This is a genomic window from Rhizobium sp. PRIMUS64, assembly GCF_023006465.1.
GTDB lineage: Bacteria > Pseudomonadota > Alphaproteobacteria > Rhizobiales > Rhizobiaceae > Rhizobium > Rhizobium leguminosarum.
The window spans coordinates 1-105,624 of record NZ_JALBGX010000010.1; the positions used below are offsets into that span (position 1 = coordinate 1).

General features: G+C 61.2%; 98 protein-coding genes and 2 pseudogenes. 33 read left to right on the forward strand and 67 right to left on the reverse strand.

All coding sequences use genetic code 11. From position 1 onward, the window contains the following. Positions 1–173, reverse strand: a pseudogene (locus tag MOV76_RS06295) (acetyl-CoA C-acetyltransferase); the annotation flags it as partial. Between the two features lie 23 nt (positions 174–196). Continuing rightward, positions 197–964: a 3-hydroxyacyl-CoA dehydrogenase gene (locus MOV76_RS06300; RefSeq protein WP_047620464.1), complete on the reverse strand. Its 768-nt coding sequence runs from the start codon at positions 962–964 to the stop codon at positions 197–199. An 81-nt stretch (positions 965–1,045) separates the two neighbouring features. Between MOV76_RS06300 and MOV76_RS06305 the strand changes: the two genes are divergently transcribed. The 6 genes from MOV76_RS06305 to MOV76_RS06330 are packed head-to-tail and all read left to right on the forward strand — an operon-like array spanning position 1,046 to position 8,088. Continuing rightward, positions 1,046–2,131, forward strand: coding sequence for an AraC family transcriptional regulator (locus MOV76_RS06305; protein WP_047620572.1), 1,086 nt, complete (start codon positions 1,046–1,048; stop codon positions 2,129–2,131). A 43-nt stretch (positions 2,132–2,174) separates the two neighbouring features. Next, positions 2,175–3,320, forward strand: a complete 1,146-nt coding sequence (locus MOV76_RS06310) for an isovaleryl-CoA dehydrogenase (RefSeq protein ID WP_047620463.1) — start codon at positions 2,175–2,177, stop codon at positions 3,318–3,320. Next, positions 3,317–4,927, forward strand: coding sequence for a carboxyl transferase domain-containing protein (locus tag MOV76_RS06315; RefSeq protein WP_047620462.1), 1,611 nt, complete (start codon positions 3,317–3,319; stop codon positions 4,925–4,927). The genes MOV76_RS06310 and MOV76_RS06315 overlap by 4 nt, the downstream gene beginning before the upstream one ends. A 7-nt stretch (positions 4,928–4,934) precedes the next feature. Beyond that, positions 4,935–6,803 (forward strand): acetyl/propionyl/methylcrotonyl-CoA carboxylase subunit alpha, encoded by a 1,869-nt coding sequence (locus MOV76_RS06320; protein WP_047620461.1) that lies wholly within the window; start codon positions 4,935–4,937, stop codon positions 6,801–6,803. Continuing rightward, positions 6,803–7,255, forward strand: coding sequence for a MaoC family dehydratase (locus MOV76_RS06325; protein WP_018246756.1), 453 nt, complete (start codon positions 6,803–6,805; stop codon positions 7,253–7,255). Before MOV76_RS06320 ends, MOV76_RS06325 begins: the two co-directional genes overlap by 1 nt. Then, the gene (locus MOV76_RS06330; RefSeq protein WP_047620460.1) at positions 7,252–8,088 is read left to right on the forward strand and encodes a CoA ester lyase; all 837 of its coding nucleotides are present in this window, start codon (positions 7,252–7,254) and stop codon (positions 8,086–8,088) included. Before MOV76_RS06325 ends, MOV76_RS06330 begins: the two co-directional genes overlap by 4 nt. A gap of 17 nt (positions 8,089–8,105) precedes the next feature. Here MOV76_RS06330 and MOV76_RS06335 read toward each other — a convergent pair whose 3' ends face one another. From MOV76_RS06335 to MOV76_RS06345, 3 genes are all read right to left on the reverse strand, one after another. Next, positions 8,106–9,560, reverse strand: coding sequence for an efflux transporter outer membrane subunit (locus MOV76_RS06335; RefSeq protein WP_047620459.1), 1,455 nt, complete (start codon positions 9,558–9,560; stop codon positions 8,106–8,108). Positions 9,561–9,699: 139 nt separating this feature from the next. Next, a complete protein-coding gene (locus MOV76_RS06340; protein WP_047620458.1) occupies positions 9,700–10,998 on the reverse strand; it encodes an ATP-binding protein in 1,299 nt (432 codons plus the stop codon). Positions 10,999–11,000: 2 nt separating this feature from the next. Beyond that, complete coding sequence (locus MOV76_RS06345; protein WP_047620457.1) at positions 11,001–11,687, reverse strand: response regulator; 687 nt, start codon at positions 11,685–11,687, stop codon at positions 11,001–11,003. Between the two features lie 208 nt (positions 11,688–11,895). On the opposite strand from MOV76_RS06345, the gene MOV76_RS06350 reads away from it, so the two are divergent. Together MOV76_RS06350 and MOV76_RS06355 are read left to right on the forward strand one after the other, a co-directional pair. Further along, positions 11,896–12,996, forward strand: a complete 1,101-nt coding sequence (locus MOV76_RS06350; protein WP_247264090.1) for an efflux RND transporter periplasmic adaptor subunit — start codon at positions 11,896–11,898, stop codon at positions 12,994–12,996. Then, positions 12,996–16,142, forward strand: coding sequence for an efflux RND transporter permease subunit (locus MOV76_RS06355; RefSeq protein ID WP_247264091.1), 3,147 nt, complete (start codon positions 12,996–12,998; stop codon positions 16,140–16,142). The genes MOV76_RS06350 and MOV76_RS06355 overlap by 1 nt, the downstream gene beginning before the upstream one ends. Positions 16,143–16,737: 595 nt before the next feature. On the opposite strand, the gene MOV76_RS06360 is transcribed toward MOV76_RS06355, so the two are convergent. The 10 genes from MOV76_RS06360 to MOV76_RS06405 all read right to left on the reverse strand — a co-directional run bounded on the left by MOV76_RS06360 (position 16,738) and on the right by MOV76_RS06405 (position 29,053). Then, the gene (locus MOV76_RS06360) at positions 16,738–18,159 is read right to left on the reverse strand and encodes a mandelate racemase (protein ID WP_247264092.1); all 1,422 of its coding nucleotides are present in this window, start codon (positions 18,157–18,159) and stop codon (positions 16,738–16,740) included. Then, a complete protein-coding gene (locus MOV76_RS06365; protein WP_018246748.1) occupies positions 18,156–19,172 on the reverse strand; it encodes a hydroxyacid dehydrogenase in 1,017 nt (338 codons plus the stop codon). The genes MOV76_RS06360 and MOV76_RS06365 overlap by 4 nt, the downstream gene beginning before the upstream one ends. Positions 19,173–19,176: 4 nt before the next feature. After that, positions 19,177–19,995 carry a sugar phosphate isomerase/epimerase gene (locus tag MOV76_RS06370; protein WP_247264093.1) on the reverse strand — a complete coding sequence of 273 codons (819 nt, stop codon included), beginning with the start codon at positions 19,993–19,995 and terminating at the stop codon, positions 19,177–19,179. 29 nt (positions 19,996–20,024) lie between these two features. Further along, complete coding sequence (locus MOV76_RS06375) at positions 20,025–21,890, reverse strand: GH39 family glycosyl hydrolase (protein ID WP_247264094.1); 1,866 nt, start codon at positions 21,888–21,890, stop codon at positions 20,025–20,027. A gap of 68 nt (positions 21,891–21,958) precedes the next feature. Then, the gene (locus MOV76_RS06380; RefSeq protein WP_018449181.1) at positions 21,959–22,792 is read right to left on the reverse strand and encodes a 5-deoxy-glucuronate isomerase; all 834 of its coding nucleotides are present in this window, start codon (positions 22,790–22,792) and stop codon (positions 21,959–21,961) included. Further along, positions 22,792–23,850 carry an ABC transporter ATP-binding protein gene (locus MOV76_RS06385; RefSeq protein ID WP_247264095.1) on the reverse strand — a complete coding sequence of 353 codons (1,059 nt, stop codon included), beginning with the start codon at positions 23,848–23,850 and terminating at the stop codon, positions 22,792–22,794. The genes MOV76_RS06380 and MOV76_RS06385 overlap by 1 nt, the downstream gene beginning before the upstream one ends. Continuing rightward, positions 23,850–24,899, reverse strand: coding sequence for an ABC transporter ATP-binding protein (locus MOV76_RS06390; protein ID WP_018246743.1), 1,050 nt, complete (start codon positions 24,897–24,899; stop codon positions 23,850–23,852). Before MOV76_RS06390 ends, MOV76_RS06385 begins: the two co-directional genes overlap by 1 nt. Then, positions 24,889–26,022, reverse strand: a complete 1,134-nt coding sequence (locus MOV76_RS06395; protein ID WP_028732352.1) for an ABC transporter permease — start codon at positions 26,020–26,022, stop codon at positions 24,889–24,891. The genes MOV76_RS06390 and MOV76_RS06395 overlap by 11 nt, the downstream gene beginning before the upstream one ends. 12 nt (positions 26,023–26,034) lie before the next feature. Beyond that, a complete protein-coding gene (locus MOV76_RS06400) occupies positions 26,035–27,021 on the reverse strand; it encodes an ABC transporter permease (protein ID WP_018246741.1) in 987 nt (328 codons plus the stop codon). A gap of 106 nt (positions 27,022–27,127) precedes the next feature. Continuing rightward, positions 27,128–29,053: an ABC transporter substrate-binding protein gene (locus tag MOV76_RS06405; protein WP_028732351.1), complete on the reverse strand. Its 1,926-nt coding sequence runs from the start codon at positions 29,051–29,053 to the stop codon at positions 27,128–27,130. A gap of 193 nt (positions 29,054–29,246) precedes the next feature. On the opposite strand from MOV76_RS06405, the gene MOV76_RS06410 reads away from it, so the two are divergent. Continuing rightward, positions 29,247–30,254, forward strand: coding sequence for a LacI family DNA-binding transcriptional regulator (locus tag MOV76_RS06410; protein WP_080671757.1), 1,008 nt, complete (start codon positions 29,247–29,249; stop codon positions 30,252–30,254). A gap of 15 nt (positions 30,255–30,269) precedes the next feature. Next, positions 30,270–31,682, forward strand: a complete 1,413-nt coding sequence (locus tag MOV76_RS06415; RefSeq protein ID WP_164903190.1) for an alpha-L-fucosidase — start codon at positions 30,270–30,272, stop codon at positions 31,680–31,682. A 361-nt stretch (positions 31,683–32,043) separates the two neighbouring features. On the opposite strand, the gene MOV76_RS06420 is transcribed toward MOV76_RS06415, so the two are convergent. Beyond that, the gene (locus MOV76_RS06420; protein ID WP_018246736.1) at positions 32,044–32,784 is read right to left on the reverse strand and encodes a DUF4231 domain-containing protein; all 741 of its coding nucleotides are present in this window, start codon (positions 32,782–32,784) and stop codon (positions 32,044–32,046) included. Between the two features lie 294 nt (positions 32,785–33,078). After that, positions 33,079–34,221, reverse strand: coding sequence for a Xaa-Pro peptidase family protein (locus tag MOV76_RS06425; protein ID WP_028732348.1), 1,143 nt, complete (start codon positions 34,219–34,221; stop codon positions 33,079–33,081). Positions 34,222–34,343: 122 nt separating this feature from the next. On the opposite strand from MOV76_RS06425, the gene MOV76_RS06430 reads away from it, so the two are divergent. Further along, complete coding sequence (locus MOV76_RS06430; protein ID WP_028732347.1) at positions 34,344–35,642, forward strand: alpha/beta fold hydrolase; 1,299 nt, start codon at positions 34,344–34,346, stop codon at positions 35,640–35,642. Between the two features lie 29 nt (positions 35,643–35,671). Here MOV76_RS06430 and MOV76_RS06435 read toward each other — a convergent pair whose 3' ends face one another. Then, positions 35,672–36,376: a GntR family transcriptional regulator gene (locus MOV76_RS06435; RefSeq protein WP_018446087.1), complete on the reverse strand. Its 705-nt coding sequence runs from the start codon at positions 36,374–36,376 to the stop codon at positions 35,672–35,674. A gap of 150 nt (positions 36,377–36,526) precedes the next feature. On the opposite strand from MOV76_RS06435, the gene MOV76_RS06440 reads away from it, so the two are divergent. After that, complete coding sequence (locus MOV76_RS06440; protein WP_018446088.1) at positions 36,527–37,438, forward strand: dihydrodipicolinate synthase family protein; 912 nt, start codon at positions 36,527–36,529, stop codon at positions 37,436–37,438. Between the two features lie 49 nt (positions 37,439–37,487). Here MOV76_RS06440 and MOV76_RS06445 read toward each other — a convergent pair whose 3' ends face one another. The 5 genes from MOV76_RS06445 to MOV76_RS06465 all read right to left on the reverse strand — a co-directional run bounded on the left by MOV76_RS06445 (position 37,488) and on the right by MOV76_RS06465 (position 43,691). After that, positions 37,488–38,588 (reverse strand): ABC transporter ATP-binding protein, encoded by a 1,101-nt coding sequence (locus tag MOV76_RS06445; RefSeq protein ID WP_247264096.1) that lies wholly within the window; start codon positions 38,586–38,588, stop codon positions 37,488–37,490. 9 nt (positions 38,589–38,597) lie between these two features. Beyond that, positions 38,598–40,541, reverse strand: a complete 1,944-nt coding sequence (locus MOV76_RS06450) for a glycoside hydrolase family 127 protein (RefSeq protein WP_247264097.1) — start codon at positions 40,539–40,541, stop codon at positions 38,598–38,600. Between the two features lie 27 nt (positions 40,542–40,568). Next, a complete protein-coding gene (locus MOV76_RS06455; RefSeq protein ID WP_247264098.1) occupies positions 40,569–41,438 on the reverse strand; it encodes a carbohydrate ABC transporter permease in 870 nt (289 codons plus the stop codon). Then, entirely contained in the window at positions 41,438–42,361 is a 924-nt protein-coding gene (locus MOV76_RS06460; RefSeq protein WP_247264099.1) for a carbohydrate ABC transporter permease, read from the reverse strand. The genes MOV76_RS06455 and MOV76_RS06460 overlap by 1 nt, the downstream gene beginning before the upstream one ends. A gap of 82 nt (positions 42,362–42,443) precedes the next feature. Then, positions 42,444–43,691, reverse strand: coding sequence for a sugar ABC transporter substrate-binding protein (locus MOV76_RS06465; protein ID WP_247264100.1), 1,248 nt, complete (start codon positions 43,689–43,691; stop codon positions 42,444–42,446). Between the two features lie 179 nt (positions 43,692–43,870). On the opposite strand from MOV76_RS06465, the gene MOV76_RS06470 reads away from it, so the two are divergent. After that, positions 43,871–44,887, forward strand: coding sequence for a LacI family DNA-binding transcriptional regulator (locus MOV76_RS06470; RefSeq protein WP_247264101.1), 1,017 nt, complete (start codon positions 43,871–43,873; stop codon positions 44,885–44,887). A 41-nt stretch (positions 44,888–44,928) separates the two neighbouring features. On the opposite strand, the gene MOV76_RS06475 is transcribed toward MOV76_RS06470, so the two are convergent. Next, positions 44,929–45,987 (reverse strand): LacI family DNA-binding transcriptional regulator, encoded by a 1,059-nt coding sequence (locus MOV76_RS06475; RefSeq protein ID WP_247264102.1) that lies wholly within the window; start codon positions 45,985–45,987, stop codon positions 44,929–44,931. A gap of 140 nt (positions 45,988–46,127) precedes the next feature. Here MOV76_RS06475 and MOV76_RS06480 point away from each other — a divergent pair, with 140 nt between their 5' ends. From MOV76_RS06480 to MOV76_RS06500, 5 genes are all read left to right on the forward strand, one after another. Further along, positions 46,128–48,449 carry an alpha-L-rhamnosidase gene (locus tag MOV76_RS06480; protein WP_247264103.1) on the forward strand — a complete coding sequence of 774 codons (2,322 nt, stop codon included), beginning with the start codon at positions 46,128–46,130 and terminating at the stop codon, positions 48,447–48,449. A gap of 37 nt (positions 48,450–48,486) precedes the next feature. Continuing rightward, on the forward strand, positions 48,487–49,770 hold the full coding sequence (locus MOV76_RS06485; RefSeq protein ID WP_018446097.1) for an ABC transporter substrate-binding protein: 1,284 nt from the start codon (positions 48,487–48,489) through the stop codon (positions 49,768–49,770). A 66-nt stretch (positions 49,771–49,836) separates the two neighbouring features. Continuing rightward, positions 49,837–50,715 (forward strand): carbohydrate ABC transporter permease, encoded by an 879-nt coding sequence (locus tag MOV76_RS06490; RefSeq protein WP_247264104.1) that lies wholly within the window; start codon positions 49,837–49,839, stop codon positions 50,713–50,715. After that, on the forward strand, positions 50,712–51,539 hold the full coding sequence (locus MOV76_RS06495) for a carbohydrate ABC transporter permease (protein ID WP_018446099.1): 828 nt from the start codon (positions 50,712–50,714) through the stop codon (positions 51,537–51,539). Before MOV76_RS06490 ends, MOV76_RS06495 begins: the two co-directional genes overlap by 4 nt. A gap of 4 nt (positions 51,540–51,543) precedes the next feature. Then, the gene (locus tag MOV76_RS06500; RefSeq protein WP_247264105.1) at positions 51,544–52,521 is read left to right on the forward strand and encodes an ABC transporter ATP-binding protein; all 978 of its coding nucleotides are present in this window, start codon (positions 51,544–51,546) and stop codon (positions 52,519–52,521) included. A gap of 43 nt (positions 52,522–52,564) precedes the next feature. On the opposite strand, the gene MOV76_RS06505 is transcribed toward MOV76_RS06500, so the two are convergent. From MOV76_RS06505 to MOV76_RS06580, 16 genes are all read right to left on the reverse strand, one after another. Beyond that, positions 52,565–52,963 carry a type II toxin-antitoxin system VapC family toxin gene (locus MOV76_RS06505; RefSeq protein ID WP_247264106.1) on the reverse strand — a complete coding sequence of 133 codons (399 nt, stop codon included), beginning with the start codon at positions 52,961–52,963 and terminating at the stop codon, positions 52,565–52,567. After that, the gene (locus MOV76_RS06510; RefSeq protein WP_247264107.1) at positions 52,960–53,211 is read right to left on the reverse strand and encodes an AbrB/MazE/SpoVT family DNA-binding domain-containing protein; all 252 of its coding nucleotides are present in this window, start codon (positions 53,209–53,211) and stop codon (positions 52,960–52,962) included. The genes MOV76_RS06505 and MOV76_RS06510 overlap by 4 nt, the downstream gene beginning before the upstream one ends. Before the next feature lie 148 nt (positions 53,212–53,359). Further along, positions 53,360–54,160: a phosphate/phosphite/phosphonate ABC transporter substrate-binding protein gene (locus tag MOV76_RS06515; RefSeq protein WP_247264108.1), complete on the reverse strand. Its 801-nt coding sequence runs from the start codon at positions 54,158–54,160 to the stop codon at positions 53,360–53,362. Positions 54,161–54,197: 37 nt separating this feature from the next. Further along, positions 54,198–55,652, reverse strand: a complete 1,455-nt coding sequence (locus MOV76_RS06520; protein WP_247264109.1) for an NAD-dependent succinate-semialdehyde dehydrogenase — start codon at positions 55,650–55,652, stop codon at positions 54,198–54,200. Positions 55,653–55,662: 10 nt separating this feature from the next. Beyond that, complete coding sequence (locus MOV76_RS06525) at positions 55,663–56,742, reverse strand: ABC transporter ATP-binding protein (protein WP_247264110.1); 1,080 nt, start codon at positions 56,740–56,742, stop codon at positions 55,663–55,665. Beyond that, complete coding sequence (locus MOV76_RS06530; RefSeq protein ID WP_210068440.1) at positions 56,739–57,539, reverse strand: ABC transporter permease; 801 nt, start codon at positions 57,537–57,539, stop codon at positions 56,739–56,741. Before MOV76_RS06530 ends, MOV76_RS06525 begins: the two co-directional genes overlap by 4 nt. Before the next feature lies 1 nt (position 57,540). Next, positions 57,541–58,413, reverse strand: coding sequence for an ABC transporter permease (locus tag MOV76_RS06535; protein ID WP_247264111.1), 873 nt, complete (start codon positions 58,411–58,413; stop codon positions 57,541–57,543). A gap of 113 nt (positions 58,414–58,526) precedes the next feature. After that, the gene (locus MOV76_RS06540) at positions 58,527–59,537 is read right to left on the reverse strand and encodes an ABC transporter substrate-binding protein (RefSeq protein WP_018446105.1); all 1,011 of its coding nucleotides are present in this window, start codon (positions 59,535–59,537) and stop codon (positions 58,527–58,529) included. Between the two features lie 44 nt (positions 59,538–59,581). Beyond that, entirely contained in the window at positions 59,582–59,905 is a 324-nt protein-coding gene (locus tag MOV76_RS06545; protein WP_003538302.1) for an NIPSNAP family protein, read from the reverse strand. Between the two features lie 5 nt (positions 59,906–59,910). Beyond that, complete coding sequence (locus tag MOV76_RS06550; protein ID WP_247264112.1) at positions 59,911–61,374, reverse strand: aldehyde dehydrogenase; 1,464 nt, start codon at positions 61,372–61,374, stop codon at positions 59,911–59,913. 4 nt (positions 61,375–61,378) lie between these two features. Continuing rightward, positions 61,379–62,419 carry an LLM class flavin-dependent oxidoreductase gene (locus MOV76_RS06555; RefSeq protein WP_247264113.1) on the reverse strand — a complete coding sequence of 347 codons (1,041 nt, stop codon included), beginning with the start codon at positions 62,417–62,419 and terminating at the stop codon, positions 61,379–61,381. Next, positions 62,416–63,351 (reverse strand): flavin reductase, encoded by a 936-nt coding sequence (locus MOV76_RS06560; RefSeq protein ID WP_018246710.1) that lies wholly within the window; start codon positions 63,349–63,351, stop codon positions 62,416–62,418. Before MOV76_RS06560 ends, MOV76_RS06555 begins: the two co-directional genes overlap by 4 nt. Further along, on the reverse strand, positions 63,348–64,193 hold the full coding sequence (locus MOV76_RS06565; protein ID WP_247264114.1) for an alpha/beta fold hydrolase: 846 nt from the start codon (positions 64,191–64,193) through the stop codon (positions 63,348–63,350). The genes MOV76_RS06560 and MOV76_RS06565 overlap by 4 nt, the downstream gene beginning before the upstream one ends. A 15-nt stretch (positions 64,194–64,208) precedes the next feature. After that, a complete protein-coding gene (locus MOV76_RS06570) occupies positions 64,209–64,811 on the reverse strand; it encodes an amino acid synthesis family protein (RefSeq protein WP_003538313.1) in 603 nt (200 codons plus the stop codon). Between the two features lie 424 nt (positions 64,812–65,235). Further along, complete coding sequence (locus MOV76_RS06575) at positions 65,236–65,928, reverse strand: GntR family transcriptional regulator (protein WP_028732331.1); 693 nt, start codon at positions 65,926–65,928, stop codon at positions 65,236–65,238. Positions 65,929–66,129: 201 nt separating this feature from the next. Beyond that, complete coding sequence (locus tag MOV76_RS06580; RefSeq protein WP_247264115.1) at positions 66,130–67,491, reverse strand: FAD/NAD(P)-binding protein; 1,362 nt, start codon at positions 67,489–67,491, stop codon at positions 66,130–66,132. A gap of 217 nt (positions 67,492–67,708) precedes the next feature. Between MOV76_RS06580 and tauA the strand changes: the two genes are divergently transcribed. From tauA to MOV76_RS06595, 3 genes are read left to right on the forward strand one after another with little or no spacing between them, the layout of a single operon-like run. Next, on the forward strand, positions 67,709–68,722 hold the full coding sequence (gene tauA / locus MOV76_RS06585; protein WP_210068444.1) for a taurine ABC transporter substrate-binding protein: 1,014 nt from the start codon (positions 67,709–67,711) through the stop codon (positions 68,720–68,722). Positions 68,723–68,778: 56 nt separating this feature from the next. Further along, the gene (locus MOV76_RS06590) at positions 68,779–69,567 is read left to right on the forward strand and encodes a taurine ABC transporter ATP-binding protein (RefSeq protein ID WP_168278218.1); all 789 of its coding nucleotides are present in this window, start codon (positions 68,779–68,781) and stop codon (positions 69,565–69,567) included. Beyond that, on the forward strand, positions 69,564–70,418 hold the full coding sequence (locus tag MOV76_RS06595) for an ABC transporter permease subunit (RefSeq protein WP_247264116.1): 855 nt from the start codon (positions 69,564–69,566) through the stop codon (positions 70,416–70,418). The genes MOV76_RS06590 and MOV76_RS06595 overlap by 4 nt, the downstream gene beginning before the upstream one ends. Positions 70,419–70,442: 24 nt before the next feature. Here the strand turns inward: MOV76_RS06595 and MOV76_RS06600 are convergent, their stop codons facing one another. The 7 genes from MOV76_RS06600 to msuE all read right to left on the reverse strand — a co-directional run bounded on the left by MOV76_RS06600 (position 70,443) and on the right by msuE (position 73,424). Further along, a complete protein-coding gene (locus MOV76_RS06600) occupies positions 70,443–71,210 on the reverse strand; it encodes a gamma-glutamylcyclotransferase (protein WP_247264117.1) in 768 nt (255 codons plus the stop codon). Between the two features lie 3 nt (positions 71,211–71,213). Beyond that, entirely contained in the window at positions 71,214–71,522 is a 309-nt protein-coding gene (locus MOV76_RS06605) for a hypothetical protein (RefSeq protein WP_247264118.1), read from the reverse strand. Positions 71,523–71,533: 11 nt separating this feature from the next. Then, a complete protein-coding gene (locus MOV76_RS06610) occupies positions 71,534–72,115 on the reverse strand; it encodes an alpha/beta hydrolase (protein WP_018246701.1) in 582 nt (193 codons plus the stop codon). 70 nt (positions 72,116–72,185) lie between these two features. Further along, positions 72,186–72,335, reverse strand: coding sequence for a hypothetical protein (locus MOV76_RS06615; protein ID WP_018246700.1), 150 nt, complete (start codon positions 72,333–72,335; stop codon positions 72,186–72,188). Positions 72,336–72,348: 13 nt separating this feature from the next. Continuing rightward, positions 72,349–72,525, reverse strand: a complete 177-nt coding sequence (locus MOV76_RS06620) for a hypothetical protein (RefSeq protein ID WP_018246699.1) — start codon at positions 72,523–72,525, stop codon at positions 72,349–72,351. Between the two features lie 129 nt (positions 72,526–72,654). After that, positions 72,655–72,852 carry a hypothetical protein gene (locus MOV76_RS06625; protein WP_027667287.1) on the reverse strand — a complete coding sequence of 66 codons (198 nt, stop codon included), beginning with the start codon at positions 72,850–72,852 and terminating at the stop codon, positions 72,655–72,657. An 11-nt stretch (positions 72,853–72,863) separates the two neighbouring features. After that, positions 72,864–73,424: an FMN reductase gene (msuE, locus tag MOV76_RS06630; protein WP_247264119.1), complete on the reverse strand. Its 561-nt coding sequence runs from the start codon at positions 73,422–73,424 to the stop codon at positions 72,864–72,866. A gap of 421 nt (positions 73,425–73,845) precedes the next feature. Between msuE and MOV76_RS06635 the strand changes: the two genes are divergently transcribed. From MOV76_RS06635 to MOV76_RS06645, 3 genes are read left to right on the forward strand one after another with little or no spacing between them, the layout of a single operon-like run. Next, positions 73,846–74,031, forward strand: a complete 186-nt coding sequence (locus tag MOV76_RS06635; RefSeq protein WP_247264120.1) for a hypothetical protein — start codon at positions 73,846–73,848, stop codon at positions 74,029–74,031. After that, entirely contained in the window at positions 74,021–74,641 is a 621-nt protein-coding gene (locus MOV76_RS06640; protein WP_018446120.1) for a helix-turn-helix domain-containing protein, read from the forward strand. Before MOV76_RS06635 ends, MOV76_RS06640 begins: the two co-directional genes overlap by 11 nt. 53 nt (positions 74,642–74,694) lie before the next feature. Continuing rightward, on the forward strand, positions 74,695–75,048 hold the full coding sequence (locus MOV76_RS06645; RefSeq protein ID WP_247264121.1) for a hypothetical protein: 354 nt from the start codon (positions 74,695–74,697) through the stop codon (positions 75,046–75,048). 239 nt (positions 75,049–75,287) lie between these two features. Here MOV76_RS06645 and MOV76_RS06650 read toward each other — a convergent pair whose 3' ends face one another. Then, positions 75,288–76,331: a trans-acting enoyl reductase family protein gene (locus tag MOV76_RS06650; protein WP_247264122.1), complete on the reverse strand. Its 1,044-nt coding sequence runs from the start codon at positions 76,329–76,331 to the stop codon at positions 75,288–75,290. A gap of 103 nt (positions 76,332–76,434) precedes the next feature. Between MOV76_RS06650 and MOV76_RS06655 the strand changes: the two genes are divergently transcribed. After that, positions 76,435–77,031: a TetR/AcrR family transcriptional regulator gene (locus MOV76_RS06655; protein WP_028732321.1), complete on the forward strand. Its 597-nt coding sequence runs from the start codon at positions 76,435–76,437 to the stop codon at positions 77,029–77,031. Positions 77,032–77,171: 140 nt separating this feature from the next. Here MOV76_RS06655 and MOV76_RS06660 read toward each other — a convergent pair whose 3' ends face one another. The 10 genes from MOV76_RS06660 to MOV76_RS06710 all read right to left on the reverse strand — a co-directional run bounded on the left by MOV76_RS06660 (position 77,172) and on the right by MOV76_RS06710 (position 87,905). After that, entirely contained in the window at positions 77,172–78,086 is a 915-nt protein-coding gene (locus tag MOV76_RS06660) for a fatty acid desaturase (protein WP_247264123.1), read from the reverse strand. A 129-nt stretch (positions 78,087–78,215) separates the two neighbouring features. Then, entirely contained in the window at positions 78,216–78,812 is a 597-nt protein-coding gene (locus MOV76_RS06665; RefSeq protein WP_247264124.1) for a 2-hydroxychromene-2-carboxylate isomerase, read from the reverse strand. 55 nt (positions 78,813–78,867) lie between these two features. After that, positions 78,868–79,905, reverse strand: a complete 1,038-nt coding sequence (locus MOV76_RS06670) for an LLM class flavin-dependent oxidoreductase (protein WP_247264125.1) — start codon at positions 79,903–79,905, stop codon at positions 78,868–78,870. 7 nt (positions 79,906–79,912) lie between these two features. Then, entirely contained in the window at positions 79,913–80,848 is a 936-nt protein-coding gene (locus tag MOV76_RS06675; protein WP_115157807.1) for an ABC transporter substrate-binding protein, read from the reverse strand. Positions 80,849–80,917: 69 nt separating this feature from the next. After that, positions 80,918–81,862, reverse strand: a complete 945-nt coding sequence (locus MOV76_RS06680; protein ID WP_247264126.1) for an ABC transporter substrate-binding protein — start codon at positions 81,860–81,862, stop codon at positions 80,918–80,920. A gap of 92 nt (positions 81,863–81,954) precedes the next feature. After that, positions 81,955–83,730, reverse strand: a complete 1,776-nt coding sequence (locus MOV76_RS40035; protein ID WP_309506091.1) for an amino acid ABC transporter permease/ATP-binding protein — start codon at positions 83,728–83,730, stop codon at positions 81,955–81,957. A 37-nt stretch (positions 83,731–83,767) separates the two neighbouring features. Further along, the gene (locus MOV76_RS06695; protein ID WP_131702961.1) at positions 83,768–84,325 is read right to left on the reverse strand and encodes a GNAT family N-acetyltransferase; all 558 of its coding nucleotides are present in this window, start codon (positions 84,323–84,325) and stop codon (positions 83,768–83,770) included. Beyond that, positions 84,322–85,521: a M20 aminoacylase family protein gene (locus MOV76_RS06700; RefSeq protein ID WP_131702962.1), complete on the reverse strand. Its 1,200-nt coding sequence runs from the start codon at positions 85,519–85,521 to the stop codon at positions 84,322–84,324. The genes MOV76_RS06695 and MOV76_RS06700 overlap by 4 nt, the downstream gene beginning before the upstream one ends. Before the next feature lie 17 nt (positions 85,522–85,538). Next, positions 85,539–86,888 (reverse strand): LLM class flavin-dependent oxidoreductase, encoded by a 1,350-nt coding sequence (locus tag MOV76_RS06705; protein WP_247264127.1) that lies wholly within the window; start codon positions 86,886–86,888, stop codon positions 85,539–85,541. Positions 86,889–86,912: 24 nt separating this feature from the next. Then, the gene (locus MOV76_RS06710) at positions 86,913–87,905 is read right to left on the reverse strand and encodes an LLM class flavin-dependent oxidoreductase (protein WP_247264128.1); all 993 of its coding nucleotides are present in this window, start codon (positions 87,903–87,905) and stop codon (positions 86,913–86,915) included. Between the two features lie 221 nt (positions 87,906–88,126). Here MOV76_RS06710 and MOV76_RS06715 point away from each other — a divergent pair, with 221 nt between their 5' ends. Together MOV76_RS06715 and MOV76_RS06720 are read left to right on the forward strand one after the other, a co-directional pair. Continuing rightward, positions 88,127–88,408 (forward strand): type II toxin-antitoxin system Phd/YefM family antitoxin, encoded by a 282-nt coding sequence (locus tag MOV76_RS06715; RefSeq protein ID WP_003591561.1) that lies wholly within the window; start codon positions 88,127–88,129, stop codon positions 88,406–88,408. Beyond that, complete coding sequence (locus MOV76_RS06720; protein WP_028732312.1) at positions 88,408–88,734, forward strand: type II toxin-antitoxin system RelE/ParE family toxin; 327 nt, start codon at positions 88,408–88,410, stop codon at positions 88,732–88,734. Before MOV76_RS06715 ends, MOV76_RS06720 begins: the two co-directional genes overlap by 1 nt. 82 nt (positions 88,735–88,816) lie before the next feature. Here MOV76_RS06720 and MOV76_RS06725 read toward each other — a convergent pair whose 3' ends face one another. Together MOV76_RS06725 and MOV76_RS06730 are read right to left on the reverse strand one after the other, a co-directional pair. Next, on the reverse strand, positions 88,817–89,728 hold the full coding sequence (locus MOV76_RS06725; protein WP_247264129.1) for an alpha/beta hydrolase: 912 nt from the start codon (positions 89,726–89,728) through the stop codon (positions 88,817–88,819). A gap of 474 nt (positions 89,729–90,202) precedes the next feature. Then, a complete protein-coding gene (locus MOV76_RS06730; protein WP_113542954.1) occupies positions 90,203–91,966 on the reverse strand; it encodes an adenylate/guanylate cyclase domain-containing protein in 1,764 nt (587 codons plus the stop codon). 225 nt (positions 91,967–92,191) lie between these two features. Between MOV76_RS06730 and MOV76_RS06735 the strand changes: the two genes are divergently transcribed. Together MOV76_RS06735 and MOV76_RS06740 are read left to right on the forward strand one after the other, a co-directional pair. Further along, positions 92,192–93,424: a protein-L-isoaspartate(D-aspartate) O-methyltransferase gene (locus tag MOV76_RS06735; RefSeq protein WP_113542955.1), complete on the forward strand. Its 1,233-nt coding sequence runs from the start codon at positions 92,192–92,194 to the stop codon at positions 93,422–93,424. A gap of 10 nt (positions 93,425–93,434) precedes the next feature. Then, positions 93,435–93,887, forward strand: coding sequence for a DUF421 domain-containing protein (locus MOV76_RS06740; protein WP_047620416.1), 453 nt, complete (start codon positions 93,435–93,437; stop codon positions 93,885–93,887). A gap of 82 nt (positions 93,888–93,969) precedes the next feature. Here the strand turns inward: MOV76_RS06740 and MOV76_RS06745 are convergent, their stop codons facing one another. The 7 genes from MOV76_RS06745 to MOV76_RS06775 form a co-directional block, all read right to left on the reverse strand. Next, positions 93,970–94,734 (reverse strand): FadR/GntR family transcriptional regulator, encoded by a 765-nt coding sequence (locus tag MOV76_RS06745; RefSeq protein WP_003549481.1) that lies wholly within the window; start codon positions 94,732–94,734, stop codon positions 93,970–93,972. A gap of 24 nt (positions 94,735–94,758) precedes the next feature. Continuing rightward, positions 94,759–95,823, reverse strand: a complete 1,065-nt coding sequence (locus tag MOV76_RS06750; protein WP_247264130.1) for a four-carbon acid sugar kinase family protein — start codon at positions 95,821–95,823, stop codon at positions 94,759–94,761. After that, complete coding sequence (locus MOV76_RS06755; protein WP_309506094.1) at positions 95,820–96,812, reverse strand: oligopeptide/dipeptide ABC transporter ATP-binding protein; 993 nt, start codon at positions 96,810–96,812, stop codon at positions 95,820–95,822. The genes MOV76_RS06750 and MOV76_RS06755 overlap by 4 nt, the downstream gene beginning before the upstream one ends. Continuing rightward, complete coding sequence (locus MOV76_RS06760; protein ID WP_018246675.1) at positions 96,812–97,819, reverse strand: ABC transporter ATP-binding protein; 1,008 nt, start codon at positions 97,817–97,819, stop codon at positions 96,812–96,814. Before MOV76_RS06760 ends, MOV76_RS06755 begins: the two co-directional genes overlap by 1 nt. Further along, complete coding sequence (locus tag MOV76_RS06765) at positions 97,816–98,772, reverse strand: ABC transporter permease (protein WP_247264132.1); 957 nt, start codon at positions 98,770–98,772, stop codon at positions 97,816–97,818. Before MOV76_RS06765 ends, MOV76_RS06760 begins: the two co-directional genes overlap by 4 nt. 2 nt (positions 98,773–98,774) lie before the next feature. Next, entirely contained in the window at positions 98,775–99,731 is a 957-nt protein-coding gene (locus tag MOV76_RS06770) for an ABC transporter permease (RefSeq protein WP_003552254.1), read from the reverse strand. A 129-nt stretch (positions 99,732–99,860) separates the two neighbouring features. Further along, entirely contained in the window at positions 99,861–101,495 is a 1,635-nt protein-coding gene (locus MOV76_RS06775) for an ABC transporter substrate-binding protein (RefSeq protein WP_247264133.1), read from the reverse strand. A 326-nt stretch (positions 101,496–101,821) separates the two neighbouring features. Between MOV76_RS06775 and MOV76_RS06780 the strand changes: the two genes are divergently transcribed. From MOV76_RS06780 to MOV76_RS06795, 4 genes and pseudogenes are all read left to right on the forward strand, one after another. Next, positions 101,822–102,727, forward strand: a complete 906-nt coding sequence (locus MOV76_RS06780; RefSeq protein ID WP_247264134.1) for a dihydrodipicolinate synthase family protein — start codon at positions 101,822–101,824, stop codon at positions 102,725–102,727. A gap of 11 nt (positions 102,728–102,738) precedes the next feature. Continuing rightward, positions 102,739–103,923: an exo-alpha-sialidase gene (locus MOV76_RS06785; protein ID WP_247264135.1), complete on the forward strand. Its 1,185-nt coding sequence runs from the start codon at positions 102,739–102,741 to the stop codon at positions 103,921–103,923. Between the two features lie 359 nt (positions 103,924–104,282). Continuing rightward, a complete protein-coding gene (locus tag MOV76_RS06790; RefSeq protein WP_247264136.1) occupies positions 104,283–105,416 on the forward strand; it encodes an iron-containing alcohol dehydrogenase in 1,134 nt (377 codons plus the stop codon). 31 nt (positions 105,417–105,447) lie between these two features. Then, positions 105,448–105,624, forward strand: a pseudogene (locus tag MOV76_RS06795) (4-hydroxythreonine-4-phosphate dehydrogenase PdxA); the annotation flags it as partial.

Genomic DNA, 105,624 nt, shown 5'->3' on the forward strand with positions numbered 1-105,624 from the left:
CAGCCGAAGACGACCTCCTCAATCGCCTCGGCCGCGATGCGGCTGCGCTGCAGCGCTGCGCGGATCGCCGTCGCTCCGAGCTCCGGCGCTGTCGCCTCTTTCAGCTCTCCCTGAAAGCCGCCGATCGGGGTGCGCGCTGCACCGACGATGACGATGGGATCCTCCAAAACCATCTTTCCTCCTTGGGGCGAAGCGTTCACCGCGCGCCCATCCGCAATGCGCCGTCGAGGCGGATGACCTCGCCGTTCAGCATGTTGTTTTCCAAGATATGGCGTACCAGCCCGGCAAATTCCGCCGGCCGACCAAGCCGCGGTGGAAAGGGCACGCTCTTGCCGAGCGCTGCCTGAACCTCGGCCGGCATATCAGCCATCATCGGTGTCTCGAAAATGCCGGGCGCGATCGACACGACGCGAATGCCGTGACGAGCAAGCTCGCGGGCGATCGGCAAGGTCATCGCCGCCACCCCGCCCTTGGAGGCGGCGTAAGCTGCCTGGCCGATCTGGCCGTCGAAGGCGGCAACCGAGGCCGTATTGACGATGACGCCGCGTTCGCCTTCCGCATCCGGCTCGGTAGTCTGGATCGCCGCCGCTGCCAGCCGGATCATGTTGAATGTGCCAATGAGATTGATGCTCACCGTGCGGGCAAAACTCTCCAGCCGGTGCGGCCCTTCGCGGCCGATCACCTTTTCGGCCGGAGCGACGCCCGCGCAATTCACCAATCCGCGCAAGCCGCCGAAGGCTTCGATGGCAGCGGCAACCGCCGCCGCCCCTTCCTCGCCATCGGTCACGTCGGCCCTGACGAAACGGGCATCGCTTCCGAATTCCCGGACGATTTCCTGTCCGGCTTCCGCGTTGAGATCGGCGATAGTCACCCGTCCGCCCGCCTCCACAAGCATGCGCACTGTTGCCGCGCCGAGGCCGGAGCCGCCGCCGGTCACGATGAAACTTGCACCTCGGATCAGCATGGACCTGTTCCTCCTGCCGGCCACGCCTCCTCCAGGCTCAGCCGAATGACAGGATTCTATTCCGTCGGCCTATTGCAAGCGATGACAGAACTGCTCCATTATTTCGGACAGTTTTGCCATAGAGAGGGCGCGATGGCCGAAATCGAGCGACGCATGATTGCACCGGCCTTTGTCGAGGAGGCCCTCGACAGCCTGCGGCGTCTGGATAAGCCGACAGAGCCTATTCTTGCGCGTGTGGGACTGCCGCCGCTGGTCGATCAACCAGTGTCGGCCGAGACCTATGGCGCTCTTTGGCTGGCAATCGCCGCCGAGCTCGACGACGAATTCTTCGGTATGGGCGGCCGACCGATGCGCGGCGGCAGCTTCACGCTGCTCTGCCACTCTGTGCTGCATGCGCCGACACTGGGTCACGCCCTGCGCCGGGCGCTGCGCTTCCTCGATGTCGTGCTCGACGATCCCAGGGGACGGCTCGTCATCCGCGACGGCCTGGCCGAGGTCGAGCTCACGGATGCCGGCGGCCCGCGTTCAGCCTTCGCTTATCGCACCTATTGGATCATCCTGCACGGCATCACCTGCTGGCTGGTCGGTCGGCGCATTCCGATCCGGCTCGTCGATTTCCGTTGCGCGGAGCCCAAACAAGGCGCCGACTATCGGCTCTTCTTCGGCGCGCCAGTGCGTTTCTCGCAAACCATCAGCCGGCTCGGCTTCGACAGCGCCTTGCTCGACCTGCCGGTGGCGCGCAGCGAACACGCGCTCAAACAGTTCCTGCGCGGCGCGCCCGCCAATATTCTGGTGCGCTATCGCTATGATGCCGGTATCGCCGCCGCCGTCCGCCGGCGCCTGAATCTGGCTACGCCGGCTGCCTGGTCGCGCTTTACCGAGCTTGCCGCCGATATGCGAATGCCGCCCTCCACGCTCCGCCACCGTCTGCACGACGAGGGACAAAGCTATGCCGCCATCAAGGACGACATCCGCCGGGATCTCGCCGTCGAACTGCTGCTGAACACGTCGATGTCCATCGGTGAGATTGCCGTGCAGCTCGGCTATTCCGAGCCGAGCGCCTTCTTCCGGGCCTTCCGGAAATGGATGGGCAAGAGCCCCGAGGTCTTTCGCCGGGAGGAAGCTCTCTCGCAATTGGATGAGCCATTGCAATCAAGGACACTTTGACCCGGCCGCAACCCGCGCTACATATTTCAGCGGGAGGAGTGCCATGTTTGATTTTTCGCTCGGCGAAACCGCGGACGCGATCCGTGAAACGACGGCGCGCTTTGCCGCCGATCATATTGCTCCGCTGGCTGCGGAGATCGACGAAAGCAACACATTTCCACGCCAGCTCTGGCCTGAGATGGGCGTGCTCGGCCTGCATGGAATCACCGTCGAAGAAGAATTCGGCGGCGCCGGTCTTGGTTATCTCGATCATGTCGTCGCCATGGAAGAGATTTCGCGCGCCTCGGCCTCCGTGGGGCTCAGTTACGGCGCCCATTCCAATCTCTGCGTCAACCAGATCCGCCGCTGGGCCTCGCCGGAACAAAAGCGCCGCCACCTGCCGAAGCTGATCTCCGGCGAACATGTCGGTTCGCTCGCCATGTCGGAGGTCGGCGCTGGTTCCGATGTCGTCTCCATGCGGTTGCGTGCCGAGAAAAAAGGCGACCGCTATATGCTGAACGGCACCAAGTTCTGGATCACCAACGCGCCGCATGCCGATGTGCTTGTTGTCTATGCCAAGACCGATCCCGCAGCCGGCCCGAAAGGCATTTCCGCCTTCATCATCGAAAAGGGCCTGCCCGGTTTCAGCGTCTCCAAGAAGCTCTCCAAGCTCGGCATGCGCGGCAGCGACACGGCCGAACTGGTCTTCGAGGATTGCGCGGTGCCGGCCGAGACGCTGATGGGCCGGGAAGGAGAAGGCGTGAAGATCCTGATGTCCGGCCTCGATTACGAGCGCGCCGTGCTTGCCGCCGGACCGCTCGGCATCATGCAGGCCTGCCTCGACGTCGTGCTGCCCTATGTGCGCGATCGCAAACAGTTCGGCAAAGCGATCGGCGATTTCCAGCTGATGCAGGGCAAGATCGCCGATATGTATGTCGCGCTGAATTCGGCGCGCGCCTATGTCTATTCCGTCGCCCGGGCCTGCGATGCCGGCCGCGCGACGCGCACGGATGCAGCCGCTGCGATCCTCTTTGCTAGCGAGAATGCCGTCAAGGTCTCGCTGGAAGCGATCCAGGCGCTCGGCGGCGCCGGCTATACGAAGGAATGGCCGGTCGAACGCTTTTTGCGCGACGCCAAGCTTTACGATATCGGCGCCGGTACCAACGAGATCCGCCGTTACCTCATCGGCCGGGAGCTCATCGCATCATGACGGTGATTACGACTGCGATCGACCGCGACAGTGACAGCTTCAAGGCCAATGCCAGCAAGAACAAGGCGCTTATCGACGAACTCTACGACCGTTCGGCGAAAGCGCGCGAGGGTGGATCGCAGACAGCACGCGAGCGCCACACCGGCAAGGGCAAGCTGCTGCCGCGCGATCGCATCCAGCTGCTCATCGATGCCGGCAGCCCGTTCCTGGAGATCGGCGCTCTGGTGGCTAACGGCATGTATGATGACGAGGCGCCGGGCGCCGGTATCATCACCGGCATCGGCCGCGTTTCCGGCCGCGAGGTAATGATCGTCGCCAATGACGCGACGGTGAAGGGCGGCGCCTATTACCCCCTGACGGTGAAGAAACATCTGCGGGCCCAGGAGATCGCCATGCAGAACCGGTTGCCCTGCCTCTATCTGGTCGATAGCGGCGGTGCCAATCTTCCGCATCAGGCCGAAGTCTTTCCCGACCGCGACCATTTCGGCGCGATCTTCTACAACCAGGCCCAGATGTCGGCCGAAGGCATTCCGCAGATCGCCTGCGTCTTGGGAAGCTGCACCGCCGGCGGCGCCTATGTGCCCGCCATGTCCGACGAAACGGTCATCGTGCGCAATCAGGGCACGATCTTCCTGGCCGGCCCGCCGTTGGTGAAAGCCGCGACCGGCGAGATCATCTCGGCCGAAGAGCTTGGCGGCGCCGAGACCCATGGGCGGCGCTCCGGCGTCGTCGATCATGTCGCCGAGAACGATGAACACGCGCTGCTGCTCGTTCGTGATATCGCAGGCACACTCAACAGTGTGAAATCAGTCGATATCGACCTCAAGCAGCCACAGCCGCCGAAACTCGATGCCGAGGATCTCTGCGGCCTCATCCCGGATGATGTGCGCTCGCCCTATGATGTGCGCGAGGTCATCGGCCGGATCGTCGATGGTTCGGAACTGCATGAGTTCAAGCCGCTCTACGGCACCACGCTGGTCTGCGGCTTCGCCCGCATCTGGGGCATGCCCGTCGCCGTCATCGCCAACAACGGCGTTCTCTTCTCCGAAAGCGCGCTGAAGGGCGCGCATTTCATCGAGCTCGCCTGCCAGCGCCGCATACCTTTGCTGTTTTTGCAGAACATCTCCGGTTTCATGGTCGGCGGCCGCTATGAGGCCGGCGGCATCGCCAAGGATGGGGCCAAGCTGGTGACGGCGGTCGCGACATCAACTGTTCCGAAAGTGACCGTCATCATCGGCGGCAGCTTCGGCGCCGGCAATTACGGCATGTGCGGCCGCGCCTATCGCCCCCGTTTCCTCTTCACCTGGCCGAACAGCCGCATCAGTGTGATGGGCGGCGAACAGGCGGCCTCCGTGCTTGCCACCATACGCCGAGACTCCATGGAGGCGCGCGGTGAGAATTGGCCTATTGAAGAGGAGGAAGCCTTCAAGGCGCCGATCCGCGCCGGCTACGAGGCCGAGGGAAATCCCTATTATGCCACCGCCCGCCTCTGGGACGACGGCATCATCGATCCACGCCAGACGCGGGATGTGCTGGGCCTTGCCTTTTCCGCCTGCCTGAATGCGCCGATCCCGAAAGGGCCGCGCTTCGGCCTGTTCAGGATGTGAGGCGCCGATGATGGAAAGCCTTCTCATTGCCAACAGGGGCGAAATCGCCCGCCGCATCATCCGCACGGCCAAGATGCTCGGCATCCGCACCATCGCCGTCTATTCCGAGGCCGATGCCGGCCTGCCCTTCGTAAGGGAGGCGGACGAGGCGATCGCCATCGGCCCCTCGCCGGCCCGGGAAAGCTATCTCTCGCAGGAACGCATCCTGGAGGCCGCCCGGCAAACAGGCGCTGCGGCGATCCATCCCGGTTACGGCTTCCTCTCGGAAAACGCCGGGTTTGCCGAAGCGGTGGAAAAGGCCGGGATCATCTGGGTCGGCGCGCCGCCTGCCGCCATCCGTGCGATGGGACTCAAGGATGCCGCGAAAGAATTGATGCAGGCGGCCGGCGTGCCTGTGACCCCTGGTTATCTCGGGCCGGACCAGAGCGAAGAGAGGCTGGCGGCTGAGGCGGACACTATCGGTTATCCCGTGCTCATCAAGGCCGTCGCCGGCGGCGGCGGCAAGGGCATGCGCCGCGTCGAGCGCGCGCAAGATTTCGCAGAACTTCTCGCCTCCTGCCGCCGGGAGGCGGCCGCCTCCTTCGGCGACGACCGCGTTCTGATCGAACGTTATATCGCCAATCCGCGCCATATCGAGGTGCAGGTTTTCGCCGACATGTTCGGCAATTGCGTTCATCTGTTCGAACGTGACTGCTCGCTGCAGCGCCGTCACCAGAAAGTCATTGAGGAGGCCCCTGCTCCCGGCCTCGACACCGCTACCCGGGCAGTGATCTGCGATGCGGCGGTAAAGGCCGCAAGAGCGGTGAATTATGTAGGCGCCGGCACCATCGAATTCATCGCCGATGCCTCGGAGGGCCTTCGCGAAGATCGCATTTGGTTCATGGAGATGAACACCCGCCTGCAGGTAGAGCATCCCGTCACCGAGGCAATTACTGGCGAGGATCTGGTGCTCTGGCAGTTGACGGTCGCTAGCGGCGAGCCCTTGCCGAAAATGCAGGACGAGATCGCCATGAACGGCTGGGCGTTCGAAGCCCGGCTCTATGCCGAAAATCCTGCCGCCGGCTATCTGCCCTCGACCGGCCGACTTGAACATCTCAGCCTGCCGGAGTCCGTCCGCGTCGATAGCGGTGTCGAGCAAGGGAATGACATCACCGCCTTCTATGACCCGATGATCGCCAAGATCATTGCCCATGGGCCGAACCGCGAGGCAGCACTTTCGAAGCTCGCAGCCGCCTGCGCAAGTATCGAGGTCTGGCCGGTCAAATCCAATGCCGGCCTGCTCGCCCGCATCGCCGTCGATCCGGATTTTCGCGCAGCTCGGATCGATACCGGCTTTCTCGACCGCCATGGCGATAGCCTTGTGGCGACGGAGCCGAGCGAAATCGCGATCGACACCGCAGCCACCGTGCTGCTTTCAAAAGATACCGATGGCGATCCCTGGTCCGCGCTCACTGGGTTCCGCATCGCCGGCGCGGATGACAAGAGGGTGCGTATCCGTATCGGCGATCATCTCCATTGGGGGCAATCGCGTCGGGAGCTTGAGGCAAAGACCGTCACGATCGGTGAAACGACGGTGCTTTTCGACGCCGGCAATGCCTGGCCGATCCGCCTGCCCGTTGCCAGCGAAGTCGAGGCAAGTCAGGGCGCCGGCGATGGCGCGATCCTTTCGCCCATGCCCGGCCTCGTCATTTCGGTGGATGTCGCCGAAGGCGATCGTGTCGCCAAGGGGGACCGCCTGCTGACGGTTGAAGCGATGAAAATGGAACATTCGCTGCGCGCACCCTTCGATGGAATCGTCGAAAAACTGCAGGTTTCCTCGGGTATCAGGGTCTCGGAAAACCAACTCGTCGTCAGCGTTGTGAAGGAGCAGGATTGATGGCCGGCCGTTATTTCGACGAGTGGACGGTCGGCGACCGCATCGCCCACGACATCCGCCGCACGGTCACCGAGACCGACAACCTGCTCTTCACGACGCTCTCCCACAATCCGCAGCCGCTGCATCTCGATGCCGATTATGCGGCCGGCACCGAATTCGGCCGGATCGTCGTCAACGGCACCTTCACCTTTGCGCTCACCGTCGGCCTTTCGGTCGGCGACACCACGCTCGGCACGCTCGTCGCCAATCTCGGCTATGACAAGGTGACGATGCCAAAGCCGGTTTTCATTGGCGATACGCTGCGGGTGGAAACCGAGGTGATGGAACTGCGTCGCTCGAACTCCCGCCCCGATGCCGGCATCGTCACCTTCCGGCATATCACTCTGAACCAGCGCGGCGAAACCGTCTGCCAATGCCTGCGCACGGCAATGCTGAAGGTGAAGCCGTCATGAGGCTGCGCTCGCTGCTCTTTGCGCCCGGTGACCGGCCGGAGCGTTTCGAAAAGGCGCTCGCCTCAGGCGCCGATGCCGTCATTCTCGACCTGGAAGACTCGGTTGCGCCCTTAAACAAGCCGAAAGCGCGCGAGAACGTGCACGAGTTCGTCCTGCATCATGCCGGCGAGACCGCTCTCCTGATCCGCATCAATCCCCTCACCTCGCCAGAATTCGAAGACGACCTTGCCGCTTTGAGCGGCCTTCATCCTTTCGCAATCGTGCTGCCGAAGGCCGAGGGTGCCGCTTCGGTGCTGAAGCTCGCAGGCTCTCTTGCATCTGCAATTCCCATCTTGCCGATCGCAACCGAAACGCCATCGGCGATCTTCGAGATCGGCAGCTACCGGGATGTCTCGACCAGCCTCTGCGGCCTGACATGGGGTGCGGAGGATCTGCCCGCCGCGATGGGGGCTACGACCGCGCGCAGGACGGATGGCCGCTATACGCCACCTTACGAGCTTGCCCGTTCGCTCACGCTATTCGCAGCCCATGCCGCCGCCGTTCCGGCAATCGACACCGTCTATCCCGATTTCCGTGATCTCAACGGTCTCAGGGCCTATGTCGGCCGCGCCCGGCGCGACGGCTTTTCCGGTATGATGGCCATCCATCCAAGCCAGGTCGAAGTGATCAATCACGCCTTCACGCCGGATGCATCCGAAATCGCCTGGGCGGAGAAAGTCGCCGCCGCCTTCGCCGCCAGGCCCGACGCAGGCGTCATTCAGCTCGACGGACGCATGCTGGACCTGCCGCATCTAAAGCTCGCGATCCGCATTCTCGATGTGGCTGGGCGATAGAGCAAATGCTCCGCCAATTAGTCTGACTTCGCCGTTCGCTCGGGAGCGTTCTGCGCTTGTTGCGTCAGGTAGCCGGCGCCAATGGCGACGTAGAGGTCCACATAGTCCTTGGCAACCTGCTGTACGGTGGCTGCAAGGCTTGCCTGGGCATCGGAGACCGAACGTTGAGCGTCCAGCACATCGAGCAGAGATGAAGCTCCATCCTTGTAGCTCGTGGTCGAAAGTGCGAGCGATTCCTGGGCCGTTTCCACCTGCCTGCGCAGCGGTCCCAACGTCTGCCTGTCGCGGCGGACTGCAGACAGGGCGTTTTCCACCTCTTCGACCCCGTTCAGCACCGCCTCTTTCCAGGCGAGATACTGGGTCTTGGCATCGGATTTTTCGATATCGACATTCGCACGCAATTTGCCGCCATCGAAGATCGGCAGGTTGAGCGTCGGTCCGAAAGACCAGCTGGTCAGGGTTCCGCCGCTCGCACCGGATGATTTGACCCAGCTCGGCGAGATCGAACCGGAGAGCGAGATCGACGGGTAGAGCTGGGCTTCGGCAGCGCCGATGTCGGCAACGGCTGCAGCCAGATCGCGTTCAGCCTTGTGGATATCGGGACGGTTGCGGATGAGATCGGCCGGAATGCCGGCGCGAATGTCGCCGCGGAAAACCGGCTGGCCGGCGCTTTTCTGCAGCTCACCCATCAGCGAGGCCGCCGGCATCCCGAGCAGAGTGGCAATGTGATGGGCTGACTCGGTGAAGCTCTGTTCGAGGCCGGGAATGTCGGACTTTGTCGACTGTACCAGGCCCTCGGCCTGAACGACGTCGAGGCGGGAGGCCGCACCTGCCTTGAGCTGCAGCTGTGTCAGTTCGTAAGTCTGTTGGCGGGATTTCAAGCTCGCCTGTGAAAGCGCGATTCGCTCCTGGTAATAACGGGCGTCGATATAGCTCTCGATCAGGTCTTTCAGGAAGGTGAGCTTTGTGTTGTCGGCCGTTGCATAGGCGGCCCCCAGCGAGGCGATGGCACTCTCCTTCGAGCGACGGTATTGGCCGAAGAAGTCGAGCAGCCAGGAAAGGCTGGCCTGGCCGCCTGTGGTATTCTCGGTGCCGACCGTCGTGCGGAGCCGCCCCCTCTCGCCGGATACCGTGTGCGATGCGTCGACACTGAGGCTCGGCAGGCCGCCGGCGCCGGCAACCGTGACATTGGCGGAAGCCGAGTTGATGCTCTCGAGCGCCTGCAGCACATCGAGGTTCTCGCTGAGGCCATGGGCCACCAGGCCGTCGAGCCGCTTGTCGCGATAGGCCGTCCACCACTGTGCCGTCACGACATCGCCGTTGCTCTTGGTCCCGCCCTCTTGGAATTTAGCAGGAAGCGGCATCTGTGGGAGAGCGTGATCCGGGCCGCTGACGCAGCCTGCCACCAAAAGCGTGAGTGCCGATGTGGCGTAGCGGAGGGATGATATTCTTGTGCAGAGCGACGGACTCACTGGCGAGCTTTCTGAACCGGGATCGTAGGTTCAGGCTTAGCGGCGCCAACGTTAATGGCGGTAAAGACACTGTAAAGTTAGGTAAAGTCTGGGTTGCGGGGCCTCATCCACCACCGCCTCGAGCTTCGTCGATTGGTCCTCAGGCGTGTTCGTCCGCCAAGCCATAGGGTACCGGCTTCCTGGGAAGCTCCAGGGTGACCGCCAGGCCTCCGGCATCCGGCAATGACGCATGTACACGCCCGCCGTGGCGTTCGATCGCCTGCCGGGTGATGGCCAGACCCAGGCCGTATCCGCCTCTTGGCACTGCCTCTTTACCACGTGAGAACGGCTGGAAGATCCGTTCGAGTTCGTCTCGCCGGACACCCGGCCCCTGATCCGTGACGCAGATTTTGAGGCGGCCGGTCGTCGCCTCGCAAGCCACTGATACGTGCGAATGCTCGGCCGTGTATTTGACGGCGTTGCGGACAACGTTTTCGAGCGCCCTGTAGATCAGCTCACCTTCGACCTCGGCGCGGAAGGTGCCCTCGACACTGGTTGTGATCGAGACCTCCCGTGCCTGGGCTTCGAATGCCGCGTCGCCGAGGATTTCGTTGAGGAGCTCGATGACATCCAGGGCCTGGGTCTTCAGCGGCAGGCCGGAGCCCGCGGTCAGCCTGGCTAGCGTCAGAACTTCGCCGACCAGCGCGTCGAGCCGTTCGACCTCCCGGTCCATCCGATCCAGCATGGCGCCGAGTTTGGCCGGGCTTTGCCGAAGGACGCCGACGGCGGCCTGCAGACGAGACAGGGGCGAACGCAATTCATGGGAGACGTCATGAAATAGCCTCTGCTGCGCATCCTGGAGCTCCTGAAGCCGCGCGGCAGTGGAATCGAAGTCGTGCGCCAGTGCGGTGACTTCATCCTTTCGGCCGGCCATCTGGTTGCCGATACGGAAGTCGAAGCGGCCATGGGCGAGCGCGCTCAGGCCGTCGCGCAGATGTACGACGGGTCGAATGAGATAGCGGGCGAGTGCGGCGGCAGCGACCGTACTCGAAACGAAAATCGAAAGCCAAGGCACCAGCAGCGCCAGGTTGTCCGCAATGTTGAGAAGGAAGTTCGCTTCTGGCGCCACGGAGATCCGGTAGCAAATTCCGTCCTTCAGAATGGACTTCGTCTCTGCCCTGCCCTCGTCTCCGCACGCAGGCGACTCCATGGTTTTCGAAAGCGTCAGACCTAGTGGCACCGTATATTCACTTGTGCGGATGAAGCGCGCTGCGGCGTCCTCCCCATCCCTTGCGAGCACGTTCGCCGTCAGCTTCAGAATGATCGCTCGCTCCTGGTATTCGCGATCGCGGCCAGGCGGCGGGATCTGAAAGAGGTTGACGATCACGATGATGACCGTGAGCGTCGTTGCAAGCGTCAACCAGATCGTCGCGAAAAATTTCCAGAAAAGCCGGGGCATGGTCAGTCCACAAGTAGTTGATAGCCCTGGCCGCGAACGGACTGGATCCAGGATTGTCCGTCCTCCCTCAGTCCGAGCTTCTGACGAACGCTGCTGATATGGACGTCGATGCGGCGATCGAACGGGGTCAGCGGCTTGCCGAAGGCCCGCTTCGAAATTTCCTGCTTCGACACGAGCTGGCCGGCGCTGCGGGCAAGCACCTCGATCAGGCTGAACTCGGTGCCGGTCAGATCCAAGGTTTCTCCACGCCATTCGGCGATCCTGCTGCTCGGATGAATCACGAGTTTTCCCGCCCTGATCGTGTCGGTCGTCGCGCCGGCCGCAGGCTGACCTGCCCGACGGAGGATGGCGCGCAACCTCGCCGCAAGTTCGCCCGGCGAGCAAGGCTTCGGCACATAGTCGTCCGCGCCGAGATTGAGACCCGATATCCTGTCGACGTCATCGCCCCTTGCGGTCAGCATCAGGACCGGGACCTGGCTGAGCTTCCTGATCCTCTGCAGAACCTCGATCCCGTTCATCCGAGGCATCATGATGTCGAGCACGATAATATCGACCGTGTTGCCGGCAGCAGCGGCAATCGCGGCGCGACCGTCCGTATCCGTGACCACCTCATATCCTTCTTCGACCAGATATTCCTGCAGAAGCGTCGTCAGCTCGGCATCGTCGTCGATGAGGAGAACCTTGTTCATTCACTTCGTCCGTCATTGATCCGGGTAAGCCATACTGCACAAACACAGTCGCATGAGCGAGTTTTACCTAACTTAACACTAACTTGACCGCACTTAACGTTCACCCCGTTACTTATCCTTCCATGACATCACCGCGAGCCAGGATCGGGTTGCCTCAACATGAGCCGCAATCCTTCATCGAGTTGGCACGGATCGGGAAAAGGCACCCATGCCTTTGACCACAAGGAGTGCATCGTTGAGAAAACCGCCCAGAATATTCGCTGCTGCTCTTGTTGCGGCAGCGCTCCTGCTTCCCCTGCGCAATACCATGGCGGATCAATCCGCCGCACCCGCCCTTACCGTCTCGCTGGTAACGCCAGCTGAGCGGGACTGGCCGGAAACCGTTCCCGCAAGCGGTTGGCTGAAGCCTTGGCAGGAAGCCATCATCGCTTCCGAGACGAGCGGTCTGCGCGTAACCGAAATCCTGGCCGACGTCGGTTCCGTGGTTAAGAAGGGGCAGACCCTCGTGCGGCTGTCGCAGGACAGCGTGCAGGCCGACCTTCGCAAGCAGGAAGCGGCTGTCGTGACCGCTAAGGCAAACCTGACAAAGGCGAAGGCCAATGCCGATCGGGCTCGGCAGCTACGCTCTTCGGGCGCCCTTTCGGATGAGAAGATTGTCGAATATTTCGCCGACGAACAGACCGCGACGGCAAGTCTTGCGTCTGAAGAGGCGGCGCTCGACAGCCAGAAGATCAAGCTCGACCAGACAACCGTCACGGCCGTCGACGACGGCCTGATAACCTCGCGATCGGCCGAACTCGGCGCGGTCGTCTCGTCGGGCACCGAACTGTTTCGCCTCGTCCGTCAGCAGCGGGTCGAATGGCAGGCCGAGGTTTCGGCCCGTTACCTCTCACGCATCTCGGAAGGATTGAGCGTCGACATCGACGGGCCGGACGGACGTCCCCTTCAGGGCAAGGTAAGGCTCGTCGGACCTTCGATCGACACCAATACAAGCCGGGCGATCGTCTATGTCGCGCTTCCCCAGGACGTTCAGCCGCGCACCGGTCTTTATGTCACGGGCACTATCGAACTGAGGACCACGCCGGCGCTGACGGTTCCGGAGACCGCGATCGTTTTCCGTGACGGCATAAACTACGTCTTTGCCGCCGGCGAGAACAAGCGGGTAAGGCGGGTGCGGGTGGAGACCGGCCGTCGCACCGACGGCGAAGTCGAGATCGTCTCCGGCATAGATAAGTCGGCGAGAGTGGTGACGTCGGGCGGAGCGTTTCTGTCGGACAACGATCTCGTGAAGATTGCGGGAGAAGGTTGATGAACTTTTCCGCATTTTCAATCCGCAATCCCGTACCGGCAATCCTGCTCTTTGCGATGCTTGCCGTCGGCGGTTTGCTGGCCTTCAAGCATCTGCCGGTCCAGAATTTCCCCGATATGGACCTCCCGACCATCAAAATTACCGCGACGCTCGATGGCGCCGCGCCGGCGCAGCTCGAGACGGAGGTCGCCCGCACGATCGAGGACAATCTTGCCTCGCTGAGCTATCTCGACCACGTCACCACGACGATCACCGACGGCACGGTGTCGATCAGTGTCTCCTTCAAACTGGAGAAGGACAGCGAAACGGCCCTGAATGAGGTTCGCAACGCCGTCGACAGCGCACAAGCCGATCTGCCGGCGCAGATGCAGACACCAAGCGTCACCAAAGTCACCGTGCAGAGTTCGGCGCTGGTCACCTATGCCATCCGGTCTACGGCCCTCAATGAAACCGAGCTCTCCTGGTTCATCGACAACGATCTGACCAAGGCGCTCCTGTCGGTACCGGGCGTCGGACAGGTCAACCGCATCGGCGGTGTCGACCGCGAGGTTCACGTCGACCTCGATCCGACAACGATGGCTGCATTCGGCGTCACCGCGACCACTGTGTCGGCGCAATTGAAGTCGGTTCAGGCCGATACTTCGGGTGGCCTTGGGGAGATTGGCGGCACCCGTCAGACATTGCGCACGCTCGGCGCCGTGGCATCGGTCGACGCTCTGAAGGAGCTTAGAATTCCCCTGGCCAACGGGCAGCAGGTTCGCCTCGATGACGTCGCATCCGTCACGGACAGCTTCGCGGAGCGTTCTTCGATGGCCTATCTCGACGGTAAACCGGTGGTCGCGGTCGAGATCAAGCGCTCGAACGGGTTTTCGGACAGCGGTGTCGCGGACGATGTCGACAAGGCTATGAAACAGTTCGCAGCCAAACATTCCAACGTGCAGATCGAGGAGGCCTACAGCACGATCGGGCCGATCATCGACAACTACGATGGTTCGATGCACATGCTGTACGAAGGGGCGATCCTGGCGATCATCGTCGTCTGGCTCTTCCTTCGGGACTGGCGTGCGACCATCCTGTCGGCCGTGGCGCTGCCATTATCGGTCATACCGACCTTCCTTGTGATGTACCTGGCCGGCTTCAGCCTGAATATCGTCACCTTGCTGGCGCTGTCGCTCGTGGTCGGCATCCTCGTCGATGATGCCATCGTCGAGGTCGAGAACATCGCCCGCCACCTGCAAATGGGCAAGCGACCGATCGACGCCGCCATGGAAGCGGCCAACGAGATCGGGCTCGCCGTCATTGCAACCACCTTCACGCTGGTCGCGGTCTTCCTGCCGACGGCCTTCATGAGCGGCATACCGGGACTTATATTCCGCCAGTTCGGTATCACCGCCGCGGTGGCGGTCCTCGTCTCGCTCGTCGTCGCACGCCTGCTGACGCCGATGATGGCCGCCTATTTCATGAAGGCCCATCCGACGGAGGAAAAGGATGGCCGCGTCATGCGCGCCTATCTGGCAATCGTGAAAGCCGCCATGAACCGCAGGAAGACCACGGTGGCAGTGACTGCCGTCGTCGTCGCGCTTTCGCTTGCCACCATCCCACTCCTGAAATCCGGCTTCCTGCCCGCTTCCGACGACGCACGAGCCCAGATCACGCTCACCATGCAGCCGGGTGCCACTATCGAGCAGACGGACGCCACCACCACGAAGGCCGCCGATATCGTCGGCAAGCTCCAGGACGTGACACATGTCTTTTCCTCGGTCGGTTCCGCATCCTCGGGCGGTGGCCCCGACTCGAGCACCACGAGCAGCGTCGGATCCGCGACGATCGTCGCTGTACTGTCGCCCATCGGCGAGCGCGATCGCAAACAGTCGGAAATCGAAAACGACATCCGGCAGGCTCTCTCGGTGCTTCCCGGTGTGCGGGTCGCGGTCGGCGGCGGTGGCAACGGCACGAAGCTGGAGATCACCCTTGCCAGTGACGATGCCAACGCGCTTGACAGTGCAAGCACGGCGCTCGAGGAACAGCTCCGCACGCTGCAGGGCATCGGCGCGGTGACATCAACAGCGGCCAGGCAAGCGCCCGAGATCCAGATCACGCCCGACGTTGCGCGCGCTGCAGCGCTCGGGGTGACCTCGAGCGCCATCGCCGAGGCGGTGCGCGTGGCGACGAATGGGGAATATTCCGCCGATCTGCCGAAGCTCAACCTGCCACAGCGCCAGGTTCCCATCGTCGTCCGCTTCAGCCCCGAGACACGCACCAAGCTCGACGATATCAAGAACATGCGGGTAGCCGGAACGAACGGCAATGTCGATCTCGGATCGATTGCCGATATCCGGATCGGCGGCAGCCCGTCGGAGATCGACCGCATCGATCGGATGCGCAATGTCACCCTTTCCGTCGAGCTCAACGGCCGCATCCTGGGCGATGTCAACCGCGAGGCGCAGGCTCTGCCGGCACTCAGGCGCCTGCCGCCGGGGGTCACCCTTGTCGAACAGGGCGAACTTCAGCGCAGTTCGGAGCTGTTCCAGAGCTTTGGCCTTGCAATGGCGATCGGCGTGTTCTGCATCTACGCAGTCCTCGTCCTGCTCTTCCACGACTTCCTGCAGCCACTCACCCTTCTGATGGCTCTGCCGCTCTCGCTCGGCGGTGCGCTGGTGCCGCTGGTGGTGACCGGAACCAGCTTCTCGATGTCGGCGGTCATCGGGTTGCTCATGCTCATGGGCGTGGTGACGAAGAACTCCATCCTTCTCATCGAATACGCGATCATGTCGCGTCGCCAGGGCATGTCGCGGTTCGATGCCCTTGTGGATGCCTGCCACAAGCGCGCGCGACCGATCATCATGACCACCATCGCCATGGCATTCGGCATGCTTCCGGTCGCTCTCAGCCTGACAGGCGGCGATTCCAGCTTCCGGCAGCCGATGGCGATCGTGGTGATCGGCGGGGTCATGATGTCGACGCTGCTCAGCCTCATCGTCATCCCCGTCATCTTCACCTTCGTCGACGACCTCAACGAGGCGCTCAAGCGCCTTGTGCGCCGGACCGGGCCTGATACCGCCGACTCGGAACCACAGGCATCCAACGATCGCGCGGCGATCACCTTCAAGCCCGAGCTTTCGAAGCGAGGGCAAGGTCAGAGATGACTGCTTTTGGCAAGCTATTCGCAAGATGGTCCAGCGCCCGATACCGGCGACGCCCGGCGACCTTCATGGCAACCTCTTCGGTCGAATTCCCTCCCCCGGAACGAGACCGCGGGACGTGTTCCCCCGCAGGCGGCCTCGCGCCGCCTGCGCGTCCTGCATCTTCCCTGCCAACAGCGTACCTCGCTGTGTCACAGAAAGAACCTTTACCAAACTTTACACTTCCTTAACCGCGCTTAACATCCGCACAGCTATTAGAGTTCGACCTCAGCTCAATCCGGAGTGTCGTGTGTCCAAGGCACATCGAAATATTCTGCGTTGCCGCCTCGCGGAGCGGAAAATCATACTTGCCGAGATTTGGCCGTGGTTGCTGAAGCTTAATTCAAAGAATTATATCTCAATTTCTGCTTTCTTAAGTCCCTGGATCCAATCAGGCCGAGCAGAAAACGTTCGAATAGAGCGTGATGCTCTACTGGAAGACATTTCAATTGGAGGAACGGGGTGATTGATGCTCCGGGTGATCAGCACGCGTTTGCTGGACAGATCGAACAGCTCAACAGGGCAGCACGCCCTATCTCATGCTGAATATTGCCGGGCGTCATGACAATGGCGTCATCGCTTCGAAATCTGGCAAGGCGCCGCTGGCGTAGCCGACCGCCTCGAGTGAAGTGATAGTGATCCGGCCGTCGCGGATCGACAGCAGCGGTCCGTCGGCTCCCTGCTCGTAGAGATCGGGATGGGCCGCAGCAAAGCGCGCCTTCTCCGCCTGCGACGCTCCCTGCATGCCGGCCACATAGTGATGAGCGTTGCGTTCGACATGGGAGAGGCCGAGCAGCGAGACCAGCGCCAGATCCTGCTGCACGGCGAGCCCGGCTTGGCAGGTCAGATCCTCGCCCGAGAGGAACAGTCCCGGCACCGTTCCGGTTCTGATGCGGATCGCCTTCAGTAACGAACGGTAAATGCCCTTGCAGGTTTTCGAGGAGACGCCGGTATAGCCGAGCCGTCTGGCGGAGGCGAAGGCGCCATCGCCGTCGTCGCTCTCATCGATCAGGAAGGGCAATTGCGCCGCCAGATCTCCCAGCGACGTGTCCATGGTGATTGCGCGCGAGAACGGCTGTTCGACAAAGGCAATGGCCGTGCGCAACCTCGCCAGCTGCGGCATCGCCTCGATTTGCGCCAGCAGGGCGGCGAGCTGTTCGGCGGCGCCAAACTGTTCGTTGCCGTCAACCGTCACCCGATAGTCGGGCATGCGGTCCAGCACGGCGGCGATCCGCATCAGGCGGTCGATATCGACATCGATCGCGCCCGAAAGCTTAATCTTGAACCAGCGGTTGCCATAGCGCGTTATCACCGACTCGAGGCTTTCCGGCAGGCCGTCACCGACGGGATAGACGACATCGCCCTCGCTGATCGGATCGAGAAGCCCGATCGTATGCCGGGCCGAGATCGAGCCAGCAGGACGAAGATCGGAAAGCACCACCAGCGCTGCATCCGCGTCGATATCGTCGGGCAGCATGGGGCCGCCGATGCCGACGAGATTGCCCTGCACCGCCTCGAAGAAGGAAATGCCGGCAAGGCGGCAGTAGGCATCGAGCGCGGCGCGGGCGATGAGCGAAGGGCCGAAACCGGCGGCCAACGGATTTCCAGGCAAACGCCGCACGGTTTCCATCTCGTTCAGGCGGGCGGCGGCAAACAATGTCGTCGGCGCCGACGGCTCGAGCGAAGCGGCAGCAGCAGTGCGGATCGAAGTGCGCAACTGATCGACATTCTGCGCCGGCGTCAGCGCCGGGTTCTTGTCGAACCATTTCGGCACCATCATCTCGGCGGCGGCGCCAAGGGCGGTTCGCCCCTCTTCATCCTCGATACGGACCCTGAGAAAGGCTTGCGGCGCCTTTTCGAGAGTTGCCGCGCCAAAGCGGAACGGCAGGCGCAGCTTGATATCGCGCTCGAAGGCGTCGATCTCGATGATTCTGATACGCGGCGCGGTCACGGAACCTCCAATGCTTCTGTCCATGGTCATGCCATGCGGTCGAGCATGGCGCGCGAGACTTCATGATGGAGCGGTTCGCGGCGAAGCAGCCGGCCGATCTCATCCACCATGGCCTGTCCTTGGGCGAGATGCGCCTCTTCGGTGTGACCGGCGGCGTGCGGCGAAATGGTGACATTGGCCAATGCGGGATCGCGGAAGGGACTATCCGGAGGCAACGGCTCGTCGTCAAAGACATCGAGAGCCGCCTCGATGCGGCCGGAGCGGATCTCGGCGAGCAGAGCCGCCTCGTCGACCAGCTGCGAGCGCGCCGTGTTGATGAACAGCGCGCCGGGGTGTAGCAGCGCCAGTTCGGGGGCGCCGATCATGCGGTGCGTTTCGGGCAGGACAGGCGCATGCAGCGAGATCACGTCGCTCTGAGCCAGCATATCGTTCAATTCAGCGCTGAAAACGCCGAGCGCAGCAGCCTCGCTATCGTGGAGAAAGGGATCGACAACCAGCACGCGGCAGCCGAAGGGAACGAGCAGCCGCATGACCGCCCGGCCGACATATCCAGCGCCGACGATGCCGACCGTTCTGGCGCCCAGCAATCTCTGTGGCACGGCTGCGCGGACGTCGAGCCATTCACCGCCGTTGCGCAATTGATGATGCAGCCGATGAATGCCGCGCATGGCGAGCAGCGCTTCGGCGACGACGAACTCGGCAACCGAGGCGGCAATTTTCGAGGCGGCATGGGTGACGCGAATGCCATCGTCGAACAGACGCGCCGGGACCAATGTGCGGACGCTGCCTGCCGAATGGGCAACAAGAGCGAGTTGCGGATGGCGCTGGCGCGCGGCAGGATCGAAGGGCGGCGTGCCCCATCCGGTGAGACATGCCGTGGCGCCTTGCAGCAGGTGGTCGACATCGGTGGCGTCGATGGTGGCGCCGGTCGGCCAACGCACCTCGCCAAGGGCGTTCAACTGGGCAATCGCTGCGTCGTCCAGCATCATCCGGCGAGTTTTTTCGGTCAGCAGTACGGCGATAACGGGAGCCTGTTCGTTCATGGTTCTACTCTTTCGCTGCGGCGACCAGGCGCCTGAGATGGGTAAGATCGGCGCGGACCTTGTCGAGCGCCTGCTCTCGAGAGACGCGGTATTGGGAATGCATCGAGAGCACCCCGGCAAATCCAGTGGCCACCAGATGCGGGACGATTTCGTTCCAGGGCACCATGCCTTCGTCGAGCCCGTACCAATCCGAATGCCATGCGCGCTGGCCGTGAGCTCCGTATGCGCCGGGGAACCAACCGCTGTTCTTGACGCCCATGCAGCAGAACCACGGTTCGAGAATATCGAGGGTCAGACGCCAGTCCTCGCTTCCCTCCCGAATGATCTGATTGGCAGGATCGGGATAGGCGCCGATCCTGACGGGATCACGCCCGGCCAGCAATTGCACCGCCAGAGCGCCCGAGCTGTGCAGGGTGCCGCCGTGAAGCTGGATTGTCAGCTTGACGGCGAAGCGTTCGGCCAGGCGCTCGAAGCCGTCGAGATCGCGCCGCGCCTCATCAAGCTGGGCCTGCCAGCGCCGCGACGGGTCGTAGCGCCAGAAGCCAAGCCGGACCTGCCCGATGCCAGCCTCGCCGCAACAGCCGAGAAGCCGGGATACGGCATCGTCGGGCCGGGTGGAATCGATGGTCGCCATCGGGGTGCGCAGGCCGGCCGCGGCAAAGAGCTTTACGGCCTTGACGATTTCCTCCGGCCTGTCAGGGGAAACGGCGTGGCCATCGCGAATGAGAAGATCGGCACAGTCGAATCCCAAACCGGCGGTGAACCCGGCCGCCTCCTCGAGCGGCAGACCCTCCAGGGTCTTGGTGAAATAAGCGATATCCATCGATCAGATCCCAGGCAGAAAGGCATTGTTCATGAGCGGGAAACACAAAGCTCGCTGCGGCGGCCAAATGCATCGCGGGCGCAGACCGCATAACGCACGCCCTCGGGCGGCGACATGTGCAGGAATGCCGTCGAGATCAGCGGCGCGGGACTGACTTTTTCAAAAGTCCCGCCATTGGTGCTGACCAAGACATCGTAGAAGATGGCAGGCCGGATATCGCCGGAAGCCCAGAAGAGCATGCGCTCTTCCCGACCGCCAAGACCAAGGTAACGTTCGACGACAAGGCCGGTCGGTGCCGCCGGAGGCGCGCCGACATCGGGAACGACAAGCACCTGCGTCAGCGACGGCAATGGCACATCGAGGTCGACGCTGATCCGGCCGTCATCGCAGTCGACGATGCTGATCGGATGCAGCAAGGCGGGCTCCTGCGCCCGGCGCAGTTCGGCAAACTGCGCCTCGGTCGGTGCGGGCGGTGCGCCGACCGGCTCGAAGGGGCCGCGCGGATTGCTTTCGTCGCGCTGGGCCTGCCAGACCTCCATCGGATTGGTGAATTCCTCATCGATGCGCAGCAGGCAAAGCGCGTGGCGGCCGGGAACCAAACCGCTCACCTCGAGGCGGACGGCGGTCCGGCCCGAACGGTTGATGGCGTCGACGCTATGGATGAGGCTGATGGAAACACCGCCGCCCGGCAGCCGTGTCGGCAGGATCGCCAGGCCATCCTGGTCGGGCGCAAGCGGCGGTTCGGCCCTCACCTTGCAAACGCTATCGCCCAGCGTTGCCAGCAGTTCCATCGATGTGAGGCCGGGCTTCTTGATGATGTCGAAGGGCGGCGCCCTGTCGACGTCCGTGACCAGCATATCCAGATTGGTCTTGTGCTCCCACTGCGCCTTGGTGAAATTGCGCGAACCGAAATAGGCAAAGATCGTGCGCTGGCTCCAGCCGCCGATAAAGGCGTGGTCATTGCTGAGGAAGGTGAAATTCGCCGCTTTCGGGGCGATGATGCGCCGGTCGTGCTGTTCGATGATGCGGGCGATGATGCCGGCGTAATAGGCCTTGCCATGCCAGCTATGGTGATCGCTCCACCCAAGCTGCGGATCGCATTCGTCGTTGATGATGGGCAGGCCCGCCAGGCGCGGGTGGTGCTCCTTGAGATAGTCGACGACGAGCAAGGTGCGGTCGACGATACCGTTGGTTTTCGGAGTCAGGTCTTCCTTGCTGCCGTTGACGCCCTTTTCATGGATCGAGATGTAGTCGATGCGCGGCGGACCACCGCCGGTCAGGCAGCTCATGCCGCTGTCGCAATGGGCCATGAGGGCGCGAAAGATCGGCGACAGCGTGCGGGCGGTGCCAGGCCCGCCCATCGGCAGGTTGGGATCGATGGCATCGAGCCCCGCGACGCAGGCGTCGTAATAGTTGGTGTAACCCTTGATCCCGTAGGTCCACCAGCCGGAATCGGCCTCGTTCGTCGTTTCGAAATACCATGTGCGCAATTCGTCCATGCCGTAACGCGCGCCATAACGGTCGACTGTTGCCGTCACGAGATCCCGCCAGCGCCTGACCTGATCCATGTCTTCATAGTCGGTGAACAGGCCGGATGGGTTGCCCATCAGCTCGAAGAACGGCTTCAGCCGGTGTTCGATCATCACGTCCAGCGCGCGATCGAGCAGGGACCAGTCATAACCGGCCCCGCCCTTCGCGCTCAGCAGATTGTAGAGATAGTGCACCCGCAGGAACTTGATGCCCTCATTCGGCAGGCCGCCGATATAGGCAAGCATCTGGCGCATCTCAGGTTCGAGAAGCAGCTCGGCGGGCGAAAAGCCGGTGCCGCGCCAGAACCGGTTGAACGGGCGTACCGCTTCGCTGGCATCAACGTTTATTCGCGTACGTTCACGCATGGGTCGTCTCTCCTTGGGCGGAAGTTGGCGGTGCGCCGCAATGCCGGCACACGAGGCCACGAGCCGGATTATTTGAACTTGTCGCGCATCGCATCGATGCCGGGGATGGTTTTGGTCAGATGCTGATGGGCGGGATCGAAGCGCTGGATCAGCCCCCGGCGATGCTTGCCGACGAGAATGGTAAAGATATAGCCCCGGTGCCCCGGCGAGGTGACCGTCGGGTGGTAACCCCGGTCAACCAGGACTGTGTCGCCGTTGCGGGTCATGAGGATCTTGACCGGACCGTCTTCGTCATAGGTGATCTGGCTGCCGAAGCCGGTCTCTGGCTGGAAGCGGTAGTGATAGAGTTCTTCGTGCCGGGTCTCGACGTCACCGTCTTCGGTATCGTGCTTGTGGGGGGGATAGCCGGACCAGCAGCCCTCGCCGGCATAGAGTTCACTCACCAGCAGGTTGCCGCAGCGTCCGTTCTGTCTTTGTCCGAGCAGGTGGACGATCCGCCGCTGGCTGTGCGTGTCCGACGAGCCGACATTGACCGCGTCGACCTCATCCGGCGTGATGCGAAATGCGGCGTAACGCGTGTCGCAGAGGCCGCCGGCAATGGCGACTTCCGCCGCCGCGCCACGAGCCGATATCCGGACATTGGCGCCGACGGGCGCGTAAACCGAGTCCGCATCGCCTCCCCAGATATCGGCTCGCCGGCCCACCGCTTCGAACATGATGTCATCGACCTCGATATCCACCTGCCCCGACAGCACGACGTAGAGGCTTTCGTGCATGGGCAGCCGCCGCGTGTCCTGGCCGTTGGCCGGAAGCGTGACGAGGTCGAAGTAGATGAGATCGAGCGTCGTGGAGGAGGTATCCACAATGGGACGCTGCTCGGAGCGTGGAATGAATTCGGGCATCAATTGAACTCCGGAACGGTACGGTCGGCGAAGGGATTAAGCGACAAGGATTCGGCGTAGTGACAGGCCACTGCGTGCCCATCGGCTGTGACGGTACGCAGCGCCGGCACCTCCTGCTTGCAAAGCTCGGTGGCGTAGCGGCAGCGAGGATGAAATGCACAGCCGGGAGGCGGATGGGCAGGATCGGCGACCTCGCCAGCCAGCCGAATGCGCTGGCCATGGCGGCGCATCCTCGGATCGGCGATCGGCACGGCCGAGAGCAGCGCTTCGGTATAGGGGTGGAGCGGGCGCGAAAAGATCTGCTCCGTCGGCGCCTTTTCGACCACCCGACCGACATACATGACGGCAATGTTATCCGAGATGTGCCGGACGACCGAGAGGTCGTGGGCCACGAAGAGATAGGTCAGACCGAACTGCTCCTGCAGGTCCTGCAGGAGGTTGATGGTTTGTGCCTGCACACTGACATCGAGCGCCGAAACGGCCTCATCGGCGATCACCAGCCGCGGATTGGAGGCCAGCGCCCGGGCGATGCCGATGCGCTGACGCTCGCCGCCAGAAAACGCGTGCGGATAGCGGTGCATGTATTCGGGCCGCAGGCCGACGCTCTGCATGAGGTCGGCGACCCGGTGCTCGAGCTCCCGGCCCTTGGCGATACCGTTGACGCCAAGCACCTCTCCGATGATGTCGATGACAGGAAGGCGCGGATTGAGCGAAGATTGGGGGTCCTGAAACACGATGCGCAGGTCGCGATGGACTTCGTCGAGGGCAGAACCCGACAACGCCGCGAGATCGACCGTGCCGCCACTGCGGCTGCGATAGCGGATTTCGCCGCTCGTCGGCTGATAGATGCGCAGCACCGTGCGGGCAAGCGTGGACTTGCCGCAGCCGGACTCCCCGACAATACCAAGTGTTTCGCCATCCTGGACGCGAAGCGAAACGCCGTCGACCGCCTTGACGTGTCCGACCACACGCCGGAATGCGCCCTTGCGAATGGGGAAATGCATCCTGAGATCGTTGAGTTCGAGCAGTGGGCTTGGTTGCTTCATGAGATCGGCCATCATTGTCTTCCTTCGTAAAGCAGACAGCTGGCGACATGCCCGTCGCCGATGGCGATGGGCTGCGGATCCTTTTGGTCGCAGAGGCCCGCCCTCGCCTCTTTGCATCGGGGATGAAAGCTGCAGCCCTGGGGCCGGTTGAAACGCGAGGGCACCATGCCATCGATGATCGCGAGCCGTTCGGTGGGTTGCCCATGCATGCGTGGCACCGATTGCAGCAGCGCCTTGGTGTACGGATGCGCCGGTGCGTGGAAGATCGTGTCAACATTGCCTGCTTCCACGACCCGGCCGACATACATGACGACGACCTCGTCGGCGATCTCGGCCACCACGCCGAGATCATGGGTCACGAACAGCACCGAGAGCCCGAATTCGGCCTGCAGCGAGGCCAGGAGATCGAGGATATTGGCCTGGGTGGTCACATCGAGTGCCGTGGTCGGCTCGTCGGCGATCAGCAGTCTGGGGCGGCAGGCGAGCGCCAAGGCGATGCAGACGCGCTGGCGCATGCCGCCGGAAAACTGGAAGGCATAACTTTCCATGCGCTCGGCCGGCCGCGGAATGCCGACCAGCGCCAATGTCTCGATGGCATGTTCGCGCGCCTCCTTCTTTCCCATCTTCAGATGCAGGCGGATCACTTCCACCATCTGGTTGCCGATCGTATGAACGGGGGAAAGGGCGGCCATCGGCTCCTGGCTGATCAGGCCGATCTGGGCGCCGCGGATCGCCCGCATGTCGTGGCCGCGCGGATCGAGCGCCGCGAGGTCGATCGAGGGTGCTGCCGGATCGGGCCGGTAGCGGATTGCGCCCGAGACGATCCGCCCTCCCCGCGGAACCTGGTTGAGGATCGAGCGGCCGGTGATGCTCTTGCCCGAACCGGATTCGCCGACGACGCAGACCGTCTTGCCGCGTGGGATGGAAAAGGAGACGCCGTCGACCGCCTTGATCGTGCCCGCACCACCGAAGAAATGGGTCCTGAGATCAACGACCTCGATCAGCGGGTCACGATCCCCGTGCCGGCCGCCGGCTGCGGCAAAATTGGGATCAGTATTCATAGGGATCTGCAGCATCGCGTAATCCATCACCGAGGAAATTGAGGGCGAGCACGGTGACGATCACCGCGAGACCGGGAAGAAAGAGCCAGGGTGCGCTCGAGACGGCGAGAATGTTCTGTGCCTCCTGAAGCAGCACGCCCCAGCTCACCACCGGCGGGCGCAGGCCGATGCCGAGGAAGGAGAGCGCGGTTTCTGCGAGGATCATCGTCGGGATGGCGAGCGTCACCGAGGCGATGATGTGGCTCATGAAGGACGGGACCATGTGCCGCCAGATGATGCGCATCTGCGAGCAGCCATCGAGACGGGCGGCGATCACGAAGTCTTCCGTCTTGAGCGACAGGAAGCGCCCGCGCACCACCCGCGCCAGGTCGGTCCAGCCGATCAGCGACAGGATGATGGTGATCCAGAGATAGACCAGAATCGGATCGGCGCTGATCGGAACGGCAGCCGCAAGGCCCATCCACAACGGAATGGTCGGGATAGAGTTGATGAGCTCGATGGAGCGCTGAATCACATCGTCCACCCAGCCGCCGTAGAGCCCCGAAATGCCGCCCAGGATGATGCCTAGGATGAGGCTGATTGCGACGCCGATCAGTCCGACGGACATAGACACGCGCGTGCCGTGGACCGTCCGGCTGAAGACGTCGCGACCCAGCCGGTCGGCGCCGAACAGGTAGAATGGTTTGCCCATCTCGATCGGGCCGATCAGGTGCCGGTCGAAATCGAACAGCCCCCAGAGCCGGTAGGGTTCGCCCTTGACGAAGAAGCCGAGGGGGATGATGACGGCCGGATCGGGCACGTAATTGCGGCTGAGCGCGATCGGGTCAACCTTCATCGAATAACCGTTGACGTAGAGCGGATGAAACTGCCCGGCCGCGTCGTAGCCGGCGAACTTGATCTGCTGCGGCGGCGCATAGGTGTAGCGGGAATCGTAGGTCTGCGATGAAACCGGGGCGAGAACCTCGGCAAACAGGGCGACCAGGTAGATCAAAAAGATGACGACGCCTGCCGCCAGCGCCAGGCGATGGCGACGGAAGCGCCGCCAGATAAGCTTCCACTGGCCGGCGACCGCGTCGGAATTCTGGATCAGTTCAGGCTGTAGCGCGATGGCTTGATCGGTCATTGGTCTCGTCCTTCAGCCGTTGCGAATGCGTGGATCAAGCCAGGCAAGCAGCAGATCCGAAATCAGTGTGCCGATCAGCGTCAGCATGCTCATCAGCAGGATGAATGTGCCGGCCAGATACATGTCCTGGGCAAAGAGGGCGTTGAGCAGCAGTGGCCCGGTGATCGGCAGGCTGAGAACGATGGAGACCACCACCGAGCCGGAGACGAGGTGCGGCAGCACCCAGCCGACGGTCGAGACAAAGGGGTTGAGCGCCACCCGCACCGGATATTTCAACAGCAGCCGGATTTCGCTCAAGCCCCGGGCGCGAGCCATGTCGACATAGGGCTTGTTGAGCTCGTCGAGCAGGTTGGCGCGCATAATTCGGATCAGCGCTGCCGTGGCGCCGGTGCCGAGAACGACGACCGGGATCCACATATGCGAAATGAGATCGCCGAGCTTGGCCCAGCTCCAGACAGCATTGATATAGGCGGGCGAAAACAGCCCGCCGGTACTTTGGCCGAAATATTGTGCCGAAACATACATCAGCACCAGCGCCAGCAGGAAATTCGGGATGGCTAGGCCGAGAAAGCCGAAGAAGGTGGCGAAGTAATCTCCCACCGAATATTGCCGTACGGCCGAATAGATGCCGATCGGAAAGGCCACCGCCCAGACGAAGAGCAGCGTGGTGACCGAGACCACCATCGTCAGGCCCATGCGAGCCCAGATCAGTTCGCTGACCGGCTTGTTCCAATCGAGGGACTGGCCGAAATCGCCGCGCAGCAGGATGCCGCTGATCCATTTCCAGTATTGGACCGCCCAGGGCTGATCGAGGCCGTAGCGTTCACGCAGGCCGGCAATGACGCCGGGATCGATCGTTTCGTTCTGGGAGGCCAGGCGCGCGGTCATCGCGGTCAGGAAGTCGCCGGGCGGCAGCTGGATGATGATGAAGGTCACGACGGAGATCGCGAACATCATCGGGATCATGTAAAGCAGACGTCTGATGATGAAGCCGGCCATGTCAAGCTCCTTCAATCGGCAACCGCCGATCGGATTGGATGATTGGGACTGGGCTGGTGTTGATGGGGCGGCGCCCGCGGACGCCATCCCTGTCGGTCGCGTGCCGTTACTGTTGGTAGTAGAAGGTCTCCGGTTTGGCCGGTCCCGGTGTCATGTAGAACGATGTGCTGGGAATGACCTTCGGGACATTGCGCATATTGGTCTTGACGATGCCGACGCGGTCCGGCTCCAGGTTGGTGCCGATGACGTAGAATTCGTCACGGGTAATCGCCAGCAGCTCCTTCATCGCGGCCAACTGCTTTTCGAGCGTCGGCGCTTCTTGCACCTGCCGGTACAGATCCATCTGCTTCTTGGCAGCGGGGCTCGGTTCTTGCGCGTTCGGATCCTTGGGGTTCTGGTAATAGAGGCCCCAGGCCGTCGCGAAGCTCGATTCATATTCGTGCGGGAAATACCATTTGGGATCGAGCAGGCCGAGGAAGTCGTAGCCACCGCCGCCAACCCATCCAAGGCCGTCATTCTCATTGTTTTGCAGGCGGGAGAAGATCAGCGAACGTTCGGCCGGGCGGGGTTGCATGTCGATGCCGACGGCCCGCCAGTAGCGCTGAATCATCTCGAGGGCGTCCACCTGGATCGGGCTTCCGGTCAAGGCGTCGATCGCAAAGGTAATCCGCTTGCCGTCCTGGCCGAGGCGATAGCCTTCGGCGTCATGTTTGGTAAGGCCGGCCTTATCGAGATACTGATTGGCGAGATCGACATTATACTCCAGATACTGGGTCGCCATCTTCTCGTCGTAGAGCGCGGTGCCTTCACGCGGTGCTGCCTGATAAGGCTTGGCCTGTCCGGCATAGATCAGCTGGTTGAGCTCTTCGCGGTTGATGGCGTAGCTAAGGCCGATGCGGAAATCCTTGTTGGAAAAGACAGCGCGCAAGGCCGGATTCTTGTGGGTCTGGTTGAGGGTGATCAGCAGGGCGTTCGACCAGGCCGGCCGGGCGATGAACAGGCCGTAGCCGCCTTTCTCCTGGTTCTGCACGATCACCGTACGGGCGTCCGTCGTCTCGATGAAGCGGTTCTGCATGTCGATTTCGCCGCTGATCGCCTTCAGGATGATCGCCTGGGTATCCTGCATCACATCGATGGTGATCCGATCGAAGTAAGGCAGCTGGTTTCCTGCGGTATCCACCTTGGCATAGTAAGGATTGCGTTCAGCGACGACCTGGGTGGTGCCATTATAGGGCGCGGTCAACACCCAGGCATCAAGCGTTGGACGACCGAGATCGCGCCAGCGGCCGGGAAAGCCGATCTTGTTGTTGAAGAGCTGGACCCAGTCGGTTGCGCCGGCTGCCTTCACCAGGGCGTCGACGCCATCGGGATTGAAATCCTTGTGGAATTGCTTGAGGTAGTGGGCCGGTGCGGCCGCCAGAATATCGGAGCCGCGCACGGTGGCCATGTTCATCAGGAACAGGCCGTTCGGCGCGGCAAATTTGAAGACGACCTTGTCGTCGGCAAGCTTTTCGACCTTGACGGTCTCTCCGCCGGCGGTCAGCCAGTCGGGTGCTGCAGGCGTGATCTTGGTGTTGCGCAGCACGTTCTCGTTCCACCACACCAGATCGTCCGCGGTAAAGGGCTCCCCGTCCGACCAGCGCGTGCCTTCACGCAATGTGAACGTATATTCGGTGGCATTGTCATTGACCTCGACGCTCTTGGCGATATCGGGGATCACCTCGGTCCATTCCGGATTCCAGCGGACCAGTCTCGTATAGCCGATCGAACGCTCGATCTCGCTGTCACCACCGCCAAAGGTGGCCGTGCGCCAGGTGCCGCCATAGGTACCGATCGATTCAAGCGGAGTGAGCACCAGCGGCTCCTTGGGCAAGCGCTTTTCGACCGGCGGCAGCTTGCCGGCATCGACCAGCGCCTTCAGTTCCGGCGACTCCTCAAAGCCGAATGCGGCACCGGCCCAGCCGGCACCCATGAGGATCGCCGCGGCAACGGTCGAGACAACCTGCCGTCTTAAGATTCTGACGTGTTGCATTCTTTCCTCCCGATATTCTGCTCTAGGTTATCGTTAACGTATTCTCCTCTTTCTCGAACGTTATCGTTACCGTTAAATCTTGTCAAAGAGATTCTCGACACCTTATACTTTGTCAGAGCAGCCTTGGCTTTCCCGGAAATTATGTTAGTTATCGTTATCGTAAATTCCTGCCCCTTCTGAAGAGACAATCCAGTTGAGCCGCCCTAAAGAGCCAGAACCCAAAATTACCATCGCCGATGTCGCCCGCGCCGCAGGGGTGTCGCCGATGACGGTATCGCGCGTGCTCAACGATCGGGGCGGAGCCAGTGCGGAGACAAGTCAACGGATTATTTTAGCGGCGAGCGAACTCAATTACCGGCCCAATCCCTTTGCGCGCGGATTGCGGTCCGATCGATCGAAGGCCATCGGCCTTCTCGTTCCCGACATCACCAATCCGTTCTTTCCCGAAGTCATCAGGGGAGCCGAGGATGCGGCAAGCGCTGCCGGCTACAACCTGCTTCTGTCCAATGTCGTCGAGAACAGCAAGCGAGAGGAAGAACTCATCGAAACGCTGCTGCGGCACCGGGTCGACGGAATCATCGTCTGCAGCCCGCGGCTGCCGGATGCCGCGCTGCATAAGGCGCTTGCGCCCCACCGTGCGGTGGTGCTCATCAATCGCGAGGCGCCCAACGAGGTCGCCGGGACGATTGTCACCGACTACGAGACGGGAGCGTCGCGTGCCATCGACCATCTGGTCGAGCGCGGGCGCCGCAGGATCGCGATTATCGCCGGGCCGCGCAGTTCGTTTGGCGGCAAGAGCCGTCTTGTCGGCTTTCGCAAGACCCTGGCGGCCCACGGGCTCAAGGCGCAAGGCATCGTTTATTGCGATCCGACCGCGGCGGGCGGCCAAACGGCGGCCGCGCAATTGCTGGCGGAGGCGCCCGGCGTCGATGCCCTTGTCTGCTACAACGACCTCAATGCGATCGGCGCGATGAAGGCCTGCCGGGCCGCCGGCATTTCGATCCCCGGGCAAATCGCCCTGATCGGTTTCGACGATATTCCGACTGCCGAACTGCTGTCTCCGGCACTCACCACCTTGCGGGTGCAAAAACGCGAAATGGGGGAGGAAGCCGTGCGTCTGCTGCTCAGCCGCATCGCCACCAGAAACCGTCAGCACGGCATCGTCATCGTGCCCGAGCTTATTATCCGCGAAACAACCTGAACTCCCCGGAGCATGATGCCGAAAAGTGTGAGCGGTTTTCGGACGACATCGTGCTCCAACTCTCAAAGTTTGGAACAGGAGGAATATCCGATGGATATCAACAATCTGCAGTCACTGGCCCTGCCTGAGGAGAAGAAGGCCTGGTTCGTTCACGACCGGTTCGGCATGTTCGTGCACTGGGGGCTTTATGCACTGCCGGCACGCCATGAATGGGTCAAGAGCCGCGAAGAACTGAACGACGCCGACTACCAGAAATATTTCGACCATTTCGATCCCGATCTCTACGACCCCAGTGAATGGGCCAGACGTGCAAAGGCTGCCGGCATGAAATATGTCGTGCTGACCACCAAGCACCATGAAGGCTTCTGCCTCTGGGATACCAAGGCGACCGACTTCAAAGTGACCAACACGCCTTATGGACGAGATCTCCTGGGTCCGTTCGTCGACGCCTTCCGCGCAGAGGGCCTGAGGATCGGATTCTACTATTCGCTGATCGATTGGCATCATCCCGACTTCACCGTCGATCCGCGCCATCCGCAACGCAACCATCCCGATGCGCTGAAAATCAACGAAGGCCGGGACATGCAGCGCTATGCCGCCTTCATGCGCGAGCAGGTCCGCGAGTTGCTGACTGAGTTCGGCCAGATCGACATCCTGTGGTTCGATTTCAGCTATCCGCAATGGAAGCTCGGGGAGCTGGTCGGAAAGGGCCATCAGGATTGGGAAAGCGAGAAACTCGTGCGTCTGGTGCGCGAACTCGCCCCTGACATCATCATCAACAACCGGCTCGATCTCGCCGGCCTGCAGCCCGACATCGTCACGCCGGAGCAATATATGCCGCGCGCCCGTCCGCTCCGCGATGGCAGACGCGTTGTCTGGGAAGCCTGCCACACGCTCAGCGGTTCCTGGGGCTATCACCGCGACGAGGACACCTGGAAGAGCACGGAACAACTGGTGCAGATGCTGGTCGGCACCGTTGCCATGGGCGGCAATCTGCTGATGAATGTCGGGCCGACGGCGCGCGGCACGCTCGACCACCGCGCGATTGCAGCCCTTGCCGCTTATGAGGAGTGGATGGCACTGCACCAGCGCAGCATCGTCGGCTGCACCCAGTCCGACTTCACCGCTCCGGCCGACTGCCGCCTGACCCAGAATGGCGATCGTCTCTACATCCACCTCTTCAACTGGCCTTATCGCCATCTGCATTTCGATGCGCTGGCAGGCAAGATTGAATATGCGCAATTCCTGCATGATGGCAGCGAGGTCACCTGGTTGCGCCCATCCGCCAATACGCTGTGGGCGAACACGCAGTTCCCCGTCGGCGAAGATCAACTGACATTCGTCCTGCCGGTGCGTCGACCTCAGATCGTGGTCCCGGTCATCGAGGTCAAGCTCAAGCCAGGGAGCGCGGCTGGCATTCAGGACTAGAGCCTTTCCGGGTTAGATTGAAACATTCTGTTGGCTCAAACGGAGTCGGATGGTCGACCGGCCGGCGCGCGTCGTAGCCCAGTTCTACGGCCAAGCCGGCCGGTCGATCAGCTGGCCCGTTTCAGCCAACCCGAAGGGCCGGGCATCTTTCCGCCAGGATCAAAGGCGATCGGCTCGGACGTACCGGGAGGTATGCCCGTCGCCAATCGCCTCTGCCCTGACGAAAATCTGCTCCGGCAGAATGCTTCAATCTAACCCGGAAAGGCTCTAGCGCGGGTGAGCTGGCTTACCTGAGCGGGCAAGATGGCGCCCGCTCAGGAGAACGGCTCGGTCGATCCCGCCGCCGAATGCCGACAAGGGCTCAGGGATTGGCTGCGGTGGTCCCTACAAAGAACTGGTTGAGTTGCTTCATCTCCAGCGCATGAGCGCGCTTTCTAAGAGCGACGGCCTGTTTGAGCGTCGCTAGCTCATCCGTTATGTCAATGAGATGAGCCTCGGCGACCAGCATCTCCGCTTCGACCCTTCCCTGCTCTCTCAATTGCCAGACGTCCCGGATGCGGAATTGAACAATGATCGTGCCGAAAAGCGCCACGAGCGCGGAGGTCGCCATTGGGAGCCATTGGGGGATAATCGTGCCATAAGCCGAAAATAATGAAGAGAGGCCGCTCAGAACGATGATCCCCAATGTGAGAAAATTCCAGAGATACTGATTCACCCTGGAGGATCGCGCATACCAGTTTCGATGCGTCCGCAGGTCACGCAAAGCCTGCCTTTTGATCTCGACCATATCCGATGGAAGCATCTTTTCTGCTCTCTCTTGATCGATCTCCCGTCTTGCTGCCAAAATCACGTTGATGACAACGATAGTTATCCCGAAGGTAATCATGAACCAGGCGATGTAGTGCAAAGGGACGTCATCGAGAATGACGTTTGGAAAAAACTCAGGTTGAAAAAATTCGATTAAAGCGCCAAGCGATATCAAGAATACAGAAAAGACAACCACTGCTACCGAAAGCATCGCTGCTATATTTCTATATCTACCATTCAGTGTCATTTTCTGCAATTGCGCGGAGTCATCCTCATCCTTTCTGAACAAGTCCATCATCCTATCCTCAACACTGCAGGTTTAACCGCAGTCAACCTTGTACTACGTCAGAAAGCAAGTAACGTTTGCGAAGAAATACTTTATCGATCGAATTGCAGGCAGCCCTGGGTCCCGTCGATATGTCCGATGCCGCGAGAACCAACCGCCATATCGCCAACGTTCAGGCTGGGATAGCCTCCGCCTCTTGAATCCTGTCGCTTCAGGATAGGCTGATCGCCAGCGGTCGGTCGAGATCGCGGGCAATATATTGCTGGATCTGCCGGACGAGAGCGGGCAGGAGATGGTGCCCGCTCAGGAGAATGGCTCGGTCGGTCCTGCCGCTGGATTGGTGAGCCAGCACGGTCCCTCGTCGGTCATGTACATATGGTCTTCCAGCCGGATCCCGAATTCCCCGGGGAAGACGATCATCGGTTCGTTGGAAAAACACATGCCGGCGGCAAGCGGCGCGTCGTTGCCGCGAACGATGTAGGGTTCCTCGTGGATCTCGAGCCCGAGGCCATGACCGGCGCGATGCGGCAAACCTGGCAGGCGATAGTCGGGGCCGAGGGAGTGTTTGGCAAGCACCTTGCGGGCCGCATCGTCGAGGCTCGAGCAGGCGGCGCCGATCCGGGCCGCGTCGAAGACGGCCTGTTGCGCCTCGCGCTCGATCCACCAAGCCCGTTCGAACGCGCTGTTGCCGCCCTCTAGCATATAGGTCCTGGTGATATCGGAATGATAACCGTCGATCCGGCAGCCGGTATCGACGAGAATGACGTCGTCGCGACCAAGGACCTGATCGCCGTCGGCGCCATGCGGAAGCGAGGTCGCCGCGCCGAAGGAGACGATGCAGAATGTCGAGCCGGCATCGGCGCCGGCCTGGCGATGCTGCCGGTCGATGAAATCCACCACTTCGGATGATTTGATGCCCGGCTTCAAAAGCCCATGCACTTGCCTGTGGACGTCAAGTGTCAGGTCCATCGCATACTGAATGAGGGCAATCTCCGCGGCCGATTTTATGCAACGCAGGTCGCGGATCAGTCGCCCGCCATCGGCAAGCCTCGCCTCGCCCATCTCCGCTGCCAATGCATGATAGAAGAAAAGCGGCAAACCATCGTCGAGGGCAAGTCTGCCGCCCTGGGCAACAAGGCGGGCGATGAGAGCGGCGCTGCTCTCCTCCTCTTCCCAGACCAGGATTTCCCCCGGCAGATGCGGCAGCGTTTCGACACGGCTGCGCTCGAACCCCGGCACGATGTAGGAAATGGTCGCTTGCGTGACGAGCGCGCCGAGGAACCTCTCGCTCGGATGCCAGACCAGCCCCGTGAAGTAACGCAGGCTTTCGGTCGGTCCAAGAAGCACGGCAGCCAAGCCTCCGGCTTCGATCATTTTGCGAAGCCTGGCGAGGCGGTTCTGCCGTTCGTCCTCAGTTATGCGGGGTACCGTATGCTGCCATGACATGTTGTCTTCCTGCTTTTCCTGCGCTTCCAGATCGATGAAGCCCTCGCCTTGCAGCGGGGATCTTGAACCGACACTAATGCCGCTGTAGGCAATATGTCGACATGAAAAATGAGGAGATGGCGATGGCGGTCGAATACACCATACCGGGCATGCTGATACGCGATCATATGGTCGACGTTCCCCTGGATTGGTCGAAGCCGGAGGGGGAGACGATCCGGGTTTTCGCACGCGAAGTATGCGATCCCGCCCGCCGTCGCGAAACATTGCCGTTGCTGGCTTTCCTGCAAGGCGGCCCTGGCGGAAAATCGCCGCGGCCGAGCAATGGCGGGCCGCCATGGCTTGCCGAAGCCCTGAAGACGCACCGCGTTATCCTGATCGACCAGCGCGGCACTGGGCGCAGCAGCCGGATCGAAAGTGCGACGATGGAGCACTTTGCCGACGGCAGGGCCGCAGCCGACTATCTCACCCTCTTTCGTGCCGACAGCATCGTTGCCGATTGCGAACATCTGAGGAAAACCGTCTTCGGCGGCGGACGCTGGCAGACGCTCGGCCAGAGCTATGGCGGCTTCCTGACGCTTACCTATCTCTCGAAGGCGCCGGAGGGACTTTCCGCCTGTTATGTCACCGGCGGCCTTGCCGGCCTTGGGGCGACGGCCGATGATGTCTATCGGCGCACCTACCCGCGCGTCGCCGAAAAGAACGCCGCCTATTACCGCCGCTACCCCGGGGATGCCGAGCGCATCAGCCGGATCGCCGACTATATCGAGGCCAACGAGGTGCGGCTGCCCGATGGCGATCGCCTATCCGTTCGCCGCTTTCAGACTATCGGCATCGATTTCGGCATGGCGCCGGGTTACGAGAACATCCATTGGCTGGTCGACGAGGCTTTCTCCGGTCCCAATGAAGACCGTCTCTCTGATCGCTTCCTCGCGTCCGTGATGTCGCTGACCTCCTATGACGACAATCCGCTCTTCGCCGTTTTGCAGGAAAGCATCTATGGCCAGGCCGGGACGCCGACTGCCTGGGCGGCCGAACGCATCCGCGCCGAGCATCCGGCCTTTGCCGGCGACCGGCGGCCGCTGCTGTTGACGGGGGAGATGATGTATCCCTGGATGTTCGAGGAAATTCGCTCGCTCAGGGCTTTCAGGGCGGGTGTCGAGGCGCTGGCCACGCATGAGCGCTACGTGCCGCTCTATGCCCCGGCACGTCTCGCTGTAAATGAGGTGCCGGTCGCCGCCGTCATCTATCATGACGACATGTATGTCGATGCCGGGCTTTCGCTCGAAACAGCGCGCCACGTCGCCAACGTGCAGGCATGGGTGACCAACGAATTCGAGCACGACGGTGTCCGCCAATCGGCGGCTGTCCTGCGCAGGCTGATGACCTTGGTCAGGGAGCAGAGCGGCCCCCTCGCCCCCTGAGGCTCGAACGGTTCATTGCTCTCGTCGCATCAGGACATGCTGATCGCCACCGGCCGATCCAGGTCGCGGGCGATATATTCCTGGATCTGGCGAACGATCTGCCCGGCGTGGGCGATCGCCAGGCGGTCGGCCCGCTCGACGTCACCGGCCTCGATCGCGGCGATGATCTCCTCGTGTTCGTCGACATACTGGCGCGGCAGACGGTCGTCGAATGTCGAGTAGTAAAGGCGCAGGATGCGGCGGCCCTCGTCGAGCAGCCTGGCGAAGAAGGCGGTGTAATAGGAATTGCCGGCAAGTTCGGCAATCGCGACGTGAAATTCGCGGTTCGCCTCGATCATCGCATAGGCATCGCGCGCGGCAACGGCATCGGCGAAGTCCTTCTGATGCCGGCGGACGGTCTTCATGATGTCGCCGTTTCGCCGTTGCGCCGCGCCACGGGTCGTCACCCGGTACATCAGCGTCAACGCTTCGAAATAGGTGGGCAGGCTTGCGAAATCGATTGTCGCAACGATCGTGTTCCTGTTCGGGAGCGTCGTGACGAGCCCGTCGGCGGCGAGTCGCAACAGCGCCTCGCGAATGGGAGTCCGCGACATCCGGAAACGTTCCGACAGGCGCACCTCGTCGAGCGGACTGCCGGGTTCCAGCGCCATCGACAGGATTTCCCGCCTGAGCGTCACATAGACGCTCTGCGTGCCAGAGCCGCGCACCCGCACATTTTCCGCGTCGTTCCGCATTCGTCCGCCCTCTTTCGTTAGAGCCTTGTATTTCGTTTCGGCCGATTCCCGCAATGTCGGTCTTCGGGGGCCTCAAATTTGTAAGCTCACATCATTGAATCTTGTCGACAGTTTGTATATAAGGCAACTAATTTCAACGAGGCTCGATCAATGACCACAGGATGGAAGGGCGTATTTCCCGCCGTAACGACACAGTTCAACGAAGATCTTTCCGTTGATTTGCCCTCGACCCAGCGCGTCCAGGACGCGCTTGTAAACGATGGCGTCAATGGACTGATCGTCATGGGCACATGTGGCGAGAACAACTCGCTGGACCCCGAGGAGAAGCGCACGATCTTGAAAGCTGCCGTCGAGGTCGTCAACGGCCGCGTTCCCGTGGTGACGGGCGTGTCCGAATTCGACACGCGCCGTGCCGTCGCCTATGCTCGCGACGCCGAAAAGCTCGGCGCCGACGGACTTATGCTGCTGCCGGCCATGGTTTATGTGCCGAAGCCCGAAGAGCTGATTGCACATTTCCGCACCGTCGCCGAAGCGACCTCGCTGCCGATCATGCTGTACAACAACCCGCCGGCATACCGCGTCAATATCGGCGCCGATGTGCTGAAGGTGCTTGCCGACGTGCCGAACATCAAGGCGGTCAAGGAAAGTGCGCCGGATCCGCGCCGCTTCACCGATCTCATCAATGAATTCGGCGATCGTTTCGATATCTTCGCAGGTCTCGACGACGTAGCGCTTGAAGGCCTGATGCTCGGCGCCAAGGGCTGGGTCTCGGGCTTGACCAGCGCCTTCCCGGAGGAATCCGTGCAGCTCGTTGCCGCCGCCGAACGCGGCGACTGGGAAGAGGCCCGCAAGATCTATCGCTGGTTCATGCCGCTTCTGCACCTCGATGCCGAACACGATCTCGTGCAGTCGATCAAGCTTGCCGAGCAGATCATGGGCCGCGGCTCCGAGCGCGTCCGCCTGCCGCGCCTGCCGCTTTCGGGTGCCCGCCGCGCCGAAGTCACCGCCATGGTCGAGAAGGCCGCTGCCACGCGTCCTTCGAAGATCCGCCAGGCTGCCTGATCAACGAGGCCGGCGACCCCGCGGTTGCCGGCCTTTCCGTGTTTGCAGTTCAGGCAAGCGCCAGCGACCGGCCGGTCGCCGGATCGAACAGATGCATCTGGTTCATGTTGAACGAGAGCGGCACAGTCGACATCGGCCTGGGCCCGCTCTCGGGATCGATGCAGGCGCAAAGACTTGTCTCGCCGATGCCGAAATAGACCATGGTCTCCGGCCCGAGTGGCTCCACAAGATCAATCTTAGCTTCGATGTCGGCATAACCAGGACGGGCCTGGCGGTCGGTGATCGATTCCGGCCTGATCCCGAACACGACTGATTTGCCGACATGGCTGGCATAGTCGCCGGCGCGCGCCTCAGGCACCGGAAGCTCGCTACCGTCAGTCAGTTTGACGACGAGACCCTTCTCTCCTGATAGCAGCGTCGCGGACAGGAAATTCATCGACGGTGAGCCAATGAAGCCGGCGACGAACTGGCTGACGGGCCGATGATAGAGCGCCTGCGGCGGTCCCGCCTGTTCGATGATGCCACCATTCATCACCACGACACGATCCGCCATGGTCATCGCCTCGACCTGGTCGTGTGTGACGTAGACGGTCGTCGTCGGCAACAGCTGGTGCAGCCGCTTGATCTCCGTGCGCATCTGCACGCGAAGCTTGGCATCGAGGTTAGACAGCGGCTCGTCGAAGAGAAAGACTTTCGGGTTCCGCACGATCGCACGCCCCATCGCGACGCGCTGGCGCTGGCCGCCCGAAAGCTGGCCCGGGCGCCGGCCGAGCAGCTCGCTGATATGCAGGGTTTCCGCCGCCCTGATGATACGCGCGTCGATCTCGCTCTTGGCGAGCTTCTGCTGCTCCAGGCAGAACGAAATATTCTCCCGCACCGTCATGTGCGGATAGAGCGCGTAGTTCTGAAAGACCATGGCGATATCGCGTTTGCCCGGGCCGAGCCGGTTGACGACCTGGTCGCCGATCACGATCTCACCGCCGGTAATGTGTTCGAGACCCGCAATCATGCGCAATGTCGTCGATTTTCCGCATCCCGACGGGCCCACGAAAACGACGAATTCATTGTCTTCGATGTCAAGGCTGATGCCGCGCACGGCCTCGTAGATGCCATAGGATTTGACGATGCTCTTGAGTTCCAGCCGTGCCATGGTTTTCTCCTAGACCTCCTGCAACCAGATCGCCATCGCTCCGGGCTCGCGATTGGCCCAGAGGTGATAGGGGATCGCCGTGAAGGGCCGCTCCTTTAGCGAGGGAGGCGCGGTGCGATAGAGCACATTCTGCCAATCGGCTATATCGGCTTCGAGCGCAGTGCCTTCGAGGACGGTCGCTCCGCCGAGAAGCGCGGCATCGTAACGGGCAGAAATTTCCTCAGATGCCGGCAGGCGGAGCCGCTGCGGCTCGCCGCCGAGGTCGGTCTCCTCGATGCAATAGACGACAGGCCCGCGCCGCAGTGCGACGCGTCCGCCGTCTTCGGAGACGGCAGGATGCGCGTAGATGCGCTCGACCGGCATCGAGAAGCCGATGCGGACCTCGTCACCATTGCGCCATTCCCTTGATATTGCGGCATAACCCTTCGTCACGCATTGATCGAGATCGACGGCAGCACCGTTGACCGAGACCTGCGCCTGCCTGCACCATCCGGGGATGCGAAGACGAAGCTGAAACCGGCTTGGCCGCTCGACGGCCAACCGCAGGCTGATGTCGCCATCCCAGGGATATTGCGTCTCCTGGATCAGGCGCACGAAGCTGTCGCCGACTGTCAGCTCGGCGGAATTGGTGCCGTAGAGATGGACGGCGAGCTCATGATCACCCGTGGAATAGAAATATTGGCCGAGCGACGTGATGAAACGGGCAATGTTGGTCGGGCAGCAGGGGCAGTAATGCCATTTCCACCGGCGGTGCTGCCCGTGGCTTTCAAGGACGTTCTCATAGAAATAATGCTCGCCGTCGCGCGAGATGCCGGAAAGCGCGCCGTTGTAGAGCACCGTTTCCAGCCTGTCGGTGAACTTGCTATCGAGATCGACCTGCGCCATGCGATGGCTCCAGAAGCCGAGCGCGACGGCTGCGCATGTCTCGGCATAGGCTGTCTCGTTCGGCAGGTCGAATTCCCGGGTAAACCCTTCATTGGATGCCGACGGGCCAAGGCCGCCGGTCACGTAGAGCTGGCGGCTGACCAGATTGTCGAAAAGCCGGTCGCAGGCTTCCTTCAATGTCGGATCGTCATTTTCATGGGAGAGATCCGCCATCGCAGAAAACAGGTACATGGCGCGGACCGCATGGCCGACGACCTGGTGCTGGTCGCGCACCGGCATATGGGCCTGGCTATAGGCATATGTCTTGTAGACGTAATCATCAGGGCTCTCGCCGCGCTTGCGAGCCTCCTCGTCGTAATATGAGGGCATCCGGCCACGTTCGTCGACGAAGTAGGTCGCAAGCTTCAGATGCCGCGGATCGCGCGTCACGCGATAGAGCTTGACCAGCGCCAGCTCGATTTCCTCATGGGCATCGTAACCTCTGAGCTTTCCGGGCTCCGCGCCGAAGGTGGCGATGATATGGTCGACGGCGCGGATCATTACATCGAGGAAACGACGCTTTCCCGTCGCCTCGTAGTAGGCGACAGCGCCTTCCAGCAGGTGGCCCATCGAATACATCTCGTGCAGGTCGCGCAGGTTGGTCCAGCGCCTGTCCGGCGCGCGGCGAATGAACCAGCTGTTGAGGTAGCCATCCGCCATCTGCCCTTTTTCGAGCTTTGCGACGATATCATCGATCTTCGTTTCGAGCGCAGCATTCGGGTGAGCCTTCAGCGTGTAACTTGCGGCCTCGATCCATTTACCGAAATCGGAATCGAAGAAATGCTGCATCGACAGTCCGCTCGGCTGGATCGGGCGCACCAGCGGCCCGGCCGGCTTGTCAAAATCGAGCACCTCGAGGAAGCCCTCTTCTTCCAGCCGCTTGTGCTGCGTCGGGATGGTGACGTTGCGGACCGTCTCCGTCCAGCTCTGCCAGAAACCGCCATGGAATACGACGCTGGAATGGTCGGCGGGCCTGTATCGCTGCCGTCCCGCAGCGCGTGCCGGTTGAAAACGAGGTGAGCTGGTCATGAGGACTCCTGAGCGGAACGAGCGCCGTTACTTCACGGCGCCGGCCGTTAGGCCGCGCACGTAATATCGTTGCAAGAGAAGGAAAAGCAGGATGCACGGGACCATGGTCACGGCTATGCCGGCCTGAAGTGCGCCCCAGTCGATGATGCCGTAGATGCCCGACGAAACATTCACCAGCATGATCGGCAGCGTGAACTTGTTCTGGTCGGACAGAAAGATGAGGGCGGCGAGGAATTCGTTCCAGGAATTCAGGAAGGCGAACATCGCAACGGTGGCAACACCGGGAAGCGCGATCGGCAGCATGATCCGGCGCAGGATCGTCGCCTGCGACGCGCCATCTATCCGCGCCGCTTCAATCAGCGCCTTCGGCACCGCATCGAAGGCGTTGCGCATCATGAAAACGGAAAAGGGAAGCTGGAAGGTCACATAGATCAGCACCAGGCCGAAAAGGCTATTTTGCAGCCGGAAGACTTTCAGGATCAGGAAAAGCGGCGTCAGGATCGACTGGAACGGGATCATCATCGTCGCCATGATCAGCACGAAGAGCAGTGACTGACCGGGAAAACGGAATTTCGAAAAGCCGTATCCCGCCGGCACCGAGACGAGCACCGTCAGGATCACCGTTCCGGCAGCGATCAGCACCGAATTGCCGGCATAGACGTACCAGCCGGCGCCGACATGTTCGAGACGGCGGTAGTTTTCGAGCGAGAAGGCTTTCGAGAAGAGCGCTGCCGGATCGGCAAGTGCTGCGGCCGCGGGCTTGAAGGAATTGGCAAAGGACCAGACGATCGGCATCACGAAGAAGACGGCAAAGACGCATGCCGTCAGAACGAAGGCGAGATAACCGAGCCGCTCGCTCGCCGGCTTCGCTGCGAGCTTGTGGTTGAGCCGTTCCATCAACCCTCCTCCGGCCGCTGGCGCAGCAGGACGAACTGTATCGCACTGATCGCCACCAGCACGACGAGCAGGGCAAAGGAGATCGCCGAGCCATAACCGAGACGGTAGGATGAGAACGAGGCGAGATAGATCGAGAAGACCGCGGAGATCGTGCTGTTCTCGGGGCCGCCCTGGGTGATGATGAAGAACTGGTCGAAGGCCAGCATCGATGAGGTGACGTTGAGGACAAGCGCCAGGACGACCGAATTCCTCATCAAAGGCAGCGTGATGCGGCGAAACCGGCTCCAGACGCTGGCGCCGTCGATCCTGGCCGCTTCGATGACATCGTTCGAGATGCCCTGAAGGCCGGTCAGAAGGATGATCATCGTGAAGCCCGCTGTTTTCCAGACGACCATCAGGATGACGACGCCGAGTGCCGGCCAGAAACTTTCGAGCGGCCTCGGCGCGCTGTCGATGATGCCCGCTCCGCGCAGCAGCTGCGCAAAGACACCGCTATCGGGATTGAGCAGCCACATCCACAATGTCGAGGCCGCCCCGAAGCCGATGACGACGGGCATGAAATAGATCGTGCGGAAAAAGCCGGCGATCCGCAGCGGCCGGTCGACGAGCAGCGCCAGAGGAAAGGCCACCAGGAAGATCGCAGCCGTGACCAGCACCGTGTAGAGCAGCGTGAAACCCAGGGAATGCCAGAGCTGGGTATCGCCGATCAGCTCGGCATAGTTGGAAAGGCCGATGAATTTGGTCCGGCCGAGAAGCGGCCAGTTGTAGAAGCTCATCCAGACCGTCATGACAAGCGGCACGAGGAAAAGCACGACGATGAACAGCAGGCCCGGCAGGATGAAGGCAAGGCCAAGCCAACCCTTTGGCTCCGGTTCTCCGGTCGCGACTGCGCGCCTCCGGCTGCGAAGTGTCGAGGATATCACCGCAACTCCTCCTTCCGCTTGAAAGTCGAGATGTGAAAGGGACGGCAGGGCATCCGCGGACACCCTGCCGAAACGTGTCAGCTTAGTTCGGATTGGTGCGTTCGAGGATACGGGTGAAGTCGGCCTGCGTCTTGGCGATCGTTCCGTCGACGTCGTCACCGAAGATCGTGCCCTGGATCAGATTGAGGAAGGGCCCGGTGCGGCTGACGAAGAGTTCGTCGGACGAAAATGTGTAGGGCGTGCGCGCCTTGGCGAGGATATTGTAGGCGACGAGATTGCGCTGGTCGAACTTCGCATAGGCTTCCGCTGCGAGGTCGGTGCGCGACGGCATCCCCGATTCCTGGGTGATGTAGACCTGCTGCTCGGGCTGCATGTAGAAATTGACGAAGTCGAGCGCGACTTTCTTCTTCTCTTCGCTGATGCCCTTGATCAGGGAAAGCGTATCACCGCCGGCAAAGCTCGATTCACCGCCCTTCGGCCCGGGGATCGGTGCGACGGCGAATTTCACGTCGGGATATTTGCTGGTCAGCAGATTGACGATGTAGGAGCCGGTCATCAGGATGCCGACCTTGCCCGAGGCGAAGGCCTCGACGGCATTGTTGCCGTTGCCGGAACGCGAGGTCGGATGGATCGCACCGGCCTTCCACATATCGCGATAGGCAGCGATGGTCTCACGCAGCGCCGGCGTATCGACCGTGGCGCTGCGGCCGTCATCGCTCAGCACATCGGCATTGGCGGCCCACAGATGCGGCAGGAAGTCGTAGATCAGCCAGCTTCCCGAATTGGCGACGAAATAGAAGCCATAGGTCTCGTTGCCGAGCGCGGCGATCTTCTTAGCGTCGGCGGCAATCTCCTCCATCGATGCCGGCGCCTTGTTCGGATCAAGGCCGGCCTTGGTGAACAGATCGGTATTATAAGCAATGATCGAGGCATCCGGCAGGGCCGGCACGCCGTAGATCTTGCCGTCATAGGTGGCAAGACGGATGTGCGACGGGCTCATGGCCGCGGAATACGGCAGGCCCTTCACGAAGTCGGAGATATCCTCGAGACCGTCCGCGGCGGCAAAGGTCGGGAGATATATCAGGTCGAGCACGGCACCGTCAGGAGCCGCGCTGCCGGCAATCGCCGCACCCAGTTTCGGCACCATCTGCTCGGCCGTGATCTGGGTGACATTGACCTTGTCGGAGTGCGAGGCGTTGTATTTGTCGGCCAACCCCTGAAGGACGGCGCCGGACGACGTGCGCACCCATAGGGTGATTTCTTCGGCGCTGGCGAGAGAAGAGCTTGCCAGCAGTGCAAGAGCGGTGATCGTCGTTTTCAGTCGAAGCATGCTTGTTCCCCTTTTTCTCGTTCAGGCCCAAGGCCATCGGACGAAATGAACGTTAGATCAGAAATTTTTTGATGTCGACAGTCTGTGTGCATAAATCTGATGTGCGGTTGATAAAACCTTTTAACAGCTCATTCTTTTCTGCTAAAAGCTTTTATCATGGATCGAACACGAGGCAGATCTTGAAGAATACGGGCGATCGCAGACGGACGATTTATGACGTGGCAAAGGCTGCGGGCGTCAGCATTTCGACGGCGTCAAACGCACTGAACGGCACCGGCCGGACGAATGCCGAGACGCGCGAGCGGGTTCGGCGCGTGGCGGAGGAGATCGGATTTCGGCCTAATGCACTCGCTCGTGGGTTGCTGAGCAAGCGAAGCCATGCGATCGGCATGCTGACGAACGACACCTATGGGCGACTGACGCTGCCGATGGCGGCAGGGGTATCGGAGGTACTGGTCGATCACGGCGTCTCCGTCTTCCTCTGCGCCACCAACAATGATCCACGGCTCGCCCAGTTGCACCTGGAGGCGCTTCTCGACCGGCAGGTCGACGGCATCATATTCACCGCGACGCGCCTCGACCTCACGCCGCCAGTCCAGTTGTCCCGCCTGCCGATACCCGTCGTCTACGTCTTTGCCGAGGGGCCGGCTGACAGCGTCACCTTCTTTCCGGATGACGAACAGGGCGCCCGCCTCGCCGTCGATCACCTGAAAGAGCTCGGTCGATCGCGGATCCTCCACATCACCGGGCCGCGGGATTATCTGGCCGCTCGCATCCGTGCCCAATCCTATCTCGACGCCTGCGGCGACGGTGCCGAAGCGATGTTCGGCGACTGGTCGGAGGAATGGGGTCACGAAGCCGTTCAGACGGTGTTTGCCCGGCCCGGCGCAAAGCCCGACGCCATCTTCTGCGGCAGCGACGAGATCGCCCGCGGGGTCATCGACGCGCTGCGCGACCTTAATGTGGAGATTCCCACGGATGTCGCCGTGGTCGGCTTCGACAATTGGGAGGTCGTCGCACGGCAGACGCGACCGCCGCTGACCACCATCGACATGGAGTTGAAGGAACTGGGCCATCGCGCCGGCCTGGCAATCCTCGGCCTCTCCAAGGGTGAACCGGTCCCTGCCGGCATCACCAGATTGCCGTGCCGTCTGGTCGTGCGGCAGTCTTGCGGCAGCCCCCTTCAATCCGACTGAAAACGACGGCAACGAACAGAGACACCGCGGCGCCGTCGCTATTATCTATCCGTGGAATTGCCGGAACGGGTCAGGCTGTTGCGGCTGACCAGCGACGGTATCTGGAAAATATGCTCGGAAGCGGTGCGGCCTTCTATTCTGGAAATGAGGGCCCGGGTTGCGACCTGACCGAGTTCCCTGCCCGACTGATCGATGCTTGCGAGATTGACGAGGCCGAGTGCTGCGGTCGGGGAATTGTCGTATCCGATGACGGCCAGATCTTCGGGCACGCGCACGCCCATCTCCATAGCCAGGCTCAGAAGGGTGATCGCGTCGAGATCGCTCCAGCAGAATACGGCGCGCGGCCTGTCCTTCCTCGACAGGAATTTTCGCATCGTCTCTTCCCGCTTCGGCGAAGCAATGGGAATTTTGCCGATCGCTGGCGAGGAGCCGAGCCCGCCACGCTGCATCGCCCGGCGAAACCCGATCTCACGCTGGCGTACGACGGAGACCGCGTGCCCCTGGCGCTCGCCAAGGCTCAGCATTTCGATGTCGCGATAGCCGCAGGCAAGAAGCGCTTCGACGGCGATCTCCGCTCCGCGCTGATCGTCGGCATTGACGGTATCGAAGGCCGTAGCGCTGGCATCATGGTAACCGACCGCGACGATCGGTATCTGGACTGCGAACTTTGCGAGGATCTCCGAGGGCAGACGCGGCGCAACGAGGATAAGGCCGTCCATCTTGTAGTCGATCATCGATTCGATCAGCGACGTCTCCAGCTGCACGCGCGCATCGCTGACGCCGATCATCGCCTGGTAATGCGAAGGCGCCAGCACCCCGTTCACGCCGGCAATCACCTCCGGAAGGAAAGGATTGCGGATATCGATCAGGAGCACTCCGATGGTGAAACTCCGGCCACGCAGCCCTCTAGCTGCCCGCGAGGGGCGATATGCGAGTGCCTCGATGGCATCAGTCACCCTTGCGCGCAGCGCATCACTGACGCCGTAGGCATTTCGCATCACCTTGGAAACCGCTGCGACCGATACGCCTGCGTGAGTTGCCACCGTCCGGATCGTCACGCGATCGTTTCGTTGCAGCTTTTGTTTTTCTTCGATTGACATGAAATCTCTGGCTTGCTGCGGATCGTCGACATCGCCCGCAGAACCACCATGGCAGACTGGCAACGAAAATTCTATTGCGCTTCCGAAGAAAATGTAGAACGTTATATGGAGAACGTTCTACAACTCGTCGGGAGGACTTGATGAACTTTCAGCCGGCAGCCATCAGCGGCAACCTCGTTTCGCGTGCCTGGTCCGGGGATATGATCGCGCCACTATCGGATGGCGGTCAGGGAACGGCCGCAAGCTTCGTCTCCAAGACTTTCGAACATGATGGCGCCAAGCTTCCCGTCGAGCTCTTTATATCAGCACTTGGCCTCTACCGCTGCTTCATCAACGGCGTTCGCGTCGGTGACGACCTGTTGACCCCAGGTTGGACGAACTACGACGATCGCCTTGCCTATCAGCGATACGACGTCTCCAACCTGCTCAAGCCGGGTCTCAACCGGATCGAGATCTGGCTTGCCGACGGATGGTATCGGTCGCCTTTGATGTGGGGCGCCCAGGCGATCCCGAATTGCTGGGGCGACAGGATCGGCGCTATTGCGGATCTGATCGGACCGGATGGCACTGTTCTTTCCACCGACACCTCATGGCGAAGCGGCCTTCTGCCGATCCTGAAATCCGGAATCTACTTCGGCGAAATCTACGATGCCCGCCAGGAAAACTACTTGGAGAGCCATGGCACCGAGAGATTGCCCTTCGACAGGGCGCTGCTTGTCGCGCACGAAACGGCTGCGGTGCGCGAGTTGCCGCCACTTGCCGCTGTCGAAAGCTGGACCGACGATGAGGACAGGACCGTCTACGATTTCGGCCAGAATGCCGGCGGCTATGTCAGATACAAGGTGCGCGGCGCTGCCGGCGCCGAAGTCCGGGTGGAGCATTCGGAGGTACTCGGCCCCGATCGTCATTTTGACAATCGCAACTATCGCACGGCCGAGGCACATACCGTCTACACGCTGCGGGGAGACGGCGATGAGACCTTCGCACCGCATTTCACCTTCCACGGCTTCCGTTATGCCCGGGTGACGATCAAGGGCGATGCGAAGATCCTCGCAATCGCGTCCATCCCGATCTCGTCGGTGCCTGAGCCCGCCGCCGGTTTCACCTCCGGCAATGCGCTGGTCAATCGCCTCGTCGAGAATACCATCTGGTCGCAGCGTGCAAATTTCGTCGAAGTACCAACCGATTGCCCGCAGCGCGATGAACGCTTGGGCTGGACGGGCGACGCCCAGGTATTTGCCGCAACCGCATGCTGGCTGAGCGACAGCCAATCGTTTCTCAGGAAGTATCTGCGCGATGTGATGGCTGATCAGCGCGAGGATGGCGCCGTCTCGCACTTTTCACCGGATCCGACCCGCTTGCATCCGGCCAATTTCCCGGGCTATGCCGGCTCGACCGGCTGGGGCGACGCGATCATCGTCATCCCCTGGGTACTCTACACCCATTACGGCGACCGGGCCGTCCTGTCGGAGTGCCTGGATTCCATGGTGCGCTGGGTCGATTTCGTCTGGTCGATCTCGGATGGTCCGCTTGTGCGTCCGCCCTCGCGTTGGGGCGACCGCGGCTTCACCTTCGGCGACTGGCTGCAGCCGGTCGGCGACAATCGAAAACCTCGCCCGACGATTGCTGACGACTGCGCGGCCACGCTTTACCACTTCATCTCGACCGACCTTCTGGCAAAGATCGCAGCCACCCTCGGCGAGCATGCGCTTGAAGAGAAGATGAACCAGCGCGCAAACGAGATCCGGCGGACATTCGCCAACGAGTTCATCACGCCGGCAGGACGGCTCGCACACAACGACCAGACGTCCTATGCCCTGGCCTTCCTCCACGACCTGATACCGGCGGAGCACACGCAAGCCGCACAGCAGCATTTCCGGCAGGTGATCATCGATGCAGACTACAAGATCGGCACCGGTTTCATCGGCACGCCCGCCCTGCTGCCGGCGCTGACGAAGCTCGGCATGGACGATCTGGCCGAAAAGGTCTTCCTGCAGGAGGATGTGCCGGGCTGGCTCTACCAGGTGTCAAAAGGGGCGACGACGATCTGGGAGCGCTGGGATTCCATGGCGCCTGACGGCACCATCTACGAACCTGATATGAACAGCTACAACCACTATGCCTATGGCGCGGTCTGCCAGTGGCTGTTCGAGAGCGTCGCCGGAATTTCGCCGAGCCCAAGCGCCCCCGGATTTGCCGAGGTGATTGTCGATCCGGCGCCGATTCCGTCCCTTTCGCCGGTTTCGGCCTATCATGATATCAGCCAGGGACGCATCGAGGCCGGCTGGCAGTGCGACGGCAACAAGGTCACCTATGTGCTGACCCTTCCGGAGGGCTGCATCGGCCGGTTCCGGCCCGGAAAACGGCATCAAAACCCGTCGCTCGACGGAGAGCCTGTCGTCGAGGAAGCCAGTCTTCCCTCCGGGACGCACCAGCTGGTCTTTTCCCTACCCAATTCTTGAGGAGCATACACGTCACACCGTTCAGAGGAGGAACGTCATGACACATCGGATAAAACTCATTCTTGCGGGCGCGTCCGCGCTTTTGGCACTGGTCGCGGCTGGCCCGTCGCATGCAGACACCACGCTGTCATTCCTGATCGACAACAACCCGGACACCGTCGCGGCAGCCGAGGCACTCGTTGCCGCCTATCAGGCAAAGGCACCCGACGTGACGATCGAAATCGAGCCGCGAGCCGGTGGCGGCGAAGGCGACAACATCATCAAGACGCGCCTGGCGACGGGGGAGATGTCCGATGTGTTTCTCTACAATTCCGGCTCGCTGCTACAGGCGCTGAAGCCGACACAGACGCTTGTCGATCTGAGCGGACTGTCGTCGCAAGCGAAAGTCGACGAAAGTTTCAAATCGGTCGTCCGTGCCGATGGCAAGATCTATGGCGTTCCCTTCGGCACGGCGATGGCGGGAGGGATCCTCTACAACAGGAAAATCTACCAGGACCTCGGCCTCTCCGTCCCGAAGACATGGGCGGACTTCATGGCGAACAACGCGAAGGTCAAAGCATCAGGAAAAGTCGCCGTGGCGCAGACCTATCGCGATACCTGGACCTCGCAGCTGTTCGTTCTGGCTGACTATTACAATCTGCACGCGGCCGTGCCGAACTTCGCCGCAGACTATACCGCCAACAAGGCAAAATACGCAGAGACGCCTGCAGCCCTGAAGGGCTTCGAACGGCTGAAGGACGTTCACGACGCCGGTCTGATGAACGAAGATTTTGGCGCGGCAAGCTACGATGATGGCCTGAGAATGGTGGCAACCGGCGAGGCAGCGCATTATCCGATGCTGAGCTTCGCGGTCGGCGCGCTCAAACAGAATTATCCCGAAAACCTCAACGATGTCGGCTTTTTCGCGCAGCCAAGCGACGACGCCGCAACCAACGGCTTGACGGTCTGGATGCCGCCAGCCCTCTACATTCCCGTGACCAGCCAGCACGCCGAGGAAGCGCGGAAATTCGTCGATTTCGCCGGAAGCGTCGAGGCCTGCAAGATCATGGTGGAAACCAATGCCGTTCAGGGACCTTCCCTGATCAACGGCTGCGACCTGCCAGCTAGCGTACCGCCTGCGATAAAGGACATGCTCCCCTATTTCGAGGCCAAGGACAAAACGACCCCGGCGCTGGAATTCGTGTCGCCGATCAAGGGACCGGCTCTTGAGCAGATCACCGTCGAAGTCGGCTCCGGCATTCGCCAGCCGGCCGACGCGGCAAAGCTCTATGACGATGATGTGCGCAAGCAGGCCAAGCAGCTCGGTCTTCCCAACTGGTAGCGGTCTTTCGGGTCAATTAACCTCGCTCCTAAAGGGGCGAGGCTCCACCCGATCGAAGAGGTAGTCATGACCGAGACACGCCCCCGCTCGCGCAAATCGCCCTACCCGCTGTGGTTTTTCATTCCGGCCGCAATCATCTACGGCGTGCTGTTTCTGGTTCCCACGGTATCCTCTCTCTGGTTCAGCCTCACACGCTGGGATCTTTCGACCGCCGAATTCATCGGGCTCGAAAACTTTCAGCAGTTCTTTTCCGAACCATTCCTGGTCAAGGGACTGGTCAACACGCTGATCTATGCCGTGACGACATGCGGCCTGAAGACGGTCTGCGGGTTGCTGCTTGCCGTGCTGCTGACCAGCAATATCTTCGCCCGCGGCTTCCTGCGCACGCTGGTCTTCTTTCCCGTCCTGGTCTCGACGATCGGCATCGGCATCACCTTCACCGTGATGATGCATCCGACCAAGGGCATCATCAATGTCACGCTCGAGACGCTCGGCATTCCCGGCCCAGGATGGCTCACCAATCCGGCGCTGGCGCTTTTTTCGGTGGCTTTGGTCGATGTCTGGAAGGGTGTCGGCCTTGCAACCCTGATCTTCATCGCCGGGCTTGCCGCGATCAGCCCCGATTATTATGAGGCCGCGAGGATCGACGGCGCCACGCGTCTCCAGCAATTTTTCCGGATCACCCTACCGCTCGTGCGTCCCGCCACCGTCATCGTGGTGACATTGTCGTTGATCGGCGGGCTTCGATCCTTCGATCTGATATGGGCCATGACCCGCGGCGGGCCCGGTTTCTCCTCCGATGTGATCGCCTCGGTCATCTATAAGCAGTACCAGGCGGGTTTCTACGGCCTGTCGACGGCCGGAAACGTCATCCTGTTCGCGCTGATCGCCATAATCATCCTGCCATTCACCCTGTGGTTCAACCGGCGCGAGGTCGAGGAATGAGAAGCGTCCGCCCTTACGTGACCGGCGCGATAGCCCTTGCGGTGACGGCCGTCATCTTCGTGATGCCCTTCGTTTTCGTCGCTCTCCAGGCGGTCAAATCGAAATCCGAAGCCTCTCGCCTCGATTTCGAATTGCCCGAACATTGGCTGTTCTGGGATAATCTGGCCGCCGTGTTCAAGGCGCGCGACTACCAGCTCGCGCTCGCCTATTTCAACTCCACGCTGATCACCGTGGTCTCCGTCACGATCCTGATCCTGCTGTCGGCAATGGTCGGATATGTGATGCAGCGCCGCAAGACCGTCTGGAACAAGGTGGCCTCCATTGCCCTGTTCATGGGTCTGATGATGCCGCCGGCTGTCGTGCCCACCATCGGCCTCTTGCAGGAGATCGGTCTCTTCAAGACCATGACCGGGATGATTCTGATCCAGGTCGCCTATAATCTCTCGTTCTCGACATTGCTCTACCGGTCATTCATTTCGACCATACCGCGTGACCTCGACGAGGCGGCGCTGATCGATGGCGCCAAGCCCCGACAGATTTTCTTCAGAGTAATCCTGCCGTTGCTGAAGCCGGTGACCGTCACCAACATCGTCGTCCAGTCGATCGCGATCTTCAACGATTTTACCAACCCGCTCTACTACCTTCCCGGCAAGGAGAACGTAACCGTGCAGCTGACGCTCTATAATTTCCAGAGCATGTATACGAGCCAGTACAATCTCCTCTTCATGAATATCCTCCTCGTGACGATCCCGCCGCTGATCGTCTTCATCTTCTTCAACCGGCAGATCGTCGCCGGCATGACGGCCGGCGCAGTAAAAGGGTAACCGAATGGCTGAGCTCACTCTCAAGCAAGTTCGCAAGAGCTTTGGCGCCCTTGAAGTCATCAAGGGAATCGATCTGGAGGTTGCCTCCGGCGAGTTCGTCGTTTTCGTCGGCCCGTCGGGATGCGGAAAGTCGACGCTGCTGCGGATCATCGCCGGCTTGGAGGAAACGACATCAGGCACGCTGACCATCGGCGGCAAGGAGGTGACCTATGCCGAACCCTCCGAGCGCGGTATTGCCATGGTGTTCCAGAGCTACGCGCTCTACCCGCATATGACCGTGGCCGAGAATATCGGCTTCGGCCTTTCACTCGCCCGCCGCCCAAAGGCCGAAATCGCCGCCAAGGTCGCGGCGACGGCCGAAACGCTGCAGCTCACCCAGCTGCTGGAGAGAAAGCCGAAAGCACTCTCCGGCGGCCAGAGGCAGCGCGTTGCCATCGGCCGCGCGATTATCCGCGATCCCAAGGTCTTCCTGTTCGACGAGCCGCTCTCCAATCTCGACGCTTCGCTCAGAGCCCAGATGCGTCTTGAGATCGCCGATCTGCACGCCCGCCTGAAATCGACGATGATCTACGTTACCCACGACCAGGTCGAAGCCATGACGATGGCAGACAAGATCGTCGTCCTGAACGGCGGTGCGGTCGAGCAGATCGGCAGTCCGATGGAACTCTACCGCAATCCCGCGACACCCTTCGTCGCCGGCTTCATCGGCAGCCCGAAGATGAACCTCTATGGCGGCGAGACCGCGCGGCGAATGAACTGCGCAACCTACGGCATTCGCCCGGAACATATCAGGCTTTCGGAAGGTGCCGGGCAGTGGAAGGGCAGGATCCGGCATCTCGAGCGGCTTGGCGCGGACGCGATCCTCTACCTCGACGTCCCCGAACTCGGTGAGATGGTGGTGCGCGCCGAAGGCGAGACGCCATTTGCGCCTGGAATGACAGTCTGGGCAAATCCGGTCGAAGGAGCGGAACATCGGTTCTGAGGCTAACGCCTGCCCGCCGTCTCGCTCATGAGCCTGCGGAATTTCAGGCGAGAAGACGCGCGGGTTGGCCTTGGCGGATTACCAGCTCGACCGCCTGCTTGTCGAAAGATACGAAGCTCTCGCCGCCAAGCCATGCTCCTTCATGGGCGATCACGCCATCTGCAAAATCGCCACCCGCCTCCAGCATGGCCAGTCCTGCTTCGACCGCAGGACGGTTCATTGCTACATTGCCCGCGTTGAGCAGGTCGTGGATCGTCTGTGAAACATCTTCCTTTGATAGCCTGGCTCCTCGACGCAGTATCCAGACCAGTTCACATAAGCTCGGCAGGGAAACCGCGATCAGTGATGCTTCCCTGAGGAGCTTTGCCGCTGCCCTTCCCTGCTCGGCGTCATCCTGCAAGACGGCTCGAGCAAGAATGTTGGTATCGACTGAAACTTTCATTCCTCGCCGGCCCAGCCCGAAGCCGCGATTTCGTTCATCTCTTCGATGGTCAACGGCTTTTTCATCTTGCCAGCATGCCGACCGATAAAATCGTCGATTGTCCCCGCTGGACGAGCAGCCCTTACCCGCAGCTCGCCCCCAGGCAGCTTGTCGAATTCGATCCGCTCCCCCGGTTTGACCCCAAGATGCGTCAGCAAATCCCGTCTCAGCGTGATTTGCCCTTTCATTGTGACCGCAAGGGAAGCCATGGAAAATCTCCGAACTTTAAACCCATACAAAAGTAATGGAATTTTTCCTTACATTCAAGGTTCGAGTGATACGGACTTGCCTTCACCTGCCTAGTTCGTGTGGCTCACTCCCAACCGAAGAAAAAGTCGGGAAAAATTCGTCTGCCGCTCAAGCTCTCAATTGCGGTAATGCATCGCCGGCAAGCGATAAGAGCGGTTCGTAGTCGGCTTCGGAAAGCACTGAAAAATCAACGAGGCCGAGTGTGGCGCGCATGGCGGAGAGCGATGGCTCCTTGATCGCGGCGTCAAGCGCATTTCGCAGGAGAAGGATTCTGTCGTCCGATGCATCGCCTGAGGTGATGAATGGCAGGCCGGGGCCCTTGGGCGTTTCGGCGATGATGCGGACCGCTTGGAGATGGCCGGGATCGAAGCGGCGAATATTCGCATAAGTGACGCAATCGATGGAGGCACTCTCCGCCCTGCCCTCGGCAACGGCGGCGATGCTGCCGCGGTGGCTGCCGGTTTCGATAATCCGACCGAAGAAGCGGCCGCTGTCGGCAAGCGGAGCGACCGCCGCGCGAAAGAAATTGCTGCCGGAATTGCTGTCAGGACTATTGATCGCAGCCGTGGTGCCACGCAAATCCGCCAGCGAGCAAACGGGAGAATCCTTGCGGACGACAATGAAGCTGCGCATCAGCGGGCCGTCGCAGCCGGGATGACCATAAATCGGCGTCGCCACCAGGCGGGCCCCGCCACGCAGGCTCCTGGCAAAGGGATAGCCGCATGCCTGCGAGAGAAGAAGATCCGGCCTCAGCCAGGCTTCATCATAGGGAACCGCCTGATCGAGCTTTTCAGGCAAGCCCTTGAGGCCGGCATCCAAGAGATAATGCCGGAGGAACGACCAGAGCTCGGCTGTCGCATCCGCGAGCGGCTCCGATGTGACATACATGGCGATGCTGACGAGAGACATTCTGGTCCTTTGCGGCGAAGCGCAAGCATCGACCAAGTCAGGCAATGCCGCCGAGGCATACATATTTAAGCTCGGTGTATTCGTCCAATCCGTGCCTCGACCCTTCGCGACCGAGACCCGACATTTTCACGCCGCCGAACGGAGCCTCGGCCGTGGAGACAAGACCGGTATTGACGCCGACCATCCCATATTCGAGCGCTTCGGCGACGCGAAACACTCGCGACAGATCGCGGGCGTAAAAATACGAAGCAAGGCCGAACTCGGTGTCGTTTGCCTGTTCGATGACGTCCTGCTCGTCGCGGAAACGAAAAAGCGGGGCAAGCGGCCCGAAGGTTTCCTCGCGCGCGACCTGCATGCCGGCAGCGACATCGCGCAGGATTGTCGGCTCGAAGAAATGGCCGCCAAGCGCGTGGCGCTTGCCGCCTAAGACGATCCCGGCCCCCTTTGCAACGGCATCGCTGATATGGCTTTCGACCTTGGCGACGGCGTTGTCATCGATCAGCGGGCCAAGCACGACGTCGCGGTCGAGACCGTTGCCGACCTTCAAGCCCGAAACCGCCGCGGCGAGCTTGGCGGCAAACGCCTCGTAGACGCCGTCCTGGACATAAAGCCGGTTGGCGCAGACGCAGGTCTGGCCGTTGTTGCGGAACTTGGCGATGAGCGCGCCTTCGACGGCAGCGTCGAGATCGGCATCGTCGAACACGATGAAGGGTGCATTGCCGCCAAGCTCGAGGCCGAGCTTTTTGATTGTCGGCGCACATTGCCGGTAAAGCAGCTCGCCCGTCCGGGTGGAGCCCGTGAATGTCAGAACCCGAACGTCACGGCTTGCCGTCAGCGCCCCGCCAATTGCCGCTGCGTCACCCGTAACGATGTTGAGAAGCCCCGGCGGCAGGCCGGCACGCTCACCGAGAACGGCGATGGCGATGGCGGAGAATGGCGTCTGCAGCGCCGGCTTGAGAACGACGGCACAGCCGGCGGCAAGCGCAGGGCCAATCTTGCGGGTGATCATCGCGTTCGGAAAATTCCAGGGCGTGATCGCCGCCACTACGCCTGCCGGCTGGCGCAGGACGAGGATCCGCTTGTCGGCCTGATGTCCCGGGATGGTCTCGCCGTTGATGCGTCTCGCCTCTTCGGCGAACCATTCGATGAAGCTCGCACCATAGGTGATCTCCCTCTTGGCCTCGGCCAGGGGTTTTCCCTGTTCCAGCGTCAGGATCATCGCCAGATCGTCGCGGTTTTCGATCATCAGCCGATGCCAAGCCTTCAGAACGGCGGCGCGCTCCCCGGCGGTCTTCTTCGCCCAAAGCTTCTGGGCAATGACGGCGGCGCGGATGGCGTCCTCCGTTTCCGCGGCACCGAGATCAGGGACCACCCCCAGCGGTTCGCCTGTCGCCGGATTGCGGATCGTCGCCGCCTTGCGGCCTTCCGCTTCGATCCAGCGATCGGCAATGGGGCATGCCTGACGGAACAGCGAGGGATCATTGAGCTTCATATGACAACTTTCAACAGAACACGTGAGCGGCACCGGGATCGAAATCCAGATGGACTATATCTCCGCGGCTGAGCCCCGCGATAGCCTCATGACCGAACGGCAGGCGAACCGCCAGCGCCTCGCCTGTTGCCGTCTCGGTGGAGACATGAATATTGTTGCCGAGAAAGGTAATGTCGCTGACTGTTGCGGCAAGGCCCGCTCCCGCCGCTTGGGCGCGCGACAATCGAATGCGTTCAGGCCTCAGCATCAGGGCTGCCCTCGTCCCGGAGGTTCCTTTTCCATGCACCGGAATATGATTGAAGACGCTCCCGCCGCCAAGCGAAATGGTGGCCTGCCCATCGGAGGATGACAGCAGGTCGCATGCAATGAAGTCGCTGTCGCCGATGAATTCGGCAACGAAGCGGGTCCGCGGATTGGCGTAGAGTTCCGGCCCCGTGCCGATCTGGTCGATGACGCCTTTGGAAAAGACGGCGATGCGGTCGGAGAGCCGCAACGCCTCCTCCTGGTCGTGCGTGACATAGAGGATCGTCACTTCGGTCTGCTGGTGGATCCGACGTATCTCATGCTGGATTTCCTCGCGCAGCTTCTTGTCGAGCGCCGACAGCGGCTCGTCCATCAGAAGCACCGGCGGATCATAGGCAAGGGCTCTGGCAAGGGCGACGCGCTGCTGCTGGCCGCCGGACATTTGCGCCGGCTTGCGATCCTCGAAGCCTTCGAGCCTGACGAGGCGCAGCATCTCCTTCACCTTGCTAGCGACCTCGGCCTTGGACTTGCGCCGGACCTTCAGCGGGAATGCGATGTTTTCGCCTACCGTCAGGTGCGGAAACAGGGTGTAGCGCTGGAACACCATGCCGATGTTGCGCTTGTGCGACGGCGTGGCGAGCAGGGTCTTGCCCTCCAGCGTGATGTCGCCTTTCGTCGGAGTTTCAAAACCGGCCAGGATGTAGAGGGTCGTGCTTTTCCCGGATCCGGACGGTCCGAGAAAGGTCAGGAACTCCCCGCGCCGAACGTCGAGATTGACGTCGTGGACGGCAACCACCGGGCCGTATTCCTTGCGTATTCCGCGGATCTGAAGGAATGGTTCTTTCATTGTTTCAGTACCTTACGCACGACGGCAACCAGCGCCATCAAGATGATCGTCAAAAGGATGAGAAGGGTCGACGCCGCAGCGACAACCGGCGTCAGGTCTTGCCGCAGCGTCGCCCATACCTTTACCGGCAGCGTCTGCAGGGTCGGGCTGGACATGAAGATCGCCACCACCACCTCGTCCCAGGATGTCAGGAACGAGAAGACGGCCGCCGAAAACAGCCCATGGCTGATCGCAGGCAGGGTCACCCTGATCTTTGCTTCCAGAGGCGAGGCGCCGCACAGAACCGCCGCGTCCTCGATCGACTTGTCGAAGCCCTCCAGCGCACTTGAGATGGACAGGATCGAGAAGGGCAGCGCCAGAACGAGGTGCGAGATGACAAAGCCTACCAACGTGCCGCCAAGGCCGATCCTTAGAAAGAAGGCATAAAGGGCGACTGCAAGAACCACGACGGGAAGGATCATCGGCGTCAGGAACAGCGCTTTCAGCGCATCGCGGAACAAGAACGAACCGCGCACCAGCCCGAAGGAGGTCACGAGCCCGAGCAGCACCGACAGGATCGTCACGATGACCGCGATCTTGAAGCTCGTCCAGGCCGATTCCAGCCAGCGCGGATCGGCAAAGAGCTCGCTGTACCATTGAAACGTCCAGCCGGGCGGCGGAAAGATCAGCCACTGCGAGGAGCCGAAGGACAGGGCGGCGATAAAGACGATCGGCAGCAGCAGAAAGGCCGCAGTCAGAAGCGTTATCGTCAGCAGCATGTATTTCCACCAGCCGAGGCGGTCGAAATTGAGCAACATATCAACGCCCTCCCGGGTTCTGGTTGCCGACGAAGCGCAGCTGCACGGCATAGAGCGACAGGGTCACCACGAGGAGAACCAGCGCCGCAGCACCTCCCATGCCCCAGTTGACCAACGACTGCACGAATTGCGCGATCAGCTCTGCGAGCATCATGTTCGCGGTGCCGCCAAGAAGTGACGGCGTGACGAAATAACCAAGCGACATGACGAAGACCATGAGGGCACCGGCCGCCATGCCAGGCATGGCCAAGGGCAGCAGGACACGGGTCAGGCACTGCCACCGGTTGGCGCCGCAAAGTGCTGCCGCCTGCAGGGTCGACGGGTCGATCTTCTTGATCACGCCGTAGAGCGGCAGGATGATGAAGGGCAGCATGATATAGGTCATGCCGATCGTCACCCCGGTCAGGTTGTTGACGAGCGCCAAGGGCTTGTCGATCAGCCCCATTCCGATCAGCATCTTGTTGATCAGCCCCGTCCGCTGCAAAAGCACCATCCAGGCATAGGTGCGGGCAAGCAGGTTGGTCCACATCGACAGGAGCAGGATCGCAAAGATCACCGACGTCAGGCGGCCGGGCATGATCGCCAGTGCCCAGGCGACGGGAAATCCGATCAGCAGCGAAATCACCGTGACGAGACCGGAGACGATGAAGGTGTTGGCGAAAATCTTGAGATAGGTCACGGACCCGATCAGCTGGGCATAGTTTCCAAAGCCCGGAACCGGTTCCAGCACGCTGCGCAACAAGAGCACCGCCACCGGCGCGATGAAAAAGATCGCCACGAAGGCGAGAGCCGGAACGACTCCGCCAAAACCCGTTGCCCTGCGCGCCTTTGGCAGGGGCGCAATTGCGCCGGAGGCATCGCTATACGTCGACATGACAGTCCTTCCCACCCGCCAATTTCCACAGGCGCCGAGGTCCAACAAACGGGCACCGACGCTGCGGGAGGCACGGCGAACATTCGCCGTGCCTGATCATCTCAAGTTTCAGGCTATTTTGCCTGCCATGCGTACCATTTCTCGCCGATGGCATCGCGATTATCAGCCCAATAGTTCATGTCGGCATTCACCTGGCTTGCCGTCTGCTGATCCGGCAGGGTCTTGGCCGTCTCCGGATCCATCAGCTTGGCCGAGTCAACATTGATTGGTGCATATCCGGTGGCCTTTGCAAGGGCGGCCTGCGGTTCGGCCGAGGTCGCCATTGCAATGAACTTCATCGCGGCTTCCGCGTTCGGCGAACCCTTCGGCACGACGAGCGAATCCGCAGCGGTGATGTTCTGTTCCCATGAGGTCTCGGTCTTGATACCGCTCGCCGCAAGCGCGGTCATGCGGCCATTCCAGACACTGCCGAAGGGAGCCTCGGCGGATGCCAGAAGCTGCTGCGACTGTGCGCCGCCCGACCACCAGACGATATCCGATTTGATCGTATCGAGCTTCTTGAAGGCGCGGTCGAGATCAAGCGGATAGAGCTTGTCGGCAGCCACGCCGTCGGCAAGCAGCGCCGCTTCGATCACGCCGGGAGCCGACCATTTGTAAAATGTGCGCTTTCCCGGAAACTTTGCCGTGTCAAACAGGTCCGCCCATGTCTTTGGGCAGGCGCTGACGGCATCGGCATTGCAGCCGATCACGAAGGAATAATAGAAGCTGCCGACCGAATAATCGGTTACGAAGCGCGGATCGAGCTTGGATTTATCGATGACGGAGAAATCGAGTTTCTCGAGCTGGCCATTCTTGCCGGCCTGAGCGGCATAGTCGCCTTCGACGTCGACAACGTCCCAGGTGACCTGGCCAGCCTCGACCATCGCCTTGAGCTTGCCGTAATCCGTCGGCCCGTCCTGTACGACGGTGATGCCGGTCTTCTCGGTGAATGGGCTGGCCCATGCAGCCTTCTGCGCGTCCTGGGTCGTTCCTCCCCAGCTCGAGAAGACCATGTTGTCGGCGTGCGCCGGTCCGGACACAGCCACGAATGCGGCAACCGCCGCGAAAGCAAATGTTGTTTTCATGTTCCCTTATCCTTGTTCTGGTTTGTCCTGTATGCCTTATGCCGTCAGTGCGCCTCGCTCCTGGGAGAAAAGTTAGCTGGCTTCATAATCTTGTTTTCCGCCACCTCGATGAGATCGCGGATCTTGGGCAGGAAGGCCTGCCACCGGGGATCGGCCAAAAGCCTCTGGCGCCTCGCTTCCCGGTCGTCCAGGCTCGCAAAGGCCCAGATGTGGACGATTTCGTTGATCGTCCCGATCTCCGAAAAGAAGTAACCGACGAGCGTGCCGAGATGGCTCTTCTGGATCTCGATCCCCTCTTCCTCGACGACCTTGAGATATTGCGGGATCGTGCCGTTCTTCAGTCGATAGGTGCGGATCTCGTAAAACATCGGCGCTACCTCATCACGAAGGGATCGGGGATCGGATCGTCCGATGTCCTGAGCCAGATCGTCTTGGTGCGGGTATAGTCGAGCGCCGCGGCCATGCCGCCTTCCCTGCCATGGCCAGACAGGCCGAAACCGCCGAACGGCGCGATCGGTGATACCACGCGGTAGGTGTTGACCCAGACGATCCCGGCACGGAGCCCCTTCATCAGCCGGTGCGCCCGGGTGAGGTTCTGGGTGAAGACGCCGGAAGCCAGGCCATAACGGGTATCGTTGGCGAGCCGCAGCGCCTCGGCCTCCGTCTCGAACGACACGACGGACAGGACCGGTCCGAAGAATTCCTCGATCAGGGACGGCGAGGCGACATCGTCGCAATCGAGAATCGTCGGCGGGAAATAATAGCCGTCGCCGTCGATCTTGCTTCCGCCCGTGACGAGGCGGGCGCCGCTTTCAATCGACTTGGCGACGAGGGCGCCGATATTGTCCTGCTGGCGCTTGGTGGCAAGCGGGCCGACTTCTGTCGCCATATCGAGCGGAGCACCGATCCGGATCGCCTCCGCCTTCTCACGCAGCATGGCGACGAACTTGTCCTTGATGCTGCGTTCGACGATCAGCCGCGATCCGGCAACGCAGCTCTGCCCTGTCGCGGCGAAGATGCCCGCGACCTGAGCATTGGCAGCGCTCTCGAGATCCGCGTCGGCAAAGACGATGAATGGCGACTTGCCGCCAAGTTCAAGCGAGGTGGAGGCGAGGTTTTCGGCCGAGTTGCGAACGACGTGCCGGGCGGTTTCTGGACCGCCGGTAAAAGCGACGTGCGCGACCTTCGGATGGCGGCCGAGGGCGGCGCCGCAGGAGGCGCCGAAACCCGTGATGATGTTGACGACGCCGGCGGGAAAGCCTGCCTCGTGCACGAGCCGCGCAAATTCGAGAAGCGGCGCCGGCCCATCTTCCGAGGCCTTGACCACCATCGTGCAGCCGGCCGCAAGCGCCGGGCCGATCTTCACAGCCGACAGGAAGAGCTGGCTGTTCCACGGCACGACCATCGCAACGACGCCGATCGGCTCGCGGCGAAGCCAGACATCCATGTCGGGCTTGTCGATCGGCAGGTAGGCGCCTTCGATCTTGTCGGCGATACCGGCATAGTAGCGATAGTATTCGGCGACATAAGCGATCTGCGCCGATGTCTCGCGGATGATCTTGCCGGTGTCGCGTGTCTCCAGTTCTGCGAGGATCTGCGCGTTGGCGGCAACCAGGTCGGCCAGCTTGTAGAGCAGCTTGCCGCGTTGCGTGGCCGTCAGTTTCGGCCAGGCGCCTTCGCAAAGCGCCCTGTCGGCCGCGTTGACAGCCCGATCGACATCCCCTTCGCGCGCTTCGGGCATATCAGCCCAGACCGCGCCGGAGGCTGGATCGATGCTCGGATAGCTGGCCTCGCCATCCGAGAATTCGCCGTCGATGTAGTGCTGGAAACGCCGCATGGTCTTACTCCTGAAATGCTGGCATGACCTCGGTGATGAAGCGCTCGAGCGACGCCTTCTTGCGCTCGAAGCTCATGCCGGTGTCGATCCAGAAGGAATATTCGTCATAACCGAGCGCTTCATAGGCCTTGAGCCGGTCGATGACGGTCTCAGCGTCGCCAACGACATTGTTGGTGCGCATGACCTGATCCGACAGCATCGCGTTTGCCCTGACCTGTTCGTCCGGGATCCGTTCAATCAGACCCTGGGTAACCGGCTTCTTATTCTTGAACCAGGCGAAGAAATAATTGTAGTAGACGCTGAGTTCATGGGCGGCTTGCGCGACATCGTCCTCTGACGAGCCGACATAGGTGTGACGCAGCAACATGACCTTGGGCCGCTCGATCTCGGGATTCTTCGCGCAGGCATCGTTGAAGCGCTCCATCAACGACTGAACCTCGTCGTCGCCCTGCCAGAGCGGCGTCACCTGAACGTTGCAGCCGTTGGCGACCGCAAATTCGTGCGAGTTCGGATCGCGCGCTGCCACCCATATGGGCGGGTTCGGCTTCTGCAGTGGTTTCGGCGCCGACGTGGTCGACGGAAACTTGAAGAATTCCCCGTCATGCGCGTAGTCGCCGGCCCATATGCCTTTGACCGCCGGGATGAGTTCGCGCATGCGCTGGCCAGCACCCCAGGCATCGAGACCGGGCAGCAGACGCTCGTATTCGAAGGAATAGGCCCCGCGAGCTATGCCGATGTCGAGTCGTCCATCGCAGATGATATCGGCCATGGCCGCCTCACCGGCGAGTTTGATCGGATGCCAGAAGGGGGCAATTACTGTTCCCGTCCCAAGCCGTGCCCGCGATGTGCGGCGCGCCAGATCGGCAATGGTCACGAAAGGGTTGGGCGCAATGGTGAAATCCATGCCATGGTGCTCACCCGTCCAGATCGCGTGCATGCCGCCTTTGTCGGCGATCTCGCAGAGCGCGACGAATTCCTCATAGAGGCTCTTGTGGCTTTGGCTGGCGTCGAGCCGTTCCATATGGACGAAGAGGGAGAATTTCATGCTTTTGCGTCCTTGGCTGGAATTGGGTGTACAGTGCCGCCGGTCTCGTCGCCGAAATAGACTCCGAAATTGCCGATCGAGCTTTCCATCGCAAAACGGTTGACGATATCGGCAGTCGAACTGGTCTTGAACTTTGCCGCAACCAATGCGTCAGGCTTCAGGAACCTGCCGCCGGCAGGCTCGCCCTCTCCGGCAACGGCGTGATAGACAATGTGCTGCTTGCCGTCGCTCTTGCCCTCATAAACCGAATAGAGAAAGCCGATGCTGACCTTCAGCCCGGTTGATGTCTCCAGGTATTTTTGCAGTGCCTCGGTCGGGCTGCCGTCATGGGCGTCGACGCTTGGCAAGGAGAGCACATCCTCGCCGAGCAGCAGAACTTCACCGCGCCGCTCGACAACGGCCGCAAGTTCCATATTGCCTTCGCTTGCCGCGGACACTGCCTTGCTTGCGAGCGTCGGCGTGAAATAACCGCCACGCGCATAGCCGAGACCGTTGCGGCCGCTATTGTCGAAAGCTTCGATGCGCCCCATCAAGATGACGTGGTCGCCAGCCTCGATGACCTGCTCCATGGCACATTCGAACCAGGCCGCCACGCTCGAGAATATCGGGCAGCCTGCCGATCCCCTCGCCCACTCGACCGCCGCAAATCTATCCTCGACCGGTCGCGCAAAGGTGTTCGACACGTCTTTCTGCGTTTCCGAAAGCACGTTGATCGCAAAATGCTGCGCTCCGGTCATGATGGCGAAATTGCGTGACGTCTTGGCAAGGCAGACGAGGAGAAGCGGTGGATTGAGCGAGACCGAGGTGAAGGAGTTCGCCGTGAAGCCGATCGGATTTCCGTCCCCGTCGCAGGCGGTGACGACAGTCACCCCGGTCGGAAAAGCCCCGAATGCATCTCGCAGCGCTCTTGGGTCGACAGTCTGGATTGTCATCGTTCATCCTCCCCGAACGACAGCCACTCAGCGAGCAGCGAATTTACGATATCAGGCGCGGTCAGGTTCACCATATGACGATGGCCTTCGACGATGCGGGCATAGCCCCGCGGCGCAAGCCCTGCCATTTGCGTTGCCATCAAGGGCGTCGAGTTCGGATCATCGGACCCGGTCAGAAACAGGGCCGGACCAGCCACGTCTTTCCAGCCGTCAGCATAGGTCTCGTCTCCGCCCGCGAAGGCAGCGTAGGCAACGGCATATCCCTGGGGATCGACGAGGTTCAGCCATTTTCGTGTCAATTCACGCGCAGTGACGCTGTCCGCATCCTCGCCGAACCAGCGGGCCAGAGGGCCTTCCTTGTCGACGCCCGATACCGGAATGGCCGCGGCGCGCGAAAGCACGGCGGCCTTTGCCTCGGGGTCACGCCTGTAGACACCGTTGAGGTAAGCGACGCGGCTGATACGCTCGCCAAAGGTCGCGGCTGCCCCTCCCGAAACCAGTGCGCCCATCGAGTGCCCGGCAACATTTGCCGGGCCGATTGCCATCTCGTCGAGAAAGCGTCCGAACCAGGCGACGAACTCCTCGAGCCGACTGCCCACCGGCAGCTTTGCGCTTTCCCCATGTCCCGGCATATCGACAGCGATGACGCGATGGCCTGCAGACAGGAATGCGATCTGCGGAGCCCAGGCCTCAAGCCGCATGCCGACGCCGTGAATGAGAACCAGCGGCTCGCCGCTGCCGGCCTCATGATAGGCCGTTCCGCTTGCCGTCGTCTTTCGGGGCAAGGCACCGGCGGCGTTTGTTGCTGCAGCGGTGCGTGTGGTCGATCCGGCCGTCAGCATCTCAGAGCCGCTCCCTCAAACGCCCGCAGGATTGGCAACGTCCTGCCCCAGGTCTTTCAGATCCTGGTAGCGGTCGCCGATGCGGTGATGCGGGCGCCCGCCTATCGAAGCCCCGAGAGCCACGACGATCTCGTCGGCGGCAGGCGCGTCGGGGATCGACGTCTGGATGGTCAGGTAGTGCGAACGGCGGCCCTCATCGTTCTTGTCCATCAGCGGGATCATGATCGGCGCGTTGGCAGGACCGCGTGTGTTGCAGAAGGCGAGATAGGACTTGGCGCCGACGGCCTGGCGATAAAAATTGCCGAAGCGCAGCGTGTGGATGAGCGCCGACCCGTGTTCGATCTCGCCGTCCAGGCCGACGACAGCGGACTTTCCATATCCTTCGACAGCCTCGCCGGACCCGACCGCATCGATGATCATCTTGGTCAGCAACTCGCCGAGCACTGGAGCGCCTGCGTGAATTTCGGGCTTGAGGTCGTCGACAAAGCCGCGCCCTGCCCAGGGATTCTTCACGACCGCAAAGGCGGTAAACAGCTTCAGCGGAACCGCCGCGGCCTTGCCGCCTTCGATCAATGTCGTTTCGATCTGCAGTCCCGTCTTGCGAATTTGAATGGCCATCGAACACCTCATCTCTCAACTTCGTATTATGGTATACCATACTATATGAGTGTCAAGTTGGCTCCTGCATGGATGCAGTTCAGGCCGAGGCGGAGATTTTCAATTTGGCACGCGTGCGCTCTCACGCTTCGAAAGCGCCTCTTCTTTCAGCTTATGGTCGGCAGCCACAGACCCCGCGACGGCAGCGCCGAAGGCGCACGACAAGTCCGGAGGTCACGATTGTCCCAGTTCATATGATGCCGCCTTATGTATTATTTATTATGGCATACCATCACATTGAGCAAAGTTGGGTGTCAAGCTTGGAGTGCGGAGACTGCTAAATTCCTAGGAATATGATTGCGCTTACTGGAGTGACATCGACAGATGTTCGGTGCAGGCGCTTTGCCATCCGCCTGCGACGAAGGCCACAGCGAGTCCGCCGCGCCTAGTCGGCAGGCTTCTTCGCCGACAGCACCGCTTCGGCAATCGCGCTCGCGGCGGCGACGTGATCCATCGCCGCCCGGTAAGCCCCCTCGCCGTCACCGCGGCGGATGGCGTCCACGATCTTCGACATCTGCAGCGGCCCTTCGATGCCGCGCCTCTCCGTCTTGATCGTCATCGAGCGCAGGTGGTTTATGCGCACGGTGAGGAGATTGACGACACCCCAGGCAACGTTCCTGTCAACCATCGTGAACAGCGTATGATAGAAGGAAGAGGTGTTCGTCAGCACAGCCGACATGTCGTTATCGCGGTAACTGTTGCGTATCCCGGCCAGCGATTCCTCCAGCGCAGCGACGATCTCGGGGCTGCGGCGCTCCGCGCACAGCCGCGCCGCCATGCCTTCCAGCGCGCCACGGATCTCATAGATCTGCTTGGCTTCCTCGATGTCGAGCTGCGCGACGATCGGCCCCTTGTTCGGCAGATTGGCGACAAGCCCTTCCGATTCCAAATGCCTCAGAACCTCGCGCACGACTGTTCGGCTGACGCCGAGCTGGGCGCAGAGGTCACGCTCGACAAGGCGATCTCCGGGACGGAAATATCCGTTGACGATCGCCTCGCGGACCTTGTCGAGCGCCAATTCCCGCAAGGTCTTTGCAGGACGCTCAACTCTGATTGCGTCCTTCAGAGCACCGCTCATTCTGTACCTCAGTGTTGGACTTTGCACGCTCAACTTCCGCCGCGGCAGCCGAATGCAAGAATCGTATTATGGCGTACCAGATACTGTAGCTGTCGGCGGCCGGCAATTCAACAAGCGCCGTGCCGACCTATAGGGCCGCGCGTCTTTCAGACGTGCAAAGGATGCTGTAGCACTTAGATCTGCTGCTCTAGAAGTCGCGAGCTAGCCTCTTGAAACAATCTCCTCGACCACGGCCTTGGCCTGCACCCGGATATCCGGAACGGCCGTGATCTCCCAGAATTGCCCCGCCGTCAGGGCGCCGACCGCGAATAGTCGGGCAGGCGAGATCCGGGACGAGGCTATCACCTCGGAAGCGGCATCCACCTGGATTCCAAGGCCAAGAGGATCGGGGACGATCAACTCAAAGCGGCTCATTTCCTTCAAAAGCGGTGAATGACTGATCCCGGCCCGCTCCATTCCCGTGCAGTTGACGAGCCAGTCCGCCCTGATCTCGGCGATCTCGCGCGTCGATCTGACCCTGTAGCTGGCAGCAAGCCGCCCCTCCTCGGCTCCGAGCGATTTCAGGAAGCCCGCGTGGAAGCGAACGGTTCCGTCTAAGACCAGCTTCTCAAACCTGTCGAACACGTCAGGCGCGACCCGGTGACGGTGGATGTTCCACCAGGGAAGCGCATGCCTGAGGAAGCGTGCCCGCTCCTTGTTCGAAAGCCGTTGCCAGAGAGCCTGCGTTGCAGGCCTCAGGCCGTCCATCACGGCTCGCCAGTCGGTAACCGTCCTGCTCTTCCCCCGCAGGGTCTTCAATATGCCGCTGATCGTCTCCGGAAGCCTCTCGACGTCGATCGGCAGAGGCACCGGCGGCTTCCACGCGTGTCCGAGCGGTGCGAGCCCGCGCCGCGAAAGCACATCAATCTTGCCGCTGTGGCCATGGGCGCGAAGTGCGAGAACCTGATCGATCATCGTCAAGCCGGATCCGAGGATACACACCGCATCGGATGGTGCGACGCGCCTCAGCCACGAAAGCCGCCATGGGTTCTCGATGATCCGCGATCGCAGCGATGGCGGGACGTCATCCGGAGCGACCGGAAGGCTCGCGTTACCGACGCCGAGGCAGAGCACCACGTTCTTCCCGGCAATCTCGTCACCATTGCCGAGATGGAAGGCCAGTGTGCTGCTGTAGCGTTCCACGCATCCCGCCGCCTTGGCTTTGATGAAATCGACCCGGCAACGGCCGTCCCGCTTTCGAAGCAGCCGTGCAAGCGTGTCGCGGACATAAAGACCGTAATCGCTGCGCGAGGCGAAATCGCCTGCCTGCGTCAGGCGGCCATGGCTTTTCAGCCAGTCGACAAAGTCGTCGGGTTGATGCGGTAGCAGGCTCATGCGGCCGGCGGGAACATTGAGGCGATGGAGATAGAGCTCCGTCCGGTACGCCGTCCCGCGGCCGAAACCGGGATCGTCGCCGACGACGGCGACCTTCGCCGAAGCGGGAAGCTGTTCGATGAGATTGCAGGTAACCGCGATCGCTGAAAAACCGGAACCGACGACGATAACATCATATGTCAAATGCATTCTCCCTGAAGCTCAGAACGTCATCGAGACATGTCGTCATTCAAGCCCCGTGTCGCTCACCGGTCCCTGCTGATCGCACGAGCGGCAGAATCACGAAAACAATTATCTCTATAGTCTATAAATATAGTTTGTTATTTCTCCCGCTAGCCCCTTCCCGACCATTACCCTTTTGAGGGTGAGATCAAGAGCCGAGCGGCTCTGAACAAAGGGGCTCAAGATGAATTTCAGGAATTTGGTTGCCGCAATCGCCGTCGGCGTCGGCACTCTTGCAACGGCTGTTGTCGCTGAAGCGGCGGACAAGAAGGTCGTCGTCGCCTATCAAACCGACGCCTTGCCGTCTTCCGTGGCGATCGCCAATGGCGAATTCGCCAAGGAAACGGGATACGACATCGACTTCCGCAGGTTTAACTCCGGCGCCGAAATCTTTGCGGCGATTGCTTCCGGTGACGTCCAGGTCGGCTATGTCGGCTCGAGCCCGTTTGCGGCTGCGGTATCACGCGGGCTCGAGGTCAAGGCCTTTTACCTCGCCTCCATCTCGGGCATCGACGAGGCTCTCGTCGTCCGTAACGGCTCCGGGATCGAAAGCCTGAATGATCTGAAGGGCAAGAAGCTTGCTGCTGCGCCGGTGTCGACGGACCACTATCAGCTTCTGGCGCTGATCAAATCGCTGGGCCTGACCGAAAAAGACGTTCAGGTCTTCGCAATCCCTCAGCCTGAGATCGTCGCCAGCTATAACCGCGGCGATATCGATGGCGGCTTCGTCTGGGATCCGGCGCTCACCGAACTGAAGAAGAACGGCAAGGTTCTGGTGACCTCCAAGGAGGTGGCAGATAAGGGCGCGCCGACATTCTCGGCCTGGGTCGCGACCTCGACGTTTGCCGCCGACAACCCGCAATTTTTGAAGGGTTTCGCTTCGGTCATCAACAAATACTACGCGTCCTTCGCGTCGGACAAATCCGCCTGGGGTCCCGACAGCGACAACGCCAAGTCACTCGCCAAGCTTCTCGGCGGCACAGCCGACCAGCAGGCATCGGCCCTGAAGAACCTGACGCTACTGACACCTGATGTCCAGGCATCGGATGCCTGGCTTGGCGGCGGCGAAAAGGCCGGTGCCGGCAAGATCCTCAAGGACACCGCATCGTTTCTGAAGGAACAGGGCAAGGTTTCCGATGTGCTGGCGAATTACGGCGCCTTCGTCACCGCAGACGCCCTCGCCGGCGTCAGCAACTGATCCTCCCCAACGCCGGCGCGGCTTGCCGCGCCGGCGTCGAACCTGCGAGCGGCAACATGCTTAAAGTCGATCACGCCAGCGTTTTCTTCGCAGCCCGCGACGGGCGGACCGTTCACGCACTCGATCGCGTTTCCTTCGATATTCCCGAACGGGGCTTCGTCGTTGCGCTCGGAGCGTCGGGATGCGGCAAGTCAACACTTCTCAATGCTATCGCCGGTTTCCTCCCGCTTTCGGATGGCCGGATCACCCTCGATGGCCGCGCGGTCGAAAAACCCGGCGCGGACCGTGGCGTCGTCTTTCAAAAGGACTCGCTGCTACCTTGGAAATCGGTTGTCGACAATGTCGCGCTCGGTTTGAAATTCGCCGGGGTCAAGCGCAAGGAGCGCGAAACCCGCGCGCTGGAGCTTCTCCGGCTCGTCGGCCTCGATGAATTCGCCGGCGCTTTTCCCTACGAATTGTCGGGCGGCATGCGCCAGCGTGTCGGTATCGCACGGGCTCTGGCGACAAATCCCGACATCCTGCTCATGGACGAGCCGTTCGGCGCGCTCGACAGCCTGACGCGCGAGCAGATGCAGGAACTGCTGGTTTCCATCTGGGATAAAACGGCAAAGAAGATTTTCTTCATCACGCACTCGATCGAAGAGGCCTTGTTCCTGGGCACGCAGGTGCTGGTCATGTCACCGCGACCGGGCCGCGTCGTGGCACGCTTCGATCTCGATTTCGTTCGCCGCTTCGCCGAAACCGGCGACGCCCGGTCGATCAAGGCGTCGCCGCAATTTGCCGAGCTGCGCGAGGAGATCCGCGCCATTCTCCACAGCACCGAAGACCTCAGGAGCGCCGCATGAGCGACATAGTGCAGGCCCCGCCGATTGCGGCGGGCAGAGAGGACCGCCCGGTCAAGCTGGTAAAAATGGCAAGCTTCGGAGCCGGCGAGAAATCGACGGTGGCCATCAGCATTGCCACGGCACTCGCCATCCTTCTGCTGTGGTGGCTGGTATCGGCGCTCGGTGTCGTCCCACACCTGTTCCTGCCGCGTCCAGACGAGGTGCTGACACAAATCGGCGCCATTTATCGCGACGGTTACGCCGGAGCGTCACTGTCCGAGCATGTTTTTGCGAGCTTGTTCCGCATCGTGGTCGCCGCTCTCATCGCCGTTTCCGCCGGCATCCCGCTCGGGTTGCTCATGGGCCTGAATCGCTGGGCAAAAGGGGTGCTCGACGCGCCGATCGAATTCTACTGGCCGCTTCCGCCACTCTCCTACCTGCCGCTGATGATCATCTGGCTCGGCATTGGGGAGACGTCGAAGATCACGCTGCTGGTGCTTGCGATGTTCGCGCCGATCTGCCTCTCGGCCCAGGCCGGCGTTCGTTCGCTGCCGATCGAGCGCGTCAATGCCGCACGTTCGCTGGGCGCGAGCCGGCTGCAGCTCTTCCTTGATATCGTCCTGCCGTCGGCCCTTCCCGAGATCCTCACCGGTATCCGAATTGCGCTCGCTGTCGGCTGGGGCACGCTGGTCGCGGCTGAATTGATCGCATCCACGCGTGGGATCGGTTTCATGATCATGTCGGCTTCACAGTTCCTGGCGACCGACGTCGTCTTCGTCGGCATCGGCATCATCGCGATCTGCGCATTCACCTTCTCGGCCGCCATTCGTTTTCTCGAGGCGTTCCTCGTGCCCTGGAAGGGCAAGCTCTGACCAAGTGGCGGCAGGGATGCCTATTCAATGGCTTCCTGCCGCCGCGTTCAGCCCGTGTATAGCGACAAGCTCGGCTGCGACCAGCTTCTGAAGCCGCCATAAATTGCGGTCCCTGATGCCGCGTTCCTCCAGATGCTTCACCGTCAGATACAGATATTCGGCGCAGGAGCCCATGTGTCCGCAGGCTCTCGCAAGCACCTGCGCCACCGTCTCCAGCGGCAATTTGCGGGAAACCCGCTCGCCCTTCGGACCAGCCCAAAAGACCAGCGCACGCACCAGCCCATGCGCGGTCGCGACCGGGATCCAGCGAACCGTCGCAGCGTCTTCGATCGTGCCGACCTCACGGCGGATCAACCGCCTAATCTGGCCAAGGCGATCATCATCGGCAAGCCTGAAGACAATGCCGTTGCAACGTCCACCGCGGTCAAGTGCCATCATCAGGCCCGGCTGTGCTCGCGTTCCCCGCCAGCGGGTCATCTGCAGACAGAAGGAGCGATGCCACCCTCTTGTTGCGCCATGCTGCGATTCGACGGCATCGAAGTCCGGCTTCCATATCAATGATCCATAGGCGAAGATCCAAAGCGGCGCGCCGATAGACTCATCGAGAAGCCGGTTGGCGAGCATCTCCACCTCTGCTTCGGTCAGCGGTGTTCGGTGTGGCTCGGGGCCTACATCGACCGCAGGGCGAAGGCTCAGCGATACGAGCTCGTCCGTTAGAGCCATTCTTGATCCGGTCATCAAAAGTTTGCTTCCCCGGACCGTCACCAGCTTATGCTCCCGCATATCCGTCATGCGTCAGTGCACCGTAAATCTGGCCGCATCGGCCTGGCGCCGCTGCAGGCTGCGTATCAGCATCGCGGCCTCCCTGACGATTGCCGAAAACGTCGCATCATCGGCCTCTGCGATCCTTCCCGTCATCTCGCGGATGGTCGTCGTCAAATGAATGATGGAATGGCGATGCTGCGCATCTCCCGATCCTATTTCGGCATCGGCCATGGCGAGCAGCGCCTGCACCAGCCGCTCCATGGTTTGGCGGCGCCTGGTCCTCGGGTCGGCATTCGGATCTTCGCTAAGGCGCAGCAGGTCGGCGACAATGTCGGACATTGCGATTCCAATCACATTGCAAAGGCCGGGGGCATGGAAACGACATGCCTTCGACCGCGCGTTTGCGTCTTCAAGCCCTCCAGCAATCGGTAGCCGTTGCGCCAGCGGCCAAAGCCGCTGGAGACATTGATGTGTCCGGCAAGGCCGATATTCCTGGTCTCGGCGTTCCACAGGCGGCCGAACAGGGTCAACCGATCGACCGTCATGTAGGCATCGTTCATGCTGCCGACGACGATGCTTGGAAAAGGCAAAGGCGCCGTCGGCATGGCGCCAAACGAGATAAGCCCCGGATGCAGGTTTTCCGTGGCCGGCAGATCGCATGGAGCAACGAGCAATGCCCCTTTGACGCGCCGCGCCGCACTTCGCCCGGCCAAGCGGGCGGCAAGCAGGCATCCGAGACTATGGGCGACCAGATAGGCCTCGCCGGCCTCTTCAAGTGCGCCTTCCAATCGCAGCAGCCAACTGTCAAGGTTCGGATGATCCCAGTCCTGCTGGGCGACGCAACGACTGCCCGGCTGATCCTGCAGCCAGTGCTGTTGCCAATGCCCTTCTCCCGAGCCGAAAAGCCCGGGAAGAATAAGTACATCGATCATCTGACGGCATCCTCTCTGAAGCTGCGCGTCGGTCCTTTTCCCGATCGGGGCAAACATCTGACCTCACTCATCAGACCAGCCCGATCACCAGGGCGAACAGGAATGTGAAGGAGCTGACGATCGTGCAGATTCCGGCCGCATGCCTGAAATGCGACATGACGCTGCCTTCCGCTCTTCTCGCACCGTGCCGACGCAGGTCGGTCTCAACGACAATCGCCATCACGCCGTTCTCCTCAATACCAAAGGCCGGGCATGGTGCCCCAATAATGGAGTTCGTATTCGCGGGCGGACCGGTCGCGCTCGTCGTCCGGCATGAACAATCCGTTTACAGGCTCCCGTGCAGCGGGCGGCTTCAGGCCGAGGATCCGGCCGATCGAAAGCTTCAGCCAGAACTGAAAATCAAGCTTCATGCGAACCTCCTGTCAGGAACCGGTATTCTTCGGCTAGAGCATTTCCGTTCGAATCACGGAAGTGCTCTATCTCTTTGTTTTCATGCAATTCCGGACGCAAAACCGCTGTGCACTTTTGCTGGAATTGCTCTACGAAATCAGCGAATGACGTTGTGCATTGGCGAGAAGAACGTGAAGCGATGCCGTCGGTCCGTAGAGCATCAGCAGGCGGTTCTCCTCGCGTTTCGCGAGACGATATCGTCGGGCGAATTCGAAGACGCTCCACAATTGCTCGCTTGGCCCCGGCCTTTCCGCATCGGTGATCGTTGCTTCCTGAGATCGAGCCATGGTCACGATCCTTACTCGGCTGCCGCCAGGGCCGGGTTTGCGCCCGGAAAGAACGCCGCCAATTCGCCGATCACGTCGTTGATCCGGGCTAAAAGTGCGTCGGATGAAACCGCATAGTCTGTGAAATCGCGATCGGACGCATAGACGGCGGTCGGTAATGTGTGAGCCATGAAAAACCCAAACAGCGGCCGCAGTTGATGCTCGACCATCAACGCATGCCGGTCACCGCCGCCGGTCGCCGTGATGATGATCGGCTTGCCCCGAAGTTCGTGCGGGTCGATCAGGTCGATGAGGTGTTTGAAATGGCCGGGATAAGAGCCCTTGTAGGTTGGCGAGCCGATGATCAGGGCATCGGCCCGCACGATCTCGTCGACGACATGCCTGGCCTGCGCGTCGAGATCCTTGCGCCACAAGGCGCTGCCCAGCGACGGACCGACATCATGCAGATCATAGCTCTTGCTCGTAAATCCGTATCGAATGCTTGCACGTTCGGCGACGTGCCGCACAAGTGCCAATGTCTTCGATGGACGGTTGAAGCTGCCAGCGATGCCGACGAGTTTGAAACCTGACATGGTTTTTCCTCTCTTTGCGTTGCCTCAACTATTGTCTACAAAATTGATAGATTAAAGGAACGTGCGTCTCTCCTTCTTCGCCTGGTTGAAAAAAACGTTCGCCGCCGCTCCGGCACGCATAAGCTGCATGGCGATCGTCACAAGGGATCGCCGGTCCAGCGACCGCTTCGACCTCGCGTGCGGGAAGACGGCAGGAAGGGGAAATTGTTCGGCTTCTTTTGGAGACGCTGGTGTGGGCGGCATCGTGATGTCGCGAGCCTGGCGAGAAACTCGTACAAATTGCTCGCCATAAATGGCTTTGCCGCAAGGTCGAATATAATTGGTATAAGATTTCCGGTTCAGCGGAACGATTGGATGACAAGCCCTGCCTTTTCCTCTGCGGAAAATATACGCTTCTTATAGATTTTAGCGGGAGCTTTTCATGCCAGTGCAGACGGCTGATGTCATCGATTTCCAGGCCTACCGGCAATCTCGCAGCAAAGATGCGCCCGATGCGCTGAAGGCGGCCGCGCCCTTATCCTTTGCGATGCAGCCGGTTCTGATGTGGGTGCCCTATTGGGGCTTTGTCCCGGTCATGGCAATGGGCATTGCGGGATATGGCGTCTGATCAAGCGCTTCTTCCCGACGGCGAAGCGAGAGATGCCGCCGAAGAGATCACGGTTCAGACAGGACAGAATTTGCGGCGCATTCGCACCCGCCGCGGCTACTCCCTGGACCGGCTGGCAAAGATCGCCGGCGTCAGCCGCGCCATGCTCGGGCAAATCGAGACGGGCAAAAGCAGCCCGACATTGAGCATTCTCTCGAAGATTGCACTTGCTCTCGGTATTCCCTGCGCCGCTCTGATCGCCGAACGCGGCGACACCTCGATCATTACAGTACCGCGGGCAAGATCGAAGATCCTCGCCTCTTCCGAAGGGCGCTTCCGGACACGGGCTCTTTTCCCCTTCGAAGGCGAAAGAAAGGTGGAATTCTACGAGCTCAGGATCGCTCCGCACCATACCGAAAGTGCCGATGCCCATCAGCATGGAACGGTCGAAAATCTGGTCGTTGCTCAGGGCACCGTCGAAATCATCGCCGGCAAGCAGGCACCCCATATTCTGGGTGAAGGCGATGCCATCATCTTCGATGCAGACGTGCCGCACATCTACCGCAACATGACGGGAACGGAAGCAATCCTCTACCTAGTCACGACCTATCTCGAAGACGTTCGCGTCTGACACAAAAAGAGCCCCCGTCTCCGGAGGCTCTTGGTCGTTTCCTTGAGAGGCGGATGGCTCAAGCGGCCATCATGCAGCACATCATCATGCCGCCGCAGTTCATCATCATCGGCATGCCGCTGGACATCATACGCTTGCAGCATTCCATGAACATGTCCTTGTCCATGCCTTCCATCGGCTTCATTTCGCAGACCATGCCCTCGGCAGTCATGGTGCATTTCATGGAGCCCATCATCATCATCGGCATGGAGGCCATCATCGGCATCATCGCGCCGTTCATCATGGGCATGCCTGACATCATCGGGTTCATCATGGCGGGCATCATGTTGTTCATCATCGGCATCATGTTCATGGCGGGGTTCATTGTCTCTCTCCGATCAATATCGTGGCGTTTCGTGTTTCGATGAAACGGGAGATAAAAGAACCAATTGCAGCAAACAATGTAAAAAAATCTTCCCTTATATTTTCCTCCAATAGAATGGAACGGTTTCGATGGGAATGTGCAATCTTGCCAAGATAACGGAATTCCATCCGCTATCATCGCCCGAGCGGGACGATCGTTCTGAACAGTCTCCCTGAATACGCCAGGAGAATTAAGTCCCCCACGCCATTGTGAGGGACTTTCTGAAAGTCTGGCGTTTCCGAACTAAGTTTCCGATATCTCGACCGACAGATCCGGGCCGAGCGCCTGCAGGAAGCTAGCGGCATCGAAAATGGCTGCCGGCGCCTTTGCGCCGATATCGCGGATGCGCCCCGAGAGGATACGCTGGACCGCTTCACAGATGATCGGCGCCGTGACGGCGTAGATGTCTTGTCCCTGTGCGACAATCTGACGGCGCACGTCACCCTGCGTGACGATCACTTCTACGGCAAAGCGCTGCGCCGAACGCCCGGATTCGTCGACTGCCTGCGGCGGAGGCGTCGACGAGTCGCGGACATCCCGCAGAGCGACTGTGCTCAAGAAGGTGTGCAGTTCCTTCGTCCGGACGTGCCGGGCGATCAGCGGCACTTCCGAAAAGGGAAGCTCGACGAAAGTCTGCCGACCGAACGGGGCCGGTAAAGTCGACACCCTTTCAGCAGGCGGTTGAGGCACCGGCTCCAGCTGCCCACCGCTGACGGCCAGGCGCCGTGCAGTGTTTCTTTCTCCGGTAACGCGTGTGCCTCTCGTCGGGAGCCAGCTGTCGAGCGCAACTCGAATTTCGATGTCGTCGGCTTGCTCCCACTCGTCCATGACAGCTGCCACGAGCAGGTCGGCCAAGCCGCCATAGAAACCCATGGCCGGGATGACGGCTGTGCCCGCTTCCCGGGCCGCAACCTCATGCCTCTCGAACGTGGCCTGCACACTCGGTTGCTCGGCCGTCACGTCGAGATAATGAATCCCCGCTCGCAACGCGGCACGCACCACTGCGTCGGCGGTGTCCATGAACGGGCCGGCGCAGTTGATGACCGCCGCCGCGCCGGCTAGCGCCCTGTCCAGTTCCCCGTCATCCTCGACCGCTGCTTCGCGGCATTCGATGCCGCGCTCCGCAAAGCCCGCAGCCGCCAGCCGCTCGGCATTCCGTCCAACCGCGATGGGCTGGAGACCGCGCCGCAACAGTTCGGCTACGACAAAACGACCGGTATGGCCGTTCGCTCCCAAGACCGCGATAGATTGGGACGTCTCCGTGATGTCGGCTTCGTAAATGGTCATTGTTTTCTCCATCGCTACAGACCTGTCTGTACCCAATAAAACATACAGGTCTGTAGCGTGTCAATCCGTTTGCTGTTATGCTGGCGACATTGGAGGTACACGAATGTCGAAAAGCGCAACGAACTCCCGTGCCTCTGGCGGCAACGAGGTGCGGGATAGGATTCTCGAGACGGCGTCGGAACTCTTTTACCGGCGCGGCGTGCGTGCTGTCGGTGTCGATCTTGTGGTCGAAAAATCCGGCGTCGCCAAAACCAGCCTCTACCGCCATTTCGGCACGAAGGACGACCTCATCGCGGCCTTCCTCAAGCGCGAAGACCTGGACTTCTGGAGCACCTGGGATCGCGTGACGGAACAGCATTCGGACGATGCCGAGGCCATGCTCGATGCACATTTTGAGTGGATCGGCGAACGGGTCGGGCGGGAAAACTACCGAGGCTGTCCGCAGATCAACACCGCAGCCGAATTTCCCGAAGCGGATCACCCTGCCCGCAAGGTCGCCGAAGCCCACATGCGCGAGATGCGGCGGCGTCTGAAGACCATCGCCGAGGGGCTTGCGGTTGCCGCGCCCGATCGGCTCGCCGGTCAACTCGCGGTTCTGATCAACGGCGCCTTTGTCAGCATGCAGCTCTTTGAGCCCGGCGAGGCCACCGGTTTGCTCCGCGATGCAGCGCACGCCCTGATCGCCGCCAGCCGTAGCTGATCACACTGGACATCCGCTGAAAGTACAAATTGCAGAGCTGTGAAATGGGCAACAGGAAGCCGCAAGACAGGGCGACTGAGCAGCCCCCAAATCCCGGCTTTTCAAACATTATAGTGCCGGGTCCGGCTCAGGTAGAAATTTTAGGAATGATGAGGATGCGTCGGATCGTCGTGCGGCTTCAGGAAAAACCGGCGCGCAATATCCCAATAGCCATTGTAGACAAGCCCGCCATTCGACCGGACAAGCGTTTCGCGGTTTTTGCGATAGACCGCCGGAAGGCGATACCAGGAGATGCCCGGCCGGCGGTGATGGAGAACGTGCAAATTGTTGTAGAGAAACAGCAAGCCGAAGAGATGGCTGTTTTCGACGATGGCGGTGCGTTCCTCATGGCTGTCGGCATATCTGTGCTCGGCATAGGATCTAAGCCGCGTCATCGCAGCACCCGTATAGACGAAAGCAAGATAAAGCCAAAGCGGCATACCGCAGATGACGGTCGCCCAGAAAAGAACGGCGGCAACGGCGATGCCGTGCACACCCCATATTCGCCGTCGTCCCGGTTCGTTCGCCCGTACCAGCTGCCCTTCCTGCCCAAGGAAACTCAAAAGCATCACCGCAGGGCCGATGGTCAAACGGCCGAACAGGGTGGTGTTCCACCGTGCCAGCAACCTGCCGGTCGCGCCGAGCTGGTCCCAGGTGGCCTTGGTAAAATAGGAGGATTCCGGATCTTCGATCGGATCGGTCAGATATTCGTCGCGATGATGCTCCAGATGGCTTTCCCTATAGATCGGATAAGGCAGCCACAGCGACAGCGGTATCGACCCGATCGCGTCGTTTATGCCTTGGTTTCCCATCGGATGGCCGTGAATGACTTCGTGCTGAAGGGATCCATGCCAGGCAATCAACCAGCCTCCGGCGATCACGGCCATGATCAGCGGCAATGATTGCCACCACCAGGTGAGCGCAAGAAATCCGCCATGGATGACGAGTGCGAGAATGACGGTCGGCCATTCCGTCGAACGCGACGGAATAATGGCTTGCGAAGTCCTGTCGAGCATGCGTGTGATTTTTCCCCATCAACCACACCAATCTATCGCAGGGCATCAGCGATAGAGAATAAAGCCTATCTATTTTGTAGACTTATTTGAAAAAATCCGTCTCAATCCGATCGGATTGCTCGCTCGAGTCTAAGGCTTGTCACCACGAAGATGGCGTTCAAGGAAGGGCAAATTGTCCTGTCCCCAATAGATCTCGCCATCATAGACATAGGTGGGAAAGCCGAAGACGCCGCTGTCGCGCGCATGCACGCGGTCTGCCGACCATTTGTTCTGGACATCATCGTCGGCTTGTCGCCGGAGGAGTGTTGCGCCGTCGAAACCCGCTGATGTCACGATCGCCTCGCGCACGTCGGGCTTGCCGATATCCCTCGCCTCGCTCCAGAAGGCATGCTGCAGGGCGCGGGCAACGCCGATCCAATCCTGTCCGTCGAGATAGGCCGCAATCACGAAGAGGGATGCCGGCGTCGGATCGCTCAAATCCGGGCGATGTTCGAGCCGCAGTTCCTTGCCGCGCACGCGCGCCCAGCGCTTGAGGTCCCGCGTCCAGTAAGCGCGCCGGATCTCCGGGCGATTGCGCGAAAAGATACCGCCATTTTCCTCGACCACCGTCGTCAAATAGGGCGTGATGACGACGTCGTTCTTTGCCGCAAGTTCGGCGAGGACGTCGAAGCCGATGTAGGACCAGGGCGAGCCGATAGAAAAGAAGTACTCTACTGATTTGGTCACTGATGCATGTTCCCTACGAGGTGATTGTTCTGGCATCGAATGGTCGACGGCATTTTCAGGAAGCGGATCTAACTTCGGATTGGGCTTTCCATCCGAGTTCCGGTGCGATCAGCGTCACGAAGTCGTGGAGAATCTGTCGATACTCCTCGTGCTCGAACTCGTAAGGGAGCTCCAGCCTCAACTCGCCGACCTCAGGCAAGATCGGATCGGCAAAAAGCTGCGCCAATATCTCGTCCGAGGTGCCGACGACATCACGGGCGAACAGGGTGCGCCGCTCGCCCTGCGGTGAAAGGGTTCGCTCATAACGGCCATCGGCATAGTCTCGATACCGGCGCCGCGTTGCGGCATCGGCGCTATCGAAAGGCACGATGACGCGGCCCAGCGCGACCCGGCGCTGCGTGCCGGCGGCGCGATAGGTTTGGATCAGCCGCGATTGCGCGGTGAAGAAATCATCGGTCCCCTCGCCCGTTATCACATTGCCGGTCAACAGGTTGAAGCCATTGCGGCCGGCCCATTCGGCCGAGCGCTGCGACCCGCCGCCATACCAGATCCGGTCGATCAGGCCCTTGGCATAGGGCTGCAGCCGTGGCCGCTGCGGGCCGAAGGGCGTCTTGATCAAGGTCTGCTCGTCGCCGAGATAAGTGCCACGCAGATTGTCGGCAAAGCGCAGCACGCGATCATGCGAGAAATCGTAACCCGTCCAGTCGCCGTCGAAGACAAGCGGAGCGATCAGCTCGGCGTGCAGCGGCCGGCCGGCGCTGACGCCGATATTCAGCCGCCCGCGCGACAGAACATCGACGGTGGCGAGATCTTCGGCCAGCCGGTAAGGGCTCTCGTAACCGATCGGGATGACCGCGGTTCCAAGCTCGATCCGGCTGGTTCGCTGCGTCGCCGCCGCCAGGAAGGCGCTCGCGGAAGAGATTCCAGGCTCCAGGTGCCGCTGCCGGACCCAGGCACTGTCGAAGCCCAGATCTTCGCCATATTGCAGCTGCTCAAGCGTCTGCTCCAAGCCCGACAAAGGATCGCCGTCGGGATAATTGCCGGGTGTGAGGAAGCCAATATGGCTGATGGATATGTTGCCCACGCGTGCCATCCGATGATCAGTATTTCGGCAGGCCGGGCGGGTTGGTCTCGGATGCCGGCAGGGCTTCCTCGGAGAGATGCCAGTGGTCGAGTATCTTCGCGTAGGTGCCGTCCTTGATCAGACCGTTGGTGGCAATGGTAAGCGCATCGGCCAGTCCGCTTCCTTTGCGAGTGGTGATCGCGACGTCCGAGCGATCCGGCCAGCCGGCGCTCAGCGTGCCGACGCGTTTGATGTTCTTGTCGCGCGCGGCGATGAAGACGAGCTGTGCATGCGGCTGGACGATGACATCGGCCCGGCCGGAACGCAGCGCGAGAAGGCTTGCCGCCTCGTCGTCGTAATATTGCAGCTCGATCGGTTTCAGACCCGCTGCGACATCTTCCTCGCTCCATTTCACCAGGATACGCTCCTGGTTGGTGCCGGCCCCGACAACGATCCTGAGGCCCGCCGCATCCTTGGGCTCCTTGATCGAGGTTACAGGACTGTCGGATTTTACGAAGAAACCATGCAGGCCCTGGCGGTAGGTGGAAAAATCGAATTTTTCCTTGCGCTGCTCGGTGACCCCAACATTGGAGATGACGGCATCATACTTGCCCGAGGCGAGGCCGAGCGGCCAGTCGATCCAGGCGACCGGCACGATCTCCAGTGTCAGGCCAAGGCTGTCGGCGATGGAATAGGCATAATCGGGATCTGCCCCGACCACGGTCTTGGCATCCGTGGCATAGGTCGCAAGCGGCGGGCCGCCGGGGCTGACGGCGATGGTGAACTTGCCAGGTGTGACGAACTTGAATTCCCTGGGGATTGCGGCAATCGCCGCATCGTTCCTGGCGGCGTGAAGCCGGCCTGGCTGCTCTGGGCTGAGGTCGAAATCCTCGGCTGCATGAGCTGCGCCGAAGAAAAGGGCCGACGCCATGGCGGCGATCAGCAGGGTCCGGAATGCCGGAAAGGCAATCATCGTCTTCAAATCTCCAAATTGTCAGGCAGGAAAGGCCGGCAGCATTGCCGCCGGCCCAATAGGGATCGATCAGGAGCCGCTCTTCGGCAGGCCCGGTGGGTTGGTCTGGGCCTTGTCGATCGCCTCGGGACCGAGGTTCCACGTATCGAGGATCTTCCGGTAAGCACCGCTGGCGATCAGGTCGTTGACGACATCGGTCAACGGCGCGGCCAGGCGGCTGCCCTTGCGCGTGGTGACGGCAATTTCTGCGGTGATCGGCCAACCGCCGCTGACGGTGCCGACGAGCTTGGTCTTGCCGTTGATCCCCGCCGAATAGGCCTGCGTCGCGTTCACGCTGAAGACGGTGTCTGCTCTGCCCGACTGAACGGCAAGATCCTTGACCGCGTCGTCATCATAATATTGCACCTCGATAGGCTTCAGGCCGGCGGCGACATTCTCACGATCCCATTCCAGCAGGATCTTCTCCTGGTTCGTGCCGGCATCGGTGATGACCTTCAGACCGGCAATATCTTTCGGCTGCTTGATCGAGGTGATCGAGCTGTCGGACTTGACGTAGAAGCCAAGCTCGTCCTTGCGATAGGTCGAGAAATCGAATTTCTCCTTGCGTTCTTCCGTGACCGTCACGTTGGAGATCACCGCGTCGAACTTTCCAGAGGTCAGCCCCAGGGGCCAATCGGCCCAGGCGACGGAAACGAGCTCGAGCTTCAGACCCAGGCTGTCGGCAATCGCCTGGGCCAGATCGACGTCGTAACCGATAACCGTCTTGGAATCGGAGGCATAATCATGCAGCGGAAGATTGCCGCTCGAGCTGATGCCGACGGTGAAGACGCCGTTTTCGACGAACTTGAAGTCCTTGACTTCGGCAATGCGCTTCTCGTTCTTTTCCACCCGCAGCCGGTTGGGCTGCTCGGGGCTGAGATCGAACTTCTGCTGCGCCTGAGCGGAACCGAAACCGATCGCGGCAATGGTGACGGCTCCCGCTATCAGAAGCCTTGCCCTATCTGTAAATGTCATGCCCCTTCTCCATTTCATCTTTAGGTTGTGGTTATTGTTATTCGGCCGGAGCAGCCCGTCGCGGCCCGGCATTTCGCCAGCGCTATTAGGCGCTAGAGAACCTTGGCGAGGAATTCCCGCGTACGGGGATGTTCCGCTTGTGCGAAGATGCGGGCCGGCGGGCCAGCCTCCAGGATGCGGCCGCTTTCCATGAAGACGACCGTGTCGGCGACTTCGCGGGCAAAACCGACCTCATGGGTGACGATGACGAGCGTCGTGCCGGTGCGGGCAAGTTCCTGGATGACGTCGAGCACTTCGCCGACGAGCTCCGGATCGAGCGCCGAGGTCGGCTCGTCGAAGAGCAGTACCTTCGGGCGGAGCGCCAGTGCGCGGGCGATCGCCACACGCTGCTGCTGGCCGCCGGAAAGCTGGCGCGGATAGGCGTTGACCTTGTCGCTGAGGCCGATGCGCGCCAGCAGCTCCTGCGCCAGTTGCACCGCGTCCTCACGGCCGATGCCGCGAACCTGGATCGGCGCCTCGATGAGGTTTTCGAGCACGGTCAGATGCGGAAAGAGATTGAAGCTCTGGAAGACCATGCCGATATCGGCGCGGCGTTTGAGGATATCCTTCTCCTTGAGCTCGTAGAGCGTGTCGCCCTTACTGCTGTAGCCGACGAAATCGCCGTCGACCGAGATGAACCCCTCATCGACACGCTCCAGGTGGTTGATAGCGCGCAGAAGCGTCGACTTGCCCGAGCCGGACGGACCGAGGATGGCGGTCACGCTGCCGGCGGGCAGGCTGAGCTCGACATCATCGAGCACTTTCAGCGAGCCGAAGCTTTTGGAAATGCCGTGAATGCGCACCGCGCCGCCTGCGGCCCGCAGCGTCGCCGCATCCCGGAAACCGATCTTGCGCACGGTGTCGGTCACCGTATCGAGGACAGGCAGCGGAGGGCGGAAACGCTCGAAAAATGACTGAAAGGGCAACGGCGTCGGATTGCGCACGGCGCCTTTGGAGAAGTAGCGTTCGATATAGCGCTGAGCGATCGACAGCACCGTCATGATGATCAGATACCAGACGGTCGCAACCATCAGCAGCGGAATGACTTCGAGATTGCGGCGGTAGATCACCTGGACCGTATAGAAGAGCTCCGGCAGCGCCAGCACGTAGACCATGGAGGTGCTCTTCGCCAGTCCGATGAGTTCGTTGAAGCCGGTCGGCAGGATCGAGCGCATGGCCTGCGGCAGCACGATGCGGAAGGCCTGGCGGCGGCGCGGCAGACCGAGTGCTGCGGCGGCCTCCAACTGTCCGTGATCCACCGAGAGAATACCGCCGCGCACGATCTCGGCGAAGAAGGCCGATTGGTTGAGCGTCAGGCCGAGAAAGGCGGCGGCAAAGGGCGTCAGCAGCTGCACGGTGGGATAGTCGAGGAAGACTGTATCGGTGAAGGGAATGCCGATCTTGATCGTTTCATAGAGGTAGCCGAGATTGTTCAATATCAGCAGCAGCACGATGACCGGGATTGAGCGCAGCAGCCAGATATAGCCCCAGGAGAGACTGGAGAGCAGCGGCGACTTGGAAACGCGGGCAAGCGCCAGGGCCGTTCCGAGGATGGAGCCGGATATGGCGGCAAGCACGGTCAAAAGCAGCGTCCTGCCGAGACCGACGAGGACTGGTTCGGCAAAGAACCATTCAGCAAAGACGCCCCAACCCCAGCGCGGATTGGTGAAGATGGAATAGAGCACGGCGACGATGACGATGGCAGCAAAGATCGTGCCTGCCAGGCGGCCCGGATGGCGCGCCGGCACGATGCGGTAACGGGAATGATCCTTCGATTCTGCCGTCCTGCTGCCGGCGTCGATGCCGGCGAAATCCGTCGTCAGTGCCATTGTGCTTCCCTTTTATGATTGTCGGTCTTTGCCGTTTTCAGAAATTTGCACCGGCCACGCGCAGGCGCGGCTCGGCGTCTTCGGGAGCAGGCTCAGCGAGATGGGTGATGTCCTTCTCGAAGGGCAGGCTCTTGTAGATCTCGGGATCGGCTGATGTGTCGAAGAGAGCGGTGTAGCCGTAGTTCAGATAGAGGCCGACGGCCTCGGGCTGGCGAAAGCCGGTCGTCAGATAGATGCGGGAATAGCCCTGGCGAGCGGCCTGGGCCTCCAGCTCCACCAGCACCTTGCGGGCAAGGCCCTGACGGCGCAGATCGGAGCGCGTCCAGATGCGTTTGAACTCGGCCGTGCGGTCGTCATAGTTCTTGAAGGCACCACCGCCGATGGTTTCACCATCACGGATCAACAGGAGAAAATTGCCCTGAGGCGGCGCAAAAGCCTCAGGAGGATAACGGTTGAGCTCGGCCGCAGCACCTTCGGCATTGAAATAGTTGCCGTAACGGCTGTCGTATTCGTAGATCAATTCATCGATCAGCGGCTTGGCGCGCGGGTCGAGAGGGCTGGTATAGAGAAACGTATCGCTCATATCGTTCATCACCCGTTGTCATCAGTGAGGAAGGTTTCGGCGAGCCGCACCCAGTAGCGGGCGGCCGGCGCGATGATCGCGTCGTTGAAATTGTAGTGGGCGCTGTGGAGAGGAGCGCTGTCGCCATTCCCGACGAAGAGATAGCTGCCGGGATTTGCCTGCAGCATGAAGGCGAAATCCTCGCTTGCGGTTCTCGGCCGGAAATCCTTCTCGACCGCCGCCGGGCCGAGTGCGTCGTAGGCGACGTCGCGGGCAAAGGCCGTCTCTGCAGCATGGTTGATCAGCGCCGGAAAGCCGAGGCGGTAATTCACATCCGCCTCGGCGCCGAAGCTTTCGGCTTGGGCGCGTGCAAGTGCGGGAATGCGCTCTCGCAACAGCTGGCGGACCGTCTCGCTGAAGGCCCGCATGGTGAGCTTCATCTCCACACTTTCGGGGATGACGTTTGAGGCGGAGCCGGCATGGATCGAGCCGACGGTCGCGACCGCCATATCCTGCGGGTCGACATTGCGCGAGACGACGCTCTGCAGGGCGGTGATAAAGGAGGCCGAGGCGAGCACCGGATCGACGGCGCGGTGCGGTTCGGCGCCGTGGCCGCCCTTGCCGATGATCTTGATCACCGCCTGATCGACCGAGGCCATGGCGGGGCCGCTAACGAAGCCGAATTGTCCCGCGGGAACACCCGGCCAGTTGTGCAGCCCGAAGACCGCATCGACAGGAAACCGTTCGAACAGGCCTTCCGAGATCATCTTGCGGGCGCCGGCGCCGATTTCCTCAGCGGGCTGGAAAATCAGCCGCAACGTGCCGCTGAAATTGCCGCTTTCGGCGAGATAACGCGCGGCAGCGAGCAGGATCGACGTATGCCCGTCATGGCCGCAGGCATGCATGACGCCAGGGTTGCTGCTGGCATAGGCAAGACCGGTTGCCTCCTCGATCGGCAGCGCGTCCATGTCGGCGCGGATGCCGATCCGCTTTTTCCCCTCGCCGCGCCTGAGGGTGGCGACGATGCCGGTTCCGGCAATGCCCGTCGCCACCTCATAGCCCCAGGAGGAAAGGCGGGATGCCACAAGCTTGCTGGTCCTGAGCTCCTGGAACGCAAGCTCCGGATATTGATGCAGATCGTGGCGAAGCGCGATGATCTCGTCGAGATAGGCGGCGATGCCCTTGTCGACCGGATCGTTGCTGCGCGGGTTCTGGGCGATGATGTTCATGACGGTTCGTCGGCGCCTCAGGCGCCGACAGCCTTTCCGCGCTCGACCTGATCTGCGCCCGCCGTGTAGCGGCTTTCACGGAAGGGCAGACCCAGATGGTCGCGCAGCGTCTCGCCCTTCAGGACGGGATCGAAATAGCCGCGCTGCGTCAGGATCGGCAGAACGTATCTGGAGAAGTCGTCGAAGCCCTCGGCGATGACAGGGAAACCAAGGATGAAGCCGTCGGCAGCACCATGGTCCACCCAGCGGATGATCTCGTCGGCGATATGCTCCGCCGTGCCGATGAAGGGCGTGCGCGGCGTTGCGGAATCAAGCGCGACCTGGCGGAGCGTCAGGCCCTTCTCGCGCGCCGTCTTCTTGATGCGGTCGGTGGTGGCGCGGAAATTGTTCCTGCCGATATCGCCGAGTTCGGGGAACGGCGCGTCAAGCGGATAGACACTGAAATCATGATGATCGAAGAAGCGGCCGAGATAGAGCAGTGCCTCCTCTGTCGTGACGAGGTTGCGGATCGCCTGATACTTGGCTTCCGCCTCTTCCTGCGTCGCACCGACGATCGGCCCGATACCCGGATAGATACCGACTTCCGCGGCACTGCGGCCATGGGCAATCACGCTGTCCTTGAGCTGTCGGTAGAAGGCCTGTGCTTCTTCGAACGGCCCGCCATTGGTGAAGACCGCGTCGGCATGCTTGCCGGCGAGCCTGATGCCGGAATCCGAGGCGCCGGCCTGGAAAACGACGGGTTGGCCCTGCTTGGAACGGCCGATGTTGAGCGGCCCCTCGACTCGGAAGAAACGGCCCTTGTGGTTGAGGCGATGCATCTTCGTCTTGTCGACAAAGACGCCGGTCTCACGATTGCGGAGGAAGGCGTCGTCGTCCCAGGAATCCCACAGGCCCTTGATCGCATCGATATAATCCTCGGCGATCTCGTAGCGCAGTTCGTGTTCGGGATGTTGGCGGCTGTAATTGCGCCCCGAGCCTTCGAGCGGCGAGGTCACCGCATTCCACCCTGCCCTGCCGCCGCTGATGAGATCGATCGAAGCGAACTGGCGGGCGATGGTGAAGGGATCGCTGTAGGAGGTCGAGACCGTGCCGACGAGGCCGATCTTCGAGGTCGAGGCGGCGAGCGCCGAGAGAATGGCGATCGGCTCGAACCGGTTGAGGAAATGCGGAATGGACTGCTCGTTGATGTAGAGCCCGTCGGCGACGAAGGCGAAAGCGATGCCGGCCGCCTCGGCCTTGCGCGCCGTCTTGACGAAGAAATCGAAATTGACGCTGGCATCCGCCGGTCCGCTTGGATGTTTCCAGGCATTCATGTGCCCGCCGGGACCTTGCAGCATGATGCCGAACGTGACGTGTTTCTGAGCCATGGGATCAATCCTCCTTGGAAACGATCAGGCGACGAGGGAAAGCCGCTCCTTGGCGAGCAGCTCGATGGAAGCCAGGCGCTCGGCAACCGAAAGCGCCGGCGTGTCCAGCACGAACTCCTTGACCCCATAGCGGCGGTGAAGTTCGTCCAGCTCCTTGCGGATCTGCTCCGCCGTGCCATGCAGCACGCTCGGCACCCTCTCCTCGATGCGGTAATCGGTGACGCCGGCCTGGCGGGCAAATTCGGCCGCCTGCTCCTCGCTGCCGACATTGACGGTCTGGCCGTTCGGCAGGAACACCTTGACGATGCGCAGATTGCCGACGCGCTCGCGGGCATAGTCCTCGCTTTCGGCGGCAAAGGCGGCGAGCGCCAGGATCGGGCGCTTGCCGCCGGATGCCCGCTCATAGGCCTCGAAGGTCCTGCGCAGATTGTCAGGATCGCCGTTCAGGTGACCGGCGAAAACGAGTTCCCAGCCCTTCTCGGCAGCGAGTTCGGCGCTTTCGACGCTGGCGCCGAGCAGGAAACGCTCAGGCGCAGTCGGCGGGAAAGGCGTTGCCTGCGCGCCGTCGTAATTCGGGTCCGCAGCGAGATAGATGTTGAGATCGGAAAGCTGGCTCGCGAAATCCGGCTTCCTGGCCGGATCGACGGCAAGCTGCAGGGCGCGCGTCGACAGAGGAAAACCGCCCGGCGCCTTGCCGACACCGAGATCGACGCGGCCGGGCGCAAGCGATGCCAGAAGATTGAAGGTCTCGGCAACCTTATAGGCGCTGTAGTGCTGCAGCATGACGCCGCCGGAGCCGATGCGGATCCTCGATGTCCTGGCGAGAAGATAGGCGATCAGCGCCTCCGGCGCGGAGCTCGCCAGATTGGACATATTATGATGCTCGGCGACCCAGAAACGGTGATAACCAAGTTCCTCCGCCCGCCCGGCAATCTTTACCGTCGCCCGCAGCGCATCCGCGGCCGTCAGCCCCTGTTCGATCGGGCTTTTGTCGAGAAGACTGAGGAGGTAGGTCATGGCACCACGATCCGATCCTTGGTTGCAAAGTTTAGTCTATAAAATCAGTAGACAAACTCAATTATAAGAAATGACATTCTCTTTCGAACGCGTTGAGTGAAAAAAAGCGGCCGCACCCAAGATGGAAAATCGGATGCTAGGAATGTGTCTCCCAGCCACCGAAAGGCTTCTTTCAATCGACCACTTGATGGTCTATATTCTGGTCGAAAGGGAGTAGCCGCATGAAGCTGTCAGAACAGGTCAAGCCGATCAGCTATCTCAAGGCGCATGCGCCCGAGATCATTCGGACATTGAAGGATAATCCGCAGCCGGTCGTCATTACCCTTCACGGGGAGGCGAAAGCCATCCTTCAGGACGTCGGCCAATATGAAGAAACCCAGGAGACACTGGCGCTCCTGAAGGTACTGGCGCTCACCAACCGGCAAGTCGAGGAGGGTAAACTGCGCCCTGCTGCGGAATCCTTTGCGCGCATCCGCAAACGTCTGGCGGACAGCCAATCCTGATGCCATATCGTGTTCTTTTCGCCGAGGATGCGGAACGCGACATTGAAGATCTCTATCGCTTTATCGCCGGTCGCGACGGCGCCGAGACGGCAGAGCGCATTCTGACGGACATCGAGAGCGCCTGCGCCGAGCTTGAAGAATTCCCCGCCCGCGGAAATATTCCGAAGGAATTGGCGGGGATCGGAATTTCCGAATATCGGGAACTGCACCATAAGCCGTGGCGCATGATCTTTCGCATCATGGGCACTGATGTCGTCGTCTACTGCGTGGTAGATGGACGGCGCGACATGCAGAGTTTTCTGGAGCGAAGGCTCATCCGCGCTTAGCCACACGCTGCCCACACGGAGGCTGAACACTGTCCAACCTTCCGTCCGGCCGGCGCATTTGGCCGCAGAAGCGCCATCAGCATCAAGCCGATCGCGAATTCTCCGTTTTCGCTTCCCTGTCGGTCAAACCCTGGACGGCGAACGCAATGCTCACCGCGCGATTCACGGCCGCCGCAAGAACGGACATGTGGGTCTCGCCGGCATAAAGCTCGAATTCGGTACGCAATCCGTCGGCGGCCCCGTCTAGTCGCTCCGCCATCTCCCGCGCCAGGAGGACAGTCCGCTCCGTCTTCCTCTTCTCCAGACGCGCAGGGGCATCCTCGTTCCGGTACTGGAAGGGTGCCAGCTCATCGCCTTCGTATTCTCCGGCAGACAAATGCAGGAAGGGTGCATTTCCCGGTATGACTTGACGTTGCGCCTCATTCTTGAGGATTTCGCTGTTCTCCCAATAGATGGTCGGGCTGGCCGCAATCCAATTGGCAAACAGACCTGGACGCTCGAACAGGCCATAGAGAGTAAAGAGGCCACCGAAGGAATGTCCGAAAAGCGATCGGCGCATCGGATCCAGGATCACCATCTCTGCAATGCGCGGTATAAGCTCGTTCTCGATGAAATCGAGCAGCTTACCGGTCCCTCCGATGACAACCGGCGGACCGCCCTCAACGAAGGGCGGATAGGATTTGACCGGCGGAGGCCCCAGGTCCCAAGACCGGCGGAGCGGATCATAGGGCTCGTCGCACGGGTAGCCGATCGCCGCGATCACCCCCCAGCCGACATTCGTTCCCGTGGGATAAGGTGCCTGCGTGACCAAGCTGGCAACCGCGAAGGGGAAAGTGGCGTTGCCGTCGGTCATAACGAGAAGCGGCCATCCTTTCGCCGGCGGGCTCTCTGCCGGAATGGAAAGGAATATGCGATAGGGCTCGCCGCCCGCGGCAGGAGCCAGATCGAAAAAACACGTTCCGGGCATCGAATAGACGCTGGTAGGATTAGTCATGAGCATGTTTTCTGATCTTTGAAGAAAGGGATAGGGAAGGGAAACTGATGTCGGTGTGGTTCATCGGCGAGTTTCAGAGCTTTCCAGGTCGTGCAACTCTTGCTGATATCCTGACTTTCACGAAAGCGCATCATGGCGATCACGGTTCACGTTTACACAGGCTGATCTAACCTAGTTCCAGGCATGATTTGAAGACCCGAGGCTATCGCGCGGCGGTCCCGCTGTTCGATGGCCGGCCGCGACATTCAACGCGGGGTGCGATATTCCAACTTTGCAGAAACAGGACATTTCGACTTTGCGGCCACAAAGTTGCGGCTACAGAAAGATAAGGCGGAGCTTAAGGCATTGTAACATAATAGATATTGTGGTTCCATAATATGCATTGATGCCACTTTGCTGCGTCGCCAAGGCAGGCTCCATTTTCAACCGTAAGCAATACTTCTCTCTCGAGTTCAATTTTTCGGAGAGCAGACTTCAATCGCCAGACTTGCGCATCCCGGCCATGCGCATGCCCTCGATTAGCACTTCGATTCTGTGCGGGTCGATGGCATGTTGGCCACGACGGATGCGTGCGAGGTTGACGCCGGGCGAAATGCTCTCAAGCGCAGCAAGGTGCTTGCGCGCTTCATCCATGTGTCCGAGGTAAGCATTGGCGGCGATCAGCATCCAATGATTGGCGTCGTACCCTGAATTGACCGCTTGCGAGCGCATCGCCCAATCCAGTGCCTCCTCGTAGCGCCCTTCGGCCATACGGATATGCGCCATGCCGGTCAACTGCCAATGCGTCCCGAGTTCATTCGGGTTGAGCCGCAGCGCCCGTTGCAGATAGTCAGCGGCCTCGCCGAGATCGCCACCCAACAGCGCTCCGACGCCCGCTTGTTGCAGGACCATCGCGTTGTTGGGATTTTCCGAGATCGCCCGCCGCAGCAAGGCAATCCCAGTGTGATAGTCGCCCCTCATGTGGATCAGTACGAAGGCGCCATAGCTCAGCACCATCGCGTCGTCGCGGGCAATCGCCAGTGCCGCCCGGGCCACCGCTAGCGCACGTTCCGCATCGGCGTTCGACGCTCCGGGAAACTGCATGGCTACCCGCAACAGATAGGCTTGACCGGTCATCGCCAGGGCGGGTGCGAATCCCGGATCGAGGGCAATCGACCGCTCCAGCAGCACGATCGCACGCGCATTGGCATCGGGCCGCGAGACAAACACATCCGGCAATGCCTGTAGATAGAGATCGTATGCATCAAGGCTCTCGGGCCGCTCACGACGTGAGCGATCGATTTCGGCTCGCTGGATTTTTGGTTCGACCACCGCGACCACGCTTTCCGTGATCCGATCCTGTACGTCGAACACGTCCTCGAAGGCCCCGTCGAACTTGTCCGCCCATATGTGCGCTCCTGAAATTCCATCCACCAATTGTGCGCTGATGCGCAGCCGGTTGCCGGCTCGCCGGCCGCTTCCTTCAAGGACGTAGCGAACACCCAGTTCCTTGGCTATCTGTCGCACGTCGACGGCATGGCCTTTGTATACGAAGCTCGAATTGCGGGCGATCACCGCGAACGACTTGAAACGGCTGAGGGCCGTGATGATGTCCTCGACGATACCGTCGACGAAGTATTCCTGTTCGGGGTCACCGCTCATGTTTTCAAACGGCAGGACGGCGAGCGACGGAAACATCCCGTGGGCGACAGGTGGGATCGCTGGCGCGGGCGCAGTGTTCAGAGCATAAGCGCGCACCGGCCGAGCGATGTTCTTGAGTGTTTTCTCTCCCAAGTCGCGAAACCGCACGGTCACCCGGTCCCGCACGTCGTCGAACACCTTGCCCGAGATGCAAACTCCGCCTGGCTCGGCCAGTGCTTCCAGCCGCGTGGCGATGTTGACGCCGTCGCCATAGATATCGCTGCCATCCCCGATGACGTCGCCCAGATTGATGCCGATGCGCAGCACGATGCGGCGGTTCTCGGGCATTGGCTCATTGGCCTGCGCCATCTTGTTCTGCAGTTCGATCGCCGCGGTGACGGCGTTCACCGCACTGGCGAACTCCACGAGCACCCCGTCGCCCATCACCTTGACGATGCGCCCGCCATGTTCACGCACCGTGGGGTTGAGAATCTCAGTCCGAAGCTGCCTCAGTGCCGCCAGCGTTCCATTCTCGTCGGCACCCATCAGCCGCGAGTATCCGACGACATCGGCGACAGCGATGGCGGCAAGTCGGCGTTGGACGGGCAATTCAGCCATCTACGGTGACATCGCTTCAATATTTGTTTCCGCTAATGTTATTCTTGATGCCGGGAGAAGTCCAATAAAGCGCCGCTTATTCCGGCATTGAAGGTCATGAACTCGTGGAGGACGTCTTTGCTGAAAACCTGCGCCTCTCAGGAACTCCCCGGTCGCCCATTTGTTTTACATTCTGCACCACCCGGAAGTTTTCCAAGGTGCAGTCGGCGACAGTGGAACTGATCCATGGACATGACGCGCATCCGAGATCGCATGGTGGAGCACCACGTTACGCGTCGTGGCATTCGCGATCCAAGTGTGACCGAAGCGATGCGCACGGTGCCGCGCGAAAAATTCGTTCCTCCGGGCTCCGAGGAATTCGCCTATGAGGATGCGCCCCTGTCGATCGGCGAAGGCCAGACAATCTCGCAGCCGTTTATCGTGGCTTTGATGCTCGAAAAGGCCAAACTGGATGCCGGCGACACGGTGCTCGAGGTCGGAACAGGTTCCGGCTACGCTTCAGCCCTTCTGAGCCGGATAGCCAGGCATGTCTACTCCATCGAGCGCCATGAAATACTGGCGCTCGAGGCCAAGGAACGGTTCGAGAAACTGGGATACCGCAACATTGACGTTCGCGTGGGCGATGGCAGCAGGGGCTGGGCGGAAGCCGCCCCCTTCGACGCCATTATTGTTTCTGCGAGCGCACCAGAGGTGCCATCCGCCTTGAGGGAACAACTGGGGCTCGGAGGGCGGCTCATCATCCCGGTCGGCCGCGGTGATGGGCAGCGCCTGAAACGCCTCACGCGCACCGGCGCCACCGCATTCGAGGAAGAAGATCTCGGCGGGGTACTCTTCGTTCCCTTGATCGGCGAAGACGCCTGGACCGCTTCCCATCCGATGTATACGGCGACGGCCCCCTCATTGCCGGGAACGGTTGCCCCCGAGGCAAGCTCTCCGCAAGACGTACAGGGAGGGGGAATCGGAAAGATAGACGCATTGCCCACGCTGCCGGAAGGTGTGCTCGATCATAGCGAATTTCAGCAACGGTTCTGGGCTGTTCAACGTTTTTCCTGGATCGTTTTCACGCTTCTTCTGCTGACCTGCTTGCTGGGTCTGCTTGGAAGAGGCGGTCCGTTTTCGCGGCAAACACTCATACTGCCCGAAGGGTCCGTGGACTTTCCCGTCATCTCCCGATGGAATGCTCCCGAGGATATGACGGTGACCTTCACGCCGTCGTCCGAAGACAGGATATTCACGATAGATCCCGCCTTTCTTCAAACCTTTTCGATCCAAGGCGTCGACCCGCCCCAAAAAGCGACCTTCGCGCGCGCGGGCCGGATAGGCTACGTGTTCCCCGCCGACCCGGCAGGGCCGACGCAGATCGTCTTCCGTCTGCAAACTCAACTCCCCGGCCCTCTTCGCGCCACCATTGGCATGGGCGGGGAGACCCGCACCCAATCCACTTTCATCTTTCCATGAGGACAGCACGGTGGATGCGGTATTACGCGGACTGGCAATCTATTTCACCCTGCTCGTGATCATCCGCTTGTCGGGAAGACGGACATTGGCCCAGATGACACCGTTCGATCTGGTGATCGTGCTGGTGATCTCCGAAACCACCCAGCAGGCGATGCTAGGCGATGACTTCTCGATCACCAACGCCGTCATCTTGATCCTCACACTGTTTACGACCGACATCGGCCTGTCTTACGTGAAGAGGTGGTGGCCTCGCGCAGCTCATATCATCGATGGCGTTCCAACCATTCTGGTGACGGATGGCGTCTACGACGAACGCGCGCTCAGAGGCGCCCGGCTGCAGAAGGAAGACGTCATGCAAGCGGCTCGAAGCCAGGAAGGCATCGAGAGCGTGGGGGAGATAAAATTTGCGATCCTCGAAGTAAGCGGCAACATCAGCATCATCAAGAAGCAGAAATCCGGCTGACAATTGACGACGAAGGAGACATCCAGAGTTAAGGGCATGAACTCTCTACCATTTTTGAGTTGATAGCCGCTTGGAATGCGCGTCAGAAGGATAGGTCGAGCACCCTGCCCTCGAACAGACGGTCCCGGGAGCCTTCGAGATGCGCCTTCATCAGTCTTTGTGCATCGTCAGGCCGGCCATCGGCGATCGCCTTGTAGATGGCGTTGTGCTCTTCGTAGACCTGTTCCAACCCTTGGCGAGGGCCGAGCAAAGAGAGACCGTGGAGATGCATGCCTACTGCGATATGGGCCTTCAGCGCATCGATCGAGGCCGTGTAATAATGATTGTTGGCAGCCTCCGTCACCGCGCGGTGGAAGAGAAAATCGGCGTCGGTGCGATGAAGCTGGTGGCTGGTCGCCTCACGCAGATCCGCAAGCGCGCTGGCGATCTTCTGAATGGCCTGCTCATTGCGGCGTTTTGCGGCAAAATAGGCCGCCGCCGGCTCGATCGTCAGGCGGAACTCGTAGCAGCGCTGGATGTCGGCGATCGTCTTGACCGGTGAATAGGCAAGCTGCGTCGTCGGCGATCCATGCGCACTGACGAAGGTGCCAGCGCCCTGCCGGGCATAGACCATGCCCTGATCGCGCAGGCGCGCCAGCGCATCGCGGACGATCGGCCGCGACACACCCAGCATCGAGGCAAGCTCATGCTCGCCGGGAAGGCGGGAATCCGGCGGATAATTTCCGCCGCGGATACGCTCGAGCAACTGGTCGAAGACGCGATCGACCAGCTTGACGGCCTTGCCGCGTTCGGGCTTGCCCGGTGGGCCGGCTTCCGCGTTCAAAGATTCGCCATTCACTTCAGCCACGTCATTCTCCCCGGCGGTATCTTACTATGCCGCCCGATTCCAAAGAACCAGTCTTAGCAAACTATCGGGATTGCCGAAGCCCCCCGACTTCACGGCGCACCGAAAATGCCGCCCGTCGGCTGCCGTGACTTCGAACCACGGCACGCCAGCTTCGATTTCGCCCTTCGGCACCAGCACCCTGACATCAAGCGCCTGGAAAACGGCAAGCGCTGTATCGCCGCCTCCGACCATCAGCATGTCAGGCCTCGTATCGTCGATGGCCGTTTTGACGCCAGCCGCAAAATGGCGGGCGACAAGTGTTGCATCGGTTGCCATATCGCCGGTGCAGCGCAGCAACGCCGGCAGCGCCATGCCCTCCCCGCCTTCGACCTGCCCCATCGGCGCGTCAACCACCATACGCAGAACGCCCGAGGCTTCGAGCCGGTCCATTTGGGTAGCGGTAATCGGGTCGCGCGAGCCAAAGGCGAACAGGGTACGCCGGGTCGCCGCAAACTCCGGCACCGATTGCCGCCCCGTCTCGCCGAGTTGACGGGCAAGTGCGGAACCCAGACCCCGTGCGCCGACCGCAAGCGTCAGCCGCCAGTCATGATCGGCAACGATCTGGTCGAGATCACTATCGTCCTCCGCATCGGCAACGGCAACATTGCCCGCACGGCCCTCGAACAGATCGGCGATCGGCAGTGGCTTGTCGACGCCGCGGCCGACGACGCAGCCTCTACAGGTCACACGCTCCTGATCGGGAATAGCGGGCGCCACGAGGATAGTCTCCAGGCCGAGCGCATCGGCCAGCGCTAGGCTTTCCGCCGCGACATTGCCCTTCAGCCGCGAGTCGATCTTCTTCATCACGACCGCGGGCTTCACGCCATGAAGTGCCGCGGTCGCGAAGCGGACCCTCTCGGCAGCTTCCGGTTCGCCGAGCGCGCGAGAGGCGGTATTGATAACAACAACGTCACAGCCAGTGGCGATCGCATCCTCTGCGGCCTCGACATCGACGGCGACCGCAACCGAAAGGCCGGCTTCGACGAAGGGCGTTCCGGTATCGAGCGCACCCGTCAGATCATCGGCGACGATAACGGCCTTCAGCGTCATGCGGTCTGTCCGGTGTTGACGGCGTGACAGGCGACGAGATGGCCGGGCTTCGCCTCCTTCCACGCGGGAATGACCTTGCTGCAGACATCCATGGCGATTGGGCAGCGCGTGTGGAAACGGCAGCCCGACGGCGGGTTCAGCGGGCTCGGCACGTCACCCTGCAGGATCTGGCGCTGACGTGTGCGCTCATGCTCGGGATCGGTCTCCGGAACGGCCGACAGCAGCGCCCTGGTATAGGGATGCAGCGGATTGTCGAAGAGTTCCTCGCGGGTGGCAAGTTCAGCGAGCCGCCCGAGATACATGACGCCGACACGGGTGCTGATATGGCGCACGACGGCGAGATCATGGGCGATGAAGAGATAGGTCAGCCCGTATTTTTCCTGCAGATCGAGCAGCAAGTTGATGATCTGTGCCTGGATCGACACGTCGAGCGCCGAAATCGCCTCGTCGCAGACGATGAATTTCGGCTGGCAGGCGAGCGCGCGGGCAATGACGACGCGCTGGCGCTGTCCGCCGGAAAGCTCGTGCGGGTAACGCTGGGCAAACCGCGTGGACAGGCCGACATCGGTGAGCAGCGTCGCCACCCTCTCCTTCAGTTCCGCCTTGGTGCAAAGCTTGTGGAAGAGGATCGGCTCGCCGATCGCCTCGCCCACCGTCATGCGCGGATTGAGTGTCGAATACGGGTCCTGGAAGACGATTTGGAGGTCACGGCGGAAGGGCCGCATCTGTTTTTCATCGAGCGTCGCGAGATCCTGGCCCTTGTAGACGACCTTGCCGCTGGTCGCCTTGTAGAGGTTGAGAATGGTAAAACCGGTCGTCGACTTGCCGCAGCCGGATTCGCCGACCAGGCCCAGCGTCTCGCCTTCCATGATGTCGAGATTGACATTGTCGAGCGCATAGACGGTCGCCGAACGCTCACCAAAGGCGCCGAGCTTGACGTGGAAATGCTTGACTAGGTTTTCGACCTTGAGCAGCGGTTGAGCACCCATCATGCGGCCTCCTGCATTCTCTGGACGACGAAACAGGCAGCGCGGTGATTGCTGCTGCCGCTCAGCGGTTCGAGCTGCGGCACCTTTTCGTGGCAGATGTTTTCGGCAAGCGGACAACGCGGCGCAAACGGACAGCCCTTCGGCCGGCGGCCAGGCTCCGGCGGCGTACCGCCGATCGAGCTCAGCCGGCTTGCCGGCGGGTCCGAGAGCTTCGGGATCGATGACAGCAGGCCGCGCGTATAGGGATGGCTCGGGCGGGCATAGAGCTCGTCGACCGGCGCATCTTCGACCACCGTGCCGGCATAAAGCACGGCGACGCGATCGACGAGGCCGGCGATCAGCGCCAGGTCATGGGTGATCCAGACGACCGACATGCCGAGCTTGGTCCTGAGATCCTTCACCAGATCGACGATCTGCGCCTGAATGGTGACGTCGAGCGCCGTCGTCGGCTCGTCGGCAATCAAAAGCTTCGGATTGCAGGCAAGGCCGATTGCGATCATCACGCGCTGGCGCATGCCGCCGGAAAGTTCGTGTGGATAGGCCTGCAGGCGCTCTTCCGGGCCAGGAATACCGACAAGGCGCAGAAGCTCAACCGCACGTCTGCGGGCCTCCGCCTTTTTCATTCCGCGGTGATAGATCAGCGGCTCGCAGATTTGGTCACCGACGCGCATCACCGGATTGAGCGAGGTCATCGGATCCTGGAAGACGAAGCCGATCTCGCCGCCGCGCACCTTGCGCAGCTCTCTATTCGACATCGTCTGCAGGTCGCGGCCGTCGAATGTGGCCGATCCCTTGGTGACTTTGATCTTGTTTGGCAGGAGCCGCATCAGGCTCAGCATCGTCAGGCTCTTGCCGCAGCCGGACTCACCGACGACGCCAAGGGTCTCGCCCCTGTCGACATGGAGATCGATGCCGTCGACGACGATGGCGGGGCCGTTGCGGCCATCGATTTCGACTGTGAGGCCCCTGACATCGAGCAGGCGGTTGGTGTTTTTCGTGTCCATCATTTGCTGCCCCGCGGATTGAGCGCGTCGTTGAGACCGTCGCCAAGGAAGCTGAAGGCAACCGAGGCAAGGCCGAGCACGGCCGCCGGAGCGGCGAGAAGGTGGGGATAGTGTTGCCAAACACGCAGGCCGTCTGAGATCATGTTGCCCCAGCTCGGCGTCGGCGGATTGACCCCGACGCCAAGGAAGCTGAAAGCACTTTCCAGCACCATCGCCGTACCGAGACCGGCGCTGACCGAGACGATCAAGGGCCCCAGCGCGTTCGGAATGACATAACGCTTGATGATGATCCAGTTCGACAGGCCGAGCGCCTGGGCCGCGGTGATATAGGGCCGGCTGCGGATCGACAGCACCTGGGCGCGGACGAGACGGGCGTAAGGCGGCCAGGAGATCAGCGCCATCGACCCGAAGACGAGAATGAAATCCACCCACATAGTTTCGCGGTAGAAGGGATTGAGGGTCGCGAGGTAACGCGCCTCCATCCATTTGCTGATTGGTGCCTTCAACGACGCGTTGATGACGACGACGAGCAGCAGGTTGGGAACCGACATCGTCACGTCGGTCAGCCACATGATGGCGCGATCGAACGGATTGCCGAAGAAACCGGCGACGGCACCGAGCACGAGACCGATCAGCACGGCAAAGACGGTGACGATGACGGCGACGAGGAAAGCGGTGCGCGTGCCGAAGACCACACGGCTGAAGACGTCGCGGCCGAGATCGTCGGTTCCGAAGAGGTGGCTCATCGACGGCAGGACGTTGCGGGCGTTGAGATCCTGGCTCAGATAATCATAGGGAGTGAGGTAAGGCCCGAAGATCGCCGTGAAGGCGAGGATCACGACGACGACAAGGCCGAAGATGGCGAGCCGGTTGCGCTTCAACCGATACCAGGCGTCGCGCCACAGGCTGACCGGCTCTTCGACGGTTTCGATGGTGGAAAGAGGGATGGCGGACATGGTCAGCGGCTCCTTCTTGAATCATTGGCGCGTGGATCGAGCAGCGGATAGAGCACATCCACCAGGAGGTTCGAGACCATCACCAGGAACGATCCGATCAGCGTGATCGCCAGAATGACGGGATAATCGGAATTGATCAGCGCCTGGACCGTCAACCGGCCGAGGCCCGGCAGGCCGAAGACGAGTTCGACGAAGATTGCGCCGTTGACGATGGTGATCATGATCAGGCCGAGCTGCGTGACGACAGGCGTCAGCACCGGCCGCAGGATATGGCGCAACGCCACGATGATCTCGGGCACGCCCTTGGCGCGGGCGGTCCGGACGAAATCCTCCGACAGCACCTCGATGACGGCGGCACGCGTCTGGCGAACGATCAACGCGATCGGCTGGAAGGAAAGAACGAGCAGCGGCAGCAGGATACGGACATCGAGGATGCCGCCCCAGCCGTAGGGCACGCTCGCACCCGGCAGCAGCACGATGAGGCCGACCATCAGCAGCGGACCGGCGACATAGGCCGGGATCGCCCAGAGGAAGAGTGCGGAGCCTAAAATCGCATAGTCGATGCGCGAATTCTGGTTCAGCGCGGCGATCATGCCGAGCGGGATCGCGACGACGGCGGTCAGGATGATGGAACAGAGGGCAAGCTGGAAGGAGACGGGTGCGGCGGCCGAGACCATCGCCCAGACGGAACGGCCCGATGTCAGCGAGTTGCCGAATTGGCCGTGTAGCAGGTTCCAGATGTAAAGGCCGAACTGGACGATGAAGGGTTTGTTGAGGCCGGCACTTTCGCGAATGGCTTCGATGCGCTGCGGATTATAGGCAACGTCGCCCGGCGCGCGCAGGAAGATCAGCTTGATCGGATCGCCGGCGCCATAGAAGGCCAGCGCGTAAACCGCCAGCATCACCACGAGAACGGACGGAATCCAGATGGCAAATCGGGTTAGCACGTAGCGCAGCAAGGCCACCTCCCACCTGTTGTTCGATGCGTTCCCGCTTTTGGCTGCGATCGCATCTCTTCTTCTTGAAACTTGCGCGAAGGCCTTGCGGCCTTCGCGCGGTTTATCGCCGACAGGGACGGTTTCCGCCGATCAACCGATGGAAATGTTCCAGGGTTCGACGACCTGCCAGTCAAGGTTCTTTTCCAGGCCCTTGACGTCCTTGGTGGCCCAGCGCGACATCGCCTGAGAATACCATGGAATGAAGGCCCAATCCTCGCGGAACGCCTTCTGAGCTTCCTGCGCGAGAGCGATGCGCTGCGGATCATCCGCAGCCTTGGTCGTCGCTTCGGCAAGGGCACTGTCGACCTTGTCGTTCTTGTATCCGCCGAGCTTGTTCTGGGCGTTCGACGAGGTCGAGGCGATGCTGCCTGCCAGATAGGAGACGGCATCCGGCACGCGTGTGCCGACGTCGTCGCGGAAGATCTGGACCGAGTTCTGATCCGGACCGGCATAGGAGTCCTGCTGCGGCTTCATGTCGACGGCAGTGATGCCGAGATTCTGGCGCCACTGCTCGGCAATGAACTGGGCGGCAGCCTGAATGGCTGGCCCCGAGATGCCGACGAAGAGGATCTTCGGCAGGCGCTCCGGACCGCCGTAGGTCGATTCCGCAAGCAGTTTCTTGGCAGCCGCCGGATCATAGGGATAAGGCTCGAAGCCGGAATTCTCCGCACCTGGAACCGAGTTGAGGATCTGATCGGCCTTCTTATGCGGCCCGTCGGGATAGGAAGCCTTGAACAGGCCATCGCGATCGACGGCCATGATCAGTGCCTGGCGAACCTTCGGATCGTCCATCGGCGCACGAGAGATGTTGAACCAGAAGTGCTGGCTGGTCGGGATCAGCGGGCCGGCGGAAAATTCCGGGCCGAGATCCTGAATGATGGTCGAGGTGATCAGTTCGGTATGGGCGTTGAACTCGCCCGACTTGATGAGCGAGGTCGCGGTGACATTGTCCTCGATCGAGGTGATATCAATACGGGCAAGCTTTGGCTTCGGTCCGAAGAAGTTCTCATTCGGCTCGAAAGAAAGCTTGCCGGCATCGATATCGAGGCTCGTCAACTTGAAGGGTCCGGAGAAGACCGGCTTACTGTCAGGCTTGTACCAGTCGATGATCTCCTCGCCGTCGCTGCCGCGCGACTGGGACGCCTTGGTGATCGGCGCGATGTGGTTTGCAAGGCGCATGAAGAAGATCGGGTCTGCAGCAGCCAGCGTCACGACGACCGTTCCCTCGTCGGGTGTCGCGACACCTGTGAGCTCGTTGCCGGAGCCGGCGGCGATTTCGGCGTAACCCTTGACCCTGCTCAGCACCTGGTCGGCGCGCTGGTTCTTGGTGTTCGGCATCGAGGAGACTTCCCACGACCCCTTGACATCGGCCGAGGTGATCTTGCTGCCGTCGGAGAAGACAGCCTTCGGGTCGAGCTTGAAGGTCCAGACAGTGTTGTCGGCCGATTCCCAGCTGGTGAAGACGTAGGGCTTGATATTGCCTTGGCTGTCGAAATACATCGGCGATGCCCACCAGATCGAATTCCAGCGGAACGTCCTGCCGCCGCCGCGCAGCGGCGACCAGTCCTGGTCGAAGGCCGGATTTGCGACCTTCAGGACCTGGCCTTCATCGGCCATAACGATGCGGGCATTCGTCCCGAATACGGTGAGGCCGACGCCGGCTGCAAGGCCGAGCTTCAGCGCGTTACGACGTGATATATTGGTTTTATCCGATTGATCAGACATGGCATTCCTCCCAGAGTGAATTCGGCAGCGCTCTCCCTGCACCTGCCAGGCGCAGCACAATCCGTTCCGTATCGTTCTCTCGTTATTGTAAATATGTCAACAAAAAATCGCAATTTCGATCCGAACAAAATTTTCCTCTAAAAATATATAAGTTATAACAGATAGATAACTTTTCGAAGCTCCATCACAGCATTTTGTCTTCTTGACAAAAGCGCGGCGATGGAAAAGTTCTTTGCACTCCATCGCGACAGACGAATGACAATTGGAATGCGCAGCCGGCCGGTTCGAACACGGATCCCCAGACAGGACGCGCCGAGGAGGGCGAAATGAGCCATCACAGGATTACAGGCGTTTTCAGCGCCTCCGCAACGCCACTGACGGCGGACAACAGGCCGGATTTCGCACTATTCACCGATCACTGCCGGCAGTTGCTGGCCGAGGGATGCCACGGCGTGGCGCTGCTCGGAACCACGGGCGAGGCCAATTCCTTCTCCGGAGCCGAGCGCCGCGCCATTCTGGAAGCAGCACTTGAGGCCGGCATTCCTGCTGACAGGCTTCTGCCAGGCACGGGCGTCGTCGCCATTCCCGAGACCGTGGAACTGACCCGGCACGCGCTGTCGCTTGGCGTCACCAAGGTGGTGATGCTGCCGCCCTTCTACTACAAGGGCGTCTCTGACGACGGTCTCTTCGCCGCCTATTCGCAGGTGCTGGATAAGGTGGCCGACACGCGGCTGCAGGTCATCCTCTATCATATTCCGCAGGTCTCAGGCGTGCCGCTGTCCATTCCGCTGATCGGACGGCTGATTGCGGCGTTCCCGGAAACGGTCGTCGGCATCAAGGAATCTGCCGGCGATTTCAACAACATGCAGGCGATCATCGGCGCCTATCCCGGTTTTTCGGTGCTGGCGGGCGCCGACCCGCTGTTGCTGCCGCTGCTGAAAGCGGGCGGCGCCGGCTGCATCACCGCAACCTCCAATCTCGTGGCGAATTCGTTGCGCACCGTCTACGACCACGTCCATGACGAGGCGCGCGCCGCCGACGTCGAGGCGGCACAGGCCCGCATCAATGCCTATCGCACGCTTTCCAATTCCTACGTCCAGATCCCGACCATCAAGGCGATGGTGGGGCTGAAGACCGGCAATCCCGCGTGGAAGCGCACGCGCGCGCCGTTGATGCCGCTCGGCGATGCTGACTATGCCGCGCTCGCCGAAAGCTATGCCAAGCTGCCTTGAGGAGATCCGCCATGAACTTCACCGGCCTGCCTCCGGAAGCCGTTCCGGCCCTGATGACCGGGGCCATCACCCCGCACCCCACTGTCGAGGGTCGCGCGGAGGCCTATCTGCCCTCCCCCTGCATCCAGAACCATGCCGCAAATCTCGCCTTTCTGCCCGACGGCACGCTGACCTGCGTCTGGTTCGGCGGCACGATGGAGGGCATGGGCGACATTTCGATTTACATGTCGCGGCTGACACTTGGCTCCGAGCGCTGGTCGGAACCTGAAAAGATGAGCGACGACCCGGAGAAATCCGAACAGAACCCGTTGATTTTCAACGCTCCGGACGGAAAAGTATGGTTGCTCTATACCTCGCAGACTTCCGGAAATCAGGACGGTTCTGTTGTCAAATGCCGGATTTCAAGCGATGGCGGCCAGACCTTCGGCCCGGTCCAAATCCTCTGCGACAGCCCTGGCACCTTCGTTCGCCAGCAGATCGTCGTGAACGGTCGGGGCGACTGGCTGCTTCCGGTCTTCCGCTGCGTCGGCCTGAACGGCCAGCGCTGGAGCGGCGATGCCGATACGGCAGCCGTGCTGATGTCGCGTGATAGCGGCGCGAGCTGGCAGATGCGGGATATTCCGGACAGTCTCGGCGCCGTGCACATGAACATCCTGCCGCTTGGCGGCGACGAGATGATCGCCTTCTACCGCAATCGTTTCGCCGAAAACATCCTGTCCAGCCGATCATCCGACGGCGGCGAGACCTGGAGCGCACCCGAGGCCGCTGACCTGCCGAACAACAACTCCTCGATCCAGGCCGCAATCCTGAATGACGGAGCAATCGCAATGGTTTACAACCATTCGAATGCCGCCATGTCGGATGCGCGGCGCCAGTCCCTCTATGACGAAATCGAGGGCGGCGAAGCTGAAGTGACCGCTGTTGTTGCGGGCAACCTCCGCAAGGCCGTCTGGGGTGTTCCGCGTGCGCCGCTGAGCCTTGCGATATCAAGGGATGGGGGCAAGAGCTTTCCGCATCGCGTGGATCTCGATACCGGCGACGGGCTCTGCCTGAGCAACAATTCGAAGGATTCGCTGAACCGCGAATTCTCCTACCCCTCGATAGTCCAGGGCGGCGACGGCACGCTCCATATCGCCTACACCTATTACCGGCGCGCCATCAAATATATCAGCCTCGCCACGCAATCCCTGCCCTGAGCAATACGGCAGCCGGAAAATTGTAAACCTGCGTCCGACCGCATGCGGCAAGATGCAGGATGGCAACGGCTGAGGGTTGACTGGCGGCAGAAATTGACAACAAGATCGGATTATTCGCCGCCGTCGCAAGATGATGGCCAGCCGTGCCTGGAATGCTGTTTTCATTCAATGCAGTTCTTATAACACATTGATATTCCTATCGATAGTTGCATGTCTACGCTAGCCTGAAGCGCGACAAGATCGCGCATCGAAAGATAAAAAATTCCGCCCTTTGGAATGCTGGCTTGACATTGATCTTACAACTTTACATTAAAGAAGGCGAGGATATTGCCGCAAGATCTTGCAGGGAGGACTGGTTCATGGCCAGCTTGGATTCGCCAATCACGATAGTTCGGCCGCATCGGATCGAATTCGGCGTCGGCACGGCGGGAAAGCTGGGCAAATGGGCTGATGAAAAGGGCTATCGGCGCACGCTCGTTATCTCCGATGCCTTCAACGCTTCGCGCATCGACGTGCTGGAGCTGAAGGGCGAGGTTACGGTCTTTGCCGACGTGACGCCCGAACCGGATACAGCCAATCTCGAAAAAGTCCTGGCGGCGGCAAACGCCGCCGAGGCCGAACTGATCGTCGGCTTCGGCGGTGGCAGCGCCATGGATCTGGCAAAACTTGCGGCAGTGCTTGCCGGCTCCACCCAGACGCTGCACGAGGTCGTCGGTCCGAACAAGGTGCACGGGCCGCGCAAGGTGGCGCTCGCCCAGCTGCCAACGACATCGGGCACCGGCAGCGAGGCCGGCATTCGCGCGCTCGTCACCGACCCCGCGACGATGGCAAAGCTTGCGGTGGAAAGCCTGCATATGTTGGCAGACATCGCCGTCATCGATCCGGCACTGACCTTCAGCGTCCCTGCCCGCACGACGGCGGCAACCGGCGTCGATGCCATGGCCCATTGCGTCGAGGCCTTCACCAACCGCAAGGCCCATCCGATGGTCGACATCTATGCGATCGAGGGAACGCGCCTCGTCGGCAAATATCTCGCCCGCGCCGTCAAGGACGGCAACGACGCCGAAGCACGCGCCGGCCTCTCGCTCGCCTCCCTCTACGGCGGTTTCTGCCTCGGCCCGGTCAATACCGCCGGCGGCCATGCGCTTGCCTATCCCCTCGGCACGCGCTGGCATGTGGCCCATGGCGCGGCCAATGCGCTGATTTTTCCGCATGTTCTCGCCTTCAATACACCGTCCGCGCCTCAGAAAACCAAGGCGGTGATGGAAGCGCTTGGGCGTGAAATCTCCGGGAACATCACCTCCGTCTTCGATGCGGCTTACGCCTTCTGCGCCGAACTCGGCATCGAGATGAAGCTTTCCGGCCTCGGCGTGCCGGAAACCGATCTCGACGCCATGGCCGACGACGCCTTTGCCATTCGCCGTCTGCTCGATAACAATCCGCGAGATCTCTCTCGCGCCGACATTCGCGCGATTTACGCGGCTGCCTTTTAAGCGGTAAGGTTTTTTAGAAGGGACTCGATCGATGGACAGGAATGCGAAAGTCGCCGTGACGCTCGGCGATCCGGCCGGCGTCGGCCCCGAGGTGATCGTCAAGGCCTTGGCAGCCCTTCCGAGGGAAGAGCGCCGTGATTTCGTGATCGTCGGCAATGTCGAAGCGCTGGAGCGCGCCGACCGCGTCACCGGCGCCGGGCTGCGGTTC

What these genes read in the sequence shown, in the direction of transcription:
- MOV76_RS06300 (WP_047620464.1), bottom strand. Translation starts at nt 964, where the DNA reads ATGCTGATCCGAGGTGCAAGTTTCATCGTGACCGGCGGCGGCTCCGGC.
- MOV76_RS06305 (WP_047620572.1), top strand. Translation starts at nt 1,046, where the DNA reads ATGACAGAACTGCTCCATTATTTCGGACAGTTTTGCCATAGAGAGGGC.
- MOV76_RS06310 (WP_047620463.1), top strand. Translation starts at nt 2,175, where the DNA reads ATGTTTGATTTTTCGCTCGGCGAAACCGCGGACGCGATCCGTGAAACG.
- MOV76_RS06315 (WP_047620462.1), top strand. Translation starts at nt 3,317, where the DNA reads ATGACGGTGATTACGACTGCGATCGACCGCGACAGTGACAGCTTCAAG.
- MOV76_RS06320 (WP_047620461.1), top strand. Translation starts at nt 4,935, where the DNA reads ATGATGGAAAGCCTTCTCATTGCCAACAGGGGCGAAATCGCCCGCCGC.
- MOV76_RS06325 (WP_018246756.1), top strand. Translation starts at nt 6,803, where the DNA reads ATGGCCGGCCGTTATTTCGACGAGTGGACGGTCGGCGACCGCATCGCC.
- MOV76_RS06330 (WP_047620460.1), top strand. Translation starts at nt 7,252, where the DNA reads ATGAGGCTGCGCTCGCTGCTCTTTGCGCCCGGTGACCGGCCGGAGCGT.
- MOV76_RS06340 (WP_047620458.1), bottom strand. Translation starts at nt 10,998, where the DNA reads ATGCCCCGGCTTTTCTGGAAATTTTTCGCGACGATCTGGTTGACGCTT.
- MOV76_RS06345 (WP_047620457.1), bottom strand. Translation starts at nt 11,687, where the DNA reads ATGAACAAGGTTCTCCTCATCGACGACGATGCCGAGCTGACGACGCTT.
- MOV76_RS06350 (WP_247264090.1), top strand. Translation starts at nt 11,896, where the DNA reads ATGCCTTTGACCACAAGGAGTGCATCGTTGAGAAAACCGCCCAGAATA.
- MOV76_RS06355 (WP_247264091.1), top strand. Translation starts at nt 12,996, where the DNA reads ATGAACTTTTCCGCATTTTCAATCCGCAATCCCGTACCGGCAATCCTG.
- MOV76_RS06360 (WP_247264092.1), bottom strand. Translation starts at nt 18,159, where the DNA reads ATGACCATGGACAGAAGCATTGGAGGTTCCGTGACCGCGCCGCGTATC.
- MOV76_RS06365 (WP_018246748.1), bottom strand. Translation starts at nt 19,172, where the DNA reads ATGAACGAACAGGCTCCCGTTATCGCCGTACTGCTGACCGAAAAAACT.
- MOV76_RS06370 (WP_247264093.1), bottom strand. Translation starts at nt 19,995, where the DNA reads ATGGATATCGCTTATTTCACCAAGACCCTGGAGGGTCTGCCGCTCGAG.
- MOV76_RS06375 (WP_247264094.1), bottom strand. Translation starts at nt 21,890, where the DNA reads ATGCGTGAACGTACGCGAATAAACGTTGATGCCAGCGAAGCGGTACGC.
- MOV76_RS06380 (WP_018449181.1), bottom strand. Translation starts at nt 22,792, where the DNA reads ATGCCCGAATTCATTCCACGCTCCGAGCAGCGTCCCATTGTGGATACC.
- MOV76_RS06385 (WP_247264095.1), bottom strand. Translation starts at nt 23,850, where the DNA reads ATGGCCGATCTCATGAAGCAACCAAGCCCACTGCTCGAACTCAACGAT.
- MOV76_RS06390 (WP_018246743.1), bottom strand. Translation starts at nt 24,899, where the DNA reads ATGAATACTGATCCCAATTTTGCCGCAGCCGGCGGCCGGCACGGGGAT.
- MOV76_RS06395 (WP_028732352.1), bottom strand. Translation starts at nt 26,022, where the DNA reads ATGACCGATCAAGCCATCGCGCTACAGCCTGAACTGATCCAGAATTCC.
- MOV76_RS06400 (WP_018246741.1), bottom strand. Translation starts at nt 27,021, where the DNA reads ATGGCCGGCTTCATCATCAGACGTCTGCTTTACATGATCCCGATGATG.
- MOV76_RS06405 (WP_028732351.1), bottom strand. Translation starts at nt 29,053, where the DNA reads ATGCAACACGTCAGAATCTTAAGACGGCAGGTTGTCTCGACCGTTGCC.
- MOV76_RS06415 (WP_164903190.1), top strand. Translation starts at nt 30,270, where the DNA reads ATGCCGAAAAGTGTGAGCGGTTTTCGGACGACATCGTGCTCCAACTCT.
- MOV76_RS06420 (WP_018246736.1), bottom strand. Translation starts at nt 32,784, where the DNA reads ATGGACTTGTTCAGAAAGGATGAGGATGACTCCGCGCAATTGCAGAAA.
- MOV76_RS06425 (WP_028732348.1), bottom strand. Translation starts at nt 34,221, where the DNA reads ATGTCATGGCAGCATACGGTACCCCGCATAACTGAGGACGAACGGCAG.
- MOV76_RS06430 (WP_028732347.1), top strand. Translation starts at nt 34,344, where the DNA reads ATGGCGGTCGAATACACCATACCGGGCATGCTGATACGCGATCATATG.
- MOV76_RS06435 (WP_018446087.1), bottom strand. Translation starts at nt 36,376, where the DNA reads ATGCGGAACGACGCGGAAAATGTGCGGGTGCGCGGCTCTGGCACGCAG.
- MOV76_RS06440 (WP_018446088.1), top strand. Translation starts at nt 36,527, where the DNA reads ATGACCACAGGATGGAAGGGCGTATTTCCCGCCGTAACGACACAGTTC.
- MOV76_RS06445 (WP_247264096.1), bottom strand. Translation starts at nt 38,588, where the DNA reads ATGGCACGGCTGGAACTCAAGAGCATCGTCAAATCCTATGGCATCTAC.
- MOV76_RS06450 (WP_247264097.1), bottom strand. Translation starts at nt 40,541, where the DNA reads ATGACCAGCTCACCTCGTTTTCAACCGGCACGCGCTGCGGGACGGCAG.
- MOV76_RS06455 (WP_247264098.1), bottom strand. Translation starts at nt 41,438, where the DNA reads ATGGAACGGCTCAACCACAAGCTCGCAGCGAAGCCGGCGAGCGAGCGG.
- MOV76_RS06465 (WP_247264100.1), bottom strand. Translation starts at nt 43,691, where the DNA reads ATGCTTCGACTGAAAACGACGATCACCGCTCTTGCACTGCTGGCAAGC.
- MOV76_RS06475 (WP_247264102.1), bottom strand. Translation starts at nt 45,987, where the DNA reads ATGTCAATCGAAGAAAAACAAAAGCTGCAACGAAACGATCGCGTGACG.
- MOV76_RS06480 (WP_247264103.1), top strand. Translation starts at nt 46,128, where the DNA reads ATGAACTTTCAGCCGGCAGCCATCAGCGGCAACCTCGTTTCGCGTGCC.
- MOV76_RS06485 (WP_018446097.1), top strand. Translation starts at nt 48,487, where the DNA reads ATGACACATCGGATAAAACTCATTCTTGCGGGCGCGTCCGCGCTTTTG.
- MOV76_RS06490 (WP_247264104.1), top strand. Translation starts at nt 49,837, where the DNA reads ATGACCGAGACACGCCCCCGCTCGCGCAAATCGCCCTACCCGCTGTGG.
- MOV76_RS06495 (WP_018446099.1), top strand. Translation starts at nt 50,712, where the DNA reads ATGAGAAGCGTCCGCCCTTACGTGACCGGCGCGATAGCCCTTGCGGTG.
- MOV76_RS06500 (WP_247264105.1), top strand. Translation starts at nt 51,544, where the DNA reads ATGGCTGAGCTCACTCTCAAGCAAGTTCGCAAGAGCTTTGGCGCCCTT.
- MOV76_RS06505 (WP_247264106.1), bottom strand. Translation starts at nt 52,963, where the DNA reads ATGAAAGTTTCAGTCGATACCAACATTCTTGCTCGAGCCGTCTTGCAG.
- MOV76_RS06510 (WP_247264107.1), bottom strand. Translation starts at nt 53,211, where the DNA reads ATGGCTTCCCTTGCGGTCACAATGAAAGGGCAAATCACGCTGAGACGG.
- MOV76_RS06515 (WP_247264108.1), bottom strand. Translation starts at nt 54,160, where the DNA reads ATGTCTCTCGTCAGCATCGCCATGTATGTCACATCGGAGCCGCTCGCG.
- MOV76_RS06520 (WP_247264109.1), bottom strand. Translation starts at nt 55,652, where the DNA reads ATGAAGCTCAATGATCCCTCGCTGTTCCGTCAGGCATGCCCCATTGCC.
- MOV76_RS06525 (WP_247264110.1), bottom strand. Translation starts at nt 56,742, where the DNA reads ATGAAAGAACCATTCCTTCAGATCCGCGGAATACGCAAGGAATACGGC.
- MOV76_RS06530 (WP_210068440.1), bottom strand. Translation starts at nt 57,539, where the DNA reads ATGTTGCTCAATTTCGACCGCCTCGGCTGGTGGAAATACATGCTGCTG.
- MOV76_RS06535 (WP_247264111.1), bottom strand. Translation starts at nt 58,413, where the DNA reads ATGTCGACGTATAGCGATGCCTCCGGCGCAATTGCGCCCCTGCCAAAG.
- MOV76_RS06540 (WP_018446105.1), bottom strand. Translation starts at nt 59,537, where the DNA reads ATGAAAACAACATTTGCTTTCGCGGCGGTTGCCGCATTCGTGGCTGTG.
- MOV76_RS06545 (WP_003538302.1), bottom strand. Translation starts at nt 59,905, where the DNA reads ATGTTTTACGAGATCCGCACCTATCGACTGAAGAACGGCACGATCCCG.
- MOV76_RS06550 (WP_247264112.1), bottom strand. Translation starts at nt 61,374, where the DNA reads ATGCGGCGTTTCCAGCACTACATCGACGGCGAATTCTCGGATGGCGAG.
- MOV76_RS06555 (WP_247264113.1), bottom strand. Translation starts at nt 62,419, where the DNA reads ATGAAATTCTCCCTCTTCGTCCATATGGAACGGCTCGACGCCAGCCAA.
- MOV76_RS06560 (WP_018246710.1), bottom strand. Translation starts at nt 63,351, where the DNA reads ATGACAATCCAGACTGTCGACCCAAGAGCGCTGCGAGATGCATTCGGG.
- MOV76_RS06565 (WP_247264114.1), bottom strand. Translation starts at nt 64,193, where the DNA reads ATGCTGACGGCCGGATCGACCACACGCACCGCTGCAGCAACAAACGCC.
- MOV76_RS06570 (WP_003538313.1), bottom strand. Translation starts at nt 64,811, where the DNA reads ATGGCCATTCAAATTCGCAAGACGGGACTGCAGATCGAAACGACATTG.
- MOV76_RS06575 (WP_028732331.1), bottom strand. Translation starts at nt 65,928, where the DNA reads ATGAGCGGTGCTCTGAAGGACGCAATCAGAGTTGAGCGTCCTGCAAAG.
- MOV76_RS06580 (WP_247264115.1), bottom strand. Translation starts at nt 67,491, where the DNA reads ATGCATTTGACATATGATGTTATCGTCGTCGGTTCCGGTTTTTCAGCG.
- tauA (WP_210068444.1), top strand. Translation starts at nt 67,709, where the DNA reads ATGAATTTCAGGAATTTGGTTGCCGCAATCGCCGTCGGCGTCGGCACT.
- MOV76_RS06590 (WP_168278218.1), top strand. Translation starts at nt 68,779, where the DNA reads ATGCTTAAAGTCGATCACGCCAGCGTTTTCTTCGCAGCCCGCGACGGG.
- MOV76_RS06595 (WP_247264116.1), top strand. Translation starts at nt 69,564, where the DNA reads ATGAGCGACATAGTGCAGGCCCCGCCGATTGCGGCGGGCAGAGAGGAC.
- MOV76_RS06600 (WP_247264117.1), bottom strand. Translation starts at nt 71,210, where the DNA reads ATGACGGATATGCGGGAGCATAAGCTGGTGACGGTCCGGGGAAGCAAA.
- MOV76_RS06605 (WP_247264118.1), bottom strand. Translation starts at nt 71,522, where the DNA reads ATGTCCGACATTGTCGCCGACCTGCTGCGCCTTAGCGAAGATCCGAAT.
- MOV76_RS06610 (WP_018246701.1), bottom strand. Translation starts at nt 72,115, where the DNA reads ATGATCGATGTACTTATTCTTCCCGGGCTTTTCGGCTCGGGAGAAGGG.
- MOV76_RS06615 (WP_018246700.1), bottom strand. Translation starts at nt 72,335, where the DNA reads ATGGCGATTGTCGTTGAGACCGACCTGCGTCGGCACGGTGCGAGAAGA.
- MOV76_RS06620 (WP_018246699.1), bottom strand. Translation starts at nt 72,525, where the DNA reads ATGAAGCTTGATTTTCAGTTCTGGCTGAAGCTTTCGATCGGCCGGATC.
- MOV76_RS06625 (WP_027667287.1), bottom strand. Translation starts at nt 72,852, where the DNA reads ATGGCTCGATCTCAGGAAGCAACGATCACCGATGCGGAAAGGCCGGGG.
- msuE (WP_247264119.1), bottom strand. Translation starts at nt 73,424, where the DNA reads ATGTCAGGTTTCAAACTCGTCGGCATCGCTGGCAGCTTCAACCGTCCA.
- MOV76_RS06635 (WP_247264120.1), top strand. Translation starts at nt 73,846, where the DNA reads ATGCCAGTGCAGACGGCTGATGTCATCGATTTCCAGGCCTACCGGCAA.
- MOV76_RS06640 (WP_018446120.1), top strand. Translation starts at nt 74,021, where the DNA reads ATGGCGTCTGATCAAGCGCTTCTTCCCGACGGCGAAGCGAGAGATGCC.
- MOV76_RS06645 (WP_247264121.1), top strand. Translation starts at nt 74,695, where the DNA reads ATGGCTCAAGCGGCCATCATGCAGCACATCATCATGCCGCCGCAGTTC.
- MOV76_RS06650 (WP_247264122.1), bottom strand. Translation starts at nt 76,331, where the DNA reads ATGACCATTTACGAAGCCGACATCACGGAGACGTCCCAATCTATCGCG.
- MOV76_RS06655 (WP_028732321.1), top strand. Translation starts at nt 76,435, where the DNA reads ATGTCGAAAAGCGCAACGAACTCCCGTGCCTCTGGCGGCAACGAGGTG.
- MOV76_RS06660 (WP_247264123.1), bottom strand. Translation starts at nt 78,086, where the DNA reads ATGCTCGACAGGACTTCGCAAGCCATTATTCCGTCGCGTTCGACGGAA.
- MOV76_RS06670 (WP_247264125.1), bottom strand. Translation starts at nt 79,905, where the DNA reads ATGGCACGCGTGGGCAACATATCCATCAGCCATATTGGCTTCCTCACA.
- MOV76_RS06675 (WP_115157807.1), bottom strand. Translation starts at nt 80,848, where the DNA reads ATGATTGCCTTTCCGGCATTCCGGACCCTGCTGATCGCCGCCATGGCG.
- MOV76_RS06680 (WP_247264126.1), bottom strand. Translation starts at nt 81,862, where the DNA reads ATGACATTTACAGATAGGGCAAGGCTTCTGATAGCGGGAGCCGTCACC.
- MOV76_RS40035 (WP_309506091.1), bottom strand. Translation starts at nt 83,730, where the DNA reads ATGGCACTGACGACGGATTTCGCCGGCATCGACGCCGGCAGCAGGACG.
- MOV76_RS06700 (WP_131702962.1), bottom strand. Translation starts at nt 85,521, where the DNA reads ATGAACATCATCGCCCAGAACCCGCGCAGCAACGATCCGGTCGACAAG.
- MOV76_RS06705 (WP_247264127.1), bottom strand. Translation starts at nt 86,888, where the DNA reads ATGGCTCAGAAACACGTCACGTTCGGCATCATGCTGCAAGGTCCCGGC.
- MOV76_RS06710 (WP_247264128.1), bottom strand. Translation starts at nt 87,905, where the DNA reads ATGACCTACCTCCTCAGTCTTCTCGACAAAAGCCCGATCGAACAGGGG.
- MOV76_RS06715 (WP_003591561.1), top strand. Translation starts at nt 88,127, where the DNA reads ATGAAGCTGTCAGAACAGGTCAAGCCGATCAGCTATCTCAAGGCGCAT.
- MOV76_RS06720 (WP_028732312.1), top strand. Translation starts at nt 88,408, where the DNA reads ATGCCATATCGTGTTCTTTTCGCCGAGGATGCGGAACGCGACATTGAA.
- MOV76_RS06725 (WP_247264129.1), bottom strand. Translation starts at nt 89,728, where the DNA reads ATGACTAATCCTACCAGCGTCTATTCGATGCCCGGAACGTGTTTTTTC.
- MOV76_RS06730 (WP_113542954.1), bottom strand. Translation starts at nt 91,966, where the DNA reads ATGGCTGAATTGCCCGTCCAACGCCGACTTGCCGCCATCGCTGTCGCC.
- MOV76_RS06735 (WP_113542955.1), top strand. Translation starts at nt 92,192, where the DNA reads ATGGACATGACGCGCATCCGAGATCGCATGGTGGAGCACCACGTTACG.
- MOV76_RS06750 (WP_247264130.1), bottom strand. Translation starts at nt 95,823, where the DNA reads ATGACGCTGAAGGCCGTTATCGTCGCCGATGATCTGACGGGTGCGCTC.
- MOV76_RS06755 (WP_309506094.1), bottom strand. Translation starts at nt 96,812, where the DNA reads ATGGGTGCTCAACCGCTGCTCAAGGTCGAAAACCTAGTCAAGCATTTC.
- MOV76_RS06760 (WP_018246675.1), bottom strand. Translation starts at nt 97,819, where the DNA reads ATGATGGACACGAAAAACACCAACCGCCTGCTCGATGTCAGGGGCCTC.
- MOV76_RS06765 (WP_247264132.1), bottom strand. Translation starts at nt 98,772, where the DNA reads ATGTCCGCCATCCCTCTTTCCACCATCGAAACCGTCGAAGAGCCGGTC.
- MOV76_RS06775 (WP_247264133.1), bottom strand. Translation starts at nt 101,495, where the DNA reads ATGTCTGATCAATCGGATAAAACCAATATATCACGTCGTAACGCGCTG.
- MOV76_RS06780 (WP_247264134.1), top strand. Translation starts at nt 101,822, where the DNA reads ATGAGCCATCACAGGATTACAGGCGTTTTCAGCGCCTCCGCAACGCCA.
- MOV76_RS06785 (WP_247264135.1), top strand. Translation starts at nt 102,739, where the DNA reads ATGAACTTCACCGGCCTGCCTCCGGAAGCCGTTCCGGCCCTGATGACC.
- MOV76_RS06790 (WP_247264136.1), top strand. Translation starts at nt 104,283, where the DNA reads ATGGCCAGCTTGGATTCGCCAATCACGATAGTTCGGCCGCATCGGATC.